The sequence below is a fragment of the Amycolatopsis sp. NPDC051903 genome (assembly GCF_044452505.1).
GTDB lineage: Bacteria > Actinomycetota > Actinomycetes > Mycobacteriales > Pseudonocardiaceae > Amycolatopsis.
The window spans coordinates 1-91,435 of the sequence record NZ_JBITBT010000036.1; the positions used below are offsets into that span (position 1 = coordinate 1).

At 71.2% G+C, this 91,435-nt stretch carries 79 protein-coding genes; 43 read left to right on the plus strand and 36 right to left on the minus strand.

The window, feature by feature from the left end; translation table 11 throughout:
- The first annotated feature begins 496 nt into the window (after window positions 1-496).
- The gene (locus ACIA77_RS41785; RefSeq protein ID WP_395891689.1) at window positions 497-1,324 is read left to right on the plus strand and encodes an alpha/beta fold hydrolase; all 828 of its coding nucleotides are present in this window, start codon (window positions 497-499) and stop codon (window positions 1,322-1,324) included.
- A gap of 8 nt (window positions 1,325-1,332) precedes the next feature.
- Window positions 1,333-2,082, plus strand: a complete 750-nt coding sequence (locus ACIA77_RS41790; protein WP_395891690.1) for an SDR family oxidoreductase — start codon at window positions 1,333-1,335, stop codon at window positions 2,080-2,082.
- A 10-nt stretch (window positions 2,083-2,092) separates the two neighbouring features.
- Here the strand turns inward: ACIA77_RS41790 and ACIA77_RS41795 are convergent, their stop codons facing one another.
- Entirely contained in the window at window positions 2,093-3,697 is a 1,605-nt protein-coding gene (locus ACIA77_RS41795) for a transposase (protein WP_395891691.1), read from the minus strand.
- 195 nt (window positions 3,698-3,892) lie between these two features.
- Here ACIA77_RS41795 and ACIA77_RS41800 point away from each other — a divergent pair, with 195 nt between their 5' ends.
- Window positions 3,893-6,448 (plus strand): bifunctional FO biosynthesis protein CofGH, encoded by a 2,556-nt coding sequence (locus ACIA77_RS41800; protein WP_395891765.1) that lies wholly within the window; start codon window positions 3,893-3,895, stop codon window positions 6,446-6,448.
- Window positions 6,449-7,139: 691 nt separating this feature from the next.
- Here ACIA77_RS41800 and ACIA77_RS41805 read toward each other — a convergent pair.
- A complete protein-coding gene (locus tag ACIA77_RS41805) occupies window positions 7,140-8,108 on the minus strand; it encodes an alpha/beta hydrolase (RefSeq protein WP_395891692.1) in 969 nt (322 codons plus the stop codon).
- Between the two features lie 249 nt (window positions 8,109-8,357).
- Here ACIA77_RS41805 and ACIA77_RS41810 point away from each other — a divergent pair, with 249 nt between their 5' ends.
- Both ACIA77_RS41810 and ACIA77_RS41815 read left to right on the plus strand, forming a co-directional pair.
- On the plus strand, window positions 8,358-10,700 hold the full coding sequence (locus ACIA77_RS41810; protein ID WP_395891693.1) for a discoidin domain-containing protein: 2,343 nt from the start codon (window positions 8,358-8,360) through the stop codon (window positions 10,698-10,700).
- Between the two features lie 30 nt (window positions 10,701-10,730).
- On the plus strand, window positions 10,731-12,932 hold the full coding sequence (locus tag ACIA77_RS41815) for a discoidin domain-containing protein (RefSeq protein WP_395891694.1): 2,202 nt from the start codon (window positions 10,731-10,733) through the stop codon (window positions 12,930-12,932).
- A gap of 46 nt (window positions 12,933-12,978) precedes the next feature.
- On the opposite strand, the gene ACIA77_RS41820 is transcribed toward ACIA77_RS41815, so the two are convergent.
- Genes ACIA77_RS41820 through ACIA77_RS41845 form a run of 6 tightly spaced genes read right to left on the minus strand, consistent with a single transcriptional unit; the run spans window position 12,979 to window position 18,805 of the window.
- A complete protein-coding gene (locus ACIA77_RS41820) occupies window positions 12,979-14,334 on the minus strand; it encodes an MFS transporter (protein WP_395891695.1) in 1,356 nt (451 codons plus the stop codon).
- A complete protein-coding gene (locus ACIA77_RS41825) occupies window positions 14,331-15,011 on the minus strand; it encodes an alpha/beta fold hydrolase (RefSeq protein WP_395891696.1) in 681 nt (226 codons plus the stop codon). The genes ACIA77_RS41820 and ACIA77_RS41825 overlap by 4 nt, the downstream gene beginning before the upstream one ends.
- Before the next feature lie 35 nt (window positions 15,012-15,046).
- Window positions 15,047-16,054 (minus strand): 2Fe-2S iron-sulfur cluster-binding protein, encoded by a 1,008-nt coding sequence (locus ACIA77_RS41830; protein ID WP_395891697.1) that lies wholly within the window; start codon window positions 16,052-16,054, stop codon window positions 15,047-15,049.
- Entirely contained in the window at window positions 16,051-17,013 is a 963-nt protein-coding gene (locus ACIA77_RS41835; protein WP_395891698.1) for a PdxA family protein, read from the minus strand. Before ACIA77_RS41835 ends, ACIA77_RS41830 begins: the two co-directional genes overlap by 4 nt.
- Window positions 17,010-17,474, minus strand: coding sequence for an aromatic-ring-hydroxylating dioxygenase subunit beta (locus tag ACIA77_RS41840; protein ID WP_395891699.1), 465 nt, complete (start codon window positions 17,472-17,474; stop codon window positions 17,010-17,012). Before ACIA77_RS41840 ends, ACIA77_RS41835 begins: the two co-directional genes overlap by 4 nt.
- On the minus strand, window positions 17,474-18,805 hold the full coding sequence (locus tag ACIA77_RS41845; RefSeq protein ID WP_395891700.1) for an aromatic ring-hydroxylating dioxygenase subunit alpha: 1,332 nt from the start codon (window positions 18,803-18,805) through the stop codon (window positions 17,474-17,476). Before ACIA77_RS41845 ends, ACIA77_RS41840 begins: the two co-directional genes overlap by 1 nt.
- A gap of 141 nt (window positions 18,806-18,946) precedes the next feature.
- Here ACIA77_RS41845 and ACIA77_RS41850 point away from each other — a divergent pair, with 141 nt between their 5' ends.
- The 7 genes from ACIA77_RS41850 (at window position 18,947) to ACIA77_RS41880 (ending at window position 26,322) form a co-directional block, all read left to right on the plus strand.
- Window positions 18,947-19,699, plus strand: coding sequence for an IclR family transcriptional regulator C-terminal domain-containing protein (locus tag ACIA77_RS41850; protein WP_395891701.1), 753 nt, complete (start codon window positions 18,947-18,949; stop codon window positions 19,697-19,699).
- A 74-nt stretch (window positions 19,700-19,773) separates the two neighbouring features.
- Window positions 19,774-20,781, plus strand: a complete 1,008-nt coding sequence (locus ACIA77_RS41855; protein WP_395891702.1) for a LacI family DNA-binding transcriptional regulator — start codon at window positions 19,774-19,776, stop codon at window positions 20,779-20,781.
- A 116-nt stretch (window positions 20,782-20,897) separates the two neighbouring features.
- Window positions 20,898-22,289: an ABC transporter substrate-binding protein gene (locus ACIA77_RS41860; protein WP_395891703.1), complete on the plus strand. Its 1,392-nt coding sequence runs from the start codon at window positions 20,898-20,900 to the stop codon at window positions 22,287-22,289.
- Window positions 22,267-23,235, plus strand: a complete 969-nt coding sequence (locus ACIA77_RS41865) for a carbohydrate ABC transporter permease (RefSeq protein WP_395891704.1) — start codon at window positions 22,267-22,269, stop codon at window positions 23,233-23,235. The genes ACIA77_RS41860 and ACIA77_RS41865 overlap by 23 nt, the downstream gene beginning before the upstream one ends.
- A 9-nt stretch (window positions 23,236-23,244) precedes the next feature.
- Window positions 23,245-24,162: a carbohydrate ABC transporter permease gene (locus tag ACIA77_RS41870; protein ID WP_395891705.1), complete on the plus strand. Its 918-nt coding sequence runs from the start codon at window positions 23,245-23,247 to the stop codon at window positions 24,160-24,162.
- Window positions 24,163-24,182: 20 nt separating this feature from the next.
- Entirely contained in the window at window positions 24,183-25,763 is a 1,581-nt protein-coding gene (locus ACIA77_RS41875) for a glycoside hydrolase family 13 protein (protein WP_395891706.1), read from the plus strand.
- Between the two features lie 121 nt (window positions 25,764-25,884).
- Complete coding sequence (locus tag ACIA77_RS41880; protein WP_395891707.1) at window positions 25,885-26,322, plus strand: hypothetical protein; 438 nt, start codon at window positions 25,885-25,887, stop codon at window positions 26,320-26,322.
- Here ACIA77_RS41880 and ACIA77_RS41885 read toward each other — a convergent pair.
- On the minus strand, window positions 26,319-27,653 hold the full coding sequence (locus ACIA77_RS41885) for an LVIVD repeat-containing protein (RefSeq protein WP_395891708.1): 1,335 nt from the start codon (window positions 27,651-27,653) through the stop codon (window positions 26,319-26,321). The genes ACIA77_RS41880 and ACIA77_RS41885 overlap by 4 nt on opposite strands.
- 101 nt (window positions 27,654-27,754) lie before the next feature.
- On the opposite strand from ACIA77_RS41885, the gene ACIA77_RS41890 reads away from it, so the two are divergent.
- Complete coding sequence (locus ACIA77_RS41890; protein ID WP_395891709.1) at window positions 27,755-29,206, plus strand: ABC transporter substrate-binding protein; 1,452 nt, start codon at window positions 27,755-27,757, stop codon at window positions 29,204-29,206.
- A gap of 5 nt (window positions 29,207-29,211) precedes the next feature.
- Here ACIA77_RS41890 and ACIA77_RS41895 read toward each other — a convergent pair whose 3' ends face one another.
- Together ACIA77_RS41895 and ACIA77_RS41900 are read right to left on the minus strand one after the other, a co-directional pair.
- Entirely contained in the window at window positions 29,212-30,003 is a 792-nt protein-coding gene (locus ACIA77_RS41895) for an NPP1 family protein (protein ID WP_395891710.1), read from the minus strand.
- 133 nt (window positions 30,004-30,136) lie between these two features.
- Window positions 30,137-30,874, minus strand: coding sequence for an SDR family oxidoreductase (locus ACIA77_RS41900; RefSeq protein ID WP_395891711.1), 738 nt, complete (start codon window positions 30,872-30,874; stop codon window positions 30,137-30,139).
- Between the two features lie 102 nt (window positions 30,875-30,976).
- On the opposite strand from ACIA77_RS41900, the gene ACIA77_RS41905 reads away from it, so the two are divergent.
- On the plus strand, window positions 30,977-31,609 hold the full coding sequence (locus ACIA77_RS41905; RefSeq protein WP_395891712.1) for a class I SAM-dependent methyltransferase: 633 nt from the start codon (window positions 30,977-30,979) through the stop codon (window positions 31,607-31,609).
- A 51-nt stretch (window positions 31,610-31,660) separates the two neighbouring features.
- On the opposite strand, the gene ACIA77_RS41910 is transcribed toward ACIA77_RS41905, so the two are convergent.
- From ACIA77_RS41910 to pip, 4 genes are all read right to left on the minus strand, one after another.
- Entirely contained in the window at window positions 31,661-33,553 is a 1,893-nt protein-coding gene (locus ACIA77_RS41910) for a S8 family peptidase (protein ID WP_395891713.1), read from the minus strand.
- Window positions 33,554-33,803: 250 nt separating this feature from the next.
- Window positions 33,804-35,189: a dihydrolipoyl dehydrogenase gene (gene lpdA, locus ACIA77_RS41915; RefSeq protein ID WP_395891714.1), complete on the minus strand. Its 1,386-nt coding sequence runs from the start codon at window positions 35,187-35,189 to the stop codon at window positions 33,804-33,806.
- 52 nt (window positions 35,190-35,241) lie between these two features.
- Window positions 35,242-36,045 carry a lysophospholipid acyltransferase family protein gene (locus ACIA77_RS41920; protein WP_395891715.1) on the minus strand — a complete coding sequence of 268 codons (804 nt, stop codon included), beginning with the start codon at window positions 36,043-36,045 and terminating at the stop codon, window positions 35,242-35,244.
- 54 nt (window positions 36,046-36,099) lie between these two features.
- Window positions 36,100-37,509 carry a prolyl aminopeptidase gene (gene pip, locus ACIA77_RS41925; protein WP_395891716.1) on the minus strand — a complete coding sequence of 470 codons (1,410 nt, stop codon included), beginning with the start codon at window positions 37,507-37,509 and terminating at the stop codon, window positions 36,100-36,102.
- A 37-nt stretch (window positions 37,510-37,546) separates the two neighbouring features.
- On the opposite strand from pip, the gene ACIA77_RS41930 reads away from it, so the two are divergent.
- The 7 genes from ACIA77_RS41930 (at window position 37,547) to ACIA77_RS41960 (ending at window position 45,471) form a co-directional block, all read left to right on the plus strand.
- The gene (locus ACIA77_RS41930) at window positions 37,547-38,584 is read left to right on the plus strand and encodes a LacI family DNA-binding transcriptional regulator (RefSeq protein ID WP_395891717.1); all 1,038 of its coding nucleotides are present in this window, start codon (window positions 37,547-37,549) and stop codon (window positions 38,582-38,584) included.
- Between the two features lie 79 nt (window positions 38,585-38,663).
- Window positions 38,664-39,347, plus strand: coding sequence for a response regulator transcription factor (locus tag ACIA77_RS41935; RefSeq protein WP_395891718.1), 684 nt, complete (start codon window positions 38,664-38,666; stop codon window positions 39,345-39,347).
- A 2-nt stretch (window positions 39,348-39,349) separates the two neighbouring features.
- Entirely contained in the window at window positions 39,350-40,642 is a 1,293-nt protein-coding gene (locus ACIA77_RS41940) for a histidine kinase dimerization/phospho-acceptor domain-containing protein (RefSeq protein WP_395891719.1), read from the plus strand.
- Between the two features lie 177 nt (window positions 40,643-40,819).
- Window positions 40,820-42,250, plus strand: coding sequence for an amino acid permease (locus ACIA77_RS41945; RefSeq protein ID WP_395891720.1), 1,431 nt, complete (start codon window positions 40,820-40,822; stop codon window positions 42,248-42,250).
- Complete coding sequence (locus tag ACIA77_RS41950; protein WP_395891721.1) at window positions 42,247-43,017, plus strand: carbon-nitrogen hydrolase family protein; 771 nt, start codon at window positions 42,247-42,249, stop codon at window positions 43,015-43,017. Before ACIA77_RS41945 ends, ACIA77_RS41950 begins: the two co-directional genes overlap by 4 nt.
- Entirely contained in the window at window positions 43,014-44,708 is a 1,695-nt protein-coding gene (locus tag ACIA77_RS41955) for a flavin monoamine oxidase family protein (RefSeq protein ID WP_395891722.1), read from the plus strand. Before ACIA77_RS41950 ends, ACIA77_RS41955 begins: the two co-directional genes overlap by 4 nt.
- 124 nt (window positions 44,709-44,832) lie before the next feature.
- The gene (locus ACIA77_RS41960; RefSeq protein ID WP_395891723.1) at window positions 44,833-45,471 is read left to right on the plus strand and encodes a TetR/AcrR family transcriptional regulator; all 639 of its coding nucleotides are present in this window, start codon (window positions 44,833-44,835) and stop codon (window positions 45,469-45,471) included.
- A 193-nt stretch (window positions 45,472-45,664) separates the two neighbouring features.
- Here ACIA77_RS41960 and ACIA77_RS41965 read toward each other — a convergent pair whose 3' ends face one another.
- The gene (locus ACIA77_RS41965) at window positions 45,665-46,393 is read right to left on the minus strand and encodes a TetR/AcrR family transcriptional regulator (RefSeq protein ID WP_395891724.1); all 729 of its coding nucleotides are present in this window, start codon (window positions 46,391-46,393) and stop codon (window positions 45,665-45,667) included.
- Between the two features lie 68 nt (window positions 46,394-46,461).
- On the opposite strand from ACIA77_RS41965, the gene ACIA77_RS41970 reads away from it, so the two are divergent.
- The 3 genes from ACIA77_RS41970 (at window position 46,462) to ACIA77_RS41980 (ending at window position 48,243) form a co-directional block, all read left to right on the plus strand.
- Window positions 46,462-47,328, plus strand: coding sequence for an alpha/beta fold hydrolase (locus tag ACIA77_RS41970; RefSeq protein WP_395891725.1), 867 nt, complete (start codon window positions 46,462-46,464; stop codon window positions 47,326-47,328).
- A gap of 84 nt (window positions 47,329-47,412) precedes the next feature.
- The gene (locus ACIA77_RS41975) at window positions 47,413-47,853 is read left to right on the plus strand and encodes a hypothetical protein (protein ID WP_395891726.1); all 441 of its coding nucleotides are present in this window, start codon (window positions 47,413-47,415) and stop codon (window positions 47,851-47,853) included.
- Between the two features lie 204 nt (window positions 47,854-48,057).
- Window positions 48,058-48,243: a DUF5302 domain-containing protein gene (locus tag ACIA77_RS41980; protein ID WP_395891727.1), complete on the plus strand. Its 186-nt coding sequence runs from the start codon at window positions 48,058-48,060 to the stop codon at window positions 48,241-48,243.
- Window positions 48,244-48,323: 80 nt separating this feature from the next.
- Here the strand turns inward: ACIA77_RS41980 and ACIA77_RS41985 are convergent, their stop codons facing one another.
- The 4 genes from ACIA77_RS41985 to ACIA77_RS42000 form a co-directional block, all read right to left on the minus strand.
- A complete protein-coding gene (locus ACIA77_RS41985; protein ID WP_395891728.1) occupies window positions 48,324-49,394 on the minus strand; it encodes a Glu/Leu/Phe/Val dehydrogenase dimerization domain-containing protein in 1,071 nt (356 codons plus the stop codon).
- A gap of 154 nt (window positions 49,395-49,548) precedes the next feature.
- Entirely contained in the window at window positions 49,549-50,742 is a 1,194-nt protein-coding gene (locus ACIA77_RS41990; protein ID WP_395891729.1) for a kynureninase, read from the minus strand.
- Window positions 50,739-51,530, minus strand: a complete 792-nt coding sequence (locus ACIA77_RS41995; RefSeq protein WP_395891730.1) for a tryptophan 2,3-dioxygenase — start codon at window positions 51,528-51,530, stop codon at window positions 50,739-50,741. The genes ACIA77_RS41990 and ACIA77_RS41995 overlap by 4 nt, the downstream gene beginning before the upstream one ends.
- Window positions 51,527-52,324 carry a PaaX family transcriptional regulator C-terminal domain-containing protein gene (locus ACIA77_RS42000; protein WP_395891766.1) on the minus strand — a complete coding sequence of 266 codons (798 nt, stop codon included), beginning with the start codon at window positions 52,322-52,324 and terminating at the stop codon, window positions 51,527-51,529. The genes ACIA77_RS41995 and ACIA77_RS42000 overlap by 4 nt, the downstream gene beginning before the upstream one ends.
- 116 nt (window positions 52,325-52,440) lie before the next feature.
- Between ACIA77_RS42000 and ACIA77_RS42005 the strand changes: the two genes are divergently transcribed.
- Both ACIA77_RS42005 and ACIA77_RS42010 read left to right on the plus strand, forming a co-directional pair.
- Complete coding sequence (locus ACIA77_RS42005) at window positions 52,441-53,133, plus strand: SDR family NAD(P)-dependent oxidoreductase (protein WP_395891731.1); 693 nt, start codon at window positions 52,441-52,443, stop codon at window positions 53,131-53,133.
- Window positions 53,130-53,957: an enoyl-CoA hydratase family protein gene (locus ACIA77_RS42010; protein ID WP_395891732.1), complete on the plus strand. Its 828-nt coding sequence runs from the start codon at window positions 53,130-53,132 to the stop codon at window positions 53,955-53,957. The genes ACIA77_RS42005 and ACIA77_RS42010 overlap by 4 nt, the downstream gene beginning before the upstream one ends.
- Window positions 53,958-54,221: 264 nt before the next feature.
- On the opposite strand, the gene ACIA77_RS42015 is transcribed toward ACIA77_RS42010, so the two are convergent.
- The 4 genes from ACIA77_RS42015 to ACIA77_RS42030 form a co-directional block, all read right to left on the minus strand.
- Entirely contained in the window at window positions 54,222-54,962 is a 741-nt protein-coding gene (locus tag ACIA77_RS42015) for a 2-keto-4-pentenoate hydratase (protein WP_395891733.1), read from the minus strand.
- A gap of 64 nt (window positions 54,963-55,026) precedes the next feature.
- On the minus strand, window positions 55,027-55,956 hold the full coding sequence (locus ACIA77_RS42020) for an SMP-30/gluconolactonase/LRE family protein (RefSeq protein WP_395891734.1): 930 nt from the start codon (window positions 55,954-55,956) through the stop codon (window positions 55,027-55,029).
- Between the two features lie 9 nt (window positions 55,957-55,965).
- Window positions 55,966-56,622, minus strand: coding sequence for a histidine phosphatase family protein (locus tag ACIA77_RS42025; protein ID WP_395891735.1), 657 nt, complete (start codon window positions 56,620-56,622; stop codon window positions 55,966-55,968).
- 20 nt (window positions 56,623-56,642) lie between these two features.
- Window positions 56,643-57,395, minus strand: coding sequence for an SDR family oxidoreductase (locus ACIA77_RS42030; RefSeq protein WP_395891736.1), 753 nt, complete (start codon window positions 57,393-57,395; stop codon window positions 56,643-56,645).
- A 359-nt stretch (window positions 57,396-57,754) separates the two neighbouring features.
- Here ACIA77_RS42030 and ACIA77_RS42035 point away from each other — a divergent pair, with 359 nt between their 5' ends.
- The gene (locus ACIA77_RS42035) at window positions 57,755-58,681 is read left to right on the plus strand and encodes a hypothetical protein (protein WP_395891737.1); all 927 of its coding nucleotides are present in this window, start codon (window positions 57,755-57,757) and stop codon (window positions 58,679-58,681) included.
- A 1-nt stretch (window position 58,682) separates the two neighbouring features.
- Here ACIA77_RS42035 and ACIA77_RS42040 read toward each other — a convergent pair whose 3' ends face one another.
- Window positions 58,683-60,320: an acyl-CoA synthetase gene (locus ACIA77_RS42040; RefSeq protein WP_395891738.1), complete on the minus strand. Its 1,638-nt coding sequence runs from the start codon at window positions 60,318-60,320 to the stop codon at window positions 58,683-58,685.
- Window positions 60,321-60,477: 157 nt separating this feature from the next.
- Here ACIA77_RS42040 and ACIA77_RS42045 point away from each other — a divergent pair, with 157 nt between their 5' ends.
- The 3 genes from ACIA77_RS42045 to ACIA77_RS42055 all read left to right on the plus strand — a co-directional run bounded on the left by ACIA77_RS42045 (window position 60,478) and on the right by ACIA77_RS42055 (window position 63,154).
- The gene (locus ACIA77_RS42045; protein WP_395891739.1) at window positions 60,478-62,169 is read left to right on the plus strand and encodes a bifunctional 3'-5' exonuclease/DNA polymerase; all 1,692 of its coding nucleotides are present in this window, start codon (window positions 60,478-60,480) and stop codon (window positions 62,167-62,169) included.
- A gap of 52 nt (window positions 62,170-62,221) precedes the next feature.
- Window positions 62,222-62,659 carry a hypothetical protein gene (locus ACIA77_RS42050; protein WP_395891740.1) on the plus strand — a complete coding sequence of 146 codons (438 nt, stop codon included), beginning with the start codon at window positions 62,222-62,224 and terminating at the stop codon, window positions 62,657-62,659.
- 63 nt (window positions 62,660-62,722) lie between these two features.
- Window positions 62,723-63,154 carry a hypothetical protein gene (locus ACIA77_RS42055; protein WP_395891741.1) on the plus strand — a complete coding sequence of 144 codons (432 nt, stop codon included), beginning with the start codon at window positions 62,723-62,725 and terminating at the stop codon, window positions 63,152-63,154.
- A 3-nt stretch (window positions 63,155-63,157) separates the two neighbouring features.
- Here ACIA77_RS42055 and ACIA77_RS42060 read toward each other — a convergent pair whose 3' ends face one another.
- Complete coding sequence (locus ACIA77_RS42060) at window positions 63,158-64,240, minus strand: aldo/keto reductase (RefSeq protein WP_395891742.1); 1,083 nt, start codon at window positions 64,238-64,240, stop codon at window positions 63,158-63,160.
- Window positions 64,241-64,391: 151 nt separating this feature from the next.
- Between ACIA77_RS42060 and ACIA77_RS42065 the strand changes: the two genes are divergently transcribed.
- The gene (locus tag ACIA77_RS42065) at window positions 64,392-65,270 is read left to right on the plus strand and encodes an AraC family transcriptional regulator N-terminal domain-containing protein (RefSeq protein ID WP_395891743.1); all 879 of its coding nucleotides are present in this window, start codon (window positions 64,392-64,394) and stop codon (window positions 65,268-65,270) included.
- Window positions 65,271-65,506: 236 nt separating this feature from the next.
- On the opposite strand, the gene hrpA is transcribed toward ACIA77_RS42065, so the two are convergent.
- The 3 genes from hrpA to ACIA77_RS42080 form a co-directional block, all read right to left on the minus strand.
- Window positions 65,507-69,382 carry an ATP-dependent RNA helicase HrpA gene (gene hrpA, locus ACIA77_RS42070; protein ID WP_395891744.1) on the minus strand — a complete coding sequence of 1,292 codons (3,876 nt, stop codon included), beginning with the start codon at window positions 69,380-69,382 and terminating at the stop codon, window positions 65,507-65,509.
- Between the two features lie 70 nt (window positions 69,383-69,452).
- Window positions 69,453-70,649: a cation:proton antiporter gene (locus tag ACIA77_RS42075; protein ID WP_395891745.1), complete on the minus strand. Its 1,197-nt coding sequence runs from the start codon at window positions 70,647-70,649 to the stop codon at window positions 69,453-69,455.
- Window positions 70,650-70,689: 40 nt separating this feature from the next.
- Entirely contained in the window at window positions 70,690-71,004 is a 315-nt protein-coding gene (locus ACIA77_RS42080) for a hypothetical protein (protein ID WP_395891746.1), read from the minus strand.
- Window positions 71,005-71,095: 91 nt separating this feature from the next.
- On the opposite strand from ACIA77_RS42080, the gene ACIA77_RS42085 reads away from it, so the two are divergent.
- Window positions 71,096-71,650 carry a DUF4262 domain-containing protein gene (locus ACIA77_RS42085; protein WP_395891747.1) on the plus strand — a complete coding sequence of 185 codons (555 nt, stop codon included), beginning with the start codon at window positions 71,096-71,098 and terminating at the stop codon, window positions 71,648-71,650.
- Window positions 71,651-71,653: 3 nt separating this feature from the next.
- On the opposite strand, the gene ACIA77_RS42090 is transcribed toward ACIA77_RS42085, so the two are convergent.
- On the minus strand, window positions 71,654-72,490 hold the full coding sequence (locus ACIA77_RS42090) for an LLM class flavin-dependent oxidoreductase (RefSeq protein WP_395891748.1): 837 nt from the start codon (window positions 72,488-72,490) through the stop codon (window positions 71,654-71,656).
- A 122-nt stretch (window positions 72,491-72,612) separates the two neighbouring features.
- Between ACIA77_RS42090 and ACIA77_RS42095 the strand changes: the two genes are divergently transcribed.
- The 4 genes from ACIA77_RS42095 to ACIA77_RS42110 all read left to right on the plus strand — a co-directional run bounded on the left by ACIA77_RS42095 (window position 72,613) and on the right by ACIA77_RS42110 (window position 76,432).
- Window positions 72,613-73,773 (plus strand): saccharopine dehydrogenase family protein, encoded by a 1,161-nt coding sequence (locus ACIA77_RS42095; protein ID WP_395891749.1) that lies wholly within the window; start codon window positions 72,613-72,615, stop codon window positions 73,771-73,773.
- A gap of 53 nt (window positions 73,774-73,826) precedes the next feature.
- Entirely contained in the window at window positions 73,827-74,447 is a 621-nt protein-coding gene (locus tag ACIA77_RS42100) for a TetR/AcrR family transcriptional regulator (RefSeq protein WP_395891750.1), read from the plus strand.
- Between the two features lie 392 nt (window positions 74,448-74,839).
- Window positions 74,840-75,688 carry a chitosanase gene (locus ACIA77_RS42105; RefSeq protein WP_395891751.1) on the plus strand — a complete coding sequence of 283 codons (849 nt, stop codon included), beginning with the start codon at window positions 74,840-74,842 and terminating at the stop codon, window positions 75,686-75,688.
- Window positions 75,689-75,754: 66 nt separating this feature from the next.
- The gene (locus ACIA77_RS42110) at window positions 75,755-76,432 is read left to right on the plus strand and encodes a L,D-transpeptidase (protein ID WP_395891752.1); all 678 of its coding nucleotides are present in this window, start codon (window positions 75,755-75,757) and stop codon (window positions 76,430-76,432) included.
- Here ACIA77_RS42110 and ACIA77_RS42115 read toward each other — a convergent pair.
- The 3 genes from ACIA77_RS42115 to ACIA77_RS42125 are packed head-to-tail and all read right to left on the minus strand — an operon-like array spanning window position 76,419 to window position 78,606.
- Entirely contained in the window at window positions 76,419-77,414 is a 996-nt protein-coding gene (locus tag ACIA77_RS42115) for a PHP domain-containing protein (RefSeq protein WP_395891753.1), read from the minus strand. The two genes, ACIA77_RS42110 and ACIA77_RS42115, sit on opposite strands and share 14 nt — an antisense overlap.
- Window positions 77,415-77,432: 18 nt before the next feature.
- The gene (locus ACIA77_RS42120; protein WP_395891754.1) at window positions 77,433-77,936 is read right to left on the minus strand and encodes a metallophosphoesterase family protein; all 504 of its coding nucleotides are present in this window, start codon (window positions 77,934-77,936) and stop codon (window positions 77,433-77,435) included.
- Window positions 77,937-77,940: 4 nt separating this feature from the next.
- A complete protein-coding gene (locus ACIA77_RS42125; protein WP_395891755.1) occupies window positions 77,941-78,606 on the minus strand; it encodes a GntR family transcriptional regulator in 666 nt (221 codons plus the stop codon).
- 146 nt (window positions 78,607-78,752) lie between these two features.
- On the opposite strand from ACIA77_RS42125, the gene araD reads away from it, so the two are divergent.
- Window positions 78,753-80,471, plus strand: a complete 1,719-nt coding sequence (gene araD, locus ACIA77_RS42130; RefSeq protein WP_395891756.1) for an L-arabinonate dehydratase — start codon at window positions 78,753-78,755, stop codon at window positions 80,469-80,471.
- Between the two features lie 92 nt (window positions 80,472-80,563).
- A complete protein-coding gene (locus ACIA77_RS42135) occupies window positions 80,564-82,357 on the plus strand; it encodes a VanW family protein (RefSeq protein ID WP_395891757.1) in 1,794 nt (597 codons plus the stop codon).
- On the opposite strand, the gene ACIA77_RS42140 is transcribed toward ACIA77_RS42135, so the two are convergent.
- On the minus strand, window positions 82,354-83,349 hold the full coding sequence (locus ACIA77_RS42140) for an amidohydrolase family protein (RefSeq protein ID WP_395891758.1): 996 nt from the start codon (window positions 83,347-83,349) through the stop codon (window positions 82,354-82,356). The genes ACIA77_RS42135 and ACIA77_RS42140 overlap by 4 nt on opposite strands.
- 110 nt (window positions 83,350-83,459) lie before the next feature.
- On the opposite strand from ACIA77_RS42140, the gene ACIA77_RS42145 reads away from it, so the two are divergent.
- The 3 genes from ACIA77_RS42145 to ACIA77_RS42155 all read left to right on the plus strand — a co-directional run bounded on the left by ACIA77_RS42145 (window position 83,460) and on the right by ACIA77_RS42155 (window position 87,361).
- Window positions 83,460-84,335, plus strand: coding sequence for a LysR family transcriptional regulator (locus tag ACIA77_RS42145; protein ID WP_395891759.1), 876 nt, complete (start codon window positions 83,460-83,462; stop codon window positions 84,333-84,335).
- A 687-nt stretch (window positions 84,336-85,022) separates the two neighbouring features.
- Window positions 85,023-85,793 carry an ABC transporter ATP-binding protein gene (locus ACIA77_RS42150; RefSeq protein WP_395891760.1) on the plus strand — a complete coding sequence of 257 codons (771 nt, stop codon included), beginning with the start codon at window positions 85,023-85,025 and terminating at the stop codon, window positions 85,791-85,793.
- Window positions 85,769-87,361 (plus strand): hypothetical protein, encoded by a 1,593-nt coding sequence (locus tag ACIA77_RS42155; protein WP_395891761.1) that lies wholly within the window; start codon window positions 85,769-85,771, stop codon window positions 87,359-87,361. The genes ACIA77_RS42150 and ACIA77_RS42155 overlap by 25 nt, the downstream gene beginning before the upstream one ends.
- A 40-nt stretch (window positions 87,362-87,401) precedes the next feature.
- Here the strand turns inward: ACIA77_RS42155 and ACIA77_RS42160 are convergent, their stop codons facing one another.
- Window positions 87,402-88,754 carry a TrpB-like pyridoxal phosphate-dependent enzyme gene (locus tag ACIA77_RS42160; protein ID WP_395891762.1) on the minus strand — a complete coding sequence of 451 codons (1,353 nt, stop codon included), beginning with the start codon at window positions 88,752-88,754 and terminating at the stop codon, window positions 87,402-87,404.
- A 633-nt stretch (window positions 88,755-89,387) separates the two neighbouring features.
- Here ACIA77_RS42160 and ACIA77_RS42165 point away from each other — a divergent pair.
- Window positions 89,388-89,540: a dienelactone hydrolase family protein gene (locus ACIA77_RS42165; protein ID WP_395891767.1), complete on the plus strand. Its 153-nt coding sequence runs from the start codon at window positions 89,388-89,390 to the stop codon at window positions 89,538-89,540.
- A gap of 57 nt (window positions 89,541-89,597) precedes the next feature.
- Here ACIA77_RS42165 and ACIA77_RS42170 read toward each other — a convergent pair whose 3' ends face one another.
- The gene (locus ACIA77_RS42170) at window positions 89,598-90,725 is read right to left on the minus strand and encodes a DUF6461 domain-containing protein (protein WP_395891763.1); all 1,128 of its coding nucleotides are present in this window, start codon (window positions 90,723-90,725) and stop codon (window positions 89,598-89,600) included.
- 312 nt (window positions 90,726-91,037) lie between these two features.
- On the opposite strand from ACIA77_RS42170, the gene ACIA77_RS42175 reads away from it, so the two are divergent.
- A complete protein-coding gene (locus tag ACIA77_RS42175) occupies window positions 91,038-91,349 on the plus strand; it encodes a hypothetical protein (protein ID WP_395891764.1) in 312 nt (103 codons plus the stop codon).
- Window positions 91,350-91,435 lie beyond the last annotated feature (86 nt).

The following is a 91,435-nucleotide window of genomic DNA, read 5'->3' on the forward strand; positions in this document are numbered from 1 at the left end:
CGTCCTGAGCCAGGATCAAACTCTCCAACAATGTCTTCGAATTCAATCGAGGCAAAATACTTGCTCTCAAAGGAAACCCCGACGAGGGGGTTTCAAATATAAGCTCTACTGGCTTAGTTCACTAGCACACTGTTGAGTTCTCAAGCAACACACCTCAAGTAGATCCGCACTCTCGTGCGCATCGACCATCGGCGTTGTTTCAAGCCTTTTGGTTTTGGGACACCCACTCAATCGCGAGAAGCGAGAGCTTGGTTCGTGTCCCGGTGGCCGCTCGGTTTCCCTGGCGACTTGGAGAACATTACACGGCTGAAAACCCCCGAAAACAGGGGGGTCCCTTAACATCATTTTCCCTGGTCAACCCGGCACGGAGCCCCCGTCGAGCCGGCCCAGACGTCCGGACACCCCGTCCAGCCGCACCGTCGGCGGCCGGAAAACATTGCTCCGACTACATTGAATCGTATTGCACCGAGGTCGCGCTCTGATTAGCGTCGGCCGCATGCCGACCCTCCACCTCCACCACGCCGTCCTCGGCTACGACGACCGGGGCTCGGGCGACCGGGCCCTCCTCCTCGTCCACGGCCACCCCTTCGACCGCTCCATGTGGCGCCCCCAGACCGAGCACTTCGCCGGCCTGGGCTTCCGCGTCGTCGTCCCCGACCTGCGCGGCTACGGCGAGAGCACCGGCGAACCCGTCACCACCCTCGCCGGCTTCACCGCCGATCTCATCGCGCTCGCCGACCACCTGGGCCTGGCGAAGTTCGTGCTCGGCGGCCTCTCCATGGGCGGCCAGATCGCGATGCAGACGATCGCCCAACACCCCGACCGCGTCGAGGCGCTCCTGCTCGCCGACACCTTCCCCACCGCCGAGACCCCCGAAGGCCGGCGGAGCAGACGCGCCGCCGCCACCCGCGTCGAGGCCGAGGGCATGGCCGCCTACGCCGAGGAACTCCTCCCGAAGATGGTCTCCGCCCGCACCCGGACGCAGAATCCGCAGGTCACCGCCCACGTCCGGACGATGATGCGCACCGCCCCGCCCCACGGCGCCGCGGCCGCCCTGCGAGCCCGCGCGCTGAGACCCGACTACCGGCCGGCCCTCGAAGACGTGCGGGTACCCACCCTCGTGGTCACCGGCAGCCAAGACGAGTTCACCCCCGTCGCCGACGCCGAGCTGATGCACCGGCTGGTCCCCCGATCGGAGCTGGCCGTGGTCGAAGGCGCGGGTCACCTGCCTAATCTGGAGCGAGCGGCCGAGTTCAACGACGTGTTCGGCCGGTTCCTGCTCTCACTCCGGCCCCGGCCGGACCACCTCGTGGAAGAACGGTGACCCACCCCATGAAGACCGTTTTCGTGACCGGCGCCAGCGCCGGCTTCGGTGCCGCGATCACGCGCCGGTTCGTCGCGGAGGGCTCGCGGGTCGTCGCCGCGGCCCGCAGCGCCGACCGGCTGGCCGCGCTGGCGGCGGAGCTCGGCGAATCCGTGCTCCCCGTGGTGCTCGACGTGCGCGACCGCGAAGCGATCACCTCCGCGGTCGGCGCGCTGCCGGGCGACTGGGGCAACGTCGACGTGCTCGTGAACAACGCGGGCCTGGCCAAGGGCCTCGAACCGGCCTACGCGGCGCACCTCGAGGACTGGGACCAGATGATCGAGACCAACGTGACGGGTCTCGTGCACCTCACCCGCGCGGTCCTGCCCGGAATGGTCGAGCGCGGCAGCGGGCACGTGATCAACATCGGCTCGGTCGCGGGCTCCTACCCCTACCCCGGCGGCAACGTCTACGGCGCGACCAAGGCCTTCGTGCACCAGTTCAGCCTGAACCTGCGCAGCGACCTGCGCGGCACCGGCGTGCGCGTGACCAACGTCGAGCCCGGCCTGGTCGGCGGCACGGAGTTCTCCAACGTCCGCTTCGGCGACGACGACAAGGCCGCCAAGGTCTACGAGGGCACCACGCCGCTGACGGCCGACGACATCGCCGAGTCGGTGTTCTGGGCCGCCTCGCAGCCGGCGCACGTGAACGTGAACCTCATCGAGATCATGCCGGTGGTGCAGACGTTCTCCCCGCTGCACATCCAGCGCGAGGACTGAGGCGCGAAGACTAGGGCGCGAACCGCTCGAGCCCGAACAGGTCGTAGAGCGCCTGCTGGGCCGGGTCGCGGTCGGTGAGGATGCGGCGGCTGCGCGGGCGGCCGCCGGTGGACGGGTAGCGCAGCACCGTCTCGCCGATGCCGCACAGCTGGTCCAGCAGCTCCCCGACGGACAGGTTCATCCCCGCGCGGTCGGCCTCGCGCCGCATGAGGTGGGTGACGGTCGCGGCGAGCACGGACACCAGCGTGTGCACTGCGATGCGGTGCGGCGTCCACTCCCACCGCGGTGTCGGGCCCACCGCGCTGGGGCCGGTGAGCCAGCGGAACGTGGACTCGAGGTACGTCCGCGCGCGGTAGGCCGTGACGATCTCCGCGACGGGCCAGTCGCGGTCGGTCACGAGGATCTGCTTGCCGAAGAACTCGTCGCCCAGCCGCGCGACGGCGGCTTCGTCGACCCGCCACGTCAGGCGGATCTCGCCGGGTTTCGTGCCGCTCAGCGTCGGGGTGAGCACGCGCTCGACTCGGCGCCCGCGCGTGACGCGGGAGATCTCGGCGTGGACCTGGCTGCGGTCACCGCGGTGCGTGCCGGCTTCCAGTGCCGCGGCGAGGCCGTCGAGCTCGCGGATCGCGGTGCCCAGCTCGTCGGTGAACGCGCGCCGCTGCGCGGTGTGGAGCGTGGCCGAGTGCGTGAGGAGCACGCGGCGCCGGACGCCGTCGACGGTGGCGCGCGTGTCGATCGCCGTCAGACCCGCGAAGCGCTCGGGGTCGACGCGGCGACGCGCCGAGGAGGGGTGGGTGAGCAGTTCCGGGTGGTCGGCCAGGGGAAGGGAGCCGACGAAACCCCGTCGCGCGCCGAGGTCGAGCTGGGCGGCCTGCGCGGCGTGGAAGACGAGCGTGACGTCCGTGGCCGGGTACCGCTCGCCCAGTTCGCCGGCCAGCGCGCCGAACGTGGGCGCGCCGCCGCCTTCCCGGCGGTACACGCGGGACGCGAGCGGGATGGCGCCGTCGCGGGTCACCACGAGCCCGAGGCCGGCGAGCGCGTCCTGGCACGCCGACGGGACCGTGCAGTCCGCCGCGGTGAACGGGGCGAGCTGCGGGACGTCGACGGCCAGCGCGGAGGTGCCGTCGTCGCCGAGCAGGTCGAGCACCGCTTCGGCGATGGCGGTTTCCACGGCCGTGATGCGTTCCGGCGTCAGCCGCTGCAGGACGCGCCAGTGGGCCGCCGTCGTCATCGCGCCCTTCTCGGGTCTCGGCCGCACGAGGTCCCGTGCGGCGCACCCGGCCCACCACTCCTCGAAGGACGATCCCGCGCCCGTCGCGCGGTGCAACACGGCCAGCGCGAGGTGGAACCCGAGCGTGGTCTTCGCGCGCTGCGGACCGACCACGGCGTCGACGCGCCGGACGAGGTCGAGCCGCTGGAGCGTGCCCCAGACCGCCGCCACGTCGCCGAACGTCCGGTGCCGCGCGCCGCCCGGTTCGGCGCCGCCGGGGACCGCCCCGGCGATGTCTTCGGCCGTGCCGAGGTAGCGCTGGGTCACCACGCGCGGCGCGCCGTCGACGCGCGCGGACTCGGCCAGGTAGTAGTACGTCCGGCCGCCGATCCGCTTCCCGATCACCGATGCCACACTTTAGGTAATACACGCCGAACCGGTGATCGACAACCTTCGCAGGGCGCTGACCAGCTGAGATGATCTCGTTCGCCGATCGGGTGAGCACGTGGCCGACGACGCACTGGCCTGCTGCCGAACCCGCGTCCTAGCGTGACGGGAATGGCACCCGAACCCGAGTTGGCCGCCCCCACCCCGTCGGCGATGCGCCGTGCGCTCGCCCGGGCCCGGGACGGGAAGACGCTCGACGTCGCCGAGGCGACCGTGCTGCTGCACGCCCGCGGCGACGACCTGAAGACGCTGTCCGAGCACGCGTCCCGGATCCGCGACGCCGGCCTCGAAGCCGCCGGCCGCGCGGGCGTCATCACCTACAGCCGCAAGGTCTTCATCCCCCTGACCCGCCTGTGCCGCGACCGCTGCGGGTACTGCACGTTCGTGACCGTGCCCGGTCGGCTCGAGTCGCCGTTCCTCTCGCCCGACGAGGTGCTGGAGATCGCGCGCAAGGGCGCGGAGATGGGCTGCAAGGAAGCCCTCTTCACACTCGGCGACCGGCCCGAGTCGCGCTGGAAGGCCGCCCGCGAGTGGCTCGACGCGCACGGCTACGACGACACGCTGTCCTACGTCCGCGCGATGGCGATCCGCGTGCTCGAAGAGACGGGCCTGCTGCCGCACCTCAACCCCGGCGTGCTGACCTGGCAGGACTTCCAGCGGCTCAAGCCGGTGGCGCCGTCGATGGGCATGATGCTCGAGACCACCGCGCGGCGCCTGTGGAGCGAGAAGGGCGGCCCGCACTACGGTTCGCCCGACAAGGACCCCGAAGTCCGGTTGCGCGTGCTCGAAGACGCCGGCCGCAGCTCCGTGCCGTTCACGACCGGCGTGCTGATCGGCATCGGCGAAACGCACGAAGAGCGCGCCGAAGCCCTGTTCGCCATCCGCAAGACCGCGCGCGAGTACGGCGGCATCCAGGAAGTCATCGTCCAGAACTTCCGCGCGAAGCCCGACACGAAGATGCGCGCGACGCCCGACGCCGACCTCGAGGAACTCGCCGCGAACATCGCCGTGGCGCGGCTCGTGCTCGGGCCGAAGATGCGCATCCAGGCGCCGCCGAACCTCATCGGCAACCAGTACGACCTGATGATCCGCGCGGGCATCGACGACTGGGGCGGCGTTTCGCCGCTCACGCCGGACCACGTGAACCCCGAGCGGGCGTGGCCGCAGATCGACGAACTCGCGCGGCGCACCGAAAAGGCCGGGTTCGACCTGCGCGAGCGGCTGACCATCTACCCCGAGTACGTGAACCTCGGCGAGCCGTGGCTGGACCCGCGCGTGAGCCGGCACGTCGCCGCACTCGTCGACCCCGCGACGGGGCTGGCGCGCGAAGGCGCGATGCCCGTCGGCATCCCGTGGCAGGAGCCGGACGGTGGCTGGCAGCAGTCGGGCCGCACGGAGCTGCACACGGAGATCGACACCGAGGGCCGCACCGAAGACCGGCGCAGCGACTTCGATTCCGTGTACGGCGACTGGAAGGAGCTGGCGGGCAAGATCAAGTCGGGCCCGCAGAAGTTCGACACGGACATCCTCGAAGCCTTGCGCAGCGCGGAAAAGGACCCGGCGGGTCTGTCCGACGACGCCGCGCTCGCGCTGCTGCACGCCGACGGCCCGGAGCTCGACGCGCTGGCGAAGCTGGCCGACGACCTGCGCCGCGACACCGTCGGCGACGACATCACGTTCGTGGTGACGCGCAACATCAACTTCACCAACGTCTGCTACACCGGCTGCCGCTTCTGCGCGTTCGCCCAGCGGCGCACGGACGCCGACGCGTACACGCTGTCGCTGGAGCAGGTGGGCGACCGCGTGGACGAGGCGTGGGCCGCGGGCGCCACCGAGATCTGCATGCAGGGCGGCATCCACCCGGACCTGCCGGGCACCGCGTACTTCGACCTCGCGGCCGAGGTGAAGCGGCGGCAGCCGGGTATCCACCTGCACTCCTACAGCCCGATGGAGGTCGTGAACGGCGCGTCGCGCACGAACCTGTCCATTCGGGACTGGCTCGTGCGCGCCAAGGAGTCCGGTGTGGACTCCCTGCCGGGCACCGCCGCCGAAATCCTCGACGACGACGTGCGGTGGGTGCTCACCAAGGGCAAGCTGCCGACGTCCGCCTGGATCGAGGTCGTGACCACCGCCCACGAAATCGGCCTGCCGACGACGTCGACGATGATGTACGGCCACGTCGACAACCCCAGCCACTGGGTCGCCCACCTCAAGCTCCTGGCCCGCCTGCAGCGCGAAGGCATGGAACGCAACGGGCACCGCGGTTTCACGGAGTTCGTGCTCCTGCCCTTCATCCACCAGAGCGCGCCCATCTACCTCGCGGGGCTCGCCCGTCCGGGCACGACCCTGCGCGAGAACCGCGCGGTCCACGCGCTGGCCCGCTTGCTGCTCCACGGGACGATCGACAACATCCAGAGTTCCTGGGTGAAGCTTGGCGAGGAAGGCAGCCGCGCGGTGCTACAGGGCGGCGTCAACGACATCGGCGGCACGCTGATGGAGGAGACGATCAGCCGGATGGCGGGTGCGGCCAATGGGTCGTACAAGACGATCAGTGATATGCGGACGATGGTGGAACCGTTGGGGCGGCCGTTGCGGCAGCGGACGACGGATTATGGGACTCCGTCGGAGGAACGGATTGCTGCGGCGGTGGCTTCGGATGGGGTGGCTACTGCGGTGCGGAAGCCGTTGTTGCCACTGTTGACTTCCTGAATCGTGGAGAACTGAAATGCCCCGGGGCTGTTGGCCTCGGGGCGTTTTGGTGTCTGGGGCCGGAAACGGTAGTTGGGGTTTGTGTGGGCTGCCCGCGCGATAGGCCAACCGCCGCCTGGCAGCGGTAAAGACCCTGCACCCAGACCCCGCCCTGCATCTCGATCCGCAGCCTCCACGCGGTCTGAATCACCTTGTCAAGGTACTCTTTCCAGCCTTGACAAGGTGATTCAGACCGTCGTTAGAATAATCGGATCCGGGGTGGAGGGCAGTCCTCGTGTGCAATGTCGCGCGCTTACGCGACGAGCCGGACGACCGTCACGTAAGACGCCAGACGGAGCGGACGCCTACGGCTCGTTGCGCTGGCGCGCAACATCGCCGGGCGTAGGTTACGAGAGGCACCCCGATCCTTGAGTGTCACCACGGTCTGGACCACGTGTCAAGGCGGGAAAGCGTACCTTGACACGTGGTCCAGACCGCGGAGAAGGCGGGGATCGAGGTGCAGGGCCAGGCCTGGGTGCACTTCGGTTCTCGTAGAGATTCTGCGGTTGGGTGGCGTGGGGTCGGGTGTGTGGTCGGCTTGTTTTGGGAAGCTTGGGGTTGGTTGTGTGATCGGCTCACCTGAGGGCGATGAGGCCGATACCCCAACGCTTCCCACTTCCTAGCCAAACCCTCCCCACCACCTACAACCCGATCAACCAAGCACCCGCCGCAACCACGGCACCCGGACAGCCCGGGCCTGACGCGAAAGCGCCGCGTCCGGGGCGGAGCCGTCGAAGCCGTGGTAGGCGCCGGGCCAGACGTGGAGTTCGGTTTGGACGCCGGCTTGCAGGAGGCGGGTGGCGTAGGTGAGGACTTCGTCGCGGAAGGTTTCGGCGGTGCCGACGTCGAGGAAGGCCGGGGGGAGGTTCGAGAGGTCGGCGGCGCGGGCGGGGGCGGCGTAGGGCGGGACGTCGGGGCCGCCGCGGGCGGGGCCGAGCAGGGCGGTCCAGCCGATGTCGTTGGCGGTTTGGTCCCACACGCCCAGGCCCTGCATCTGGAACGCCGACGGTGTGTCGTTGCGGTCGTCGAGCATCGGGTACAGCAGTAGCTGCCCGAGCAGGGCCGGGCCGCCGCGGTCGCGGGCGAGCAGCGCCGTGGCGGCGGCCAGGCCGCCGCCCGCGCTCGCGCCGCCGATGATCACGCGCGCGGGGTCGAAGCCGAAGTCGGCGGCGTGCTCGACCGTCCACTTGAGACCCGTGTAGCAGTCCTCGACCGGCGCGGGGTGCGGGTGCTCCGGCGCGAGGCGGTAGTCGACGGAGACGAACCCGACGCCGAGCTCCAGGGCGTACTCCTTGAGCACCAGCAGGTCCCGGCCGCGGTGCCCGCCGAGGATCATGCCGCCGCCGTGCAGCCAGTAGAGCACCGGGACGTCGGTGGCGACGCCGGTCGGGCGGCCGATGATGAGCGGCACGCCGTCGGCGTCCACTTCAGACAGGGTGACGGTGCCGTCGGCGGTGACCTCGTCGAGCGAGAGGTCACGCGAGGCGCGCTCTTCGCGCAGCGCCGGGATCGCGGCGGCCGAGTCCAGCGCCGGGCGCTCCGCCCGCATCTGCGCGAGCACCACGGCGAGCTCGGGGTCGAACGGCAGCGGCGGCCCCACCTGCGGACGAGTCGCGGTCATCGAAAAGTACCTCCCAGTGCGTCGTGGCTCTCGCCCGATCATCCTGGCCCGCCGGGCTACCCCGCCACCTCCGCCAGGTGGCGGGAATCACCGGCGCGTCAGCCACCCGACGGCAGGTCTGACGCGGCTTGTCGAAAATTTGCGTAAGTACGTTCGACTCTTGCGATTTCCTGTCCGGAATTCGTATGATCCAGCTCACACAGATCCCCACCAGTGCACCCGACCCCGACGAAAGGCGAGTGCTGCTCCGTGTCTCCCCTAGGTGTCTTCAGCGCGCCCGAAAACCGCCCACCCACGCGAAAACCGCCCGGAAAACGCCGGCTCGCCGCCCTCGCCGCGGCGCTGCTGGCGGCGGGCGGGCTCACCACCCTCACCGTGGTCGCGGCCCCCGCCACAGCCACGACCGGCTCCGCGCTCGCGGTGGCCGGACGCGGCGCGACCGTCCCGTTCGCCGAGCAGGAAGCCGAGAACGCCACCACCACCGGCACGGTGATCGGCCCCGACCGCACGGCGGGCACGCTCGCCGGCGAAGCGTCCGGCCGCAAAGCGGTGACGCTGTCGGGGCAGGGCCAGTACGTCGAGTTCACGCTCACCGCCGCGGCCAACTCGCTCGACTTCCGCTACAGCCTGCCCGACAACGCCCAGGGCACCGGGATCACCGGCACGATCTCGGTGTACGTCAACGGAACCCACAACCGCGATCTCACCCTCACCTCCCGCTACGGCTGGTACTACGGGGGCTACCCGTTCAGCAACGACCCCGGCCAGGGCAAGGCGCACCACTTCTACGACGAGGTGCGCACGCTGTTCGCCACCACCTACCCGGCCGGCACGAAGATCAAGCTGCAGGTCGACGCCGGCGACGTCACCCCGGCGACCATCGACCTCGCCGACTTCGAACAGGTCGCGCCGGCCGCGGCCCGGCCCGCGAACTCCGTCTCCGTGACCGACTACGGCGCCACCGCCGGCGACACCAGCGACGACGCGGCCGCGTTCGACGCCGCCGTGGCCGCCGCGAAGAGCCAGGGCAAGCAGGTCTGGATCCCCGCCGGCTCGTTCACCCTGAACCACCACATCACCGTGGACCAGGTGACGATCCGCGGCGCCGGGCCGTGGTACTCCGAGCTGCACGGCGCCCGCGCGGGCCTCTTCGGCAAGGGGGAACCCGCCAGCTGCAGCACCCCCACGTACCCCGGTAACGCCGCGGTGCCCGGCAGCAGCACCGGCGTCGGGCTCTACGACTTCGCGATCATCGGCGAGGTCACCGCCCGCGTGGACTGCGACCAGGCCAACGGCATCGGCGGAGCGCTGGGCGGCGGATCGGTCGTGCAGAACCTGTGGATCCAGCACACGAAGGTCGGGCTGTGGCTCGACGGGCCGTTCGACGGACTCACCGTGCGCGGCAACCGGATCCTCGACCAGACCGCCGACGGGCTCAACCTGCACCAGGGCATCAGCAACACCCTGGTGACGAACAACTTCCTGCGCAACACGGGCGACGACGGCCTCGCGATGTGGGCCGAGCACGACGCCGACCACCACAACACCTTCTCGTTCAACACCGTGCTGCTGCCGATCCTCGCGAACAACATCGCGATCTACGGCGGCCACGACAACACCGTCTCCGACAACGTGGTGGCCGACAACCAGGACCAGGGCGGCGGCCTCCACGTCGCCAACCGGTTCAGCGCCGTGCCGCTCTCCGGCACCACCACGATCACGCGCAACACCGCGATCCGCACCGGGGTGCTCGATTCCAACTGGCAGTTCGGCGTCGGCGCGGTGTGGTTCGACGGACGCGACTCGGCCATCACCGGCCGCATCGACGTGGTGGACAACGACCTCGTGGACAACAACTACGAGGGCGTGCAGTTCATCGACGGCGCCACCGGCGACGTCCACTTCGACGGCCTGCGCATCAGCGGCGCCGGCACGTTCGCGTGGCAGCTGCAGTCCAAACCGAGCGGTACGGTCAAGAACGTCGTCGCAACGAACGTCGGCCGCGCCGGCGTCTACAACTGCCTGGGCCCCGACGCGCTGATCGGGCTGGCCGACCAGGGCGGCAACTCCGGCTGGACCACGACGTTCTGCGGGTCCTGGCCCACGCCCGTCTACAACGGCGACAACGGGGGCACGACCACGCCGACGACTCCGCCCACCACCCCGCCGCCGTCCGGGAACCTGGCCCTGCACAAGGGAACCACGGCCAGCGGCTCGCAGGGCGGCTTCCCGCCGGGCAACGCCGTGGACGGCAACACCAGCAGCTATTGGGAGAGCACGAACAACGCTTTCCCACAGACGCTCACCGTCGACCTCGGCGGCAGCACGTCCGTCGGGCGGCTCGTGCTCAAGCTGCCGCCGTCGAACGACTGGGGTGCGCGCACGCAGACCGTCACCGTGCAGGGCAGCACCGACGGGTCGTCCTTCAGCACCCTCAAGTCCGCCGCCGGCTACCGCTTCGACCCGGCGAGCGGGAACAGCGCCACCGTCACGTTCGCGGCCGCGACCACGCGGTACCTGCGCCTGAGTTTCACCGGCAACACCGGCTGGCCCGCCGGGCAGCTGGCCGAACTCGAGGCCTACGCGTCCTGATCCCCCGGTAAACCTCCAGAAAGGACGAAGATGTCCCCCACCTCAGCACGACCCAGGGCGGCCCTGCTGGCCGCGGCGCTGGTGTCGTCCGGGCTGACCGTGTTCGCGGCCGGTGCCGCAACACCCGCGGCAGCCGCGACCTGTCCTGCCACGGCCTCCGGCGGCGCCTCGGTGCCGTTCCGGACGGTCGAGGCCGAGTGCAGCGCGACCAACGGATCGGCAGTCGGCCCGGACCACACACAGTCCACAGTGGCCTCCGAGGCTTCCGGCCGCCAGGCCGTACGGCTTGGTCAGGGGCAGTACGTGGAGTTCACGCTGCCGGCCGCCGCGAACTCGATCAACGTCCACTACAACCTGCCCGACGGCAGCTCCGGCCGGATGTCGGTGTACGTCAACGGCACCAAGCTGGGCAACGGGCTCTCGGTGACCTCGCAGTACACCTACACCGACACCCCGGGCATCCCGGGCGCGAAGACCCACCACTTCTTCGACGACGCCCGGCTGCTGTTCGGCCAGAACGCGTCCGCCGGTGGGAAGGTGAAGGTGCAGCTCGACTCCGGTGACGTCGGCCAGGCCACGCTCGACCTCGCCGACTTCGAACAGGTCGGCGGTGCCGGCGCCCAGCCGGCGAACTCGGTGTCGGTGACCGACTTCGGCGCCACCGCCAACGACGCCGGCGACGATTCGCAGGCTTTCCGCAACGCGGTGCAAGCCGCCCGCCAGCAGGGCAAGGAGGTGTGGGTGCCGGCGGGCCGGTTCGAAATCGGGTCCGCGCTGCAGATCGACCAGACCACCGTGCGCGGCGCCGGCCAGTGGTACACCGTGCTGCACGGCAACAACATCTTCAACAACCCCACCGCGTCCGGAAACATCAAGCTCTACGACTTCGCCGTGTTCGGCTCGGTGTCCGAGCGCAACGACTCCAGCCCGGACAACGCGTTCCACGGTGTCCTGGGCACCGGGTCCGTCGTGTCGGGACTGTGGATCCAGGACACCAAGTGCGGCCTGTGGCTGATGAACGGCGCCTCCTCGAACCTGACGATCGAGAACAACCGCATCCTCGACACGCAGGCCGACGGCGTGAACTTCGACGGCGCCGTCACCACCTCGGCGATCCGCAACAACTACCTGCGCAACAACGGCGACGACGCGCTGGCGCTGTGGTCCAACGGCCAGGCCGACTCCGGCATCACGATCGCGAACAACACCGTCGTGCAGCCGAACCTGGCCAACGGCATCGCGCTCTACGGCGGCTCGAACAACACCGTGAGCGGCAACCTGGTGCAGGACACCAACGCGCTCGGCGGCGGTTACCTCGTGGCCAACCGCTTCAACTCGGTCCCGCTTTCCGGCACGGTCACGGTGTCGAACAACACCGCGCTGCGGGCCGGGGCGCTCGACCCCAACTGGCAGTTCGGCGTCGGCGCGCTGTGGTTCGACGCGCGGGACCAGGCCATCTCCGGCGTGAGCGTCCGCGTCACCGGCTTCACGGCGATCGACAGCCCGTACGAGGCCATCCAGTTCATCGACGGCAACGGCGCCGGCAAGCAGATCACCGGCATCACCATCGACGGCGTGACCGTGCGCGGCACCGGGACGTTCGTGGCGCAGTCGCAGACGCAGGGCTCCGTGTCGATCAGCAACCTCACCGCGTCCGGGGTCGGGGTAGTCGGCACGTACAACTGCCCGTACCCGTCGTCGATCGCGAAGATGACGTTCGGCGGCTCGGGCAACAGCGGCTGGACCGGGACGTGGAGCGACTGCTCCTCGTGGCCCGCGCCGAACTCCGGCCCGCCGCAACCGCCGCAGTCCGGCGCGAACATCGCGCGCGGCAAGGCGATCACGGCGAGCGGTTCGCAGGGCGGGTTCCCGCCGGGCAACGCCGTGGACGGCAACCCGAGCACCTATTGGGAGAGCGCGAACAACGCGTTTCCGCAAACGCTGACCGTCGACCTCGGTGAGCCCTCGGCGATCGACAAGGTGACGCTGAAGCTGCCGCCGTCGAACGACTGGGGCGCGCGCACGCAGACGCTCACCGTGCAGGGCAGCACCGACGGCGGTACGTGGACCACGCTGGTCGCCTCGCGCGGCTGGAACTTCAGCCCGTCGACGGGAAACACCGCGTCGGAGAGCTTCGCCACGACGACGCAGCGCTTCGTGCGCGTGACGTTCACCGGCAACACCGGCTGGCCTGCCGGCCAGGTGTCCGAATGGGAGGTGGCCGCGGCCTGACGAACGGGAGGGGCTCCCCGCCTCGAGGTGCGGAGAGCCCCTCCTCTCACACGGCAGGTGCCGGTTCGCGTTCGGCGACCTCCGCCGTCCGCCGGGCGCGGCGGCCGAGGTAGAAGATCAGCAGGGCGCACACCAGCATCGGCCCCGCCAGCGCGAGGAACACCGCGGTCGGCGACCACGACGCGGCCACCGCCGCGCCGACCACCAGCGGGCCGAGGATGCCGCCGAGGCGCCCGATGCCCAGGGCCCAGCCGACGCCCGTCGAGCGCATGTTCACCGGGTACACGACGGCAGCCAGCGCGATCAGCGCCTTCTGGCCGCCGCTCACGCCGCAGCCGACGAGGAACATCGCCGCCAGCAGGATCCACACCGGACCGTGGAACACGGGCCCGGTGACCCCGAGGAACACCGCGCCGACCACGAACAGCGTGCCCAGCGAACCGAACGCGCCCAGCCGGTCCATCGCCGGGCCGATGACGAGCGCGATCGCGATGCCGCCCACGGTCGTGAGGCTCGTGGCCGTGACGACCGTGCCGTTCGCGAAGCCGAGGCGGGTCAGCATCGTCGGCAGCCAGCTCTGCAGCGCGTAGAACTCACCGAGGTTCACGGCGAACACGATCCACAGCAGCACCGTGCTCAGCACCCCGCCGTTGGCCAGCAGCGCGCGCAGCTTCACGCGTCCGCCAGCCTCCGCCGCCTCCACCGTCACCGGCTGCGTCTCCGCCGGCAGCGTCCGGTCGATGCGACGGCAGAGCCGGTACGCGCGGGCCGGATCGGCGCCGCGGCCGACCAGGAACACGAGCGACTCCGGCAGGAACTTCAGCATCAGCGGGATGATCACCAGCGGAGCCAGGGCGCCGACGAGGAACACCGACCGCCAGCCGTGCGAGGGCACGAGCCAGCCCGACACCAGCCCGGCCACGACGAAGCCGAGCGAGAAGCCGCAGTAGATCGCCAGGACGAAGCTCGCGCGCACGCGTTTCGGGCTGTACTCGGCGGTGAGCGCGACCGCGCTCGGGGCCGCCGCGCCGAGGCCGATGCCCGTGATCAGCCGCAGCACCACGAGCTCCGTGACGCCGCCGACCCACACGGACACCAGGCTCGCCACCGCGAACAGCGCCGTGCCCGCGATCACGAGCCGCCGGTGCCCGAAGCGGTCGGACAGCGGGGACAGCACCAGGTACCCGATCATGAGGCCGACCAGCGCCGAGGAGAAGATCGGGCCGAGGACCGCGACCTTGAGTCCCCAGTCCTTCGCGATGTGCGGGGCGAGGTAGTTGATGGCCTGGGTGTCGAAGCCGTCGAAGAACATCACGAGCCCGCACAGCACCACCGTGGCGTACTGGAACGGGCTGATCTTCTTGCCGTCGACGAACCCGGTGAGGTTCACGCCCGCGCTCATCGCACACCCGCCAGGACCTCGGCGACCTCGCGCGGGTGGGTCAGCGGCACCAGGTGCGGCGCGTCGAGCCGCACCACGTGGTCGGCGCCGTCGGCCATCTTCTCTTGGTCAGCCGGGAAAATCGCCTTGTCGCGTTCGCACACCACGTAGGTGACCGGGTGCGTGCGCCCGGGTCCCGAACTGGGCCGGGTGTACGAGACCGCGGCCTGGGCACCCCCTCTCCGGTGCACGGCGGCGAACGCCGGCTCGTCGAGGTCGGCGGCGAGCACCTCGCGCGCGATCGCCGCGTCGCCGGTCACGCGCAGCGCCCCGTCTTCGCGCGCTTCGACCCACTCGACGGGGTGCGGCGAGCGGATGTCGAGCAGCGTCTGCCCGCACTTCGGGCGGAACGCGGCGAGGAACACGCTGTGGCGCACCCGCGGGTGGTCCGCCAGTTCGGCGACGACCATGCCGCCGTAGGAGTGGCCGGTCAGCACGACGTCGCGGCCGACGCCGTCGACGGTTTCACGCACGTGCGCGACGTCCGCGGCCAGGTCGCCGAGCTTCGCCGGGTCCGCTCCCCCGCTGGGCAGCTGGGCCACGACGTGCACGTCGTGGCCCTGCGCTCGCAGGGCGTCGGCGACCGGTTGCCAGCTCCACCCGCCGTAAAAGGCGCCGTGGACGAGGACGTGATCCATCTGATTCTCCTTTGAATCGCGGTGGGGACGGGGGGTCAGGCGGGAACGCGCGGGTCGGCGGCGGCCACGAACGAGTCGGCCAGGAAGGCTTCGGCCGGCAGGCCGCCGCGGGTGGTGAGCAGGGTGTGCGCCGCGGTGGTCATCGCTTCGCTGCCGCAGGCGTACGCGTGGTGGGCGGTCAGGTCGGGGTGGTCGGCCAGCGCCGCGTCCTGGACGTAGCCGGTGGCACCGGTCCAGTCCGGCGCCGGACGCGAAAGCACCGGGGTGAAGCGGAACCAGCTGTGGCGAGCGGCCCACCGGCGCGGCAAGTCGGCGAAGTAGAGGTCTTCTTCCGTGCGCGCGCCCCAGTAGAGGTGCACGGGCCGGGTGCGGCGCTGAGCGACCAGGTCGAGCACGATCGACTGGATCGGTGCGAAGCCGGTGCCCGTGGCGAGCAGGACCACGGGCCCGTCGCCGTCGTCGAGCACGAACTCGCCGAACGGCGTATCGACGTCGAGCGTGTCGCCGGGTCGCAGCGAGCCGACGACCTGCTCCGAGAACCGGCCGCCGGGTTCGGTGCGCACGTGCAGCTGCACCGCGTCGTTGTGGTGCGGCGGGTTGGCCAGCGAGTAGGGCCGCGGTTCGTCACCGGGCAGCTGCACTTCCAGGAACTGTCCCGCGCGGAACGGCGCGCGCCGGCCGATCGCGAACCGCAGGTCGAGGACCGTCACGCGCGGCGCGGGCCGGCGGATGCGGTGCACCACCGTCGTCAGCTTCTTGCGCCGCGGCGGCTCGCTGGGTTCGATGCGCCGCGGGCGGACCACGACCGGGCCGCGCGGTTCGGCGCGGCACAGCAGCACGCCATCGGCCGGTCCGGTCAGCTCGCCACGGCCGCGGACGACGACCGAACCCGCGACCAGCGAGCCGACGCACGACGTGCACACGCCCTTGCGGCACGAGTACGGAATCGCCCAGCCGGCCTGCTCGGCGGCTTCGAGCACGGTCTGCCCGTCGGCGCACGGGATCTCGATGTCCGTGTCCGCCACGGTGATCGGGGTCGTCATGCGGAGGTCTCCTTCGTTCGTCCGAACAGGCCCAGCGCGCGGACCACGGCCGTCGGGTCCGCGACCCCGCGCCCGGCGATGTCGAACGCCGTGCCGTGGCCGACGCTGCAGAACGGCACGCCGGCGCCCACGGTCAGCGCCGTCGCGGTGCGCCCGGCGAGCAGCTTGACCGGGATGTGGCCCTGGTCGTGGTAGTGCGCCACGAACCCGTCGTGGCCGGGCGTGGTGAGCAGCACGTCGGCGCCGGTCGGTCCGACGGCGTCGATGCCGCGCGCGAGCAGGGCTTCGACGGCGGGTGCGGTGACGCGCTCGTCGTCGCTGCCGAACAGGCCGCCTTCGCCCGCGTGCGGGTTGATGCCGAAAACGCCGATGCGCGGGGCTTCGACGCCGAACGTCCGCAGGGCTTCGGCCAACGCCTGCCCCGCCGCCGTGACGAGTTCGGGGGTGAGCCGGGCAAGCGCGTCGGCGAGGCGTTCGTGGAGCGAGGCGTGCACGACGTTCAGGCCACCGCCCGAGAGCAGGAGGAACACGCGCTCCTCCGGCACGCCGGTGAGCTGCGCGAGCAGTGGCGGGTAGCCGCGGAACGGGATGCCCGCGGCGTGCACGGCCGTCTCCGAGTGCGGGCACGCGACGACGCCGCGGTAGCCGCCGTCGAGGGCGAGCGTGACGGCGGTGCTGACGTAGCGGATGGTCGCCGCGCCCGCTTCCGCGCTGAGCACACCGGGCCGGAACTCGTCCGGGGGCAGGTGCTCGACGTCCACGAGGTCGAGCACCCCGTCCTCCGGCGGCAGGCCGGGCGTGTGCGCTCGCAGCCGGAACCCCTGTGCAGCGGCCGCTTCCGCGAGCACGTGGTGGTCGCCGACGAGCACGGGCGCGTCCTCGACGCGCGCGGCGGCCGCGACCGCGATCTCGGGGCCGATGCCGTTCGGGTCGCCGACGGCCAGCAGCACCCGGCTCACAGCGGCAGCGCCAGGAGGGTGTCGATCTCCTTGCTGTCGCACACGACGACGCGCTCACGCAGCAGCGCCTGCTCGCCGTCCACGCGGTAGCGGTCGACATAACGACCGCTGGCGAACAGGTCCGTCGGGCCGCCGCCGGTCACGCGCAGCACGAAGAACGGCGTCTCGCTCTCCACGTCGCCGCCCGACTCGGCGAGGATCGCGGGCTGGCCGAGCATGTGCCGGTACACGTGGGGCTCGTAGATGTTGGCTTCCTTCAACGCGGACACGCGATCGTGCAGCATGCCGCGGGTGTCGGCCCAGATCAGGCCGGCGGGCAGGCCGCGGGCGTAGTTGTCGGCGGTGGTGACGCGGTAGTGGCAGTCTTCGGTGAAGTACGTGGGCCAGTCCTCGAGCGGACCGTCGTCGATGCAGCGCGCGTAGCGGGCCTGGGCGCGGGCGATGGCGACCTGGTTGTCCATCAGGCACCCACCTCGCGGGTGACGCGGGCGCGCTCGTGCTTGCCGATCTCCTTCAGCGGTGCCTCGTCGTCGGGGACGAAGCCCATCGAATCGCGGTAGGCCAGCCAGAAACCGCGGACCGAGGCTTCCGTCACGCGGCTCTCGCTCGATTCCGCGGTGTCGCCACCCATCTGCAGCGTCGCGTACTCGCTCGCCGCGCCGGCGACGCCGCGCTGCACGAACCCGCCGATGGCACCGTCCTCCATGGACACGTAGCCGGCGGGACCGACCAGGTTGGACTGTTTCATCCGGACCAGCCGCTGCTCTTCGGTGTCGGACTCGAACCCCAGGTAGGTCCAGTTGAGCAGCGTGTCGGCGGTCGCCCGCGGGAGGATTTGCCGCACGGCCACGGAGTTCTGGATCTGCTGCAGCACGAATCCCGGGTAGACGGACAGGATCTGCAGCGTCACGTCGTCGCCGACCTCGCTGAAGCCTTCGAGCAGCGACGGGTCCGCGAGCTGGTACTCGGACTCGGAACGGATCTTCTGATCGGCGTACTCGGTGGTCGCCGTGGCACTGCGGTCGATCGCCGAGTAGCTCACGTGGTGCCCGCCGGACTCGTCGACGATGATCGCACCGCGCTGCGAAAGCCGGTTGATGCCGAACGTGGTGAAGAACAGGTGCAGGATGCTGGCGTGGTAGGAGTCGCGGACGTTCTCCGCGTACAGCTTCCAGTTGTTGGGCAGCCGCTGCGCGAACCGGCCGAGCACCACGGGCTTGCGGCCGCCGAGCACGCGGTCGATGCGGTCCAGGATCTCCTCACCGAGGTACTCCTCGATGTCGGGCAGGTCGTTGGACAGCGTGCCGAACACCAGGCCGTGGACCACGGCGATGCGCAGCTTGCGCGGGCCGTGGTCGGACAGGCAGAAGTTCGGCGGCATCCCGCCCTTGCCCTTGACGCCCTCGGCGAACGCGACGGCGGTGAGGTCGCCCTGCAGGTTGTAGGTCCAGGCGTGGTAGACGCAGGTGAAGTCGCGCGCCTTGCCGTGGTCGGCCATCGCGATGAGCGCGCCGCGGTGGGCGCAGCGGTTCTCGAACGCGTACACCTCGCCGTCGACGTCGCGGGTCACCAGCACGGGCTGCTCACCGATGAACGTCGCGCAGAAGTCACCGGGCTCGGCCAGCTCGGCCTCCAGGCACAGGTAGCTCCAGTGCGGGCCGTGGAAGATCCGGTCCTGCTCGGCGCGGTAGACGTCCTCGTCCTGAAACGCCCAGTACGGCACCCGGGTCAGCGACCGCGGCCAGCTCCGATCCGGCGCGCTGCCCGCGGTCGTCCCCGTGAGGCGATCCATCGTCGGTCCCTCCTCGCCGGGCGCCGCTCGACAAGCGTCGGCGCCCTCTGCTAGTGTTCGAATATCGAACGTAGTTTCACTTGCCGAACACATTGAAGGCAGTGCGACGCCCGCCGTCAAGACCCGTGCCCGGGGAGGACCGTGCCCGCCGCCGAAGGAATGGCCGGACTGGCCAAGGGATTGGCCATCCTGGAACTGTTCGGGGAGGCCACGCCGAAGCTCACGATCAGCGACGCGGCACGGCTGACCGGGCTGAACCGCGCCGTCGTCCGCCGCTGCCTGCTCACGCTCGTGGACCTCGGTTACCTGACCCACGACGGCAAGCACTTCCTGCCCACGCCGCGCCTGCTGCGCCTGGGCGACGCGTACGTCGAGTCGACCGCCCTGCCGCAGGTGGCGAAGCCCCACCTCGCGGCGGTGCGCGAGCAGGTGCAGGAGTCGGCGTCGCTGGCCGTGCTGCAGAACGACGAGTCGCTGTTCATCGCGCGCAGCGAGGTGAAGCGGATCGTGAACACGGGCGTCCGCATCGGGGCGAGCGTGCCGGCGTACGCGTCGGCGACCGGGCACGTGCTGCTGTCGGCTCTGTCCCCTGAGGACTTGACGGACTACCTCGCGCGCTGCGCCCCGCAAGCCCGGACTCCGAAAACCCCCGGTTCGGCCGAAGAAATCCGGCGCCGGGTCGAGCAGGCCCGCCACGAGCGCGCGGCGTTCACGGACGAGGAGCTGGAGTTCGGCCTGCGCTCGCTCGCCGTCCCGGTGGCCGACTCGCGCGGCCGCGTCGTCGCCGCGATGTCGGTGAGCGCGACGGCCGGACGGATCTCGATGACGCAGCTGCGCGAGGAGTTCCTGCCGATCCTGCGCGAGCAAGCGGAGCAGCTGGGCCGCAAACTCTGACGAGCGCGGAGGGTATCAGCCCACTCGCACCACGGAGTCATGATTTTGCAAGGCTTTGCAGTAGAGTTTCAGCCATGACGCGTCGACTTGCCGAAGTGGCCCGCCAGGTGGGAGTCAGCGAAGCCACGGTCAGCCGGGTGCTCAACGGCCGGCCCGGGGTTTCCGCGAGCACCCGGGCCGCCGTTCTCACCGCGCTGGACGTGATGGGGTACGAGCGCCCCACGCAGCTGCGCGGCGAACGCGCCCGCCTGGTCGGGTTGGTGCTGCCCGAACTGCAGAACCCGATCTTCCCCGCGCTCGCTGAGATCATGGGCAACGCGCTGGCCCAGCAGGGCTTCACGCCCGTGCTGTGCACACGCACCGCCGGCGGGGTGTCCGAAGCCGAGTACGTGGAATTGCTCCTGCAGCAGCAGGTGTCGGGCGTGGTGTTCGCCGGCGGGCTGTTCGCCCAGGCCGACGCGGTGCACACGCACTACCACCACCTCGTGGAGCGCAAGCTGCCGACGGTGCTGATCAACGCCGCCGTCGACCACCTCGGGCTGCCGCAGGTGTCGTGCGACGACGCGGTGGCCGTCGAGCAGGCCGTGGGCCACCTGAGCTCGCTCGGGCACGAGAAGATCGGCCTGGTCCTGGGCCCGGCCGACCACGTGCCGTCGCAGCGCAAGCTCGCGGCGTTCCGCTCGTACGCCGCCAAGCTCGGCTTGCCGGTGGTCGACGAACTGGTGGAGCACGGCATGTTCTCCATCGAGGGCGGGCACGCCGCGGCCGCGCGGCTCTACCCGCGCGGGGCCACCGCCGTGCTGTGCGCCAGCGACCTGCTGGCCCTCGGCGCGATCCGCGCCGCGCGGCGGGCGGGCCTGTCGGTGCCCGACGACGTCTCGGTGGTCGGCTACGACGACTCCGCCCTCATGAACTGCACCGATCCGCCGCTCACGACCACCCGCCAGCCCATCGAAGCCATGGGCCGGGCCGTGGTGGAACTGCTGGTGAAGCGGATCAACGGCGGCGAGGTCGCGCCGGAGGAGCTGCTGTTCGCGCCCGAGCTCGTAGTGAGGGGGTCGACCGCGCGGCACCGCGGGTGATCACTTCCTGTTCGTAACTTGCACATTCTCGTTGGGTTCTTGCGGCGTTCTGGTCTCACACTTTAGAGTGACGGCCATCACGGCACAGCCGTCGCGACCGCGAGAAGAGGCTTGAGATGAGCAGTCCCTGGTCCCGATCAGCGAGGCCCAGCAGCACTCCCCGTACCGTGCTCGCCCTGCTCACCGCGGGTGGTCTGGCCCTGAGCCTCGCCGCCTGCGGCGACGGCTCCGACAGCGCCGGCGCCGGGGGCAAGGTCCAGATCACCGTCACCGGGCAGCCGCCGACCACGCAGCCGTTCGAGCGCAAGGTGTTCGACGACGACGTCAAGGAGTTCGAGACGGCGCACCCGGACATCGACATCGTGCCCCACGAGGGGTTCATGGACCCCAAGACGTTCTCGGCGAAGCTCGCCGGCGGCCAGCTCGAAGACGTCTACTACGTCTACTTCACGGACCCGGCGCAGATCATCGCCCGGCACCAGGCCGCGGACATCACGGAAGCGGCGAAGAGCATGCCGCACATCAACGACATCCAGCCGCAACTCCTGAACAACTTCCGCGACGCGAAGGGCAAGCTCTACGGCCTGCCGACGAACAACTACACGATGGGGCTCGTCTACAACCGCAAGCTCTTCCAGCAGGCCGGGCTCGATCCCGACAAACCGCCGGCCACGTGGGACGAGGTCCGCGCCGACGCGAAGAAGATCTCGGCGCTGGGCAACGGGATCGTCGGCTACGCGGACTACAGCAAGAACAACCAGGGCGGCTGGCACCTGACAGGGTGGCTGTACTCGATGGGCGGTGCCGTCGCGCGCCAGGACGGCGGCAAGTGGGTCGCCGACTTCAACAACGACAAGGGCCGCGCCGCGCTGGACTACCTGCACGCGATGCGCTGGGACGACAACTCCATGGGCAGCAAGCAACTGCTGCAGGACGTCGACGTGCAGCGCATGATGGGCGCGGGCCAGCTCGGCATGTACATGGCCGCGCCGGACAACGTGCCCGTGCTGGTCAAGCAGTTCAACGGCCACTACGAGGACTACGGCATCGCCGGCATGCCCGGCACGCAGGGCACCCTGCTCGGCGGCGAGGGGTACATGATCAACCCGAAGGCCTCGCCCGCGAAGGTCAAGGCCGGTCTCGAGTGGATCCAGTGGAAGTACCTCAACCCGGACCGCTTCGACAAGCACGTGAAGCAGTACGCCGACGGCAAGCAGCCCGTGGGCCTGCCGACCGAGCCGACACCGGACGTCTGGACCGGCGCCGTGCGCGACCAGCAGCTGGCCGTGAAGAAGAAGTACGCCAACGTGCCCGCGGAGAACTACCAGTCCTACGTGGACACCGCGAGCCGGATCAAGGGCAGCATCGAGCCGCCGAACGCGCAGCAGATCTACGCCGCGCTCGACAGCGTGATGCAGGCCGTGCTCACCGACCGCAACGCGAACACCGACCAGCTGCTCTCGTCGGCGGAGTCGAAGGTCAACAGTGTCCTCGCCCAGGTCAGGTAACGTGCTCGACTGGCCCGCGGTCACCCCGCGGGCCGGTCGGCCGGTCGCCGCGCCCGGCGACCGGCGCCGCGCGCGGCTCAAGCGGCGGCTGCGCGAGAACCTCACCGCGTACGGCCTGTTGTGCGCCGCGCTCGTGGTGTTCGCGCTGTTCTCCTGGTACCCCGTCGTGCGCGGGGTGCTGCTGAGCTTCCAGCAGGTCGACTTCGTGAACCCGCCGACGTGGGTCGGGTTCGACAACTTCACGCGGCTGTTCGGAGACCCGCTGTTCGGAGTCGCGTGGCGCAACACGGTGCTGTTCACCGGGTTCGCGCTGGTGTTCGGCTTCGCCGTGCCGTTTCTGACCGCGGTGCTGCTCAACGAACTGCGCCACGCCCGCGCGTACTTCCGGCTCGCGGTGTACCTGCCGGTGATGCTGCCGCCGGTGGTCACGGCGCTGATGTGGAAGTGGTTCTACGACCCGGGTCCGGGCCTGTTCAACTCGGCTTTGACCGCCGTGGGTCTGCCCGGACTGCCATGGCTCGACTCGTCGGCGACGGCGATGCTGTCGCTGGTGTTCGTGTCCACGTGGGCCAACATGGGCAGCACCACGCTGATCTACCTGGCGGCGCTGCAGACCATCCCCGGTGAGCTGTACGAAGCCGCGGAACTCGACGGCGCCGGGATGTGGCGGCGGCTGCGGCACGTGACGTTCCCGCAGACGCGGTTCGTGCTGCTGGTGCTCCTGCTGCTGCAGATCGTCGCGACGATGCAGGTGTTCACCGAACCGTACGTGATGACGGGCGGCGGTCCGGACGATTCGACGGTGACCGTGCTGCTCCTGCTCTACCGCTACGCCTTCGTCTACAACGACTTCGGCTCGGCCAGCGCCATGAGCCTGCTGCTGTTCGTCGCGCTGGGTGTGTTCTCGGCGATGTACGTGCGCCTGACGCGGCGCGTCGAGGATTAGGAGGGGTGGATGACGATCAGCTTGCCGCGCAGGGAAAAGCGCGCGACCCAGCCGGCCGGGCGCACGCTCGTCTCGCCGTCGCAGCTGCGCACACCCGGCGGGAAGACCGTGTACGTCGTGGTGTTCGCGGGCACGTTCGTGCTGTTCACGCTGGCCTTCCTGTTCCCGCTGTACTGGGCCGTGACCGGCGCGATGAAGTCGCCGGCCGAGCTCGCGCAGACGCCCGCGACGATCGTGCCGCACGAGTGGCACCCCGAGTCGTTCACCGAGGCGTGGGACCAGATGGACCTCGGGAAGTACTTCCTCAACACCGTGCTCGTCGCGGGTGGGGCGTGGCTGGTCCAGCTCGCCGTCGACGTGCCGGCCGCGTTCGCACTGTCGAAGCTGCGGCCGAAGTTCGGCAACGTCGTGCTGGGGCTGATGCTCGTCACGCTCATGCTGCCGGCCGCGGCGCTGCTGGTGCCGACGTACGTGACGGTCACGGATCTGCCGCTGCTGCACCTCAACCTCATCAACTCCCCCACCGCGATCTGGCTGCCCGCGGCGGCCAACGCGTTCAACATCTACCTGCTCAAACGGTTCTTCGACCAGATCCCGGACGAGCTCATCGAAGCCGCGCGGCTCGACGGTGCCGGACCGGTCCGGACGTTGTGGACGATCATCCTGCCCATCTCGCGGCCGATCCTCGCCGTGGTCTCGATCCTCACCGTGGTGGCCGCGTGGAAGGACTTCATCTGGCCGCTGCTGGTGTTCCCCGACACGGGCAAGCAGACGCTGAGCGTGATGCTGCAGCGGGTGGCCATCGACATGCCGCTCAACCTGCTCGTGGCCGGGATGGTGCTGGCGAGTGTGCCGATGATCGTGTTGTTCCTCGTGTTCCAGCGCCAGATCCTCGCCGGGCTGACGGCGGGTTCCGTCAAGGGTTGACCATCCACAAGGGAGGTTTCGTGACCGACTCGTCCTGGTGGCGCAGCGCGGCCATCTACCAGGTCTACATCCGCAGCTTCGCCGACGGGAACGGCGACGGCATCGGCGATCTCGCCGGCGTCCGGTCCCGGTTGGACCACCTCGCCGACCTGGGGATCGACGCCATCTGGTTCACCCCGTGGTACCCGTCGCCGATGGACGACGGCGGTTACGACGTGGCCGACTTCCGCGACGTCGAACCGCTCTTCGGCACGCTCGCCGAGGCCGAGGCGCTCATCGCCGAGGCGCACGAGCGGGGCATCCGCGTGCTCATCGACATCGTGCCGAACCACTGCTCCGACGAGCACCGCTGGTTCCAGGCGGCGCTGGCGGCCGGGCCGGGATCCGGTGAACGCCAACGGTTCTGGTTCCGCCCCGGCCGGGGTGTCGACGGTGCCGAGCCGCCGAACAACTGGCAGTCCCGCTTCGGCGGTCCCGCGTGGACCCGCGTGCCCGACGGCGAGTGGTACCTGCACCTCTACAGCTCCCGGCAGCCGGACTTCAACTGGGACAACGCCGACATCCGCGCCGAGTTCGAGGACGTGCTGCGGTTCTGGTTCGACCGCGGCGTCGACGGGTTCCGCATCGACGTCGCCGACGGCCTCGTGAAGGACCCGGCGCTGCCCGACGTCGCCGACGGGGACGAGACGCCGTTCTCCGATCAGGAAGGCCTGCACGAGATCTACCGGTCGTGGCGCAAGATCGCCGATTCCTACGCGGGCGAACGCGTGCTCGTCGGTGAGATGTGGCTGCCGGACATGTCGCGGGCCGCGCGGTACCTGCGCCGCGACGAGCTGCATTCGGCGTTCAACTTCGACTTCCTGGTGTGCCCGTGGGACGTCTCACGCTTGCGCGACGTCATCACGCGCACGCTGCGCGCCCACGACGACGTCGGCGCGCCGGCCGCGTGGGTGCTGTCCAACCACGACGTCACCCGGCACGTCACGCGCTACGGCCGCGCCGGGAACACGGGTTTCTCCTTCGCCGACCGGCTGCACGGTACGCCGGTCTCGCTGGACCTCGGCACCCGCCGAGCCCGCGCGGCGGCGTTGCTGACGCTCTCGTTGCCGGGCGGGGTCTACGTGTACCAGGGCGAAGAACTCGGCTTGTGGGAGGTCGAGGACCTGCCGTCCGCGCTGCGGCAGGACCCGGTGTGGGCGCGCACGGCCGGCGCCGACCCCGGGCGGGACGGGTGCCGGGTGCCGCTGCCGTGGTCGGGTACCACCGCACCGTTCGGCTTCGGGACGGGCACCCCGTGGCTGCCGCAACCCGCTTCGTGGGCCGCGTTCACGGCTTCGGCGGAGGCGGCGGACCCGGCGTCGATGCTTTCGCTGTACCGGCGGGGACTGCGGCTGCGCGCTTCACTGGGCTCGGCCTCCCTGTCGTGGGTCGACGCCGGCCCGGACGTGCTGGCGTTCACCCGCGACCCGGGGTTCGTGTTCGCCCTGAACTTCTCGGCGGACGCGGTTGCGCTGCCGCCGCACTCCGGGGTGCTGCTCGCGAGCGGTCCCCTCGAGAACGGCCTGCTGCCCACGGACACGGCGGTGTGGCTGCGCCGTTAGGGAGTCACCCGGCCCTGTCCCGGCGGTTCGGTCCGCCGGGGCAGGGCTTCTTCCCGTTATGCGGCTTTGGTGCGGTTCCTGCTGTTATCGTCGCGGTCTGGGCCACCGAGGGGAGCGACCGATGCGCAACAGCGAACTCGCGAAGCTGGACGGACTCGTCGGAGAGTGGACGACGACGCTGTCCGACGCCTGGTTCCTCGAACCGGCCGGCGTCGAAGTGCCCGGGAGCACCACGGTCGAACGGCTCGGCGAGTCGCTGCTGGTGATGCGGACCGAGCTGCACGACGGCGCCGAGCACTCCACCGTGACCTTCGTGATCGGCCGCAGCGACGCGAACGACGCGTACGTGGTGCTGTACGAGGACCAGCGGGGCGTGTGCCGGACGTTCGGGATGACCTTCGACGGCCGGCGCTGGCTCATGCTGCGCGAGGACCCGGACTTCCACCAGCGGTTCGTCGCCGACGTCGAGGCGGACCGGATCCGCGGGCGGTGGGAGATGTCCGAAGACCAGGGGAAGTCCTGGCGCAAGGACTTCGACCTGACCTTCGTGCGCGCCTAAGCCGTCAGCTTGAGGATGTCGATCCCGCGCGTGTTGTCGGCGACGTAGGCGTACCCGTCGTGCCAGTACGGGGCCCACGAGGCCGCGTCGGCAGGGCGGTAGTACGCGATCTGGCGCGGGTTGGTCGGGTCGCTGACGTCGAGGAACCGCGTGCCCTGCGAGTAGAACGACTGGACCAGCACGTCGCCGCGGACGTCGAAGTAGTGGGCCGAGCAGTCGTCCGAGGCGGGGTCGCTGCCTTCCTGGCCGGCGACGCTCCAGGTGCCGACGCTCCGCAGCCGGAACGGCTCCGAGGCGGTCGAGCGCCAGCCTTCGCCCTGGTAGGAACCCTGCAACGACGAGATGGTGAGCACGCCGTCGCCGGCGCAGCCGTCGAGGAAGCTCTCCTCGGTGGCGTAGACGATGTCGTGGCCGCGCCAGGCGCCGGCGTCGCGGGAGCTCGCCGGGTGGAAGCTGTTGTGCAGGAACTTCGAGGGCGCCGCGGTCTCGTCGACACCACCGCCGGCGTACGGGATCGGCTCGAGCGCCGTCGCGCGGTGGACGCCGCCGGTCAGGGGATCGTGGTGCAGACCACTGGTCCAGTAGCCGCGGATGCCACCGCGGCCGGACACCCAGGCGACGCCGGCGGAGTCGACCTGGACGTCGTGCACGTAGTCGGTCTTGCCGTCGTTGCGCGCCAGCTCGATGGGGTCCGGGTGGACCTTCGGGTGCCGCGGATCGCGCACGTCGGTGACCCAGATCGGGCGGCCGCCCCAGTCGGCGGGCTGGTCGTCGGCCTTCGCGGGACCGCCGGTCCACAGGTAGCGGCAACCGTCGACGCAGCTGGTGGTGTGGCCCGCCGGCACCTGCACGTAGCTCAGGATGGCCGGCTTCTCCGGACGGGACACGTCGACGACGTAGATGCCGGACTCACCGGTGTGCGTGTTGCCCTCGAACGCGCGCGGGTCGCGCGAGAGGAAGACCAGCTTGCGCTGCGCGTCGACCTCGGTGTCCTCGGTCTCCCACAGGCCGGGCAGGCTGAGTTCGCCGATCGCCTTGGGCGCGGCGGGGTTCTTCGTGAGGTCGTAGACCTTCAGGCCGAACTCACCGGACACGACCATCACGTCGCGGTGGCCGTACTGCAGGAAGTTGGCCGAGATGGCGCCCGCCGCGTCGGGCAAGTTGCCGACGGCGCGCACGCCCTTGACCGCGCCGGGGTCACCGGCGGTGTGTTTCGCCTGTGCGGCGGGCTTGTCGTCCTCGCCGCACGCGGCGGCGGGCAGCCCGGTCGCGACGAGTGTCGCGGCGACGGTGGTGACGGCGAGGCATGATCGAACCCACCAACGGCGCACACGAACCTCCCAGAACGCCCAGCGTGACGGTCCGACCATAGGACGGTGACCAACCGGACACAAGCGCCTTTAGTAGCTATCCAACTGGTAATAAGACACCCATGCGCTCGCGTCTGGCTGTCCTGCTCGCCACCCTGGCCCTGCTCGCCGGGTGCTCGTCCGCCGAACCGCCACCGCCGGGTGTCGTGACGGTCGGGCTGCAGGAGCCGGGCACGCTGCTGCCCGCCGACGTCGACGACCAGGCCGGCCGGCTCGTCACGGGCGCGCTGTGGGAACCGCTCGCCGACTACGACCCGGCGAGCGGGAAGCAGACGCCGCGCGCCGCCGCGTCGATCACCAGCGGTGACCGCGTGACGTGGACCGTGCGCCTGCGACCGGGCCGCAAGTTCCACGACGGCACCGCCGTCACGGCGGCGTCCTATGTGGATACTTGGCGGGCGATCGCCCGCGAGAACTGGGCCGCCACCCCCGTGTTGACGAAGTCGTTGCGCGCCAAGGAGATCACGGCGGTGGACGCGTCGACGATCAAGATCGTGCTCGACCGGCCCAGCAGCCAGGTCCCGGCGTGGCTCTCGGCCCCGGGGCTCGTGCCGCTGCCCGCGTCGGTGCTCGCTTCGCGCGACTGGAACGCCTTCGCCCGCCACCCCGTCGGTGACGGCCCGTTCCGCCTCGCCGACGGCTGGCAGCCCGGCACCGGCGGCAAGCTCCTGCGCGTCACCCCGGCCGAGGGCAAGGCCGAAGAGCTCGACCTGCGCGTCGGCGATCCGGCCGAGCAGTACGACGCCGTGCGCGACGGCTCGCTCGACCTCGTCACCTCCGTCGCGGGCGATCGCCACGAAGCCATGCACACCGACTTCGGCGACCGGCACACGACGTGGCCGCTGCCGGAAGCCGGGTACCTCGTGTTCCCGAGCGCCGATCCGCGCTTCGCCGACGCGACCGTCCGGCACGCCTTCGCCCTCGCCGTCGACCGCGGCGCGCTCGAAGCGGGGCCGCTCGCGCACCAGGTCGATCCGGCCCGCGCGCTGCTCCCGCCCGCCGACGCGCCGGGCGAGCGCACCGGCACGTGCCGTCCGTGCACCTTCGACGCGGCGGCGGCGAAATCACTGCTCGGCCAGTCCGGCTTCACCGGCCCGACGACGATCTACTACGACCCCGGCGCCGGCGTCTGGACTCGGCCGCTGGCCGCCGGCGCGAGCAGCGCCCTCGGGGTGCCGGTCACCGCCGTCCCGCGCCCGCCCGACGGACCCGCCGGTCCCTCCACTGTGGACCTGAAGCTGGCGACCGCGAGCCCGGCCGACCTGCTGACCGCGCTCGCTTCGGCTGCCGGCTACACCGACGACGGCTTCCGCCAGGACCTGACCGCCGCGGAGTCCGCCGCCACACCGGCCGAGGCCGCGCAGCTCTACCGCGTGGCGGAGAACCAGCTGCTGCGCGACCTGCCCGTGGCTCCACTGTGGACGGGACACGGGCACGCGGTGTGGGCACCGCGGGTGCACGGCGTGACGGCGGCACCGTTCTCCGGGATCGCGCTCGCCGCGATCTCCGGCTGAGGCGCTCAGGCGTTCGGGTCGAGCCCGACTCCGGCCGGCTTCGCCGTGGCGAGGGTGCCGTTGAACCGGTCGTCGGTGAGCTTGAAGGTCGCGTCGCCGAAGTCGGCGGACGTGAGCTTGTCGCGGATGCCGGACGGGTAGTTGTCCCAGCCGACCAGCCCCTTGACCTGCCAGGCGCCTTCGTCGTTCTCCGGCGGCTCGTCGCCGTTGCCGGGCTTGGGGAACCGGAAGTCGTGCGTCGAGCCGCCGTCCTTGTGGTACACGGCCTTCGGGTGGCTGTCCTGGAACGGCACTTCGGACGCAGCCTTCGTCTCGTAGCCCTGGTGCTGCGACACGGACACGAACTTGACCTGGTCGTCCTGCACCCACACGACGATGTGCTCCCAGTCGTGCTTGTGCCCGGCCGACACCGGGCCGTCGGACACCTGGTCCTTCTCGAAGTAGTACCCGTAGAGGTAGGCGCACCAGCCGTTGTTGCACTTGGCGCGCGAGTAGACGTTGGTGTTGTCCAGATCGGACTTGTCGTGGCAGTTGCCGTTCACGGCACCGCCGAGGTCGAGGCCCGGGTTGAGCGTGCCGTCCGGGCCGATGGCCGGGGTGTTGTAACAACCGTCCTTGTCGAAGTCCAGTGCGGGCTGGAACTTGGCGTCGGCGCCGGGTGCACTGGCCGGCAGTGCCGAGGGCGGGTCGGCCCACGCCGTCGCCGGAGCGACGACCGCGGTGGCGAGCCCGGCTGCCGCCAGCGGTGCGACGACCATCCTGCGCAACGAGGTTCGGTGGTGCTTCACGGATTTCACGTCAGCGACTCCCTTCTCGTGATCGCCCGCCCAGGGTGCTCCCGGTGATCAAGGCGCCGCAATGCGGATCAGGACGTCGTTACGCACCAAGCCGATCTCTGCCCGAACGGACATTCCCCGCGGTACGCGAAGGTCAGCCTCTCCCGATGAACGGCATGGTGGTGGCGGTGATCGTCAGGAACTGGACGTTGGCGTCCAGCGGCAGGGAAGCCATGTACAGCACCGCGTCGGCCACGTGCCCGACGTCGAAGGTGGGCTCGGCGGCGATGCGGCCGTCGGCCTGGGGGATGCCCGCGGACATGCGCTCGGTCATCTCCGTGGCGGCGTTGCCGATGTCGATCTGTCCACACGCGACGTTCCAGGCGCGGCCGTCGAGGGAGATCGACTTGGTGAGGCCGGTGACGGCGTGTTTGGTGGCGGTGTAGGCAACGCTCGCGGGGCGCGGGGCGTGCGCGGAGATCGAACCGTTGTTGATGATCCGCCCGCCCCTCGGGTCCTGGTCCTTCATCAGCTGAACGGCCTGCTGCGCGCACAGGAACATGCCGGTCAGGTTGGTGTCGACCACCTGCCGCCAGCGCTGCACCGACAGGTCCGCGACGGTCCCGCCCGCGGACATCCCCGCGTTGTTCACCAGCAGGTCGAGCCGGCCCCACCGGTCGCGCACGGCGGCGAACAGCGCCGCGACGGATTCGGGCGAGGCGACGTCGGTCGGGACCACGAGCGCGTCCGGCGACTCGCCCGCCGTGTCCACGAGCGCGTTCTCGCGCCGCCCGGCCAGAGCGACGCGGTAGCCGGCGTCGAGCAGCGCCCGCGTGATCCGCCGGCCGATGCCGGACCCCGCCCCGGTGACCACCGCGGTCTTCGCACTCATCCCCAACGTCCTCCTCGTCCGTCACCGCAACTTGCCACACCATCCGGGCCACCACAATCCGCGTCGTGGACGCGGCGCGCGCCCAGGGGCAGACTCGGTGAAATGGGACCACGAGACACTCTGCTCGCCGGGCTGGCGCGGCAGCTCGGCCACCCCAGCGGGATCGCCGGCCGGGCCGTCGGCCGGATCCTCAACCGGCGCAACCGCGGCACCGTGACGGCGGCCGTCGAGGCGCTCGAGCTGCAACCCGGGGAGACCGCGCTCGACATCGGCTTCGGCGGCGGCCTTGGCCTCGACCTGCTGCTGCGCGCCGCGGCGGGCGGCACGGTGCACGGCGTCGACGTCTCCGACACGATGATCGCGAAGGCCCGCGCGGCGTTCCCGCAGAACATCGCGGCCGGGCGCCTCCGCCTGCACCGCGGCAGCATGTCCGCGCTGCCGCTGGAAGACGCGTCGATGGCCGCGGTCATCACGGTCAACACGGTGTACTTCGTGGCCGACCTCGACGGCGCGTTCGCCGAAGTCACCCGGGTGCTCGCCCCCGGCGGCCGTTTCGTGCTCGGCATCGGCGACCCCGACGCGATGGCCGCCACGCAGGTCACCGACCACGGCTTCCACCTGCGCCCGGTCGCGGAGATCGAAACGGCGCTCGGCGAGGCCGGGCTGATCCTGCGCCGCCACGAACGCGTCGGGGAGGGCACCCGTGCCGCGCACCTGCTGGTCGCGAACAGGTGAGCCCGGCGGCCCGAGCGCGGGCCGCCGGGCTCAGCCGGTCCGGGCGAACGGTTACCGCTGCGGCACGCCCAGCGCCGCGAGTGCCGGGCCCGCCATGATCACGCCCGCGCCCGTCACGGGGTCGTAGCCCGGCGCGCCCAGGTCGAGCGCGCTCGACACGAGGGCCGAGCGGATCTCCGCGGGCGTCGCGGAAGGCTTGCCCTGCAGCAGCAGTGCCGCGATGGCCGCCGCGTGCGGGGCGGCCGCCGAGGTGCCGTAGAAGGGCTGGAAGCCGGCCACGGAGGTGGCGACACCATCGGCCGCGGTGAGGTCCGGCTTGGCGCGGGTGGCGCCGCCCGTCGAGGAGACGTTGCCGGGGGTGATCGCGGTGCCGTCGGGGTTGTAGAACAGGTGGCGCAGGCCGTCGGAGGTGAAGCGCTCCCACTTGCTCGCCGAGCTGAACTGGCCCGGGTACGGACCGGCCGGGTTCGCCGGGTCACCCGTTTCGAGCGGGCGGCCGAACGCCGTCGCCGCCGGGGCCGCCGCCACGCTGAACGCCGCGGCCGCCGCCGAGTGACCCGAGGTCACGCCCGCCGAGCTGAACGCCTTGAGCGAGCCCTGCGCCACGAACCGGCCGCGGATCACGTTGAGCGCGAGGAACCGGTCGGCACCGCTGTACTTGACCACCGCGACGCGGTAGCCCGAGCCCGTGGTGGGCACCGACGCGATCTCGTACGGGTTCTGCGAGCCGGTCTGCGGGTTGTCGCTCGAGGACACGACGCTGCCGGCCGAGTTGAGCACGTACAGGTCGTAGTCGTTGCCCGACTTGCCCCACGGGTCCGACCAGAACAGCGTCACCGGCTTGCCGAGCGAACCCGCCGAGAGCGGGTCGGTCGTCTGGACGGCGGAGCCGGCGTCGAAGTCGTGCGCGGCGCCGCTGATGCCCGGCAGCGTGGTGCCGGACGAGCGGAAGTCGCCCTCGTAGTAGCCGCTGGTGCCGTCGGTGAGGTTGCCCGAGTTGCCGGCTGAGGAGAAGTAGAGCGCGCCGGCCGCGGTGACGTCGTTGACGGCCTGCGCGACCTGCGTGTCCTGGAACGGCGACTCGTCGAAGTAGGCGACGTCGTCGACGATCACCGTGCACTTGCCGGTGGTGCGCAGCGCGCGGATGTTGGCGGCGAAGCTCGCTTCGCTGGTGAACGCCGTCGCGAAGCCGAGCGTGGCGCCGGGGGCGAGGTCGTGGACGATCTCGAGCATCGCGGTGCCCTCGTCGCCGCTGCCGCGCTGGCCCGGGAGCACGTCGACGGCGGGCAGCTCACCCGCGGACTGCGACTTCCCCAGCGAGTTCACGCCGTCGGACAGCACGCAGACCTTCACACCGGTGCCGGTGACGCCGTACTGCGTGCGGGCGGTGTCGGCGCCGTGCGCCTTGTCCCCTTCGGACACCTGCGTCGCGGCGACGGCCTTCGCGGCGAGCGCGGCTCGCGGGTCCTGCTCGCGCCACGTCGTGGCCTGCGCGGCGGGCTGCACGCTGGTGACGTCCGCGCGCGCCGCGATCCGGTCCACGGCGGCCAGCGGCAGGTCAGCCCGCACGGCGCCGTCCGGCGATGCGTAGCGGACGGTGCCGCCCGCCGCGCGCACGGCCCGCGCCACGCTCTGGCCACCCTGGATGTCGACGGACACCACGCCGGCCTTCGTCACGGCCAGCCCGGTGCGGTAGCCGGGCAGCAGGGCCGCGAGCGCCCGGTCCGCGCGCAGCCGCTTCTCGATCACGAGCTGACCGGCCTGCTTGCGCTCGGCGGGGGTCAGCGACTGCTTGATGCTCTGCAGCGCGCCGATCCCGGCCTCGGTGCGCTGCGCCGCCGCGTCGGCCGCGGACGGCTGCGCGCTCGCCACCCCCGCGCCGAGCAGCGCCATTCCCGCCACCAGCGCCGCCGACTTCGTGGCGACCCGGCTGAATCTCCCCATCGGTTCTCTCCCTGCCTCGGCCGCCCCGCCGGCGGTAGCCAGGAGAATGGAGGAGTGATCGACTGCTGGGTACCGACAAAAGTTTGAATCGTCCCCCGTGTCCACTCCGTGGACAGCCGACGAGCCCTAGGGGGTCCGAAACTCCCGCGCCGCGGCCACCCAGGGTGCCGCCGGCCTGACCCGAGCCGGCTGCACACGACGGCGCCGGACCGTCCGCAGTGGACGATCCGGCGCGCGGGAAGCCGAAGCCTCAGAAGTTGATCATGTGGCCGGCCAGGCCGTGGATCGCTTCCTTCACCGCTTCGCCCAGCGTCGGGTGGGCGTGGACGTTGCGGGCGACCTCGTGCACCGTCAGGTCCCACTGCTGGGCCAGCGTCAGCTCGGGCAGCAGCTCCGTGACGTCCGGGCCGATCAGGTGGGCGCCGAGCAGCTCGCCGTACTTGGCGTCGCTGAGGATCTTGACGAAGCCGCCGGCGTCGCCGAGGCCCTGGGCCTTGCCGTTGGCCGTGAAGGGGAACTTCGCGACCTGCACGTCGTAGCCCTTGGCGCGGGCCTGCTCCTCCGTCCAGCCGAAGCTGGCGATCTGGGGCTGGCAGTAGGTCGCGCGCGGGATCATCACGAAGTCGAGCTCCATGGTCTCCGCGCCGGCGATCGTCTCGGCCGCGACGACACCCATGGACTCCGACGCGTGGGCCAGCATGAGCTTCGCCGTCACGTCGCCGATCGCGAACAGGTGCGGCACGTTCGTGCGGCCCCGGCCGTCGACGGCGATCGCGCCGCGCTCGGTGAGCTCGACGCCGGTGTTCTCCAGACCGTAGCCCGCCACGTTGGGCTGGAAGCCGATGGCCTGCAGGACCTTGTCGGCCTCGAGCACGTCCTGCTTGCCGTCCTTGGACACCGTGACGCGGACCTTCGGGCCGGTGTCGTCGATGGCCTCGACCTTCGTGCCCGTCAGGACCTTGATGCCGAGCTTGCGGTAGCGCTTGGCCAGCTCCGCCGAAACCTCGGCGTCCTCGAGCGGCACCATGCGGTCGAGGAACTCGACGATGGTCACGTCCACGCCGTAGTTGCGCAGCACGTACGCGAACTCCACGCCGATCGCGCCGGCGCCCGCGATGACGATGCTGCCCGGCACCTCGCTCTCGAGGATCTGCTGCTCGAAGCTGACCACGCGCTCGCTGCGCCGAGTGCCCGGCAGCAGCTTCGCGGTCGCGCCGGTGGCGATGATGCAGTTCTCGAACGTGATCCGCTCGCCGTTGACCTCGAGCGTGTGCGGGTCGACGAACGTGCCGTGGCCGTCGTACTCCGTGATCTTGTTCTTCTTCATCAGGAAGTGCACGCCCTTGACGCGGCCGTCCGCGACCTTCCGGCTGCGCTCGTAGGCGGCCGAGTAGTCGAAGCGGATCTCACCGTCGGAGGAGATGCCGTAGGTCTTGGCCTCTTCCTTGACGGTGTGGGCCAGCTCGGCGTTGCGCAGCAGCGCCTTCGACGGGATGCAGCCGACGTTGAGGCACACCCCGCCCCAGTACTTCTCCTCGACGACCGCCGCGCTCAGCCCGAGCTGGGTGGCGCGGATCGCGGCCACGTAACCGCCGACACCGGCCCCCAGGACCACGACGTCATAGTGTGCGCTCATACCGTCCAAATTACCCCGAACCACCGGGCCGGGCGGGGTGACGGTCCTCGCCTCACGGACGGTCAGCGGGAGGCTCTTCGCCGCGCACACCGGCCAGCAGATCGGTCACCGCGCGCATGATCCGGGCCGTCGCTTCTTCGAGCACTTCCCGCGTCGGCGCGACGTCGCGCAGGTCCGACAGGTCCACCGGCGGGCCGGCGACGAGCTCGACGGTCTTGCGCGGGATCCCGTGCGGGAACCAGGCTCCGGCGGGCAGCAGGTGGTGGGTGCCCCAGTTCGCGACGGGCACCACCGGCACACCCGTTTCGAGCGCGATGCGCGCCACCCCGGTCTTGCCCTTCATCGGCCAGCCGTCGGGATCGGAGGAGAACGTGGCCTCCGGGAAGATCGTCACGCACTCACCCGAGGCCACGGCTTTCACGGCGTCGCGGTAGGCACCGGAAGCCGTGGGCGCGCCGCGGTAGACGGGGATGTGCTTGCCGGAGCGCATCACGGAGCCGACCACCGGCAGGTCCCACAGGCTCGACTTCGCGAGGTAACGCGGCACCCGGCCCGCGGCGAGGCAGAACGCGGTGAGCGTGGTCGGGTCGGCGAACGACAGGTGGTTCGACGCGACGAGCACCCCGCCCGCGGCCGGGAGGTGCCGCGAGCCGCGCACGCGGAAGCGGCTGAACAGCACCAGGAACTGCCAGACCACCTCGATCGCGAGGCTGTACCAGGCACCACGGCCGGCGCGGGCGAAGCGCCGGCCGTAGGCCTGCATCTGGCGAAAGGTGAGCAGCTCCCCCTCGGGCGACACCGCGTCGAGGGGGGTCCAGCGGTCGCGCGTCCGGTTTCGCAGGGCCATGAGCGTCATTCGTAGCCGATCACGGCCCGGCTCGGTGCGCCCGGGCGCCGGACGCGGCGCGGATCACACCCGCTCGAGCACCACCACGGGGATCTCGCGGTCGGTCTTCTTCGCGTACTCGTCGTAGTCCGGCCACACCTCGGCCAGCTTCGCCCACAGCTTCGCGCGCTCGGCGCCCTCGGCGGTGCGGGCGCGGGCGGTGAACTTGTCGGCCTTCACCTGCACGCCGACCTCGGGCTCGGCCTGCAGGTTGAGGTACCACCCCGGGTGCTTCGGGGCGCCGCCCTTGGACGCGACGATCACCGGGTTGCCGTCCACCTCCTGGTAGATCAGCGCGAACTTGCGGTCCTCGCCGCTCTTGCGGCCCTTGGTGGTGAGGACCAGTGTCGGCACACCCGGCTTCCACTCGTGGCCGACCTCGCCGTCGGTCTCCTCGTAGCGGCGGACGTGCTCGTCACCGTAAAGCATCCGTGCTCCCTTTCGGTTCGTTCGTGGTGCCGTGGTCCCGTCCCACCCTGCCGCGAACCGGTCGGTCGTGCTGATCAGCTCGTGCAGCGTGCGGGGCTCGTCGAACGCGTGCCCCGCGTCGGGGATCAGCTTCAGCTCCGCCCCGGGCAGCACCTGTGCGAGCTCCCACGCGGTGGTGGCGGGGGTGACCACGTCATACCTTCCCTGGACGAGAACGCACGGGACGCCCGTGAGCTTCCCGGCCTCGCGGATCAGCTGGTCCTCGGCCAGCCAGCCGCCGTGGCGGAAGTAGTGGTTCTCGATCCGCGCGATCGCGAGCGCGAACTCCGGTTCGGCGAAGGCCGACACGACCTCCTCCTGCGGCGTGAACTTCACCGTCTCGCCCTCCCAGCGACTCCACGCGACGGCCGCCGGGCCGTGCACTTCGGGATCCGGGTGGTGCAGCAGCTCGTGGTAGACCTCCAGCAGGTTCTCGCTGCGCCGCGGGTACGGCACGGGCGCGAGGAACCGCGACCACGCCTCGGGGAACAGGCATCCGGCGCCGCCGCCGAAGAGCCAGTTGATCTCCTTGACGCGCAACGTCGCCACGCCGCGCAGCACCAGTTCGCTCACGCGGTGCGGGTGGTTCTCGGCGTAGGCGAGGGCGAGCACGCTGCCCCAGGACCCCCCGAACAGCTGCCAGCGGCCGATGCCGCGGTCTTCGCGCAGCCGCTCCAGGTCGGCGACGAGGTGCCAGGTCGTGTTCACCGACAGGTCGGCCTCGGGCGTGCTGCAGTGCGGGGTGCTGCGCCCGCAGCCGCGCTGGTCGAACAGCACGATCCGGTAGCGCTCGGGGTCGAACAGGCGCCGGTGTCTGGCGGAACTTCCGCCGCCAGGACCACCGTGCAGGAACGCCACGGGTTTGCCCGCGGGGTTCCCGCATTCCTCCCAGTAGATTACGTTCCCATCGCCGACCGGCAGCATCCCGTGGTCGTAGGGTTCGATTTCCGGGTACAGACCGAGCATGGGGCCACTATGCCCGAGGAACCACCGTGGAGGAGCGATGAAGGCCGGGCCGCACGTGACGCTGGCAGACGTGGCAAGCAGCGCGGATGTGTCACTCGCGACGGCTTCGCGGGTGCTCAACGGCACCGCGTCGGTGCGCATGGATCTGCGCGATCGCGTGCTGACGGCCGCCGCCGAGCTCGCGTATGCACCGAACGCGCACGCGCAAGCACTCGCCGGAGGGACACATCGGACAGTCGGGGTGATCTGCCACGACGTGTCCGACCCGTACTTCTCGACGATCGCCGCGGGAGTGATGAAGGTCGCGAACGCGGGCGGTCTGCTCGTGATGCTCGCCGACACGTTCCGCAACCCCGACCGGGAAGTGGCGTACGTCTCGGCGCTGCGGGCCCAGCGGGCGTCGGCGATCGTGCTGATCGGGTCGTCGTTCGAAGATCGCGGGTGGGAACGCGCGATGGCGGCCGAGCTCGACCCGTACCGGCGCGGCGGCGGCCAGGTGGCGGCCGTGAGCCGGCACCGCGGGCTCAAAGTGGACACCGTGCAGCCGGACAACCGCGGCGGCGCGGCCGCGCTCGCCAGGGAACTGGTGGCCTTGGGGCACCGGCGCTTCGCGGTGCTGGCCGGTCCGGCCCACCTCACCACGGTGTGCGACCGCCTCGACGGCTTCGCCGGGGAACTCGCCGCCCACGGCGTCACGCTGGCCGGCGAGGACGTGCTGGAGACGGCGTTCTGCCGCGAAGGTGGCTACGACGCGGCGAAGCGGCTGCTCGACCGCCCGAAGCGGAAGCGGCCGACCTGTGTGTTCGCCGTCACGGACGTGATGGCGATGGGCGCGCTCGCCGCGCTGCGCGAAGCCGGGGTCTCGGTGCCGCAGGAGATGTCCGTCGCGGGGTTCGACGACATCCCCGTGGTGCGCGACCTCACGCCGGCGCTGACGACCGTCGCCCTGCCCCTGGAACAGCTCGGCGAACGCGCCATGGACCTGGCGCTCAAGGGCTCCGGTGCGCGGGCGCGCACGATCCGGCTGGGCGCGGAGGTGGTGCTGCGTGAGACGACCGCGCGGCCACGCCGCTGAGGCGTCCACTGTGGACGAGAACGGCACTTCGCGGGTTTCCCCGTCAGCCCGCTGTCACCCGGTTGGTTAGGCTGCCCGCGTGGCCAAGGTGCTGGTGGTGGAGGACGACGCGACGATCGGCGGTGTGCTGGAGTCGTCGCTGACCCGCCACGGCCACGACGTCCGCTGGTGCCGCGACGGGCGCAGCGCGCTGTACGAGCACAACGCCGAGCTCGTGCTGCTCGACCTGGGCCTGCCCGATCTCGACGGGGTCGACGTGTGCCGCCGGCTGCGCACGAGCATGCCGGGCGCCGTCGTGGTGATCCTCACCGCGCGGGCCGACGAGATGGACGTGGTCGTGGGCCTCGACGCGGGCGCCGACGACTACCTGACCAAGCCGATCCGCCTCGGCGAGCTGCTCGCGCGGGTGCGGGCCCACCTGCGCCGCGGCGCGCCGGCGAACCCCGCCGCACCCGTGACCACCGTCGGCTCGCTCGTGGTCGACGCCGCGGGCCGGCGCGCCGTCGTCGGCGGCCGGGAGGTGGACCTGCGGGCGCGGGAGTTCGACCTGCTGGCCCGCCTCGCCGAGCAGCCCGGCGCCGCCGTGAGCCGCGAGACGCTGATGGCCGACGTGTGGGACGCCCACGGGCACGGCTCCACGAAGACGCTCGACGTGCACATCGCGGCCCTGCGGCGCAAGCTCGCGGCCGCCGCGCCGGCCCCCGAGGACGTGCCGCGCATCGCGACCCTGCGCGGCCACGGGTACCGGCTGGAAGAGGACTGACCGTGCGCCGCCGGATCGTCACGCTGACGGTGCTCGCCGCGGTGGTGGCGACCGCGCTGTTCGGGCTCCCGCTCGCCGTGGCGGCGCTGTGGTACTTCCGCGAGGACACCGGCTCCGATCTCGAACGGGCCGCCGACGCCACGGCGCTGGAAGTGTCCGACGCGCTCGCCGCCGGGCGCGTGCCGGACCAGCCGGTGCAGGGCGCCGCGACCGTCGGGATCTACGACCGGGCCGGGCGCCTGGTGTCCGGCCGGGGCCCGGACACCGCCGACTCCGTGGTGAGCCGCGTGTCCGCGGCGGACGTCGACGTGGCGTCCGGGCCGGTGGACGGCGCGGACGTGCTGGCCGTCCCCGTCATGGACGGCGCCAAGCTCGCGGGTGTGGTCCGCGCGGCGATGCCGCACACCGCGCTGCTGCGCCGCGTCGGGCTGACCTGGCTCGCGATGGCCGGGTTCGGCGTCGCCGCCGTCGCCGCGAGCTGGCTCATCGCGCGGCGCATCGCGGCCCGGCTGGCACAGCCGCTGGAGGCGCTCGCGGCCGCCGCGACCCGGATCGGCGAAGGCGACTTCACGGCCCGCGCGCCCCGGGCGGGCGTCGCCGAGATCGACCAGGTCGGCGCGGCCCTCGACGGGACCGCGCAGCGGATCGGCGACTCGCTCGACCGCGAGCGCGCGTTCTCCGCCGAGGCGTCGCACCAGCTGCGCACGCCGCTGGCCGGGCTGCGGCTGCAGCTGGAGGCCGCGCTGGAGACCCCCGGCGCCGACCCGTACGAGGCGATCCGGGCCGGCATCGGCTCCGCCGACCGGCTCGAGCGCACGATCGAAGATCTGCTCGCGCTGTCCCGCGAACGCCGGGCGCCGCGCGCGGAGCTCGACCTCGACGCCGTGCTCGGCGAGCTGCGCCGCTCCGGTGGCGCCCTGCTCAACGGCCGCGGCCTGCGCGTCGAGGTGCAGGACCCGCCCGCTGCGCGCGCCTCGGTCGCGGCCGTGCGGCAGGTGCTCGCGGTGCTGCTGGACAACGCGACGACCCACGGCCGGGGCCCGGTCACCGTCGTCGCGCGCGACGCGGGCGGCGCGCTCGCGATCGACGTCGCCGACGACGGCCCGGACCTCGGCGACACGGACCCGTTCGCCCGCGCGCGCACCGCGCCGCCCGGGCACGGCATCGGGTTGCGGCTCGCCCGCAGCCTGGCCGAGGCGGAGGGCGGACGGCTGCGGCTGTCGAGCCCGCACCCGCCGACGTTCACCCTGCTCCTGCCCCCGGCCGAAGACCCGGGGACGCCCTCAGCGGAGTGAACAGATCACCGTTTCTCATCACGAAAGTGCAATGAACCACTCAGAATCAGCGCTTTTGCACAACGTTTCCCGGTTTTCGGGGCGCATTTCGATCGATACCGTGACGCGGACTCGAGGTTCGCAGCACAGATCCACACCGCCCCCTACTCGACCGCCTCGACGACGAGGAGCAGCCAGGTGACGTCCACCCCACCCGCCCCGGCCCGCACCGGGCTCGGCACCGCCCTGTGGCGCCGCAAACCGGTCACGGACCTCGTGGCCGAAGCCGGGCACGGCCCGCTCAAGCGCACCCTCGGCCTCGGCCAGCTGACGATGCTGTCGATCGGCGCGACGCTGGGCAGTGGCATCTTCGTCGTCCTCGGCGAAGCGGTGCCGGTGGCCGGGCCCGCCGTGGTGGTGTCGTTCGTGCTCGCCGGGGTCACGGCGCTGTTCTCCGCGCTGTCCTACGCCGAGCTCGCCGGCCTGATCCCGCTGTCGGGCTCCTCGTACTCCTACGCGTACGCCACGCTCGGCGAGCTCGTCGCCTGGGTCTGCGGCTGGTGCCTGGTGCTGGAATACGGCGTTTCCGTCGCGTCGGTGGCCGTCGGCTGGGGCCAGTACGTGAACGAGCTGCTGCGGCTGGCGTTCGGGATCACGCTGCCCGATGCGCTCAGCGCCCCGCCGGGCGACGGCGGGTTCGTCAACCTGCCCGCGATCGTCGTCGTGCTGCTCGCGATGGTCCTGTTGCTGGGCGGGGCGAAGGAGAGCGCGCGGGCCAACGCGGTGATGGTCGTGGTGAAGATCGCGACGCTCGTGCTGTTCTGCGCCATCGCCTTCAGCGCCGTGCGGGCCCAGAACTTCACGCCGTTCCTGCCGCTCGGCCTCGCCGGGATGAGCGCGGGCGGCGCGAAGCTGTTCTTCTCCTACATCGGGTTCGACGCCGCGTCGACCGCCGGAGAGGAGGCACGCGACCCGCAACGCGACCTGCCGCGCGCGATCCTGCTGTCGCTGGGCATCGTCACGGTGCTGTACTGCCTGGTGGCCGTCGCGGCCGTCGGCGCGTTGCCGTGGCAGCAGTTCGACGACCAGCAGGCGGCGCTCTCGCACGTGCTCACGACCGTGCTGGACAGCCCGTTCTGGGCCGGGGCGCTGGCCGTCGGCGCGATCGTGGCGATCTCGAGCGTCGTGCTGACCGTCCTCTACGGACAGACGCGCATCCTGTTCGCCATGTCGCGCGACGGGCTCGTGCCGAAGGCACTGTCCACAGTGCACCCGAAAACCGGGGTGCCGCGCACGAACACCCTGGTGGTGTCCGGGTTCGTCGCCGTGCTCGCGGCGTTCGTGCCGCTCGGCAAGCTCGCCGACGCCACGAGCATCGGCACGCTCTTCGCGTTCGCCCTGGTCAACGTCGCGGTGCTCGTGCTGCGCAAGCGGCGGCCCGGCGACCGGCGGACGTTCCGCGTGCCGTTCTCGCCCGTGACGCCGCTGCTCGGGGTGCTCTGTTGCGGGTACCTGATGTTCAGCCTCGACGGGGCCACCTGGCTCGTGTTCGGCGGCTGGCTGGTGCTCGGGCTGGTGCTGTACTTCGGCTACGGCATCCGGCGCTCGAAGCTGGCGGTGGCGAAGTGATCGTCGCCGTCCACCAGGGGCCGTTCTCGCAGTTGCCCGAAGCCCTCGGCGCCGCCGCCGAGCGCGGCGCTTCGCTCGTGGTGACCGCCGAAATGGGCACCACGGGCTACGCGATCGGGCCGGCGGCGGTCGCCGAGCGCGCCGAACCGGCCGACGGTCCGCGGGCCCGGGAGCTGGGTGCGCTAGCCCGCGAACACGGCGTCGCGCTCGTCTACGGGTACCCCGAACGCGACGGCGACGCCGTGTACAACTCGGCACAACTCCTTTCCGCCCAAGGAGAACGGCTCGCGAACTACCGCAAAACTCACCTGTACGGGGACCTCGACCGCAGCCAGTTCTCCCCCGGCGGCGAACTCGTCGTGCAGGCCGACCTCGACGGTGTGCGCGTGGGCCTGCTGATCTGCTACGACGTGGAGTTCCCCGAGCCCGTGCGCGCGCACGGGCTCGCCGGCACGCAGCTGCTGCTCGTGCCGACGGCGCTGATGCGCCCGTACGAGCGGGTGGCGGACGCACTGGTGCCCATCCGCGCGCACGAGAGCCAGCTCTACGTCGTGTACGCGAACCGCTGCGACGCCGAGGGCGAGCTGACCTACTGCGGCCACTCGACCGTCGCCTCACCCGACGAGACCGTCGCCAAGGCCGGCGACGGGCCTGAACTGATCTTCGCCGAAATCGACTCCGCCGTGCTCACGCGGCCGGCGAACACGTACCTGGCCGACCGCCGGCCCGAGTTGTACCGCTGCCTGACGGAAGGACCCCAGCCATGACCTCCGCCGTCCCGACCGCGATCCCCACGGACGAGCCGGCCGGACGCCCGATCACCATGTTCGGCCCCGACTTCCCGTTCGCCTACGACGACTACCTCACCCACCCCGCCGGCCTCGGCACGGTGCCGACGGAGCACCACGGCACCGAGGTCGCCGTGATCGGCGGCGGGCTCTCCGGGATCGTCACGGCGTACGAGCTGATGAAACTCGGGCTGCGGCCGGTGGTGTACGAGATCGCGGAGCTGGGCGGGCGGCTGCGCACGCACCACTTCCCCGGGCTGCCCGACGACGTCGTCGCCGAAATGGGCGCCATGCGCTTCCCGCCGGCGTCGACCGCGCTGTTCCACTACATCGACGCGATGGGCCTGGAGACCACGCCGTTCCCGAACCCGCTCGCGCCCGCGACGCCGAGCACCGTCGTGGACCTCAAGGGGCACAGCCACTACGCGCGCACGCCCGAAGACCTGCCGGCGGTGTACACCGAGGTCGCGCGGGCGTGGCAGCGCACGCTCGAAGAGCTCGCGGCGTTCACCGAGATGCAGACGGCGATCCGCGACCGCGACGCGAAGACGATCAAGCGGATCTGGAACGAGCTCGTGCCGCGCCTGGACAACCAGACGTTCTACGGGTTCCTGTGCGATTCGCCGGCGTTCGCGTCGTTCCGCCACCGCGAGATCTTCGGCCAGGTCGGCTTCGGCACGGGCGGCTGGGACACCGATTTCCCGAACTCGATCCTGGAGATCCTGCGCGTCGTCTACACCGGCGCGGACGACGAGCACCGCAGCATCACCGGCGGTAGCCGCCGGCTCCCGCTGCGGCTGTGGGAGCACGCACCCGAGCGGCTCGCCCACTGGCCGGCCGGCACGAACCTCGCGGCGCTGCACGAGGACGGCCGCCCGCGCCCCGGCGTCACGCGGCTGCACCGCACGGCACCGAACAACGTGACGGTCACCGACTCCTCGGGCCACATCCGCACCTTCCGCGCCGCGGTGTTCACCGCGCAGAGCTGGCTGCTGCTGTCCAAGATCGAGTGCGACGAAGCGCTGTTCCCCATCGACCACTGGACGGCGATCGAACGCACGCACTACATGGCGTCGTCGAAGGTCTTCGTGCCGGTGGACCGGCCGTTCTGGCTCGACCGCGACCCCGCGACCGGGCGCGACACGATGAGCATGACGCTCACCGACCGCATGCCGCGCGGCACGTACCTGCTGGGCGACGATCCGGACAAGCCGGCCGTGATCTGCCTGTCCTACACGTGGGAAGACGATTCGCTGAAGTGGCTGCCGCTGAGCGTGTCCGAGCGCGTGGAGGTGATGTTGCAGTCGCTGCGCGAGATCTACCCGGGCGTCGACGTGCGGCGCCACCTCGTGGGCGACCCGGTGACCGTGTCGTGGGAGGCGGAACCGCACTTCATGGGCGCGTTCAAGGCGAACCTGCCGGGGCACTACCGCTACCAGCACCGGCTGTTCACGCACTTCGTGCAGGACCGGCTGCCGGTGCGGTTCCGCGGGCTGTTCCTCGCGGGTGACGACGTGTCGTGGACCGCGGGCTGGGCCGAGGGCGCGGTGCAGACGGCGCTCAACGCGGTGTGGGGCGTGCAGCGGCACTTCGGCGGTGCTTCGGACCCGGCGAACCCCGGGCCGGGTGACCTGTTCGACGACCTGGCACCGATCGTGCTGCCCGACTGAGCCGCCCGCCCGGCTGGTCCGGCAGTCAACCCGTACCCGGCGGTAGTCGACCGAACGGGTTCCGCCCGCGACACCTGCCGCGATTAATCAGCCCCGCTGAACCGATCATGCGAAAATATCGCGTATGAGCACCGAGCCGGCGCCCAAGTGGCGGAGACTGGAACCGGACGAGCGCAAGGAGCAGATCTACACCTGCGCCGCGCAGCTGTTCGGCGAAAGGCCGTACTCGGAGGTGTCCACTTCGGACATCGCCGCGGCCGCGGGCGTCGCCCGGGGGCTGATCAACCACTACTTCGGCACGAAACGCGAGCTGTACCTGGAAATCGTGCGCCGCGCGCTCACCGTCCCGCGGCTGGCCGTGGAGATCCTGCCCGACGGTCCGCTCGAGCTGCGCGCGGACGTCGCCATCGACTGGTTCCTCGACATGGTGCGCTCGCAGGAGAAGACGTGGCTCGCCGCGATCGCACCGGAGGGCATCGGCCGCGACCCGGAGGTCGACCGCATCCTCGAGGAGGCCGACCGCGAATCGGCCGACCGCGTGCTGGAAGCCGTGGGGCTCTCCCGCGACAGCGAGCACGGCGAGGAGCTGAACGCGGCGGTGCGCGCGTTCGCCGGCATGGTGAAGGCGGCCGGGCGCGAATGGCTCGTGCGGGGTTCGCTCAACCGCGCCCAGGTGCACACCCTGCTGAGCAAGTCGCTGGTCACGCTCGTCGGTGAGGTCTTCCCGCTCATCCAGAACCCGGGCGACGCTTCCGTGGAATGACGGAACCCCCGGCACCACGAGGGGGGAGGAAAGTGCCGGGGGCCCCGGCCAGGGGCCTTCCGACCCCCGGCTCCTTTCCACGTTACGCCTGGTCGGCGTGGGTTTGGTGTCAGTTTCGACCGGCCTGTCACACGTTCGGCCGCACGAGCGGGGCGGACGGGTCAGCGCGGACGTCCCGGCGGAGCAGCCCGGCTCAGGCGGGCGGCTCGGCGCCGAGTTCCGCCAGCCGGTGTGTCAGCCCGTCCAGGCAGCGTTGCACGGCGTAGTCGTACAGGCGCCCGTACCAGCCCGCCGCGAGGTCCGGGTCGTTGATCAGCGCTTGCATGGCGCGCCCGTGGGCCGCCATGCCGGGCAGGTCGGTGCGGTCGCGGTACTTCGCGTACTCCTCGGTGTTGTCGAGGCGCAGCGCGAGGGTGCCGTCGCGGTCGTCTTCCATCGCGACGAACTGGCAGGCGGTGGCGACCAGCAGGTTGTAGGCCAGCACGCTCTCCTCGCCGAAACCGGCGTCGAGCAGCACGCCGATGCCGCGGTCGACGGTGCGGGCGGCGGCGTCGACCGACGGGCCGAACAGCACCAGCCGGCGGGCCGTGCCGGGGTGGGCGCGCAGGACCGTGCGCAGCTCCGTCAGGAGCTCGGCGAACCAGTCCTGCCACGGCAGGCCGGCGTCGGGCAGCGTCAGGAGACCCACAACGCGGTCGAGCACCGCGGCGACGACCGCGTCCCGGTCGCCGACGTGGTGGTAGATCACCGCCGGGTAGGCGTCGACGGCCGCGGCGAGCTGGCGCAACGTCCAGTTGTCGAGTCCGCGCTCGGCGGTCAGCGCGACGGCCGCGTCGACCACCTTCTCCGCGGTGACGGCCGGCAGCCCCGCGGCCGCGCGCGAGCGAGGACGGTTCCCGGCGCGCGAGGACGAAGAAGGCATGCGATGTACCGTATCCGGATCGTGGCGGCGCGTGCCAGGATCCGGCTGTCTAGGGCAGGATTCAGGGCATGCCCCGTGCCCTGGCCAACGGCCTCGAACTCGAGTACGACACCTTCGGCGACCCGGCGCACCCGCCGCTCGTGCTGGTGATGGGCCTCGGCGCCCAGATGGTGACCTGGGAAACCGGGTTCTGCGAGCTGATCGCGAGCCACGGGTTCCACGTCGTCCGCTTCGACAACCGCGACATCGGCCTGTCGACCTACCTCGACGACCTCGGCGCGCCCGACCTCGCCGGCATCGCGGCCGGCCAGGCGTCGCCGCCGTACCTGCTCTCCGACCTCGCGGACGACACCGTCGGCCTGTTCGACGCGCTCGGGTTCGCGAAGGCGCACGTGGTGGGCGCGTCGATGGGCGGGATGGTCGTGCAGCAGCTCGCGATCGACCACCCCGACCGGCTGCTGAGCCTCACGTCGATCATGTCGACGACCGGCGACCCGACCGTCGGGCACACTTCCCCGGCCGCGCTGGCGGCCCTCACGCGCCCGCCCGCGCCGACGCGCGAGGAGGCGATCGCGCAGAGCGTCGAGGGCTACCGGACCACGGGCTCACCCGGCTACCCGCTGACCGACGAACAGCTGCGCGCGAAGGCGATCCGCGGCTACGACCGCGCCCAGCACCCGGTGGGCACGCTGCGGCAGGGCGCGGCGATCCTCGCGTCGGGTGACCGCACGGAAGCGCTGCGCTCGGTGCGCCTGCCGGCCGTGGTCGTGCACGGCGACTCCGACCCGATGGTCGACGTGAGCGGCGGCAAGGCCACCGCGGCGGCGATCCCCGGCGCCGAGCTCGTGATCCTGCCGGGGATGGGGCACGACCTGCCGGAGCCGCTGTGGCCCCAGATCGTGGCGGCGATCCTGCGGGCGACGGCCCACGGTTAAGAAGGCGTCAACAAAACGGCCGCGGACGTAGGGAAGGCGTCCGGGCCTCTTAGCACCCGGGCGCGGGCGCGCTGGACTGGTGCCATGAGCACCACAACGCCCGTCACCGGCGGCTTCGGCTTCCCCCTCGGCTGCGTGGCCGCGGTGGCCGTCGCGTTCGGCGCGGACGTCGCAGGTGCCACCACGCACCCGCTGTACGCGCTCGTGCCGCTGGCCCTCGTCGTCCTCGCCGCCGCTGCGACCACGACGTCGGCCGCGGCAGCAGGAGTCGCCGCGGTGGCGTGGGGAATCGACGCCGGGTTCGTGTTCGGCCGCGAAGGCCACCTCGTGTTCGACGCCGCCAGCGGCCGCGCCGCCCTCGTGCTCGGCGCGGCACTCGCCGCCGGCGTCCTGGCCCGACTCGTGACCGCGGCGGCGGTCCGCGCCCGCCACCGCGGTCCGCTCATGCCGCACCGGTTCGTGGCGTCCGTCCCTTCGCCACGGACCGCCGAACAGCGGCGGACCGATCACGCAGCCTCCGCCTGATCGGCCCGGCCGGTACCCCGTCCGGAGCGGCCAACGCTGGACCGTTGGCCGTTCCCGGACGGGGTACCGGTTTTTCCGGCTTTTCAGTACGCGATTTCGGGAGTGCGCCGCGCCGGATTTTGTGGCGTACGCGAAATCGACTCGCGCGGCGGTTTGCCGGGTGCCAGGCTGGCAGAGTTACCCGTCGTCACTTCGGAGGTAAGCATGAGTGAGCCGAACCCGTCACCGAGCGGCGAGGAGGACGACGTCAAGCGCAAGTTCCGCGAGGCGCTCGAACGCAAGCAGGCCCACGCCCGCTCCGGCTCCTCCCACGAATCCGGCGGCGGCAAGAACCAGCACGCCCACGGACCCGCCGCGAACAAGCGCACGTTCCGCCGCAAGAGCGGCTGACCCCCGGAGCACCGAGAAGGCCCCCTCACCTCGGCGAGGTGAGGGGGCATTCGACGTGTCCGGGAAGAGCGATCAGTGCGTCACAGCAGGATCGAGCGCAGGCGGCCGACGTCGGCCATGCGGCGTTCGGCCAGGCGGTCCGCGGCGGCAGCCGGGGGGACGCCATCGGCCTGAGCCAGCGCGTACACGGCCTTCGTGGTGTCGAAGATCGCCGTGGTCTTGCGCTGGGCCCGGGCGAAGTCGAAGCCGTGGCGTTCGTCGTCGACCTGGATGACGCCGCCGGCGTTGACGAGGTAGTCGGGGGCGAAGAGGATGCCGCGGTCGGCGAGGAGCTTGTCGACGCCCGGGTGGGCGAGCTGGTTGTTCGCCGCGCCGCAGACGATGCGGGCCTGCAGCGCCGCCACCGTCTCGTCGGTGAGCACACCGCCCATGGCGCACGGGGCGAACACGTCGAGCTCCGTGCCGATCAGAGTGTCCACATCGGACACGACCTCGACGCCCGGGTACGCGGCGCGCGTGCGCTCGAGCGCCGGCGCGAACACGTCGGAGATCACGACCTGCGCGCCGGCCTCCACGAGGTGGCCCACCAGGAGGTGGCCGACCTTGCCGACACCGGCGACGCCGACGCGGCGGCCCGCCAGCTCGGGCACCCCCCACACGTGGTCGGCCGAAGCGCGCATGCCCTGGTAAACGCCGTACGCGGTGAGCACCGACGAGTCGCCGGCACCGCCGTCTTCGGGCGAGCGGCCGGTGACGAACTTCGTCTCGCGGGCCACCACGTCCATGTCGTGCACGTACGTCCCCATGTCGCACGCGGTGATGTAGCGGCCCCCCAGCGACTGCACGAAGCGACCGTAGGCGCGAAGCAGCGCTTCGGATTTCACGGTGTTCGGGTCGCCGATGATCACGGCCTTGCCGCCGCCGAGGTCGAGCCCGGCCAATGCGTTCTTGTACGCCATCCCCTTGGAGAGCGCGAGCACGTCGTCGAGCGCGTCGTCCTCAGTGGCGTAGGGGTAGAAGCGGGTGCCGCCGAGCGCGGGCCCCAGAGCCGTGGAGTAGATGCCGATGATGGCCTTCAGGCCACTGGCTTCGTCGTGGCAGTACACGACTTGTTCATGGCCGCTGTGCCGGCCGAACACTCCTTCGGTCACGGTGGTGACTCCCTTGTCTGACCGCCCGCGGTTCGTGGCCGCGTGCTCCGGAAGGTGGTGTGCGGCCCGCGCCCGCGGAGGTCGTCCGCCCGGCGTTCACCGCACACCGCCAACCTAGAGCCATCGGCCCGCGGCGACCACCGCAGGTCGCCGGTCAGCCCGAAACGACCTTCGAAAGCGTCGTCATCGCGATCTCGAGCTGGGTGTCCGACAGGTACGGCGCCGGGCCGAACCGCAGGGAGGAGCCCCGGCTGTCGGTTCGCACACCGTGCTCGGCCAGCGCCCGCTGCAGGTCACCGGCCGCCGGGCTGCGCAGCGACAGGAACCCGCCGATCAGCTCCGGCGGCGTCTCCCGGTCCAGGCTGACCACGTCGGCGGGCAGGCCGAGGTCGTCGAAGCACTGCGCGAGCAGCCCCACCTGGTGCAAAGACACGGAACGCAGGAACTCCGGCGTCAACCCGTGTTCGGCGAAGAACCGCTGCACGCGCACGCCGCGGTAGTGGCTGGACGGGTCGTAGGTCGCGCCGGCGAACCGGTCGCCGCCCGCGGCGTAGGCGACGCGGTCGGGGCGCTGCCGGTCGGCCAGCGCGCCGAACTCCGCGTACCAGCCGGTGACCACCGGCCGCAGCTCCTGCGCGTGGGCGGGCAGCCGCAGGAAGCAGTTGCCCTCGCCGAGCTGGAGGTACTTGTAGCCGCCGCCGACCACCCACGCGTTGGTGAGCCCCAGCTCGTGCAGCGGGAACGGCACGACACCCAGCGCGTGGTAGGCGTCCACCAGCAGCTCGACCGAGCGGCCGCGACAGGCCTCGGCGAGGTGTGCGAGCCCGGGCACGATCCGCGCCGTCTCGAACAGCACCGCCGACACGAGCACGGCGGCGGTGTTCGAGTCGACCTCCGCCGCGACGCGCTCGGCGAGCGTCGGCACCGGATCCACCGGAACCCGTACGACCTCGACGCCCTCTTCCTCGAGGCGCGCGAGCTGGCGGCGCAGGGTGTGGAACTCGCCGCCGGTGGTCACGAGCCGCGGGCGCGAGCGCAGCCCGATCGCCGACAGGAACCGGATCACCAGCTCGTGGGTGTTGGCGCCCAGCGCGTAATCGCCGTGCGGATCCGCCAGCAGCGCGCGGAACCTGGCGCGCAGCTCGTCGGCTTTGGCGAACGCGCGCGCCCACTTCTCGTCGACGTCGCGAGCCGCGTCGGCGAACGCTTCCAGCAGCCCTTCTTCCGCGACGTCCGGCCACGCCTGATGGGAGTGCGCCGAGAGCAGCAGCCGGTCGGCCACGCCGAAACGCGAGTAGTGCGGCGCGAGCGCGTTTTCGTCCGCGCGCAGGGATTCGAGTGTCGTCACAGCTTGCTCCGCACTGCCCACAGGTCCGGGAACATCGGGTGGAAGAGGGTTGTCCGCAGGTACGTCGCGCCGGACGAGCCGCCCGTCCCGGTCTTGTCGCCGATGGTCCGCTCGACCATCTTCACGTGCCGGTAGCGCCACTCCTGCATCCCCTCGTCCAGGTCGACGAGACACTCCGCGACCACCGACGGGCCCTCGTCGTCCTGGTAGACCTTCAGCAGCACCGCCTGCAGTTCCGGCGACGGCGCCAGCGGCCGCGTGACGTCCCGGTCCCGGGCGACGTCGTAGCCGTGGGTCGTCAGGTAGGTGAGGAACGAGTCGAACAGCGACGGCCGCCGCATCGCGGCGGCGATGCGGGCGCGCTGCTCGCCGTCCTCGGGGTAGTGCGCGAACACGCGCTCGTCGCGCCGCCCCAGCACGGCCTCCAGCTCGCGGAACTGCGCCGACTGGAACCCGCTCGACGCGTCCAGCCGCGCGCGGAAGCTCGTGAACTGGCTGGGCGTCATCGTCTCCAGCACGTCGATCTGCGCGACGACGACCTTCAGCACGGTGAGGATCCGGCGCAGCGTGCGGATCGCGTACGCGGTGTTGCCGGCTTCGAGGTTGCGCTGCAGGAATTCGGCTTCGTGCAGGATCTGCTTGAACCACAGTTCGTAGACCTGGTGGATCACGATGAAGAGCAGTTCGTCGTGCTCGTCCGAACGCGGGTGCTGCGCCTCGAGCACGTCGTCGAGCGCGAGGTACGACGTGTAGCTCAGCGCGGCCTGCCGGTCATGGGTCTGGTTCACGGTTTCCTCACCTCGTCGAAATCAGTGGTCCGGACGGCGCGGTCGAAATGCCGTTGCGCGGCGGGCGCGAGCGCGGCGTACAGGTCGTGGAAGAGCTCGACGGCCGCCGCGCGCCGGCCGGGCGCGGGGATCAGCTCGCCGGGCAGCTCGGGGTCGAGCGTCGGGAACACGCGGAACTCGTGCACCAGGCGCGTGCGCACGGCGAAGGCCTGCGCGTCGGACAGATCGCTTGCGCTGCAGCCGAATTCCGAGACGAACGCGTCGTAGCGCGCGGCCAGCTCGTCGAGGTCCCACGCGCGCCCGGCGAACCGCCGCACGTCGAGCGCCGCCGACGGGGTGCCGAGCATCAGGCCGGCGTGTTCGGTCACCCCCAGTTCGTCGAGCAGCGCCAGCACTTCCGCCTCCCGGTCGTGCGGGGCGATCCAGGTGCCGTCCTGCACCGGGCCGAACCCGAGGAACCGCAGCCGCCGCACGAGCGTCTCACGCGCCTGCCGCCGGGTTTCGGGAATGCTCTGCCACAGCACCGTCCAGGTGCCGGCGGGCCCATCGCGCCGGCCGAGGCTGAAGATGCGCCGGTCGCCGTCGGCGAGCACGGCGACGGTGCGCTTCGTGAGCGAGTAGTGCACGAGCCGGCCTTCGCGGTGGCGGGCCAGCAGGTCGCGGCGCACCAGCCGGGTGAGCGCGATGCGCGCGGCGCCGTCGGAGAACCCCAGCTCGGTGAGCAGTGTCACGAGCCCACCCGACCACACACGGCGGCTCTCGCGCGGCTGCACGTAGCTGCCGAGCAGCGTCATCACCAGCTCCTGCGGGCCGGCGGTCGTGGGTTCGGGCACGGGAGCAACTCTATACACCTCAGCCCGCTGCGGTGTAGCTTTCGAGCGAGCGGGTTTCCCCGCGGCGAGGAGGCGGCATGAAACGGCTGGTGGTGGTCACCGGCGGCACACGCGGCATCGGCGCCGCGATAGCCGAGCACTTCACGAAAGCCGGCGACGAGGTCCACGCGCCCGGCAGACGCGAATGCGACGTGACCGACGAACAGGCCGTGCGCTCGTACTTCGCCGGCCTGGGCCCGGTGGACGTGCTGGTCAACAACGCCGGCGTCTCCTCCAGCGCGCCCACCGCGAAGACCACGCTCGACGACTGGCGCACCCAGTTCGAGGTCAACGCGACCGGGGCGTTCCTGTGCACGCGCGAGGTGCTGCCGGGGATGCGGTCTCGCGACCGCGGGCGGATCGTCACGGTCGCGTCGACCGCCGGGCACGTCGGCTACCGCTACACGACGGGGTACACGGCGTCCAAGCACGCGGCGGTGGGACTGATGCGCGCGGTGGCGGCCGAGCTCACCGGGACCGGGGTCACGGCGAACGCGGTGTGCCCGGCGTTCGTGCGCACGGACATGACCGCCGAATCGGTGGCCCGGATCCGGGAACGCACCGGCCGCGACGAAGCCGACGCCGAAGCCGCGCTGGCTGCCGCGTCGCCGCTCGGGCGGCTGCTGGAACCGGCGGAAGTCGCTTATGCAGTGGGCTTCTTCGCGGCCGAGGAAGCGGCTGCGATCAACGGCCAGACTCTCGTACTCGATGGTGGAGGAATTCAGAAATGAGCCCGTTCCGCGCGACGCCCCCGCTGACGAAGGAGTGGGAGCACTTCGAGTTCTCCGTCGACGACGGCGTGGCGACCCTGACGTTCACCCGGCCCGACAAGTTGAACGCGCTGACGTTCGACGTCTACGCGGATCTGCGGGATCTCGTGCTGGAGCTGCCGCATCGCGGGGACGTGAAGGTGCTGGTGATCACCGGGCAGGGCCGCGGGTTCTGTTCGGGCGGCGACGTCGAAGAGATCATCGGTGAGCTCCAGAAGATGGAGACCGCGGAGCTGCTGGAGTTCACGCGGATGACCGGTGCGGTGGTGAAGGCGTTGCGGGAGACGCCGATTCCGGTGATCGCGGCGGTCAACGGGGTTGCTGCTGGGGCCGGGTCGGTGATCGCGCTGGCGTCGGATTTCCGGGTGCTGGCGGAGTCGGCGAAGTTCGCGTTCCTGTTCACCAAGGTGGGGCTGGCCGGGGCGGACATGGGGTCGGCGTACCTGTTGCCCCGGTTGGTGGGGTTGGGGCGGGCGACCGAGTTGTTGATGCTCGGGGACAAGGTGGGGGCGGAGCGGGCTGAGGCGATCGGGCTGGCTACGCAGGTTGTCGCTGATGATGCGCTGAGCGAGACGGTGAGGGGGTTGGCGCGGCGGCTGGCTGATGGGCCGGCGCTGGCGTACTCCACCACGAAGGTGTTGTTGACGCGGGAGTTGGATTCGGATCTGGGGTCGTCGATCGAGCTTGAGGCGATTACTCAGGCGTTGTTGATGACGGCGAAGGATCACAAGGAGTTTTATGCGGCTTGGAGTGCTGGGAGGAGTCCTCGGTGGACTGGGCGGTGAGGGTTGAGTGAGGGTGTAGCGGCTCGTCGCACTGGCGCGCGACGTTGCGCAGGGGGTGGTGTAGAGGGCACCCCGATTTTTTAGTGTCACCGCGGTCTGGACCACGTGTCAAGGCGGGAAAGAGTACCTTGACACGTGGTCCAGACCGCGGAGAAGGCGGGGATCGAGGTGCTGGGCGGGGGCTGGGTGCCTGGTTGTTTGTGTTGTTGGGTGGCGGTTTTTTAGTTCGCGGTGGGGTTTGTGCCGGGGTTTGGGGCTTCCGGGTTATTCCGTGGCGAGGGTTAGGGAGCCCAGGCCCGGGATTTCTGCTTTGAGGGTGTCGCCTGCCGTGAAGGGGGTTGGGGGGCAGAGGGTGCCGGTGAGGATCAGCTGGCCGGCGGCCAGGTGGTCGCCGGTTGTGGCGAGGTGGTTGGCGAGCCAGGCGACGGAGGCGGCGGGGTTGCCGTTCATGACGGCGGAGGCGGTGCCGTCCACCGTCTGGGTGCCGATGGTGAGGGTGCAGGTGGTGGTCGACAGGTCGGCTGGCACTGGGCGCGGCTCGCCGAGAAGGGCGTGGGAGGCGTTGGTGTTGTCGGCGACGAGCATTTCCAGGGTCTTGGGGCCGCCGGTCCAGCGGGATGCCACGAGTTCGAAGGCGGGGGCGATGGAGGCGGTCGCGTTCAGGACGTCGGTGGGGGTGATGCCGGGGCCCCTGAGGGGTTCGGCGAGGAGGAAGGCGATTTCGACTTCGGCGCGCGGGGCGGCCAAACCGGCTGTCTGAAGGGGTTCGCCGTCCTTGAGGACGGTGGAGGTGAGGACGTAACCGGCGGCGGGTTCGGTCGCTTGGTACACCGCGCGGGAAGACGGGGAAGTCAGGCCGACCTTGTAGCCGGCCAGGGTTTCGCCGTCGGACAGGGCGAGGGCGCGGGTGGCGCTGGCGATGGAGTAGGCCTCGGCCAGGTCGCGGATCTCGGTGGGGGCGACGGTCGGGCCGCCCTGGACGGCGGTGCGCAGGTGCTGGGCCAAGTCCGGCAAGGGAGTGCCTCCAGGAGTCCGGGGGACGCGGCGGGACCCGCGCCAGGACATCTGATCACACGCGGGGCACGTCGGTGTAGGCGATGGCGTTCTCCTCCAGGCTGCCGAACCACAGGCGGCCGCGGTGTTCCCGGACGCCGACGAGCATGTGGAAGTCGGGGAGCTCGCCCCGGAGTTCGTGTTCGACGGTGCCGTCGGCGGCGATCGCGAGCACGCCGACCTGGCGTTTCGGGGCGGGCTGGAGCGCGGTGGGCAGCGAGCGGACGGCGGCGCGCAAGGGCGCGGGCAGCTTGCGGACGGCGTCGAGGGCCGGGACCCGCGGGGAGGCCTGCGTGACCCAGATCAACCCGTCGCTGCCGGTCGCGATGTTGTCGGGGAAGCCGGGCAGGTCGTCGGCGAGGACGTCGCGGTGGCCTTGGCGGGAGCCGTGCAGCCAGAAGCGCGAGACGCGGAACTCGCCGGTTTCGGCGACGGCCACGAACGACTCGTCGGGCGGCAGGGCGACGCCGTTGGCGAACTGCAGGCCATCGGCGATCAGGTCGAGCTGCCCGTCCGGGGTGCGGCGCAGGAGCCGGCCGCCGGCCGTCTGCTCGATGAGGTCGTCGCGCCAGCGGTCGATGCCGAAGCGGCGCGACGAATCGGTGAAGTAGATCGTGCCGTCGGCGGCGACGGCGGCGTTGTTGCAGAACACGAAGTCGAGCCCGGCCGCCGACGTGGCCAGCGTCGTCACCGCTCCCCCGGCCAGCGGCATCGTGAGCAGGCCGGCGCGGGCGTCGCAGATCAGCAGTTCGTCGTCGCCGTACAGCTCGAGGCCGAGCGGGCGCCCGCCGGTGTCGCCGAGCACGTCGAGCCGGCGGCCGTCCGGGCTCACGCGCAGGATGCGCCCGTCGTCGACCCCGGTGTAGACCCGCCCTTCGGCGTCGACCACCACGTCCTCCGGACCGTGGCCGTTGACCGGGACCACCGTGACGGCACCGAAGTTCATCACGACCTCCTACCGGTAGGTGAGCAGCCGCGCCGCCTCGGCTTCGAAGTGCGGGTGCTCGTTGAACGTCAACAGGTTCACGCCGCCGCGGCCCGAGGTCAGCTTCGTGATCCCGGTGTTCACGGTGACGCGGTTGAGCTTCAGCAGGCCGGTCTCGGGCGCGCCCATGAGCGCACCCGCGACAGCGCCGATCACGCCGCCGGAGGTGAACACGAGCGCGTGCTCCCCCTTGCCCAGCGACCCGACGAGCTCGCCGAGCGCGGCCGTGCAGCGGGCGAGGAACGCCGGCCACGTCTCGGCGCACGGCCCGTCGGCGCCCGCACCGACCCACGCCGACAGCGCGGCGTCGAGCAGGCCCTGGTACTCGCGCGAATCCTCCTGCGGCGCACCGCCGGCGTGGTGGCGCGAGATGTCGACGTGGTCGTACTCGTTCCAGCGCGGGTCCTCCACCACGGGCACGTCGGCACCCAGGGCCTTCAGCGCCGTCGCCGCCGTGTCGCGCTGGCGGGCGAGCGTGCCGGAGCGCACCTGGGCGAACTCGACCCCGCGGCGCGCGAGCTCGCGACCGACCACAGTGGACTGTTCGAACCCGCGCTCGGACAGCGCGTCGTAGTCGGCCGCGCCGAACGACGCCTGGCCGTGGCGGACGAGGTAGATCGCGCCCATGCGTTCGTGGCTCCTTCGGGTCAGGAGAACTTCGCCAGCAGACCGGCCGGGAGCACCTTCATCACCACGCTCAGCGGCACCCACGGCCACGAAGGAACATACGCGAGCTTCAGCTCGGCTTCGATCGCCTTCGCCATCGCCCGGGCGCCCGCCTCGGCGCCGGTGAGCAACGGCGTGCTCCCGCTGCGCGCGGACATTTCGGACTCGATGTAGCCGGGCCGGATCTCCGTGACGACGATGTCCGTGCGGCGCAACTCGACGCGCGTGCCCGCCACGAACGCCGAAATGCCGGCTTTCGAAGCGGCGTACGCGGTGAGGTTGCGCGGCAGGCCGCGGAGCGCGCTGAACGACGAGACCACGGCGAGGTGGCCCGCGCGCTGCTCGCGGAAGATCCCGACGGCGGCCTCGACCTGCGCGGCCGCGGCGACGAAGTTGGTCTCCAGCGTCTGGCGGTTCGCGTCGAAGCGGCCCTTGCCGACCGGCTGGCCCTTGCCGAGGCCCGCGTTGACGATCACGCGGTCGAGCGAGCCGAGCTCGGCGCGGAACTCCTCGAAGACGGTGAACACGCGGTCGTGGTCGTTCACGTCGAGCTGACGCGTCGCGACCGTGATCCCGGGGAACGCGGCCTTGAGCTCGCGGGCGAGCTCGTCGAGGCGGTCGGTGCGGCGCGCGCAGAGGGCGAGGTTGCGGCCGCGGGCCGCGAACTGGCGGGCCATGCCCTCGCCGAGCCCCGAGCTGGCGCCCGTGATCAGGATGTTCTTCCGCAGGACCATGGCCGGATCCTACCGATTGGTAACAGCGGGCGCGGATTCGTGGCGGGCCTGACCGGTGGCCCGGCGAAGGGGGCGTCGCCGGGCCACCGGTTCCGGGAGCGGCCGCCGGCCGTACGCGGGGCGCGGACCGCGAGCCGGGGCCGGAGCACTGGGCCGCGGCGGGATCGCCGTCGCGGGCTACGGAGGCCATGAAAACGTGACCCCGCAGGTCAGGGCAATGGTTCACAGTTGCCAGTACTAGCCCGTTCGCCCCAGTGGTGACGCGGAGTGCCTGGTCGGCTGCTGCTACGGTCACCGTGTCGAATTCGACACTGGGTGTTTCTGTGGGGCTTCACCACCGGCGAGGGCGGTCGACGGGCATGGCGGGTGGAACTGCGGACGGCGCCGGGCCCGACGGCGCCCGGACGGCCTTCGCGAGCGCACTGCGCGCGGCCATCACCGGCAGCGGGCTGTCGCTCGACCGCATCCAGGCGCGGCTGCGGGCGCGCGGCGCGTCCGTGAGCGTCACGGCGCTGAGCTACTGGCAGTCGGGCAAACGCCAGCCGGAACGGCCCGGCTCGCTCTCGGCGGTGCGGGTGCTGGAGGAGATCCTCGGCGTGCCCGCGGGTTCGCTGCTGGGCCTGCTGCCGCCCCCGCGGCCCCGCGGCGCGGCGCGGCGCGATCGCCAAGGCGAGGAGCCGCTGACCTTCACGCGCGAGACGCTGCAGCCGCTGCTCGACCGCGTCGGCGCACCGGACGCGCTGGACCAGCAGCACCAGCTCAAGCTCGTCGGCCTGCACGACCGCTGCGAAATCGCCGCCGACGGCGGCCAGCGCCGCGTCACCTCCCGCGCCGTCTTCCAGGCCGGCGCCGACGGCCAGGACCGCTGGCTGCTCGTCTACGCCCAGGACGACGCCGCGTCCGTGCCGCAGGTCCACGCCGTGCGCAACTGCCGCGTCGGCCGCGCCGAAACGGACGACACCCACGGCATCCTCGTCGCCGAACTGCTCTTCGACCGCCCGATCGACCGCGGCGAGACACACCTCATCGAGTACTCGCTGACGAACGCCGGCCCGCCGTACCCGGAGTGCCGCGCCACCCACTACCGCGAATTCCGCCGCCCCGTGCGCGAATACCTGCTGGAGATCCACTTCGCCCCCGAAGCCGTGCCGTCGCGCTGCTGGCAGTACTCCCGCGGCGGCGACACGACCCCCTCCCGCCGCCGCCTCCGCCTCGACTCGGCGGGCGGCGTGCACGCGGTGGCCCTGGACTTCGGGCCGGGCATCTTCGGCATCGGGTGGGAGTAGGTCAGCTCAGCTTGGTGCGCAACACCTTCCCCGTCGCGTTGCGCGGGAGTTCGGTGAGGAACTCGACGTCGCGCGGGACCTTGTAGCGGGCCAGGTTCGCCTTGACGTACGCGCGGACCCCGTCGGCGTCCAGGGTGGAGTTTTCGCTGCGCACGACGAACGCCTTGAGGCGCTGGCCGAACTGGTCGTCGTCCACGCCGATGACGGCGGCTTCGATCACGTCGTCGCGTTCGACGAGGAGGTTTTCGACCTCGACGGGGAAGACGTTTTCGCCGCCGGAGACGATCATCTCGTCGTCGCGGCCGTCGATGAACAGGAGGCCGTCGTCGTCGAAGTGGCCGACGTCGCCGCTGGAGAGCAGGCCGTCGATGATCTCCTTGTGGCGGCCGTCGGTGTAGCCGCCGAAGCTGAGGCCGCTGCCGACGAACACACGGCCCGTCACGTGCGGTTCGGTGATCTGCTTGCCGTGGTCGTCGTACAGCGCGACGCGGCAGCCCACCGGCGCGCGCCCGACCGTGCCGGGCGCCTGCCGCCAGTCCTCGGGCGTGGCGACGGTGGCGACGGCGACTTCCGTGGAGCCGTAGAGGTTGTGCACGACGTCGCCGAACTGCTCGTTGGCCCGGTTGCCCAGGTCCGGCGACAGCGCCGACCCCGCGACGAAGATGATCCGCAGGCACGACGTGTCGTACTTGGCCCGCACCGAAGCCGGCAGGTCGACGATGCGCTGCAGCATCGTCGGCACCAGCACGAGCGCGGTGCACCGGTGCTCCGCGACGCCCTTGAGCGTCAGCTCCGGGTCGAACTTCCGCCGCATCACGACCTTGCAGCCCAGCGCGAAGCTCAGGATGAACTGCGACAACCCCGTGCCGTGGAACAGCGGCGCGCCCATGTACGTCGCTTCGCCCGCGCGCAGCGGAATCCGGTCCAGGAACTGCGCGGACGCGAGCGGCGACGTGTGCGGCCGTGGCGCGCCCTTCGGCGTCCCGGTGGTGCCGCTGGTGAGGAGCACGAACCCGCCCGGCTTGGCAGGCGCGGGCAGCGGCCGGTCGTCGGTGCTGGCGATGATCTCGTCGAGCACCGGCACGGTGTGCCCACCCGGTTCGTCGACCCACGCGAGGTAGCGGTCGACGTCGCCGGGGATCGCGTCGAGCAGGTCGGTGAACTCCTGGTCGTACACGAGCGCGGTGACGCCTTCGCGCTGGGCGACGTCGGCGAGCTGCGGCTTCGCGAACCCGGTGTTCATCAGCAGCAGGCGCGCGCCGAGCTTGCCGGCCGCGGCCATGGTGAGGACCAGGCCGCGGTGGTCGCGGCACAGCGCGGCGATCACGGTGCCCGGGCGCAGGCCGCGTTCGGACCAGGCGCGGGCCAGCGCGTTGGAGCGGTCGTCGAGCTGCTTGAACGTGAGCGGGCCGAGGTCGTCGACGATCCCGACGGCCGACGAGTCGCGGCGCGCGGCGATGTGGTTGGCGCCGGCGAACGGGCCGTACTTCCGGATGGCGAGCACCGACCGCACGCCCTCGTCCAGCCTCGGGAACGGCACGAGCCCGGCGCGGCGCATCACGTCGATGCTGCGCACGGTTTCCGTGACCTTGTCCGTGACCTGGTTGGCGAGACCCAACACCCCGGCCGGGTTCCTCATCCGGGCACCTCCGTTGCTGCTGCGGGAGAGAGCCACCCGCCGTACCGCCGGTATGGGTGGCTACTCGACAGTAGACCAAGCTTGCCGCGTGTGCACCAGACCACGGCGGCCGGGTTCGGTGACCGGAATTGTCGGTCCTCCCGAGCACAATGGCGAGGTGCAGGTGATCACCGGTCAGGAGGAGGACTCCGGCTACACGATTTCGACGCCCACGGGCACGGCACGCGGGCTGTCGGCGGCCGAGTGGATCGCCGGGGTGCGACGGCTTGAAGAGACCGAGGCGCCGCGCTGGGTGCTGCCGTCGGTCGACGCGCTGTACCCGAAGCTCATCGAAGCCGGCGTACGGCTGGGCCGCTGCCACGACCTGGGGCTGGCGGAGGGCCTGCTGCTCGCGTACGAGGGGCGTGAGGGCGAGTCGCGGAGCCTGCGCGCGGCGTGGGCGCGAGCCCGGGGCGAGGAGCCGCCCGACGACGGGCCTGCGTTCGGCGAGGTCGCGCAGCCCACGCTGTTCTCCCCGCGCGGACCCGGATTGCCCGACGGCGTGACCGTGGCCGACGCGGCGCGGCGCGTGCTGGCCGAACAGGAGAAGCGCGCGGGCGCGACGGCGGTGCCGGGCCGGATGCGGCTGCTGCTGGCGGCGGAATCCGCGAGTGCGCTCGCGGCGGCGGAGATGTCCGCGGCCGGGCTGCCGTGGCGGGCCGACCTGCACCGCGCGCTGCTGGAGGAGCGGCTCGGGCCCCGCGTGCCGGCGGGGCAACGGCCGAAGGCGCTGGTCGCGCTGGCCGCGCAGATCTCCGGGGCGTTCGGCGGGCGCTCGGTGAACCCCGATTCGTCGGCCAGCGTGATCCGCGCGCTGGCGCGCGAGGGCATCGAGGTGCCGGCGGCGCGGAAGTACCTGCTGCGCGACATCGACCACCCGGCCGTCCCACCGCTGCTCGAGTACAAGGAACTCTCGCGGCTGCACTCGGCCAACGGCTGGGCCTGGCTCGACGAATGGGTCACCGACGGCCGGTTCCGCCCCCACTACGTGGTCGGCGGCGTGGTGTCCGGCCGCTGGGCCACCCGCGGCGGCGGGGCGCTGCAGATTCCCAAGGTGCTGCGCACGTGCGTGCGCGCGGACCCCGGCTGGAAACTCGTGGTGGCCGACGCCGCGCAACTGGAGCCACGCGTGCTGACCGCCCTGTCCGGCGACCGCCGGCTGGCCGAGGTTTCACGAGCGACGGACCTCTACGCCCGCTTGGGCGAGGCGTTGTTCTCCGGCGCGCGTTACGTGCCCCCTCGGTCGGGAGCCGCGGACGACCGGTCCCGCGCCAAGATCGCCATGCTGTCGGCGATGTACGGCGGCACGTCCGGCGAAGCGGGCCCGCTGCTGGCCCTCTTGCGCCAGCGGTTCCCCGACGCCGTGTCCTACGTGGAGCAAGCCGCCGCCGCGGGCGAACGCGGTGAGCGCGTGCGCTCACGGCTGGGCCGCACCTCGCCCGCGCCGTCCGCCGCGTGGCGCGCGCTGACCGGCGGCCTGGCCGAAGACGAAGCCGCGGAGACCCGCGCCCGCCGTGCTTCCCGCGGCTGGGGCCGGTTCACGCGCAACTTCGTCGTGCAGGCCTCGGCCGCCGACCTGACCGCCGTACTGCTGGCGACCCTGCGCAACCGCCTCCCGGCTCCCGCGCACCTCGTGTTCTTCCAGCACGACGAGGTCATCGTCCACACACCGGCCGAACTCGCGGACTCCGTCTCGTCCCTCATCGAGGCCACGGTCGCCGAATCCGCGCGGCTGCTGTTCGGCGACGCGTGCCCCGTGCACTTCCCCATGCAGGCACTGCCGGTGGACACCTACGCCGACGCCAAATAACGCGGCTGCCCAAGGCTTTTGCCGCCACCTCATCCTGTGGTTGAGTTCCGGCATGCGCTACGACTACTTCACGGCGAATTCGGACGAAGACGCCGCAAGGTCCCTCGAATCCCCCGAGGGCCCGGCCTCGTTGTTCCCGACGGCCGCCTTCAAGCGCATCGACCCCTTCATGCAGGTGCCACGAGCCGAGGCGTTCCTGACCGGCAGCACCGAGGAAGCGGCCGCCGACAAGCCCCGGTCGATGAAGCTGGTCGCCGAGGCCGGCGAAGGCGAGGTCACCGTCGTCACGCTGACGGACGACTTCCGTGACGCTCTCGCGGCGACCGACGAAGCGCGCCGGCGCGAGCTCGCGGAGTTCTGGTCCGGCGCCGAAGACCTCTCCGGCGAGGCCGGGCCCGAGGAGCTGCTGCCGGTCGTGGACGGACTCGCCGCGCTCGCCAAGCAGGCCAAGCCGACGGGTGGCCACCTGTACTGCTGGGTCTCCGTCTGAGAGCGCCGCTCCACATCGTCGTCTGAGCGTCAGTACCGTGTCGAGTTCTGTGAAGGACACATCATGGGCATCCTCTTCGACTACTTCGCCGCGAACTCCGACGACCAGGCGGCCACGGCTTTGGAGTCCACCGAGGGCTTCTTGCCGGTGGTCGAGTTGAAGGGCATCGATCCGACCTTCGGGATGAACAGCGCCGAATCTCTCCTCACCGGCGTCGACCCCGACGCCGTGACCGAGAACCCCCGAGCAGAGCACCTGATCGCCGAGCTCGGCGACGCCGTCTACGTGACAACTCTCACCGATGAACTCCGCGACGCCCTGGCCGGCGCCGACGAAACCGACCGCCTGCAGGTAGCCGAACTCTGGGCGCGGATGGAAGAACTCGGCGACGGCTGCGATCCCGCCGACCTCTTGCCGGCCGTCGAGGAACTCGCCGGCCTCGCGCGGCAGGCGAAAGCAGCCGGAGATCGCCTGTACTGCCGCATGTGCCTCTGAGCGTCAGTACCGCGTCGGGTTTTGCAGCAGGGGCGGGTAGACGCCGTGTTCCTGCCCGTTCACCGTCGTGCCGGCGTAGCGGAGCAGGGGCGCCATCCCGCGGTTCAGTTCGGCCGGGAAGTTGAGCTGGGGCGCCGAAACGTCGTCGAGCGCGGCGAGGTGGTCCGGGGTCAGGGTGAGGTCCAGCGCGGCCAGGTTCTCGGTCAGGTGCTCCACGCGCCGGGGCCCGATCAGCGTCGACGTGACGCCCGGGCGGCTCTGCACCCAGGCCAGCGCCACCACGGCCGGGCTCACGCCGAGCTCCTTGGCGATCCCGACGACGACGTCGATGACCCGGAACTGCTCCTCCGTCGGCCCCACCCCGAAGGCCGCGCCGCGGCGCGTGTCGGCGGCGGCGCCGTCGCGCGTGTACTTTCCCGACAGGAAGCCGCTCTTCAGCGGGCTCCACGGCAGCATCGCCATCCCCGCGTCCTGCGCGAGCGGCAGCAGCTCACCCTCGATGGTGCGCTCCAGCAGCGAATACTCCATCTGCAGCCCGACCACCGGCGTCCACCCGCGGAACTCCGCGACGGTGGCCGCCTTGGCCGTGAACCACGCGGGGGTGTCGGAGAACCCGACGTAGCGGATCTTGCCGGCGCTCACGAGGTCGTCGAGTGTCCGCAGGGTTTCCTCGACGGGCGTGCGCGCGTCGAAGTTGTGGAGGTAGTACAGGTCGAGGTAGTCGGTGCCCAGCCGGCGCAGGGAATCGTCCAGCTGGTGCAGGATCGCCTTGCGGCTCGCGCCGCCGCCGTTGGGGTCGCCGGGGTGCACGTTGACGAAGAACTTCGTCGCCAGCACCACCCGGTCGCGCAAGCCCGGCCGCGCGGCGAAGAAGTCGCCGACGATCTTCTCGCTGTGGGTGTTGGTGTAGAAGTTCGCGGTGTCGATGAAGTTGCCGCCGCGGTCGAGGTAGGTCTGCAGGATCCTCTCGGACTCCTCGACGCTGCAGCCGGTGCCGGTGTCCTCGCCGAAGTTCATCGCGCCGAGGCAGAAAGGGCTCACGACGAGACCGGAGCGGCCGAGGTGGACGTAAGAATCGAGGCTCACAGGGATTCTCCTGGTCGAAGAAGGATTTCGGGACCCCTCGATTCCAGCAGGACCCGGGCCCGGCCCGTGAGCCCGAAAGTCGTAGCCTCTTGCCTGATCCTGTCACGATCGGCAGTTGCCGGCCGGCGAGCGGCCGTGGTCGAATCGACGGGTGTCCTCCCTCGCCGAGCTGCGCTCGCTGATCGCCCGGTACGCGGACCGCACCGACCTGCCGGGCGGCCTGATGCTGTCGTGCGAACCCGCGCCCACCGACCCGGCCGCCACGCTGACCGGTCCGGTGCTCGCCGTCGTCGCGCAGGGCCGCAAACGCGTCGCGACGGGCGAGCGCACCTACGACTACGGCGCCGGCCAGTACCTCGTGGTGACCGTGGACCTGCCGGTGACCGGCCACTTCGTCGAGGCGAGCCCGGACGAGCCGTTCCTCGGCGCGGGGCTGGTGCTCAAACCGGAGGCCGTCGCCGCGCTGCTGCTCGAAACCGCCACCACCACGGCCACCTCGGCGGCACCGTCGGCCATCACGGTCAGCGACGCGCCCGACGAACTGCTCGACGCCTTCGTCCGACTCCTGCGCCTGACCGAACACCCGGCCGACCGCCGCGTGCTCGCCCCCCTGATCGAGAAGGAGATCCTCTGGCGCCTCGTCACCGGCGCCCAGGGCGCGACGATCCGCCAGATCGGCCTCGCGGACAGCAGCCTCTCCCACGTCGGCCGCGCCATCCGCTGGATCCGCGACCACCACGCCGAATCCCTGCGCGTCGCCGACCTCGCGCGCCTCGCGGCCATGAGCGAGTCGTCGTTCCACCGGCACTTCCGCGCGGTCACCGCCATGACGCCGATCCAGTACCAGAAGCACATCCGCCTCCAGGAGGCCCGACTGCTGCTGCTCGCCCGCACCGACGACGACGTGGCCTCCATCGGCTACACCGTGGGCTACGACAGCGCCTCCCAGTTCAGCCGCGAATACCGGCGCCAATTCGGCATCCCCCCGGGCCAGGACTCCGCCCGGCTCCGGGCCGGCATGGCGAACTGATCTCTTCCGCACCAGGTACCACCCGGCGCAACCTGGAAAAGCCCTTCGGGGCAAGCGGAATCGCGCAGCGTGCAGTTCGCACTTGGCCACCAGCGCCGCGCGCAGCTATGGCTCCGACGTGGTGTTGTGCGCCCACCCCGGACGAACCAGTTCCGCCGCAACAACACCAACCGGAATCCGTTCGCCGGACTGGTGTCGGCCGGTGTGGCGACCGTGACGCTGGTCGCCAAGTAGCGTCAGGCCAGCGCGTCGTCGAGGGCTTTGGTGATGCGTTTGAGCGATACGGGGTGCGCGGTGCCCAAGGTCTGCGCGAAGAAGCTCACCCGGAGTTCCTCGATCATCCACCGGACGTCCGACAGCGCCGGGGAGGACGTGCCCGGGGGCAGGGACGCGAGGGCGGAGCGGTACTCCTGCGTGATCCACGCGATGTCGGCCGTGCGCTGGAGGTCGCGGGTGGGCTCGAGGGGGAGTTTTTCCAGGCGGCGCTCGATGCCGCGCAGGTAGCGGACGACGTCGGGGAGCCGCGCGGCGCCGGTTTCCGTCACGAAGCCGGCGTGGACCAGGGCGTCGAGCTGGGTGCGGATGTCCGTGAGCGATTCGGCGGGGCCGCGGGTGTCGGGCAGGCGGGTTTCGACGTCGTTGGCGGCGCGCAGGATGCGTTCCACGTCGGTCAGCACGGCCAGCACGGTCTCGTTCAGGCCGGCGCGCACCTCCTCCAGCAGAGCCGCGAAGCCGGCTTCGTCCCAGACCGGGCCGCCGGCCGCAGCCATCAGGGAGTCCACCGCGCAGTCGACGCAGTCCTCCAGCAGGGCCGCGACGCTGCCGTGCGGGTTGCGGTTCAGCACGAGCTTCGAGGAGTTCGACAGCGATCGCGTGATGAACTTCATCGGCGAGTTCAGGTTGAGCCGCAGCATCCGCCGGGTGCCGGCCCACATGGCGTGCTGCTGCTGGGCCGGGGTGTCGAGCAGCCGGACGGCCACGGACGCGCCCTCGTCGACCAGCGCCGGGTACGCCTTCACGTCGTGCCCGCGCTGCGTCGAGGCGAACACCTTCGGCAGCTCACCGAACGACGGTTTCGTCAACCCCGCCTTCTCGATGCTGTTGGCCGCCTTCGAAATCGTCTCGCGCACCTTCGGCGCGAGCCGCAGCTTCAGCACCTCGAGGTCCTTGCCCTCGGCCACCTTGCGGCCGCGCTCGTCGACCACGCGGAACGTCATCCGCAGGTGCTCCGGCACCGACGACAGGTCGTACGCCGAGGCCGCTACGTCGACGCGGCGCAGCGCGAAGAGCTCGTCGGACAACACCTCCAGCAGCGGACCGTCCGAAGGCGACACTCGCGAAAGGACATACGCCGCGGTGTCGGGCGCCGGCACGAAGTTGCGCCGCAACGCTTTCGGCAGCGATTTGATCAGTTGCGTCACCAGCTCCTCGCGCAGCCCCGGCACCTGCCAGTCGAAGCCGTCCGGCGTCACCTGGTTCAGCACCGGCAGCGGGAGGTGGACGGTGACCCCGTCGGCGTCCGCGCCCGGCTCGAACTGGTAGGTGAGCTTGAAGACCTGGTTGCCCTGCGTCCACGAATCCGGGTAGTCCGACTCGCGCACGCCGCCCGCGGTCTCGTTGATGAGCATGGACTTCTCGAACGACAGCAGGTCCGGGTCGCCGCGGCGGGCCTTCTTCCACCAGCTGTCGAAGTGCCGCACGGACACCACGTCGGCCGGCACGCGCTCGTCGTAGAAGTCGAACAGCGTCTGGTCGTCGACGAGGATGTCGCGGCGGCGGGCGCGGTTCTCGAGGTCCTCGACCTCGTCGAGCAGAGCGCGGTTCTCGGCGAAGAACTTGTGGTTCGTCTGCCAATCACCCTCCACGAGGGCGTGGCGGATGAACAGCTCGCGCGACAGCTCGGGGTCGATGCGCCCGTAGTTCACACGCCGGTCGGCCACGAGCGGCACGCCGTAGAGCGTCACCTTCTCGATCGCCATCACCGCGCCCTGCTTGCGCTCCCAGTGCGGCTCCGAATACGACCGCTTCACCACGTGCGCGGCCAGCGGCTCGACCCAGTCGGGCTCGATGCGCGCGTTGACGCGGCCCCACAGCCGCGAGGTCTCCACCAGCTCCGCCGACATCACCCAGCGCGGCTGCTTCTTGAACAGCGCCGAGCCGGGGAACACCGCGAACCGCGCGCCGCGGGCGCCGAGGTAGTCGCCCTTGGCGGGGTCCTTGAGCCCGATGTGCGACAGCAGCCCGGCGATCAGCGACGTGTGCACACGCTGCGGTTCGGCCGGGGTGGTGTTGAGCGAGATGTCCAACGGCTTCGCGAGCTGGCGCAGCTGGCTGAAGATGTCCTGCCACTCGCGGATGCGCAGGTAGTTCAGGTACTCGGCGCGGCACAGCCGCCGGAACTGGTTGCCCGTGAGCGCCCGCTGCTGCTCGCTCACGTACTCCCACAGGTTGAGGTACGCGAGGAAGTCGGACGTCGGGTCGGCGAACCGCGCGTGCTGCTGGTCGGCCGCTTGCTGCTTCTCCGCCGGCCGCTCACGCGGGTCCTGGATGGACAGTGCGGCGGCGATGATCATCACCTCGCGCACGCAGCCGTTGCGCGCGGCCTCCAGCACCATCCGCCCCATCCGCGGGTCGACCGGCAGCTGCGCGAGCTTGCGCCCGACGTCGGTGAGCCGCGAGGTGTCGGACGTCTCGAACGCGCCGAGCTCCTGCAGCAACTGCACGCCGTCGTTGACCTGACGGCGGTCCGGCGGCTCCACGAACGGGAACGCCGCCATGTCGCCCAGCCCGAGTGAGGTCATCTGCAGGATCACCGACGCGAGGTTCGTGCGCAGGATCTCCGGGTCGGTGAACTCCGGCCGGGATTCGAAGTCCTCTTCGGAGTACAGCCGGATGCAGATGCCGTCGGACGTGCGCCCGCTGCGGCCCTTGCGCTGGTTGGCCGACGCCTGTGAGATCGGTTCGATCGGCAGCCGCTGCACCTTCGTGCGGTGGCTGTAGCGCGAGATGCGCGCCGTGCCGGGGTCGATCACGTACTTGATGCCGGGCACGGTCAGCGACGTCTCGGCCACGTTCGTCGCGAGCACGATCCGGCGCCCGGTGTGGCGCTGGAACACGCGGTGCTGATCGGCCGACGACAGCCGCGCGTACAGCGGCAGCACTTCGGTGCTCCGCAGGTCCAGCCGGTTCAGCGCGTCGGCCGTGTCGCGGATTTCGCGTTCACCCGAGAGGAACACGAGGATGTCGCCGGGACCTTCGGCACTCAGCTCCGCGACGGCGTCGAGGATCGCCTGCGTCTGGTCGCGGTCCGCGTCGGCGTCGGGCTCCTCCGGGTCGACGAGCGGGCGGTAGCGGACCTCGACGGGGTACGTGCGGCCGGAGACCTCGACGATCGGCGCGTCGTCGAAGTGCTTCGAGAACCGCTCGGGGTCGATCGTCGCGGAGGTGATGATCACCTTGAGGTCGGGCCGGCGCGGCAGCAGCTCCTTGACGTAGCCGAGGATGAAGTCGATGTTGAGGCTGCGTTCGTGGGCCTCGTCGATGATGAGGGTGTCGTACTGGCGCAGCATCCGGTCGGTCTGGATCTCGGCGAGCAGGATGCCGTCGGTCATCAGCTTCACGAGCGTGTCCTGGCCGGACTGGTCGGTGAAGCGGACCTTGTACCCGACGGTCTCGCCCAGCTCCGTCTTCAGCTCGCTCGCGATGCGGTCGGCGACCGTGCGCGCCGCCAGCCGGCGGGGCTGCGTGTGCCCGATCTGGCCGAGGATCCCGCGGCCGAGCTCGAGGCAGATCTTCGGCAGCTGCGTGGTCTTGCCCGACCCGGTCTCCCCCGCGACGATCACGACCTGGTTACCCGCGATCGCCTTCGCGATGTCGTCCTTGAGCCGGCTGACCGGCAGCTCTTCGGGGTACTCGATCTTCGGCACGCTCGCGCGCCGCTGCTGCACGCGCAGCTCGGCGGCGGTCACGTCGGCGGCGATGCGCTCGGCCACCGCCTGCTTGTCGCGGGCCTTGCGCGCGCCGTCGATGCGCCGCCGCAGCCGGTGCTCGTCGCGCGACATCAGCTCCGGCAGCCGCGCGCGCAGCGCCTCGAGAGGGGATTGAGTGGACATACTTGGATCGAGGATAGTGGTGCGTGACCGGGCTGGCTCCTGAATATGCCCAGGGTCTCCCACGCCCGGGTCACGGGCTCGGTGCGGGCTCCCTCCGCCTCGTCAGCCGCGCGGGCACCAGCCAGGTGAGCCGCTCCGAGCGCACGACCGCGAGCGGCCCGATCACGGCCAGGAGCAGCACGTAGCCCGCGACGAACGGCGCCACGCGGGCGTCGAGCCCCGCCGCGACCGCGAGCGTCGCCAGGACCAGGGAGAACTCGCCGCGGGTGAGCACGGTCAGGCCGATGTTCACACCCGCCTGCCGGTCGAAGCCGTGCAGCCGCGCCGCGAAGGCACCGGCGGCGAGGTTGAGCACCAGCGTGAGCGCCACCGCGGCGAGCACGGGCAGCACGACCGTCCCGACGGCACCGGGGTCGATCGACAGGCCGAAGATGAAGAAGAACAGCGCCCCGAACGCGTCGCGCAGCGGCAGCACCAGCTTGTGCACGCGCGGCGCGACCTTCGAACCGCCGAGCATCATGCCGACCATGAACGCGCCGATCGCGTCGGACACCCCGACCTCCTGGGCCACGGCAGCGCCCAGCACGGCGACGCCGACGAAGCACACGGTGAGCAGCTCGTCGTCGGCCGAACCGAACAGCCGCGAGACGACCCGGCCGCCCCAGCGCGCCAGCGCGGCGAGCACGAGCAGGAACCCGAGCGCCTTGCCGAAGTCGGCCAGTGCCGCGCCGAAGCCGTCGGCACCGCTGAGCACGGGCTGCAGCAGGGCGAGGTAGAGCGCCAGGAACAGGTCTTCGAGCACGATCACGCCCATGATCAGGCGTGCTTCGGGGTTGTTCACGCGCCGGGTTTCGACGAGGAGCTTGGTGACGATGGCCGACGACGAGATGCCGATCGCGCCCGCGATCACCAGTGCTTCCCGCGAGCCCCAGCCGAGCGTGAAGCCGAACGCCAGCCCGCCGCCGACGTTGAGCACCAGGTAGCCGAGCCCCGCCGCGGCCAGGCGTCTGCCACCGCGCGCGAGGTCATCGAGGGAGAATTCGAGGCCGAGGTAGAACAGCAGGAAGACGAGCCCGAGGCCGGCCAGGACCGCGAGCTCGCCGGGGTCGTCCACAAGGGACAACCCGGGGGTGTGCGGGCCGAACACGAAGCCGGCCAGCATGAACAGCGGGATCGTCGGCAGCCCGATCCGGGCCCCGACGCGCGCGACGACGCCGGCCGCCAGGAAAGCACCGCCGACGGCCAGCAGGGCATGACCGTTGGTCATGGGAAACCTCCAACAGCTGAGTACGGGTGGGCGCTGGTACTCAGGCGGCAGGAGGTGCGCGGGCGGCTTGCGCGGTGCTCGGCCGACGGCTGATCGCAGTGGCGGTGTCGGCGACGGTGATCCCCGGCTCGGCCGGCCGCGCGAGGGCGGGGCGGTCCGGAGCTAGCGCGGGCGGAACCGGTGGGGCGGCAACGAAGTGCGGTGACTGCTGGGCAACCAGCACCGGCTTCGCGTCGCCGTGGGACAGCGCGGGGTGCACCGGCCCGGGAACGGCGATCCCGAGCAGCAGCAGCGCCGCCACCAGGACGCTCAGGATGGACCGGTGCCGTGGCGCGGTGGCGGCGGCAGCAGTCATCGTCCGGTCAGTTTACCATCTCTTTAATGTCAACCGGCGGTCCATTGTGGACCTCGCCGGCAGCGGCCGCGAACCCGCTACCGTTGCGACCATGCCCACCGATGCCGCGTGCCGCTGCCTCGTCTGCGCCGGCTACGGCGATCGCGACCACCTCGACACCGTTGACACCGGCCTCGTCGCCCACGTCGCCGACCCCGGCTGGGGCCTGCTCGCGATCCCGGCGGACGAGGTCAGCGCGGGGTGGACGTTCACGGTCGGACTGTGGCACTCGTTCCGAACGCCGGAGCTCGCCGTGTTCGGACTCGACCCCAAGCCCGGCCTGGCTTTGCTCAACGCGATCGGCGAGCAGGTGGGCGCGGGCCTGCGCGTCGCCGCGGGCGACCGGCTGGCCGGGTTCCTCCGCAGCGGTGCGACCCTCGAGGTCCGGCAGGTCGACGAGGGCTGGCACGAAGCGTTCTTCGGCACGGCCCGCGGCTTCTACCGCGCGACGCGGCCCGCTGTCCCGTTCTTGCAGGTGGTCTGGCCGGACCGCGACGGCCGCTTCCCGGCGCAGGACGGGTTCGCGGTGGAGCTGGAGCCGTGCCAGCCGTGGCTGTGGCTCGCCCCGGCCGAGCACCCGCGCGGGCCCTGGACCGCCGTGCTCTGAGCGTCAGGCGGACCGTTCGGCGGCCACCTGCTCGCGCACGTCCGGGATGGTCTCGCCGATGAACACCCGCGACGCGCGGTCGTCGGCGCCGGAGAGGACGAAGGTGTCGAAGCCGCTGCCGAGGGCGTAGTCGGCGAGTTCGGCGGCGGACGGAGTGGCGCCGACGTTGAGGACGCGGCGGATCGAGCCCGGGTCGCGGCCGGCGTCGGCGGCCGCGGTGTCCACGGCGGAGGCCAGGCGGACGACCGACGCCGGGTCGTCGCGCAGGCTCACGACCCAGCCGTCGGCCAGACGGCCCGTGAGGCGCAGCGCGCGGGGACCGTAGGAGCCGAGCCAGAGGCCGATCGGCCGCGCCGGCACCGGGCCGGAGTGGGCGCCGGCGAGCGAGTGGAAGCGGCCGTCGAAGCGGAGGTTGCGCTCGCCGCTCCAGATCTTGCGGATGACGGTGATCGCTTCCTCCTCCGCGGCGAGCGCGTCGCCGGGGCTGCGGCGCGGGCCGCCGTAGGCGACGATCGCGTCCCAGAAGGCGCCGGCGCCCACGGCGAGGTCGAAGCGGCCGCCGGAGAGCAGGTCGAGGCTCGCGGCGGCCTTCGCCAGGACGGCGGGGTTGCGCAGCGGCAGGTTGGCGACGTCGGGGAACACGCGGATCTTCGTCGTCGCGCCGAGCAGCACGCCCATGAGCGAAAAGGTCTCGACGTAGCGGCGCTGGTAGGGGTGGTCCTGCACCGCGAGGTGCTCGAAGCCCAGCCGCTCCAGTTCGCGCGCGTGCTCGACCAGGGGATCGGCCGCGTCCGGCACCAGGAAGTAGCCCGTCGAGATGTCCCGTCCGAAGTCCGTCATCACCGCTCCTTCACGCCGTACACCCCCCTCAACCGCCCCGGCCGGGCGGGGATTCCGGCTGATCGGGCGAGCGGAAGTGACCCGGCGGTAACCTCGGGGCACGTGACGTTCGGGAGGCACGCATGGCCGACTACGACGTGGTGCTCTTCGGCGCCACCGGCTTCACCGGCACGCTGACCGCGGAGTACCTGGCGCGCAACGCCCCGGCCGGCTGCCGCTGGGCGCTGGCCGGGCGCAACCGCGGCAAGCTCGAGCGCCTGCGCGGCAAACTGGCCGCGATCGACGACCGGCTCGCCACACTTCCCCTGCTCACGGCCGACAGCGCCGACCCGGAGTCGCTGCGCGCGGTGGCCGCGGCGACCAAGGTCGTGGCGACCACGGTCGGGCCCTACCTGCAGTACGGCGAGCCGCTCGTGGCCGCGTGCGCGGCCGAGGGCACCGGTTACGTCGACCTCACCGGCGAACCCGAGTTCGTGGACCGCATGTACCTCGCCCACCACGCGAAGGCCACCGAAACGGGCGCGCGGCTCGTGCACTGCTGCGGCTTCGACTCGATCCCCCACGACCTCGGCGCGTGGTTCACCGTGCGGCAGCTGCCCGAGGGCGTTCCGCTGCAGGTGGACGGCTACGTGCGGGTCGGCGCCCTGCCCTCGGGCGGCACGTTCCTCACGGCGCTCAACGCGTTCGCCCGGCAGACCGAGGCGAACCGCGCGGCCAAGGAGCGCGCGGCGGCGGACCCGGCCCCGGCGGGCCGGATCGTGCGCACGGCGCTCGGCGGCCCGCACCGCGTGCCCGGCACCGGTCAGTGGGCGGTGCCGCTGCCGACGATCGACCCGCAGGTCGTGGGGCACTCGGCGCGCGCGTCCGCCCGGTACGGCCCGGACTTCCGGTACCGGCACTTCGCGGCGTTCGAGCGCCTGCCATCGCTGGCCGGGGCGGCGGCGGGCATGGGTGCGCTGTTCGCGGCCGCCCAGCTCGCGCCGGCGCGCGAAGGCCTGTCGAAGCTGCTCGCGCCCGGGCGCGGCCCGAGCCCCGAGCGGCGGGCGCGGTCGTGGTTCTCCGTGCGCTTCACCGGCGCCGGTGGCGGTGAGCAGGTGACCACCGAGGTCTCCGGCGGCGACCCGGGCTACGACGAGACGGCGAAGATGCTCGCCGAATCGGCCCTGTGCCTCGCCTTCGACGACCTGCCGCCGACCGCGGGGCAGGTCACCACCGCCACGGCCATGGGCGACGCGCTCATCGAGCGGCTCACGCGCGCGGGGATGACGTTCCGCACGCTGTGACGGGTGTCCTTTGAGGATGGTCCCCGGCGCGGGCCGCTGACTACAGTGGGGCCATGGCCCGTCTCACCCGCGCGGAAAGCCAGGCGCGCACGCGCGAGTTGCTCGTCGGCACGGCGAAGGAGCTGTTCCTGCGCGACGGGTACGCGCCGACGTCGCTGGAGAAGGTCGCCGAGGAGGCCGGCTTCTCGAAGGGCGCGGTGTACTCGAACTTCCGCGGCAAGGACGAGCTGTGCCTCGCCGTGCTCGACCGCATCCACGCCGAGCAGGCCGCGCTCGTGTCCGCCGCGCTGGCCACCGCCGACGGCGTCGACGGGCTGCTCGCCGCGTTCGAGGCCTGGGCCGAGCGCAGCATCGGCGACGAAGCCTGGACGGCGCTGGAAGTCGAGTTCGCCACCGGCGCCCGCCGTGACCCCCGCATCCGCGCCGAGCTGGCCATCCGCGACGAAGCCATCCGCGACACCATCGCCGGCCTGCTCTCCGCGTACGCCGAGCGCTTCGGCCTCACCCTGCCCATGTCGCCCGCCGACGCCGCCACGGCGTTGCTCAGCCTCGGCATCGGGCTGGGCGTGCAGCGCGCCATCGACCCGACGATCCCGGTCCACGTGCTGCCGGCGGTGATCCGGCTGTTCGCGGGAGATTCGCAGTCCACAAAGGACCAACCGCACGAGCAGTAGTCGCGATTCCGGCGAACTCCGCGCTGGAAACGGCCCGAACTTCACCGGACTCCCTCCGCGGCCACACGGGCGTGCACATTACGCGGTTCGTACCAGCGCCCGTACAACTCGTGCTTCGCCGAACACCGGAAACCCGCCCCACTGAGCGGCAAATCGCCGTTCCGGGGTTGACAACGCGCGAAATCGCAGCGCGAGTCACCGGCGCTCGTTCACACTCCTGAAACTCCGTTTGCCCCTTGCCCGCCAGGATCACACCCGGTTATCGTTGCGCTACGCCGCAGCAGCACCGAAGTCGCGATTTCCCCGGCCCGCCAGGGAATTCCCGGCTTCGTCCGCCTTGCCCACCTGTCACGGCCCAGCCCTGACACCCCTGCGGAAAGGGAATTCTCCCCATGCGCAAGACGATGCGGCCCGCGCTCGTTGCCGGCCTGTCCGTGGCGTCGGTCCTCACCATCGCACTCGCCACGCCCGCCCTGTCGTCCGCCACGCCGGCTCCCGCGCCGGTTTCGGCGGCGTCGGCCTTCGCCTCCGGCGGCGACCTCGCGTCGCCGGAGAAGAAGGAGATCGCGATGCAGCTGGTCTCCAGCGCGGAGAACTCGAGCCTCGACTGGAAGGCGCAGTACAAGTACATCGAGGACATCGGCGACGGCCGCGGCTACACCGCCGGCATCATCGGCTTCTGCTCGGGTACGGGCGACATGCTCGAACTCGTGCAGGCGTACACGAACTCCGTGCCGGACAACCCGCTGGCGAAGTACCTGCCGGCGCTGAAGAAGGTCAACGGCACCGACTCGCACGCCGGCCTCGGCCAGGCGTTCGAGGACGCGTGGGTGGCCGCCGCGAAGACGTCGCAGTTCCAGGCCGCGCAGAACAGCGAACGCGATCGCGTGTACTTCAACCCGTCGGTGAACCAGGCCAAGTCCGACGGCCTCGGCGCACTCGGCCAGTTCATCTACTACGACGCCATCGTGATGCACGGCCCCGGCGACAGCTCCGACAGCTTCGGCGGCATCCGCAAAACCGCGATGAACAAGGCGAAGACCCCGGCGCAGGGCGGGAACGAAACCACCTACCTCAAGGCGTTCCTCGACGCCCGCAAGGTGATCATGAAGCAGGAGGAGGCCCACGCCGACACCTCGCGCGTCGACACCGAACAGCTGGTGTTCCTCAACGCGGGCAACGTCGACCTGCACACCCCGCTGAAGTGGAAGGTCTACGGCGAACCCTTCGAGATCAACTAGATCGCGAGGGCCCCGGGCCGCCGCACCTCCCACGGGCGGCCCGGGTCCTGCCGTAGGCTCGCGCGCATGAGACTCGTGCTCACGTCGTTGTTCTCCGTTGCGCTGGGGGCGCTCGGAACTGGAACGGCCGACGCTCCGCCCACCCCACCCCCACCACTCCTGCCCTACCACGGCTCCGCGGACCAGATGGTCACGGTGACCGCGCCGGACGGCGCGTCGACCACGGCGACGCTGATCGCGTGGCAGCGGCACGGATCCCGGTGGGTCCGGTCACTCGGCCCGTTCCCGGCGTTCGTCGGCGCGCAGGGCATCGGCCAGGCGAGCGAGGCCACCTCGCACACGCCGGCCGGCGTCTGGACGCTCACCGAAGCGTTCGGCATCAAGCCCACCAACGGCACCCGATTGCCGTACCGCCAAGTCACGAACTCCGACTGGTGGGTCTCCGACGTCAAGTCGCCCTTCTACAACACGCACCACTCGTGCGCGCCGGGCACGTGCCCGTTCGACGAGTCGGCGGGTGAGGACCTCGGCGAGGCCGGGCCCGTCTACGACCACGCCACCGTGATCGACTACAACCGGTCGCCCGTGGTCCCGGGCAAGGGATCGGCGTTCTTCCTGCACGTTTCGTCGGGCAGCCCGACAGCGGGGTGCGTGTCGATCGCGGCCGCGGACCTCGACGCCGTGATGCGCTGGCTCGATCCGGCGGATCACCCCGTGATCAACATCGGGCTCAGTCCACAGTAGACAGCAGCTCGGCCGCGGGCCGCGTGTTGAGCACGCGCTCCGCGGTCAGCCCGGCCTTCTCGGCGCGCGCACACCCGTAGACCTGCCAATCGAGCTGGCCGGGTGCGTGCGCGTCGCTGTCGATGGCGAAGTCGCAGCCCAGCTCCACGGCCAGCCGCAGCAGCGGCATCGGCGGGTCGAGCCGCTCCGGGCGCGAGTTGATCTCCACCGCGACCCCGTTCTCGCGGCACGCGGTGAACACCCGCTCCGCGTCGAACGTCGACGGCGGCCGCTCCCGCGGCCCCTTCACCAGCCGCCCCGTGCAGTGGCCGAGCACGCGCACGTGCGGGTTCTGCACCGCCGCCACCATCCGCGGCGTCAGCTCCCGCGCCGGCATGCGCAGCTTGGAGTGCACGCTGGCCACGACGAAGTCGAGCTGCTCCAGCAGGTCTTCCCGCTGGTCGAGGGAACCGTCGTCGAGGATGTCGACCTCGATGCCGTGCAGCAGGCGAAACGGCGCGAGCTCCTCGTTGACGCGCGCGACCTCGGCCATCTGCTTGCGCAGCCGTTCGGCCGACAAACCGTTGGCCACGGTCAGGCGCGGCGAGTGGTCGGTGAGCACCATCCACTCGTGGCCGAGGTCGCGGGCGGCTTCGGCCATCTCCTGGATGGGGCTGCCGCCGTCGGACCAGTCGGAGTGGGTGTGGCAATCGCCGCGCAGCGCGGCGCGCAGCTCGCCGCCGTCCGGCAGGTCGGCTTCGGCGATCTTGGCCGCGTACGCGGGCACCCGGCCGAGCCACGCGTCCTCGATGACCCCGGCGGTGACCTTCCCGATGCCCTTGAGCGCCTGCAGGGTGCCGGAGCGCACGCGGCTCTCCAGCTCTTCCTGCGACAGGTGGTCGACGATCGCCGCCGCCTGCCGGAAGGCGCGCACGCGGTAGGTCGGTTCAGCCGCGCGTTCGAGCTGGAACGCGATGTCGCGCAGCGCGCGTGCGGGGTCCATGGGTTCCGTTGTACCCGGTCAGGAGCGCGGGGGCAGCTCGTGGAGCTCGACGTTCTCGAGCTTGCCGTCGCGGATCTCGGCCGTCTGGAACGTGCAGAACGGCTGGCGGCGGCGGTCGGTGGGCGAGCCGGGGTTGAGCAGGCGCAGCCCGCCGGGCGTCACCGTGTCCCACGGGATGTGGCTGTGGCCGAACACGAGCAAGTCGGCGTCGGGGAACTTCGCGTCGCAGCGCGCTTCGCGGCCCCTCGCGGCGCCGGTCTCGTGGATCACCGCCAGCCGCAGGCCACCGAGCGTGACCCGCGCGATCTCGGGCAGCCACTCGCGCAGCTCGGGTCCGTCGTTGTTGCCGTACACCCCGATGAGCCGTTTGGCCGCCACCGCGAGCTGGTCGAACGCGTCGAGGTCGACCCAGTCGCCGGCGTGCACGACGACGTCGGCGCGCGCCACCTCCGCCCAGACCTCCTCCGGCAGTTCCTTGGCCCGCTTCGGCAGATGGGTGTCCGCGAGGAACAGCAGCCGCACGGGCCTACGCCTCCTCTTCGCCGATCGCGGCCACGACGCGGTCGAGGAACGCGCCGATGTGCTTGCGCAGCAGCTCGGCCGCGCCGTCGGCGTCGCCCTTCCTGGCGGCGGTGAGCACGGCCTTGTGCTCGCTCCACTCCTTGCGCCAGCTGGGGTTCGCTTCCCAGCCGACCACACTGATGAGCGCGGCTCGGTCCCTGAGGTCGTCGAGCATCGACACCATCAGCGGGTTGCCGCAGCCGGCGTACAGCGCGCGGTGGAAGCGCCGGTTGAGCAGGCTGAGCGAGGTGTGGTCCTTGTCCGGCAGCGCCGCCTGCGCCTGCCTGAGCGCCTCGGCGGCTTCCTCGAACAGCTCGGGCGCGCCGGCCGCCACGGAGCGGCGCAGCGCCTCGGGTTCGAGCACCATCCGCACGTCGTACACCGAGCGCGCGAGCGCCCCGTCGACCACGCACACCGAAGCGCCGCGGTACGGGCTGAACGTGACGAGCCCCGAGTTCGACAGCACCTTCAGCGCTTCGCGCACCGGCGTCTTCGACACGCCGAGCCGCTGGGCCAGCTCGGCTTCCACGAGCGGCTGGCCGGGGAGCAGCTCTCGGGTCAGGATGCCGCGGCGGATCTCCTCCAGCACCACCTCGGTGCGCGAGGCGGGCAGGCTGAACGTCGGTGGCATCGGACACTCCAGGCTCGCTCGGTCTGCCCAGTCGAACAGACCAACATTCAACCAAACGGCCGCGGACGGTGCCCGCGAGCCGCACGGCGAACTGTGATCATATATCAGATGCCATACTGCCCGAAGAGACGAAAGGCGGCCCGGCCATGAAAACACCGGAGGACCTGCGCAGCCACCGCTGGTTCGGCGGCGACGAACTGCGGAATTTCAGCCACCGCGCCCGGGCCCGGCAGCTCGGCTACGAACCGCAGGAGCACCTCGGCAAACCGGTGATCGGCATCCTCAACACGTGGAGCGACATCAACCCGTGCCACATGCACCTGCGCGAGCGAGCCGAACAGGTGAAGCGCGGTGTGTGGCAGGCGGGCGGTTTCCCGCTGGAGTTCCCGGTGGCGACGCTGTCGGAGACCTACCAGAAGCCGACGCCCATGCTCTACCGCAACCTGCTGGCGATGGAGACCGAGGAGATCCTGCGCTCCTACCCGATCGACGGCGCGGTGCTGATGGGCGGCTGCGACAAGACCACGCCCGCGCTGCTGATGGGTGCGGCGAGCGCCGGGCTGCCCGCGATCTTCGTACCGGCCGGGCCGATGCTGCGCGGCCACTGGCGCGACGAGGTGCTCGGCAGCGGCACCGACATGTGGAAGTACTGGGACGAGCGCCGCGCGGGCACGATCGGCGACCGCGAGCTGTCCGAACTGGAGCGCGGCCTCGCCCGCTCCCCCGGCCACTGCATGACGATGGGCACGGCGTCGACGATGACGTCGGCCGCCGAGGTCCTCGGCCTCACGCTGCCGGGCGCGGCGTCGATCCCCGCCGTCGACTCGGCGCACCACCGGATGGCGGCCGCGAGCGGGGCCCGGGCCGTCGGCCTGGTGTGGGAAGACCTGACCATCACGAAGGTAGTGAACGAGCACGCGTACGCCGACGCCATCACCACCGTGCTCGCGCTCGGCGGCTCGACCAACGCCGTGATCCACCTGATCGCGATGGCCGGGCGCAGCGGCCTGTCGCTCAGCCTGGCCGACTTCGACGAGATCGCGCGCCGCGTGCCCGTGCTCGCCAACATCCGCCCGGGCGGCGACTGGCTGATGGAGGACTTCTACTACGCCGGCGGCCTGCCCGGGCTGCTGTCGCGGCTGACGGACCTGCTGCACACCGACCGCGTCACCGTCTCCGGCCACACGCTCGCCGAAACGCTGGAAAGCGCGCGCGTGCACAACGACGACGTGATCCGCCCGCGCGACAACCCCGTCGCGGCGGAGGGCGGGGTCGCCGTGCTGCGCGGCAACCTCGCGCCGTCGGGTGCGGTGATCAAGCACATCGCCGCGACGCCGGAACTGCTCACCCACACCGGCCCGGCCGTGGTGTTCGACGACTACGCGGACCTCAAGAAGCGGATCAACGACCCGTCGCTCGGCATCACCGCGGATACGGTGCTCGTGCTGCGCGGCTCCGGCCCGCTCGGCGGCCCCGGCATGCCCGAGTACGGCATGCTCCCGATCCCCGACCGCCTGCTCGCGCAGGGCGTGCGGGACATGGTGCGCCTGTCCGACGCGCGGATGAGCGGCACGTCCTACGGCGCGTGCGTGCTGCACGTGGCCCCGGAATCGCACGTCGGCGGCCCGCTCGCGCTGGTACGCGACGGCGACCTGATCACGCTCGACGTGCCCGCCCGCACGCTGCGGCTCGAGGTCGACGACGAGGAGCTGGCGAAGCGGCGGGCCGATTGGTCTCAGCCTGCGCCGCGGTTCGAGCGCGGATACGGTGCCCTGTACACCGAGCACATCACCCAAGCCGACGAGGGCTGCGACTTCGACTTCCTGGCCCGCGCGGGCGCCAACCCGGAACCCGACGCCCGCTGACCGGTTTGTTCCTCCAAGGGGCACTAGTCCGGCATGTCCGGCTCAGCCCGTACCCTGTGCCCGGGACGCAGCAACCGGGGAGGGTCGAACAGGTGCCGTACGAACCGCACTGGCCGGAATCCGACGATGACCAGCAGACGGAAGTCCTGCCGGTCGTCGCACCTTCGGCCGGGGCCGAGCCGCCCGGTACCGACGGCGAGTCGCGCCCGGGCCTGCGCAAGGCCGGGTGGATCGCCGGTGGCGTGCTCGCGGTCCTGCTGGTCGTGTACCTGATCGACCTGCTGACCAGCCAGGGCAGCGTGCCGCGCGGCGTCACGGTGGCGGGGGTCGACGTCGGCGGCCTCGACCGGCCGGTCGCCGAGCGCGAACTGCGCAGCACGATCGAACCGCGGCTGACGCGGCCGCTCACCGTCACCGCCGGGGCGGCGCGCACCACGCTGTCGCCGACGCTCGCGGGCCTGCGCCTCGACTGGTCCTCGACCCTGGACCAGGCCGGCGACCAGCCGCTGAACCCGTTCACGCGGCTGGCGTCGTTCTTCACCACGCGCGAGGTCGGCGTCGTGTCCCACGCCGAGGGCGACCGGCTCGACCCGGCGCTGGAGGACCTGCGCGGCCGGGTCGACCGCGACGCCGTGGAGGGCACCGTGCGCTTCGACGGCACCACACCCGTCGCCGTGCCTCCGCAGCACGGGCAGAAGCTCGACGTGGCCGCCGCGAAAGCCGCCGTGCTCGGCAAGTGGGCGTCGGGCGAGGAGCTCGCGCTTCCGGTCGTGCCGACGCCGGTACGGACCACGCCCGAGGGCGTGCAGGCGGCGCTGGAGCAGTTCGCGAAGCCCGCGGTCGCCGCGCCCGTGACGATCAAGGGCGAGGGCGCCGACGCGACGCTGCAGCCGCGCGACATCGCGGCGGCGCTCACCTTCACCCCGGCCGACGGCGGCGGGCTCGCACCGAAGCTGGACCAGAAGAAACTCTCCGACGCCGCCGGCCCGCAGCTGAAGTCCACCGAAAAGGAGGGCAAGGAGGCAACCATCGGGTTCAGCGGCGGGCAGCCCTCCGTCGAGCCGTCCGTCGACGGCAAGACGGTGGACTGGGAGCCGAGCCTCAAGCCGCTGCCGGACGTGCTCAAGCGCGCGGACCAGCGCGAGCTCACGGCCGTGTACAAGACCACCCCGGCGAAGGTGACGACCGAGCAGGCCAACGCGCTGGGCGTGAAGGAGGTCGTCGGCGAGTTCACCACGAAGGGGTTCGCCGCCGACTCGGGCGTGAACATCCGCGTGGTGGCGCAGAAGGTGAACGGCGCCATCGTGAAACCGGGTGAAACCTTCAGCCTCAACGGGTTCACCGGCCCCCGCGGCAAACCGCAGGGTTACGTCGAGGCCGGCGTGATCGAGAACGGCGCCCCGGCGCGCGAAGTCGGCGGCGGCATCTCGCAGTTCGCCACCACGCTCTACAACGCGGCGTACTTCGCCGCCATGAAGGACGCCGGGCACAAGGAACACAGCTACTACATCAGCCGCTACCCGGCGGCGCGCGAAGCCACCGTGTTCCAGAACCCCGACGGCGCCAGCGTCATCGACCTCAAGTTCACCAACGACTCCGACACCGGCATCGCGATCCAGACCATCTGGACACCGTCGTCGATCACGGTGAAGCTGTGGGGCACCAAGCGCTACACCGTCGAGTCGATCCCGGGCGAGCACACCAGCCCGACGCCGCCGTCGACCAAACCCGGCCCCGCCGAGAACTGCCACGCCTCCGAAGGCGCACCCGGTTTCACCACCACGGACACCCGGGTGCTCAAGGACGCGTCGACGGGGCAGGAGGTCTCGCGCCACACGCGGACCGTGCGCTACAACCCGCAGCCGAAGATCACCTGCGGCTCCTAACCCAGGCCGAGGAGTTCGTCGGCGTTGCCGTGGGCGATCTTCGCGCGGTCCTCTTCGGACAGTGCCGCGTCGGCCAGGAACGCGGCGGCGCCGTCGTTGCCGATCAGCGGGAAGTCGACCGCGTGGAGGATGCGGTCGGCGCCGACGGTGTCCACGCAGTAGCGCAGCTTCGCCTGGTTGAACATCCCGCTGGGGGTGATGAACACGTTGTGCCGCAAGTACTCCCGGAACGTGCGGTCGAGCCGGGTGAGCCGCTGGGGCATCGCCTCGTCGAGCCGGTCGAGGTAGAACGGGATGAACTCGCCCCAGTGCCCCAGGATGAACTGCAGGTCCGGGTAGCGGTCGAGAACGCCGGAGAGGACCAGGTGCAGGAAGTGCACGGCCGTCTCCTGGTGCCAGCCCCACGCCGCCAGCCGGAACGCCGCGGACACGCCGGGCGCGAACTCGCCGGCGTAGTTGGCGTCGCTGACCGCGTGCGGCGGCGGGGCGGGGTGCAGGTAGATCGGCACGCGCAGCTCGCTCGCCGCGCGCAGGATCGGGTCGAAGCGCGACTCGTCGAGGAACTGCCCGTCGGTGCGGCCCATGATCATCGTGCCGACGAAGCCGAGCTCGCCGACGCAGCGGCGCAGTTCGGCGGCCGCCGCGTCCGGCACCGCCGTGGGCAATGTGGCGAACGCGGCGAACCGGCCGGGGTGGGCCTGCACCGCCTGGGCGGCGGTGTCGTTGGCGGCCCGCGTCAGCGCGGGCGCGACCGCGGCCGGCAGGGACGTGTTGAGGCACGAGAGCACCTGCGTCGAGATGCCGTTGCGGTCCAGGTCGGCGATCCGGGCGGCGCCGAGGTCCGGCATCAGGTCCGTGCGCTCGGTGTAGGGCATCCCCGTGCCCGCGCCGAACACGGTCTCGTACCCGGGGACGAGCTCGGCCAGTCCCGGCCACGCCGCGGCGGACACCGCCGGGTCGGACCAGTGTTCTTCGAGCGTGACGATCCGCATGGCCAACCCCGTTTCGATCTTGGCTGTCTCCCTCCAAGGTGAGCTCCGGCGACGATAAACTCCAACACTTGCTTCTGATCAACCGATCAGTGCGACTGATAGGAGCGGCGATGGAGCTGCGGCACCTGAGGTACTTCGTCGCCGTCGCCGAGGAGGGCGGGTTCAGCCGGGCGGCGAGCCGGCTGCACGTCGTCCAGCCGACGCTGAGCATGCAGATCCGCGACCTGGAACGCGAACTCGGCGGCGCGCTGTTCGACCGTGGCGCGCGCCGGACCAGCCTGACCGCGGCCGGCCGGGCGTTCCTCGTCGAAGCCCGCCGCGTCCTCGCCCAGGCCGACCGGGCCCAGGCCACGGCCCGGCTGGCGCTGGCCGGCGAGACCGGCACCGTGCGCATCGGCGTCGCCGGCGCCACGGTCCTCGCCGACCTCCTGGCCGGCCGGCTCCGCGCGTTCCACACGGCCAAACCCCGCGTCCAGATCTGCCTGCAGGAAGCCGGCCCGCAACGCCAGCGCGCCGCCATCCTCTCCGGCGAACTCGACGTGGGCTTCAGCGCCCTCCCCGCGCCCCCCACCGACCCCCGCCTGGCCTCGACGCCCATCGGATCCCTGTCGTTCGTGGTCGCCCTTCCCACCGGGCACCCCTTGACCCGGCACAAAACGCTGACCACCCACGACCTCCGCGACGAGGACCTGATCGAGTACTCCCTGGGCGGCAACCCCGACGACGCACCAGCCGAGGTGCTCTCCCAAGCCGCGCTGAAACCGCGCCCCACCCCCGCCCGCTACCGCGCCGACACCACCCTCACCGTCCTCGCCCTCGTCTCCGCCGGCGCCGCCGCCGCCATCGTCCCGGCCGGCGTCCACCGCGCCGCCGTCCCCGACGTCGAGTACCGCCCCCTCACCGACCCGAACCTCACCGTCGACTTCCACCTCTTGCACCGCAGCGACGAACCAGACCCAGCCGTCACCGCCTTCCTCAACACTTGACCGCGCCACGAAACCGCCACCCAACGAAGCCCCCACCCCGCACCAAACCCGCCGCTACCCCAGGCGACGCACCCCCACCTACGACACCGCCGCAAAACCAAGCACCGAAGGATGCACCCAGCCCCTGCCCGGCACCCCGAACGACGACGCACCACGCGCATACGCAACCGCCGCCCAACAGACCCACCGAGGATGCGCCCAGCCCCTGCCCACCACCTCGAAAGGGCGACGCACCACGCATACGACACCGCCGCCCGACCGCCCAACTGAGGATGCGCCCAGCCCCTGCCCGGCACCTCGAATGACGGCCCACCACGCGCATACGCAACCGCCGCCCAACCACCCCACTGAGGATGCACCCAGCCCCTGCCCGGCACCTCGATCCGAAGCCTCCACACGGCCGCCGACCCCATGTCAAGGCACGCTTTCCCGCCTTGACACGGGGTCAGCGGCCGTAGTCACACTCAAGCTTCGGGGTGCCTACGCACCGCAACACGCCCCAGCGCAGGACCGCATCCCCACCACAACGCAACCGCACCCACCCAGCGACGGCCCGCGCCCAACCCGACGCAAACCCCCCCCAAAACACCCCCACCCACCACCCCTCCAACCAACCTCCCCCAAACACCCAGCACACCCACCTCAACCCGCGTAACCTCCGATCCCAGACCGCAGAAGGGGGCACTCGTGGCCGATGACGCCGCAATGGGCCTGTACGGGCTCACCAAACGATTCGGCACCACCCTCGCCGTCGACAACGTCACCCTCGAGGTCCCGCGCGCCTCGTTCTTCGGCCTGGTCGGGCCGAACGGTGCGGGCAAGACGACGTCGTTGTCGATGGCCGTCGGCCTGCTGCGGCCCGACGCCGGGCAGGCGCGGGTCTTCGGCGTCGACGTCTGGCGGGAGCCGGAGCGGGCGAAGAGCCTGATCGGGGTGCTGCCCGACGGACTGTCCATTCCGGAACGGCTCACCGGCCGCGAACTGCTCACCTACATGGGCCTGCTGCGCGGTTTGGCGCCGTCGACCGTCGCCGAGCGCGCCCAGGAGCTGCTGGGCGTGCTCGAGCTGATCGAGGCCGAGCGCACGCTCGTGATCGACTACTCCGCCGGGATGCGCAAGAAGATCGGGCTCGCGATGGCGCTGCTGCACGGGCCGCGCCTGCTGGTGCTGGACGAGCCGTTCGAGGCCGTCGACCCGGTGTCGGCGTCGACGATCCGGACGATCCTGCAGCGCTTCGTCGCGTCCGGCGGCGCGGTGGTGCTGTCGAGTCACGTGATGGCGCTCGTCGAGCAGCTGTGCAGCCACGTCGCGGTGATCACGCGCGGCCGGGTGGTGGCCGCGGGCGCCGTCGACGAGGTGCGCGGCGGCGGGAGCCTGGAAGACGCGTTCGTGCACATCGTGGGCGGGCGGACCGGCGGAGCGGAAGGACTGTCGTGGTTGGCGTCCTCGTCCGACTGAAGCTGCGCGTCCTGCGCAACTCCCTGCGCGGGCGCCAGGTCGCGGGCATGGTCATCGGTGGCGTGATCGGCCTGGCCGCCGCGGTGCTGACGATCGTGCTGGCCGTCGTGCCGATCCGCGGCGGCAGCGAGATCACCGTCGACCTGCTGACGTCGGTGTACGCGGCGTGGGCGGCCGGCTGGGTCCTCGCGCCCATCGCCACCGGCGGCGGAGACGACACGCTGCGCCCCGAGCACTTCGCGCTGCTGCCGATCGGGCGCCGCAAGCTCGCCGTCGGCCTGCTGGCCGCGAGCTTCGTCGGCGTGACGACGGTGGTCAGCCTGATCGCGTTCCTCGGCCTCTTCGTCTACGGCCTGCGCCTCGGCGCGGGCGCGGCACTGGTCGGGCTCGTGTTCACCGTGCTGCAATTGGCGTTCGTGGTGCTGCTGTACCGCGTGGTGATGGCCGCGCTCGGTGCGCTGCTGACGTCGCGCAAGGGCAAGGAACTCGGCATCATCCTGGTCGCGCTGACCGGTCTGTCCGGTGTCGGCGTGAACCTCGCGATCAACAGCCTCGGCCCCGCGATCATCAACGGGCGCGTGCCCGGTTTCGTGAACGTGGTGCACGCGCTGCCCTCCGGCTGGGGCACGGTCGCCGTGCACGCGGCGGGCACCGGCGACTGGGGCACCACGCTCGGGTTGCTGGTCGCGATGCTCGCGGTGCTCGCCGTGCTGATCGCCGCGTGGGGCGCGCTGCTGGTGCGGCAGGTGACGAGCCCGTCGTTCCGCGGCGCGTCGCGCACGAAGGTCCGGGTCGAAGGCGCCCGCGCGCGCCGCGGCCTGCTGCCGCCGACGCCCGTGGGCGCCGTGGCGCGCAAGGAACTGTTCACGTGGTGGCGCGACGCGCGCCGCCGCGTGGCGCTGCTGTCGACGCTGATCGTCGGGGTCGTGGTCACGATCCTCCCGGCGCTGTCCGGCGGCGGGCGGCCGGCGATCGTGCCCTACCTGGGTGTCGCGGTCGTGTTCTTCGCGTGCATGCAATCGGGCAACCTGTACGGCTTCGACGGCAGCGCGCTGTGGCACACGCTCACCGTGCCGGGCGCCGAGCGCGCCGACGTCCGGGGGCGGCAGCTCGCGTGGACGCTGATCGTCGCGCCGGTGGCGCTGGTGCTGGCCGCAGTCCTGCCGGGCGCGGTCGGCGAGACCGGCGCGTATCCGTGGGTGTTCGGCTTGGTGCCCGCGCTGCTGGGCGCGGGCGCGGGTGTGCTGATGCTGCAGTCGGTGTTCCTGGCCTTCCCACTGCCCGACCAGCGCAAGAGCTCGAGCCCGTGGTCGTCCGGCGGACGGCCGGGGTGCGCGCGGGTGCTGCTGATGTTCGCGACGATGCTGCTGATGGCCGTCGGGGCGCTGCCGGTGCTCGCGCTGTGCATCGCCGGCGCCGTGACGGATTCGCCGGTGCTGCAGTGGCTCGGCGTGCCCGTCGGGATCGCGGTCGGCGCTGTGCTCGCGTGGTGGTGGGGCCGGCTCGCGCGGCAGCGGCTCGTCGCCCGGGGCCCCGAACTGCTGGCGACGGTGTCGAAGGAACGCTGAGCCCGGGCCGCGGGTCGGCTGACCCGCGGCCCGGGCCGGTTCAGGGCAGCGCGGCCAGCGAGTCGGCGAGCGTGGCTTCGGCCAGCTCGTTGTCCACCATTTCGCCGGACAGGTAGGCACCGTAGGCGGGCAGGTCGAGGTGGGCGTGGCCGCACAGGGCCGTGAGGATCACCTTCTCCTCCCCCGTTTCCTTGCAGCGCAACGCTTCCCGGATGCAGGCGGCGAGCGCGTGCGTCGGCTCGGGTGCCGGGATGATGCCCTCCGCACGGGCGAACCGCACGCCCGCGGCGAAGCACTCCTGCTGCCCGACGGCGAGCGCCTCCAGCAGGCCCAGCTCGTGGATGTGCGAGATGAGCGGCGACATGCCGTGGTAGCGCAGGCCGCCCGCGTGGATCGGGTCGGGGATGAAACCGTGGCCGAGCGTGTGCATCTTCAGCAACGGCGTGAGGCCCGCGGTGTCGCCGAAGTCGTACGCGTACGTGCCGCGCGTGAGCGTCGGGCACGCAGCGGGCTCGACGGCGCGGATCACCGGGTTCATCCGGCCGGCGAGCTTCTCGCGCAGGAACGGGAAGGCGAGGCCACCGAAGTTGGACCCGCCGCCCGTGCAGCCGACGAGGACGTCCGGGGTGTCACCGGCGAGCTCGAACTGCTTGAGCGCCTCCTCGCCGATCACGGTCTGGTGCATCAGCACGTGGTTGAGCACGCTGCCGAGCGCGTAGCGGGCGTTCGGGTCGGCCGCGGCCTGCTCGACGGCCTCGCTGATGGCGATGCCGAGGCTGCCCGTGGATTCCGGGTCGTCCGCGAGGATCTTGCGCCCCGACTCGGTGAGCGCCGACGGGCTCGGGTGCACCGTCGCCCCGAAGGTCTCCATCATGAGCTTGCGGTAGGGCTTCTGGTCGTAGGAGGCCCGGACTTGCCACACCTCGCACTCGAGCCCGTACTGCGCGCAGGCGAACGCGAGCGCGCTGCCCCACTGGCCGGCGCCGGTCTCGGTGGTCAGCCGCGTGACGCCCTCCGCCGCGTTGTAGAACGCCTGCGGCACCGCCGTGTTCGGCTTGTGCGACCCGACGGGGCTCACGCCTTCGTACTTGTAGTAGATGCGCGCCGGGGTGCCCAGCGCCTTTTCCAGGCGCCGCGCCCGGTACAGCGGCGAGGGGCGCCACAGGCGGTAGACGTCGCGGACCTCCTCGGGGATGTCCACGTACCGCTCGGCCGTCACCTCCTGCGCGATGAGCGCCTGCGGGAACAGGGGCGCCAGATCGTCCGGCCCGACGGGCTCGCGCGTGCCCGGGTGCAGCGGCGGTGGCGGCGGCTCGGGCAGGTCGGGCACCACGTTGTACCACCGCGTCGGGAGATCGGCTTCGTCAAGGATGTACTTCGTCCGCTCCGCCATCGCGCCTCCTCGCGTCCTGGAATCCTCAACATAGATCGCGTCACGGTCCGTGGCCAGTCCGGATTTTGGTTGTCCACAATGGAATCATCCGGGAGGAAAGTTGCCCACTCGGTCTGACCGTCTGCCACTCGACGACGGCACCGGGTCGCTACCCGTGTGGCTACCCACCGGCGGCTCCGGCCCCGGCCTGGTGCTGATCTTCGGGCCCGACGCGTAGTTGTCCGACGTGGCCGCTTCGCTGGCCTCGCTGGGTTACGTGGTCGCGGTGCCTGTTCCACCACTTCTCCCCCGGCTGGTCTTCATCGCACGACTCTGCCGGAGTGGCCCGGTCGATGGAGGTTTCGTCGCAGTTCGACCCAGCGCTGGGCTTGTCGGACGCGCTGGCCACCCTGGCGCACCTTCGCTCGCTGCCGGAGGTCGGCCCCCGCGCCGGCGCGCTCGGCTTCTGCCTGGGCGGCTCACTGTCCTTCGCCGCCGCGGCTGCTGGGATCCGTCCACTGCGGTGTCGTTCTACGGGTCCACGGTGGCGAGGCAGGTCGAGCTGCTTTCGTCGGTCTCGTGCCCGATCCAGCTCCACTTCGGTGGGGGGACCCGTTCATTCCGCGTGCCGATGTGGCCGTGGTGGAGGAGGCGGTGGCTTCGCATCCCGGCGCGGAGATTTGCGTGCAGGAAGACGCTGGGCACGCGTTCCACAACAACGTGGCCCCGATGTTCCACAACCCGGAGGCGGCAGAGCGAGCTTGGGACCTGACGACCGACTTCCTCAGACGGACGCTGCCTGCGTGAAGTCAGCGCGGGAAATCGTCGTTGGCAACCCCTTGTGCCCGGTCACGGTACGTGAGCTCAGGCTCCGCCAGCGAGCAGGTGGGTGGTGAGCTCCTCGCGCATCGCCGGCCAGTTGTTCCGGTTAGCCCAACAGGCGTTGAACATGGCCCGCGCCAGCGCGTCGACGGGGTCATCTGCCAGGTGTGAGCAGACGGCGGCGAGTGCGTGAGCGCGGGCGCACAGGGCGCGCTCCTGACTGGTGTCGGCGTTTCGGCGTCTGGCGGCGGCGCGGAGTCTTGCCCGGGCGTCGAGCCTCGTGTCCGGCGGTTGACAGCGGTTCCAGCGCAGCTCGAGGCCGTCTCGGTAGTCCTGGTGCGCCCGAGCGGCGATCTGATCACGGCGCTGGATGCGCTCAAGCGCGGGCAGGGAGTCCGCGTTGTCGGCCAGGGTGCCCAGTACGGCGGGATCGTCGACGCCGGCCGCTTCGCAAGCGCGGGTCGCCGCCAAGGCGATCAGCGTCCGCAGGTTCTGGCGGTTCGTCTCAGGTATGGCCGCAGCGATGTCGGGCGCGTTGATCAAGAGCCAGGAGCTGGACATTTCGAATCTGGCGGGGTCGACGATCACCGAGGCAGTGTGGCTCTGGACGGACCAGTCCTCGGTCACGCGCACGCCGCTCACTCGCTCCAGAAAGGCGAGCGCCTCAGCGCACTTCCGATAGGGGTCGTCGAAGTCGAGATCGTCGAGGAAGCGGCCAATCGCTTCCGGCGCCTCCCCCTCCGGAGGACGACCGGTGACAAAGTCGAAAGCGGCCAGCACCCGACCGTCTTGAGCGAGGGTGGCTCGGCTGGCGAGATTGACGTTCCAGTACACGCTCGCGGCCACCGTGCCGGATGACAACCGGGCCAGGACTCTGGGCTTCGCGCCGTGGGACCCGTTGTCTTCGGCCAGCAGTGTCCAGCCGTCTCGGTGGTCGGCAACAACGACGGCGAGGTCGTCCGGATAGGCGTTGACGCTGATCTGGCCGGCGACCGCCAGAGTGATTTCCCGACCTGCTGGGACCCCGTCAAAGCGATGCAACGCCTCGTCGACGGACAACCCGCGCACTGCGGTGAGACACAATGCCTCGGCCGGAAATGCGTGAGCGTGCAGCAGAGCCGCGTAATGCTCCACCGCGTCGGGGCGGACGGTGGGGACGGGCAACTGCATGGAACCACTCTTCCACATGCTTGCGGTCGTCCAGACGACCGTCTGTCTGACGCTGGCGAGTGGACGTACAACAGGCGGTTCGGCCCGCGGTCGGATGTTGCCGTGGTGGAAGCGGCGGTGGCTTCGCACCGGGGCGGTATCAAGCCATCCGTCAATGCCAGACGGGGGTGTGTAAACCGCCTGCGAGAGGGCCGTCCAGCGGGTAGGTTCGCCACTCGCAAGGGGCGACGACGCAGAAGAGGTCGGTTCACTGCCAGCCGCAGGAGACGATCACGTGCCTGACAACGAACTGTCGGTGTTGTGGAGGGAGCAGTGGCCGGGGTGTTCCCGATGGCGGACACCTTGAAGCTCGCTTACCCGGATCGATGGGTACGTTTCCACAGCCTGCCCGAGTCCAAGCGTTATGCCGAGAACGAAGGCGAGTACGACATCGTGCTCCGCCGCTACAACTCGGTCCTGGACGAACTCTTCCGTGGACAGGAAGTTCGGATCGTCACAACCAGTTGGTCGGACCATCCCGAACCGCCGTCCCGACCGGCGCCTCATCTGCGATGGCACCGCGACGCCCACTATTGGATGTCTGTGCGCACCGACGAGGATGGAACAAACCCGGACTGGGGTTGACCCGTTTTGACGGACAGGGTCGTTGAGGTGTGGTTAGGCTACGTGGCGTGTGGTTGTTTCGTAGCGGGCGGGGCTGAGGTAGCCGA

Bases quoted from the DNA above. Each gene is read 5' to 3' on its own strand.
- ACIA77_RS42080 (WP_395891746.1), bottom strand. From the start codon at position 71,004: ATGACTGCTGCCGCCGCCACCGCGCCACGGCACCGGTCCATCCTGAGC.
- ACIA77_RS41785 (WP_395891689.1), top strand. From the start codon at position 497: ATGCCGACCCTCCACCTCCACCACGCCGTCCTCGGCTACGACGACCGG.
- ACIA77_RS41930 (WP_395891717.1), top strand. From the start codon at position 37,547: ATGAAGGCCGGGCCGCACGTGACGCTGGCAGACGTGGCAAGCAGCGCG.
- ACIA77_RS41845 (WP_395891700.1), bottom strand. From the start codon at position 18,805: ATGGATCGCCTCACGGGGACGACCGCGGGCAGCGCGCCGGATCGGAGC.
- ACIA77_RS41910 (WP_395891713.1), bottom strand. From the start codon at position 33,553: ATGGGGAGATTCAGCCGGGTCGCCACGAAGTCGGCGGCGCTGGTGGCG.
- ACIA77_RS41900 (WP_395891711.1), bottom strand. From the start codon at position 30,874: ATGAGTGCGAAGACCGCGGTGGTCACCGGGGCGGGGTCCGGCATCGGC.
- ACIA77_RS41860 (WP_395891703.1), top strand. From the start codon at position 20,898: ATGAGCAGTCCCTGGTCCCGATCAGCGAGGCCCAGCAGCACTCCCCGT.
- ACIA77_RS41800 (WP_395891765.1), top strand. From the start codon at position 3,893: ATGCGCCGTGCGCTCGCCCGGGCCCGGGACGGGAAGACGCTCGACGTC.
- ACIA77_RS42115 (WP_395891753.1), bottom strand. From the start codon at position 77,414: ATGGACCCCGCACGCGCGCTGCGCGACATCGCGTTCCAGCTCGAACGC.
- lpdA (WP_395891714.1), bottom strand. From the start codon at position 35,189: ATGAGCGCACACTATGACGTCGTGGTCCTGGGGGCCGGTGTCGGCGGT.
- ACIA77_RS42075 (WP_395891745.1), bottom strand. From the start codon at position 70,649: ATGACCAACGGTCATGCCCTGCTGGCCGTCGGCGGTGCTTTCCTGGCG.
- hrpA (WP_395891744.1), bottom strand. From the start codon at position 69,382: ATGTCCACTCAATCCCCTCTCGAGGCGCTGCGCGCGCGGCTGCCGGAG.
- ACIA77_RS41975 (WP_395891726.1), top strand. From the start codon at position 47,413: ATGAGCACCACAACGCCCGTCACCGGCGGCTTCGGCTTCCCCCTCGGC.
- ACIA77_RS41855 (WP_395891702.1), top strand. From the start codon at position 19,774: ATGACGCGTCGACTTGCCGAAGTGGCCCGCCAGGTGGGAGTCAGCGAA.
- ACIA77_RS41980 (WP_395891727.1), top strand. From the start codon at position 48,058: ATGAGTGAGCCGAACCCGTCACCGAGCGGCGAGGAGGACGACGTCAAG.
- ACIA77_RS41890 (WP_395891709.1), top strand. From the start codon at position 27,755: ATGCGCTCGCGTCTGGCTGTCCTGCTCGCCACCCTGGCCCTGCTCGCC.
- ACIA77_RS42090 (WP_395891748.1), bottom strand. From the start codon at position 72,490: ATGACGGACTTCGGACGGGACATCTCGACGGGCTACTTCCTGGTGCCG.
- ACIA77_RS42105 (WP_395891751.1), top strand. From the start codon at position 74,840: ATGCGCAAGACGATGCGGCCCGCGCTCGTTGCCGGCCTGTCCGTGGCG.
- ACIA77_RS41905 (WP_395891712.1), top strand. From the start codon at position 30,977: ATGGGACCACGAGACACTCTGCTCGCCGGGCTGGCGCGGCAGCTCGGC.
- ACIA77_RS42160 (WP_395891762.1), bottom strand. From the start codon at position 88,754: ATGGCGGAGCGGACGAAGTACATCCTTGACGAAGCCGATCTCCCGACG.
- ACIA77_RS41805 (WP_395891692.1), bottom strand. From the start codon at position 8,108: ATGACCGCGACTCGTCCGCAGGTGGGGCCGCCGCTGCCGTTCGACCCC.
- ACIA77_RS41960 (WP_395891723.1), top strand. From the start codon at position 44,833: ATGAGCACCGAGCCGGCGCCCAAGTGGCGGAGACTGGAACCGGACGAG.
- ACIA77_RS42040 (WP_395891738.1), bottom strand. From the start codon at position 60,320: ATGAGGAACCCGGCCGGGGTGTTGGGTCTCGCCAACCAGGTCACGGAC.
- ACIA77_RS41825 (WP_395891696.1), bottom strand. From the start codon at position 15,011: ATGGATCACGTCCTCGTCCACGGCGCCTTTTACGGCGGGTGGAGCTGG.
- ACIA77_RS41820 (WP_395891695.1), bottom strand. From the start codon at position 14,334: ATGAGCGCGGGCGTGAACCTCACCGGGTTCGTCGACGGCAAGAAGATC.
- ACIA77_RS42055 (WP_395891741.1), top strand. From the start codon at position 62,723: ATGGGCATCCTCTTCGACTACTTCGCCGCGAACTCCGACGACCAGGCG.
- ACIA77_RS42170 (WP_395891763.1), bottom strand. From the start codon at position 90,725: ATGCAGTTGCCCGTCCCCACCGTCCGCCCCGACGCGGTGGAGCATTAC.
- pip (WP_395891716.1), bottom strand. From the start codon at position 37,509: ATGCTCGGTCTGTACCCGGAAATCGAACCCTACGACCACGGGATGCTG.
- ACIA77_RS42145 (WP_395891759.1), top strand. From the start codon at position 83,460: ATGGAGCTGCGGCACCTGAGGTACTTCGTCGCCGTCGCCGAGGAGGGC.
- ACIA77_RS41920 (WP_395891715.1), bottom strand. From the start codon at position 36,045: ATGACGCTCATGGCCCTGCGAAACCGGACGCGCGACCGCTGGACCCCC.
- ACIA77_RS42035 (WP_395891737.1), top strand. From the start codon at position 57,755: ATGGCGGGTGGAACTGCGGACGGCGCCGGGCCCGACGGCGCCCGGACG.
- ACIA77_RS41870 (WP_395891705.1), top strand. From the start codon at position 23,245: ATGACGATCAGCTTGCCGCGCAGGGAAAAGCGCGCGACCCAGCCGGCC.
- ACIA77_RS42005 (WP_395891731.1), top strand. From the start codon at position 52,441: ATGAAACGGCTGGTGGTGGTCACCGGCGGCACACGCGGCATCGGCGCC.
- ACIA77_RS41815 (WP_395891694.1), top strand. From the start codon at position 10,731: ATGTCCCCCACCTCAGCACGACCCAGGGCGGCCCTGCTGGCCGCGGCG.
- ACIA77_RS42025 (WP_395891735.1), bottom strand. From the start codon at position 56,622: ATGGGCGCGATCTACCTCGTCCGCCACGGCCAGGCGTCGTTCGGCGCG.
- ACIA77_RS42085 (WP_395891747.1), top strand. From the start codon at position 71,096: ATGCCCACCGATGCCGCGTGCCGCTGCCTCGTCTGCGCCGGCTACGGC.
- ACIA77_RS41955 (WP_395891722.1), top strand. From the start codon at position 43,014: ATGACCTCCGCCGTCCCGACCGCGATCCCCACGGACGAGCCGGCCGGA.
- ACIA77_RS41840 (WP_395891699.1), bottom strand. From the start codon at position 17,474: ATGGACAACCAGGTCGCCATCGCCCGCGCCCAGGCCCGCTACGCGCGC.
- ACIA77_RS42030 (WP_395891736.1), bottom strand. From the start codon at position 57,395: ATGGTCCTGCGGAAGAACATCCTGATCACGGGCGCCAGCTCGGGGCTC.
- ACIA77_RS42095 (WP_395891749.1), top strand. From the start codon at position 72,613: ATGGCCGACTACGACGTGGTGCTCTTCGGCGCCACCGGCTTCACCGGC.
- ACIA77_RS42125 (WP_395891755.1), bottom strand. From the start codon at position 78,606: ATGCCACCGACGTTCAGCCTGCCCGCCTCGCGCACCGAGGTGGTGCTG.
- ACIA77_RS41880 (WP_395891707.1), top strand. From the start codon at position 25,885: ATGCGCAACAGCGAACTCGCGAAGCTGGACGGACTCGTCGGAGAGTGG.
- ACIA77_RS42050 (WP_395891740.1), top strand. From the start codon at position 62,222: ATGCGCTACGACTACTTCACGGCGAATTCGGACGAAGACGCCGCAAGG.
- ACIA77_RS42010 (WP_395891732.1), top strand. From the start codon at position 53,130: ATGAGCCCGTTCCGCGCGACGCCCCCGCTGACGAAGGAGTGGGAGCAC.
- ACIA77_RS42110 (WP_395891752.1), top strand. From the start codon at position 75,755: ATGAGACTCGTGCTCACGTCGTTGTTCTCCGTTGCGCTGGGGGCGCTC.
- ACIA77_RS42100 (WP_395891750.1), top strand. From the start codon at position 73,827: ATGGCCCGTCTCACCCGCGCGGAAAGCCAGGCGCGCACGCGCGAGTTG.
- ACIA77_RS41790 (WP_395891690.1), top strand. From the start codon at position 1,333: ATGAAGACCGTTTTCGTGACCGGCGCCAGCGCCGGCTTCGGTGCCGCG.
- araD (WP_395891756.1), top strand. From the start codon at position 78,753: ATGAAAACACCGGAGGACCTGCGCAGCCACCGCTGGTTCGGCGGCGAC.
- ACIA77_RS42140 (WP_395891758.1), bottom strand. From the start codon at position 83,349: ATGCGGATCGTCACGCTCGAAGAACACTGGTCCGACCCGGCGGTGTCC.
- ACIA77_RS42020 (WP_395891734.1), bottom strand. From the start codon at position 55,956: ATGAACTTCGGTGCCGTCACGGTGGTCCCGGTCAACGGCCACGGTCCG.
- ACIA77_RS42000 (WP_395891766.1), bottom strand. From the start codon at position 52,324: ATGACGCTGCTCGGCAGCTACGTGCAGCCGCGCGAGAGCCGCCGTGTG.
- ACIA77_RS41970 (WP_395891725.1), top strand. From the start codon at position 46,462: ATGCCCCGTGCCCTGGCCAACGGCCTCGAACTCGAGTACGACACCTTC.
- ACIA77_RS41965 (WP_395891724.1), bottom strand. From the start codon at position 46,393: ATGCCTTCTTCGTCCTCGCGCGCCGGGAACCGTCCTCGCTCGCGCGCG.
- ACIA77_RS41830 (WP_395891697.1), bottom strand. From the start codon at position 16,054: ATGACGACCCCGATCACCGTGGCGGACACGGACATCGAGATCCCGTGC.